We start from the raw sequence: 113,596 nt of genomic DNA, 5'->3' as shown, positions 1-113,596 counted from the left end.
AGGAGGCGTCTTTCAGCCCGGCCAGCACCTCGCGCCAGCTGGGCGGGTCCATCGGCGCGACGCCGTCTTTCTTGGCGCGATACCAGCAGTACGGCAGAAAGCACGCGGCGTATAAAAGCCCCGCCCCTACCCCCGCCATGAACAACGCCCCGACCGACACCCCGGTGACCGCCGCGTAGACGATCATGACCACCGAGGGTGGAATGATGATGCCAAGCGACCCGGAAGAGACCAGCACGCCGATCGAGAACGGCCCGGAGTAGCCCTCCTTGCGCATGGCCGGGTAGAGCAGCGAGCCCACCGCCACCACCGTGGCCGGGCTGGAGCCGGAAATAGCGCCGAAGAACATGCTCGACGACACCGCCGTCATCCCCATGCCGCCGGTAAAGCGGCCCACCAGCAGGTTGGCGAAGCGGATGATGCGCTGCGAAAGCCCGCCGGCGCTCATCAAGCTGCCGGTGAGGATGAAAAACGGAATGGCCATGAGCGGAAACTTGTCCAGCCCCGCGAACAGCCGCTCGACGACGATGGCCAGCGGAATGTGGCTGAAGCTGCCCATCGCCGCCATGACCGAGCCGGCCAGAGCGATGAAGATCGGCGCGCCCACCAGCATCAACACCGCCAACAGCACTAGAAACGTGATAACCATGGGTTCATCCAATCTGATCGAGGTGGGTGTCGGCTTGGCGGCGGCCGAGCAGGACGCGGAAAAAGTGCTGGGTAAAGCGAATGCCCATCAGTAAGGCGCCCACGGGAATAGCCAACTGCACGACCCACATGGGCGCCTGAAGCGCTGAGCTGACCTGGCCGAACCGGTGGGTCTGCTCGGTGAGCTGAAAGCCGTAGAACACCAGAAAAGCGCAGAAGCCGATCGAGATCGCGTGCACAAGCAGCTCCAGCCCCCGGGCGATGGGCGGCGGGCTGAAACGGCGCAGAATATCGATACCGATGTGAATACCCTGGCGGGCGGCCACACTGGCGCCCAGCAGCACCATCCAGACGATCTGGTAGCGCACCAGCTCCTCCGCCCAGGAGAACCCGTCGTTGAACACGTAGCGGGCCACTACGTTGGCAAAGAGAATGAGCGCGGCGGATAGAATCAGCAGGCCGATCACGACCTCCTCGCTGCGCGACAGCCAAGCATCAAGTTTGCGCATGGCGCACTCCCAATGAGGAACACTTCAAAGAAAAGAGGGCCAGCGGAATACCGGCCCTCTTGCGGCGGGCGTATTACTCGGCGTTGGCGATCGCCTGCTGGAACTCGTCCATCAGATCCATACCGATTTCGCTGGCGAAGGCCTCGTGAACCGAGGCAGTCGCCTCGCGAAACGCTGCCAGCTGCTCGTCATCGAGGGAGCTGACGTTAGTGCCGCTTTCTTCGATGGTGGCGATGTAGCCCTCTTCGCGGCGGGCGGTCTCTTCACGCTGGAAGGTCGTGGCTTCGCGGGCGACCTCGGTCAGCAGCGCCTGGTCGTCTTCGCTCAGGCCATCGAACCAGCGCTGGCTGAACAGGAACGCGTAGCCTAGATACGCGTGGTTGCTGATGACCACATCCGACTGCACTTCGAAAAACCGCATCTGGGTAATCGAGACCAGCGGGTTCTCCTGGCAATCCACCACGCGCTGCTGCAGGGCGTTGTAGGTTTCACCGAAGGCGATGGGCACCGGGTTGGCGCCCATGGCGCTGAACTGCTCCATGATGATCGGGCTTTGCATCACGCGCACCTTCTGGCCTTCAAAGCTTTCCGGGCCCTCGATGGCGTGGTTGCAGGTGAACTGCTTGAACCCGCTCTCCCAGAACGTGACGCCCTTCAGGCCCACCTGCTCGGTGGTGGCGAGCAGATCGTCCCCGGCCTGGCCATCCAGCACGGTGTGGGCAACCTCCGGCGAGGGGAACAGAAACGGCAGATCGACGATCTGCATGGCGGGCACGAATCCCGACAGCTTGGCCGTGGGGATGATGGCCGCCTCCACCGCGCCCATCTGCATCTGCTGAGTCACCTCGACATCGTCACCCAGCGTGTTGTTGGGAAAGAGCTGCACGGTGATCTCACCGTCGCTACGCTCCTCCACGACCTGCTTGAAGCGCTCCGCCGCCAGGTGCTGGGCGCTATCTTCCGGCAGGTCGTGGTGGAACTTCATGTGCGTATTGGCATTTGCCACGCCAGCGAAGGTCAAAGCGCCCAATGCCACGCTATAGGCGAGTGTTTTCAGTTTGGCGTTCTTGAGTTGCGTTTTCATGGTGTGATCCCTTGCCGAGGCGCCACTGGAGGTCGCGCTCCAAGTTGATTGAGTTAAGTAACTGTTTACTTACCTCAGTACTTAGCAAGGACTGTGCCATATCCAAAATAACTGTATTTCGGGGGTCTGACCGCTTTCATAAGCCACTTCGTCGCACCACATAAGTGCCTGAAGCCCAAAGGTGGTGCGACATTGGGCAGGTGCTCGCTTGGACACCGCGCTGCTACATTGCCCGTGGTCGAGAAAGAAGCCTTCTCAGACGAAACGCGCTATAGGCTGCTCTTATCAGTACGACCTATTTAGAGATGAGCCAATTACAGCGCTTATTCGGCTCAAAAAACGAGCCGAATGAAGTCAGTATTTAGCTCACAGGGTAGTAGCCGTATGCTTTACACCTTTTTCTTTAGCTTTTTCTCTTTAGGTGTACTTCCGGTTCACTAGATGCAGTCGAACTCAAATAGCGCTCTTACCGGCAACCTTAAAATGACGGCGTAAAGCAAAGCTGAAAGAACGGTCTACCTTGAGTGAATACGTCTTGCGGGGGTGAGGAATGAAGCAACTAACCGGTGGCTGCTTGTGCGGCAAGGTGCGATTCAAAGCCAATGGCGAACCGCTGAGTGTAGGCATCTGCCACTGCATAGATTGCCGCAAACACCACGGGGCGCTTTTCTATGCGGCGGCGGATTACCCCAGGCAAGCCGTCACGATCGAAGGCGAACCGCACAGCTACAAAGGGCGCTACTTCTGCCCTGTGTGCGGCTCATCGGTTTGGTCAGTCAGCGAAGAGGAAATCGAAATTCACCTTGGCGCCCTTGATGAACCCAGCCAGCTACAGCCAATTTATGAGCTCTGGAACATTCGCCGCGAGGATTGGTTGCCCTGCTTTTCTGGGGTGGCGCGTTATGAGCGGGATCGGGAAGATTGAAAAGCGCTTTAACCAATAAAATATTGGATTTAAATAGCCTTTACCACAGGCCATCACCCACCCGAAGCTGCGTGGATTGTAGTGCAAACGACGTCGAAGCAGCCTGGCACAGCCGATTCAAGGTATCAGGCTCTTGATGCCTGATACGCCCGTTGCGGCCGCCACTACGGCGAATGTGCCTTCTTGAAGGGAACGAGGTGAAACGTTCCTACTACCACCGAGCCCACCAAAAAGCCAATGAGCGCAGAACACAGCGTATTGAAGCTCCAGCCCAGCAGGCCGCCCAAGGCACCGGTTGCTTCGCCAATGTCATGCTCTATATGGTGAACCCACTCATAAGGCGCGTTGAACCACCCCGTGCCATCCGCCCCCAGGTTGGCCATTAGAATATGCCCACCCACCCAGAGCATAGCGATGGTACCCACCACCGAGATGGTCGCCAGCACCTTGGGCATGGCCGTCACCAGGCTACGGCCCAGTGTTTGTATTCCGGGGCTCTTGCGCTTGGCGAGTTTCAGGCCGATATCATCCATCCTGACCAGTAGCGCCACCACGCCATACACCAAAATGGTGATGACCAACGCGACCACTATCAGACTCACCAGCTGAGACCAAAACCCCTGATGGGAAACGGTAGACAGCGCGATCACCATGATTTCAGCGGATAGAATCAGGTCAGTGCGAACGGCACCACTCACGATCTTTTTCTCGGCCTCCAGCCCCTTTTCGACCGCTGGCTTGTCATCGTCCTGCTGGCCAGAGAGCTTGTGCCAGACCTTTTCCGCGCCCTCGAAGGCCAGGTAGGTGCCGCCCACCATCAGGATGATCGGCAATAACGCGGGCAAAAAGTGATTCAGGAGCAGCGCCGCCGGCAGGATAATGATCAGCTTGTTGCGAATGGAGCCCAGCGCGATCCGCTTCACGATCGAAAGCTCACGCTCTGCCGTTACCCCGTGCAAATATTGCGGCGTTACCGCCGTATCATCGACCACCACCCCGGCCGCCTTCGCCGTTGCCCGCCCAGCGGCTGCACTTACATCGTCCAGTGACGCGGCAGCCAGCTTCGCCAGGGCGGCAATGTCATCCAGCAATCCAATCAAGCCGCCTATGGCCATGGATGTTTTCTCCGTGAATAACAGGTGTAGATAGTAAAGCACATAGCGACTTGGGCGGAGCGCGTCTTTTATCCCAGCTGCTCATCAAGGTCTCCCGGCAGGACAATGTGATACGTGGGATGCAGGCGGCCACCTGGAACCAGCGAACGCTTCCCACGGCCGAGATTCACCCCCTCTATCGATAGGTGCGAAAACCAGGCGTGCCCATGACGCTCGGCCAGCGCGAGAAACAGACGCTTAGCCTTGATGCTGTGGCAATGGCGCAACAGCATTTCAAGCCGCTGAGGGCGTAGGGTGGCCATGGCCTGCATTAATGCATCCACTTCGTAGACCCCACCCGCATCAGACACCTCATCACACATCTCCAGCATGGCTCGTTCCGGTGTCGAACACACCAGCACACCGCTCGGCATCGCTTCACGCCGTTCCAGCCCAAGGTTCAGCAACGCCTGATCTGTTGTCTCATCAGTAAGCGGAATATCGGGTAGATCAAAAGGTCCCTTGCCGCAGTAGCCGATCCGCTCCACCAACGGCAATTTCCATACCCACCCTGGTAAGCGATCCGGCCCGAAGAGTGTGATAACGGCGGCTTCGCCCAACCGTAGGTAGTGCTCATGCCCAAGCCAAGCCAGCGCAAAGCGCCCACCTATATGCAGTGACAAACCCTCCGTCTCTTGCACCGTGCGCACCACCCCTTCCCATTTCAAAGAGCCTCCTTTACGCATGTACACACCACGCGCCGGGGAGACCAGCCAACCACTAGCGACATAGCGGGCCAACAAGCTACTGTAATAGCCATGCGCTCTTAGCCACCGGCTGGAAACCACGCCGGTATCGTTTAGTCCAGTCAACAGGCGGTTTAATTTTCCATCATTTTGATCACTCATAATGACTAAAATAAACTTTCTATAAACCGACACAATGGGCCGAGTTTAACAAACAAAAAAAGTCACTCAGAGTGACTTTATAAGGCATTTAATAAACAAATCCTTGAAGTGCCTTGTGGTCATAGTATGAGGTAGCTACTTGCTTAATCCCCCCTTTCAGTAACGATCACCCTTAAACAGCAAAGATCGCCACTACAAAGAGCCCTCCACAGTTCGCCCAAGTAACACCGCATAACGCGTACTACGCCCGCCCCCGGGCAGCTTGTAAAAGCAGCCCTTTTCCACCAACTCGGTCATATCTCGCGTGGCGGTCGCCTTACTCACCTTAGCCAGTGCCTGGTACTTGCGCGCATTGATACCTTGTGCGAACTCTTCCCCCGCGTTATCCAGTAACCGATTGAGTATCTTGATCTGCCGCGCGCTTAATACCGTGGTGGCATGGCGCTGCCAGAAATGCGTTTTCAGCAGCACCCGGTCAATACGCAATAGTGCCTGTTCGAGTGCCTCTTTGAGTGTATCCAGAAACCACGCAAGCCAGGGTGTGATATCCAGCCCGCCCTTCTGAGTACGTTCAAGATGATCGTAGTAGGCCTCGCGCCGGGCCATGATTGCCGCGCTCAGTGAATAAAAGCGCACGGACTGCCGCTCAGCCTGGGCCAGCGCTCGATCGGTCACTGCACGCGTAACGCGGCCGTTACCATCATCAAACGGATGCAGTGTAATCAGCCAAAGGTGGGCGATACCGGCACGCACCAAAGGATCGAGCCCTTCCGGTGGATGATTGAACCACTCAAGGAACGCCTCGAGTTCCGCTTCCAACTGAGCACGCGGTGGCGCCTCAAAATGTACCTTCGGACGATCTATCCGACCCGAAACGACCTGCATGGGATGATCGCCGCGCAGCTCATTAACGCGTACCTCGCTTATCAGACCAGGACGCTGCACAAAGAGCAAAGACTGCCAGTGGCATAGCTGCTTCAGGGAGAGGGGATCATCGGGCTGATGGGTCGATTGAAGCAGCAGCTCGATCAGCGCTTCAGATTCCGGCGTGGTTCGGTGAGTAACGCCCGCCTGCTCTAACCCCAAATGGCGAGCCACCGATGAGCGCACGGACCCCACGTCCAACCGCTCCCCTTCGATCTCGCTGGTGCGAATAGCGTTCTGAATGAGCGCATCCATTTCCACGTTTAGATCCGTGTGTTCGGGTGTCGCATCCGTTCGACCGACCACACGGCCTTGCAACAGCCTTATGGTATTCAGCAGGGGGCGCAAAGTGGGCTCATCCCACTCGAATAAAGGCCAGTTGCGTTGCTCCCATATATGCATGAGCCGATTACCACGCTTATTCGAATCAAATTATGAGCCGATTATGGCGTTTATTCGGCTCAAACGCTAATCGATGGCAAAGCCAAAGTTGGCGGCCTGCGGCCGTCTTTCCGCATCGACACTAGGTAAACCGCCCTGCAAGCTGAGAAGAGCTACCCTAAAGCCTTCATTCTCGCAGAGCCGTTGAGTGTCGTCAGGTTCTCGCGCGCCTATGTGACAACAAGCCCCTCGCCAATCAATGAAATGGGCTGCACAAAAAGTTATTATCCTGCTAAATAATTTCTCGGCCGAATCGATACGCTTTCATACCTTCTTACTGGACACGCTATGCACAACCTATGGATTCCCGTCGTCGCTATTTTTGTCGTGGCGGGCCTGATATTCGGCAGTCAGGCCTATTCCGAGGCCCAGCGCGATGCTCACATCGCCGCGACGATATCCGAACGCCTTGAAAGCCAAGCACCGGCCGACATCTCTGACTTGGAGCGCGTCAACAAGGGCTATGGCGTGTGTGGCGACTACGCGCTTTCAGGCTTTGATCCCGGTCGCTTCTACTACAACAGCGCCACCAAGCGGCTAGCGCTTGGCACCGATGACCCGCTGTATCAGGACAACTGCGAGAGCGTTTCTTACTGAGCCCCTGGCAGCTGTTTCTGATCTTTTAAGCAGTACAGCGGTTACGTTCCAGTATCGTGATTCAGTCGCGCATAAAAGTTACCGAACGGTAATTAAAAAGCCGCTTTTCGCTTTATAGGCGTAAAAGTTACCGAACGGTAATTATGTGATTGCTACGTACCAAAACCGCGCCTATTATTACCGAACGGTAATCACAAGCAGGCTCCCTATGCCAATCGATAACGCCCCTTCCCCCACGACCATTCGCCAAAGCGAAGAGCTGGGCCAGTTGATCCGTAAACTCCGCACTGAACAAGGCTTGTTACAGATGGACCTGGCCGGCCTTGCAGGCACCGGCAACCGCTTTATCGTCGACCTTGAACGGGGCAAACCCACCCTGCAGCTGCAAAAGGTGCTGGATGTGTTGGACCTGATGGGGCTCGAAGTGGTGGTGAAAAGAAAAGGGGACGGTCGCCATGGCGCGTGACGCCATACTGGCGGTAAGCCTCTCGCCTTCCCTACCGCTCTCACAGCCAGTTCACGAAGGCGATAGCGCCAACCAGACAACCAGGCTGACAGAAGAGACATGTCTCGCCCGACACGAAGACCTCTCTCGATTACACTAGCGCGACCGCCTGGAGGGTGAGGTTTTCTCACCACTTTTTAGCTATCGCCTTCCCAACCTGTGATGCATCTCATGTCCATTTCCCAACGCCCTTCGAAGCTGAGCCTGCCTCAGGTCAATCCCGGTGTGTCGACGGTGCTTGAGTACCTGCTGCTCAAGTTTCCGGCCATCGACGAGGCGACATGGCGTGAGCGTATGGCCACCGGCAAGGTGCATCGCGATGACGGCACTTGGATTACGCCGGCCTCATTCTTCAAGCCCCATCTTCGCGTGTTCTATTATCGAGAAGTAGCCAGCGAGCCGAGCATTCCCTTCGCCGAGCATATCGTCTATCGAGATGAGCACATTCTGGTGGCCTACAAACCGCACTTTCTGCCCGTCACGCCCGGCGGGCGCTACGTAAACGAGTGCCTGCAACAGCGGCTGCGTAAAAGCACGGGGGTCGAGGCGCTGCAGCCGGTGCATCGTCTGGATCGAGTAACGGCAGGACTGGTACTGTGCTCGCTGAATCCCGACACCCGCGCGCTGTACCACCAGCTGTTCAAGTCACGACAGATTCACAAGACCTATCAGGCCATCGCCGAGGTAGACGGCGATACGTCATGGGTGGGTCGAGAGTGGGACGTAAAGAATCGCATCGAGCCAAGCGAGCAGCGCTTTCGCATGCGGATTGGTGAGGGCGACGCCAACAGCCACTCGGTGATCCGCTGCGTGCAGCAAACCGACACGCAGGCGCTGTTCGAATTACACCCCGTCAGCGGGCGCCGCCACCAGCTGCGCCTGCACATGCAGTCACTCGGCTGGCCGATTTTGAATGACCGCTACTACCCAGTGCTGCAGCCGCTCTCGCCGGATGACGTCACGCGCCCCTTGCAGTTGCTCTCCAAGGGCTTCGCGTTCACTGATCCCGTGACCAATGAGCCTAGATGCATTGAATACTATGGCAATCTGAAGCTTAAATAGTGCGGAGTTATCACTCCCTATCCTTTTCTCCACAAAGCGCGTCTTGAGCAGGACCACCACTTCCATCGCGGCTATTGCGTACTTTGCATCACCAATAGATTTTGGCAATGGTCGATGAAGATAGTGTAATGCCCCTAGGGTTCTGTACACCCTACGCGGCTAATGCCGGATGTGCTCGGGAGGCCACATAGTCCAGAGACTGACGTGGCCTCTCTTCGTTGTGGTAACGGATACAGCGATCGATCAGCTTGGTATGCCGATCATCCGACACTACTGTCAATAGAACATTACTTACTGATGGCGCCAAGATTAAACTTGGTTCTTCTGGCTGCAGACAGCGTGTTGGTAATGTTTAACTACACCACCGTGATTTGTAAGCGCGCCTCTTTTCCTGTTCAGCGGCTAGCAGCCGCTGGAGGCCAAAGTGTATTGATCACACGGGACTCAACATGTATAAACAAACCCGTCGAATAATAAAATTAATCCACCGAATTCTTTATTACGCAATCTTTCAATATATTAAAACTCTTTAATCAAGACATATAACGAAGGATTTTTTAAACAACCAAACTTAAAAAATAATTTTTTAAAAACACCAATATTGCAATAACGATAAAAATGAATTAAAATTAAACCTATTAAATCGCACTCTAAACATTAAATTCAATTTGAGAAAAACAAATGATTACACGGATTGAGATAGATGGTTTTAAATCTTTTAAAGATTTTTCCATAGACTTCACTCCTTTCTCTGCCATAGTCGGCACGAATGCCAGTGGAAAATCAAATCTATTCGATGCAATTCAGCTAATATCTAATTTAGTACACTCTGATGTTAGATCATCTTTTTTTAGTACAAGAGGAGAACCTGAAGAGTTATTCAGAAAAACTTCAGAAGGCTATTGTAGCACTATGACTTTAGCTGTTGAGCTTTTATTACCGGCAGAAGGAGTAGATCCTTTTGGTGTTACCTTTGAAGTTAAAGCTCGTCGTTTGCGATATGAAATAAGTTTAGAAATGCGTAACAAAGAAGGTGATGGCTTTCTAGGGATATTTGTTTCCCACGAGCAATGCTTAAGAATCAAAAAATCAGAAGACAAATCTAATTTTGTTAAAAACATAGCACCAAGCATCAATTATGGTGGCAACATTGGAGATTTCTTAACTACAGAAGAAAATGAAAACAAAGAGCCTATTTTTAAGATGAGGCAGGATGGGAAAAGCGGCAAACCACGAATTATTCCCGCCAGAGATGCATCTAAATCAGCAATATCTACGATTTCCAATGTAGACTTTCCACATTTATTAGCTGTAAAAAACTTCTTATCAGGTGTGAATTTTTTAGAAATAAATGCTAGAAGTGCAAGAAGGGAAAATGATCGTTTTGAAGAGCAAACAATGCTTTCTGATGCCTCTAATTTATCAGCTGTATTAGCAAGAATAAAAGATGAAACATCAGAGGAGGACATTCCTGACGGAGCTTTGAATGAAATTTCTCAAGGCCTTTCTAGACTTATACCTTCTGTACGTCGAGTCGTCAGCATAACTTCTACAGATAAAAAAGAGTATTCCTTTGAAATTCAAATGTCTGATGGCGAAAACTTCAGTTCCAGAGTGATATCTGATGGCACGTTACGTCTTCTTGCGTTAATTACTTTCTTATTTGACCCTAAAAGAAGCGGATTACTATGTTTTGAGGAACCAGAAAATGGTGTTCATGAGGGTAGAATTTCTGCTTTAATAGAAACCCTTAGAGAAGCATCTGAATTCAACCTCGAAGATTGTCTTCAAATAATAATAAACACTCATTCGCCAGTGGTTATGGCTCAATTAAGTGATGATGAAATAATTGCAGCAGATGTTGTAAATCAAACAGAAAAAGGGATTACACAAAAATTAACTCGAATGAGAAGAGATATTATAAATCAAAACGATTTATTTAACCCGGAGCATCATTTAACTAGATTTGAAATCGAAAAATTACTACGATCTGGTGGAGGCTCAGCGTGACATATATTCCATGGAGTGTTTACGTTGAAGGGCCAACTGACTTACAGTACTTCAATGTTATAATACCTAAGACTATTGAGCATATACTAGCAGGCTCAGACGGACCTATATCTACCATTCCTGATTATCCTGTGCACGAATTTGGTATACCAAGAGACAACTTTGATGATTTAGCTGTGCAAATATGTGCTGGCAGCGAATCTTTCACATTATTCTTTATTCATGGGGATACAGGTGGCAGAAAACTTGCCAGCAAAATAAGTGATCGCACATGTTCACTTTGTGAAAAAATTGAGGAAACATGTGCGTTCCCAAAAAATCGATGTATTGTAGTAACACCTAATAGAGAAACAGAGGCTTGGACTCTTGCTGATCGATCAGCAATTAGAACAGTTTTTGGCTTATCTAATGATAAAAAACTTAGCAAACTACCTAAAAACCCTAAAGATGTAGAAAGTATAACTGACCCAAAAATACCTATTCAAGATTTTTTGAATGAACTTAGTACAAGAAAAACGCGTAAAAACTCAAAACGGTGGCCATTTGAAAGAATAGCCCAAGAACAAAGTGTCGATTTATTACTAGAGGTTCCGAGCTTTAAAAGCTTTTATGTAAACGTCACAATGGCTTTAAAAGAATTAGGTCATCCAAATGTTTAATACCAAAACCCGCCTTAGCGGGTTTTGGTAAGTTTAATTAACTTCATTCCCACTCAATAGTAGCAGGCGGCTTACTACTGACATCATAAGTCACCCGCGAAACCCCTTCCAACTCATTGATCACCCGGTTGGACACCTTCTCCAGCAGCTCGTACGGCAGGTGCGCCCAGCGGGCGGTCATGAAGTCGATGGTTTCTACTGCGCGTAGCGCGATGACCCATTCGTAGCGGCGGCCGTCGCCGACCACGCCGACGGATTTGACCGGCAGGAACACCGCAAACGCTTGGCTGGTTTTTTCGTACCAGCCGGAGGCGCGCAGTTCTTCGATGAAGATGGCGTCGGCTTCCCGCAGAATGTCGGCGTACTCTTTCTTCACTTCGCCGAGGATACGCACGCCCAGGCCCGGTCCCGGGAAGGGGTGGCGGTACACCATGTCATACGGAAGGCCCAGCTCGAGGCCGAGTTTGCGCACTTCGTCCTTGAACAGCTCGCGCAGCGGCTCGACCAGCTTGAGCTTCATGGTTTCCGGAAGCCCCCCAACGTTGTGGTGGGATTTGATCACGTGGGACTTGCCGGTTTTGGAAGCGGCGGATTCAATCACGTCCGGGTAGATGGTGCCCTGGGCGAGGAAATCCACGCCGTCGATCTTGCTGGCTTCTTCATCGAATACGTCGATGAAGGTGTTGCCGATGATTTTGCGCTTGGCTTCCGGGTCGTTTTCGCCTTTCAGCTTATCCAGGAACAGGTCTTCGGCGTCGACGCGGATCACCTTCACGCCCATGTGGTTGGCGAAGGTTTCCATCACCTGGTCGCCTTCTGCCTTGCGCAGCAGGCCGTTATCCACAAATACGCAGGTGAGCTGGTCGCCAATCGCCTTGTGGAGAAGTGCCGCGACCACGGACGAGTCCACGCCGCCGGAGAGGCCCAGCAGCACGTGGCGGTCGCCCACTTGCTCGCGTACGCGCTCGACCTGGTCTTCGATGATCTGCGCCGGGGTCCAGCGCTTTTCGGATTTGCAGATATCCAGCACGAAGTGCTCGAGCATCCGCTGGCCTTGCAGGGTGTGGGTCACTTCCGGGTGGAACTGCACGCCGTAAAACTGCTTCTCTTCCCACACCATGGCGGCAATCGGGCAGCTCGGCGTAGAGGCGGTCACAGTGAACTCGGCGGGCGCTTCGGCCACCTTGTCGCCGTGGCTCATCCATACGTCCAGCAGGCCCTTGCCGGTTTCGGTGTCCACGTGGTCCTTGATGCCGTTGAACAGGGCATTGTCCGCGTCGATGCTGATCTGGGCGTAGCCGAACTCGCTTTTATTGGAACCCTGCACCTTGCCGCCGAGCTGCTCGGCCATGGTTTGCATGCCGTAGCAGATGCCAAAAACCGGCAGGCCCATCTCGAACACGGATTGCGGCGCCCGCGGGGACTCGAGCTCGGTGACCGATTCCGGCCCACCGGCGAGTATTATGCCGTTGGGGTTGTACTCGCGAATCTCCTCTTCGGTGATGTCGAAGGCGCGAACTTCCGAGTAAACGCCGATTTCGCGAACCCGGCGGGCGATCAGCTGGGTGTACTGGGAGCCGAAGTCGAGAATCAGAATCTTGTGGGCGTGAATGTCTGTCATGGCGGTATCTCTCAAGCAGTGTAGGCGCGGCCGCTAAGGCTTTTACAGGGGCTCTAACAAGGGCTATAAAAAGCAAGCGACGGGCCAGAGCCCGCCGCCGTTTAACTCACGTGCCGGTTAGCCCACCCGGTAGTTGGGGGCTTCCTTGGTAATCTGCACGTCGTGAACGTGGGATTCGTTGAAGCCGGCGCCGGTGATCTGTACGAACTCCGGCTTGGTGCGCATCTCTTCGATGTCGTGGCAGCCGGTGTAGCCCATGGAGGCGCGAAGCCCGCCCATCATCTGGTGAACGATGGCGCTCATCAGGCCCTTGTAAGGCACTCGGCCTTCGATGCCTTCCGGCACCAGCTTCTCGGCGCCCGCGCTCTTGTCCTGGAAGTAACGGTCCGCACTGCCCTGGCTTTGCGACATCGCCCCCATGGAGCCCATGCCGCGGTACGCCTTGTAGGTCCGGCCCTGGTAGAGCTCGACCTCGCCCGGCGCTTCTTCGGTACCGGCCAGCAGGCCACCGACCATGACCGCACTGGCACCAGCGGCAATCGCCTTGGCCAGGTCGCCAGAGAAGCGCACGCCGCCGTCGGCAATCAAGGGAACGCCGTACTCCTTGAGCGCAGCAGCCACGTTGGAAACCGCGGTGATCTGCGGCACGCCCACACCGGCGACGATACGCGTGGTGCAGATAGAACCCGGGCCAATGCCCACTTTCACGCCGTCTGCACCTGCTTCGGCCAGCGCCTTGGCGGCTTCGGCGGTGGCGATGTTACCACCCACCACTTGAATGTCCGGGAAGTGCTGCTTCACCCAGCGGATACGGTCGATCACGCCTTGGGAGTGGCCGTGGGCGGTATCGACGATCACTACGTCGACACCCGCTTCGGCAAGTGCCGTGATGCGGTCGCCGGTTTCCGGGCCGGTGCCTACGGCAGCACCCACCAGCAGGCGGCCGTCGGTGTCTTTCGCGGCGTTCGGGTAGGTGCGGGCTTTTTCGATATCCTGGAAGGTCACCAGGCCGCGCAGGTGGAAGGCATCGTCGACGATCAGCATTTTCTCGATGCGGTGCTCGCGCATCTTGGCCTTGCTGGCTTCGAGATCAGTGCCTTCGGCGACAGTGACCAGGCGCTCGCGCGGGGTCATGATGTCGGCAACGCTGTCGCCCACGTTGGGCTGAAAGCGCATATCCCGCTCGGTCACGATACCCACCAGGGTTTCGCCTTCGACCACCGGGAAGCCGGAGAAGCCGTACTCGCGGGCCATGGCCAGCAGGTCTTCGAGCTTCGCCTTGGGGCTCACGGTGACCGGGTCTTTCACGATCACGCTTTCATGCTTTTTGACCTTGCGTACCTCGGCGGCCTGCTGGGTCATGGTCATGTTCTTGTGAATGATGCCAATGCCGCCTTCCTGGGCCATCGCAATCGCCAAACGCGCTTCGGTCACCGTGTCCATGGCGGCGGAGACGAGCGGAATATTGAGCGTGATATTGCGGGTCAGGCGGGTTTTGAGGCTGACATCCTTGGGAAGAACGTCGGAGAAGCCAGGAACGAGGAGTACGTCATCGAACGTAAGCGCTTCTTGGGCCATACGTAGCATAGCGGCAACACCCAATGGAAAGTGGGAAGATGGGGCGTGGTAAAGTTAATCGACCATTATAGCGTTTCGAGGGCCTCGCCATCAATGTGGTGGCTGTATCCGGGTGAATAGCGCTTGGCTATAGCGCCCCGATTTTGCCACGGTGCTCTACTTTCAGGGCGCGTTCCCTGAGCGCTTTTCGACACCTGGCCTGGTCATTCCGGGCTTGGCAGCAGCGAGCGGTTCGCTTCGACCAGCTCCATCAATACTTCGATAAAGCCTTGCGCGGCGGGAGTTAGTTCTTGGCGGCGAGAGGTGAGCACGCCGATGTCGCGGTAAAGCCTTTCGCGAATGGGTATGAGGCAAACGTCCTCCCGGCGAAACATCAGCTTGAGCGAAGACGGCAAAGCACTCACGCCGATATTGTTGGCGACCATGCCCAGAATGGTCGATTGATACCCCGCCACCTGCACCGGCTCCATCGGTTTACCGGTGATCGCAAAGCCCTGCTCGGTGAGCCGCCGCATACTGGTGCGCGCTTTCATGGCGATGAACGGCCACTCGACGATCTGATGCCAGCTCACCTCCTCCTCCCCGGCCAACGGGTGGTCCGGCGCGCAGACGAAATAAAGATAATCCTTGTAGATCGGATGGAAATTGACCTCCTCGGAATGGGTGGGGGCCACACTCACGCCGAAATCGACGTCGCCGGCCATCACCTGTTGATAAATCGGCTCGTCGCTCTCCTCCAGGTACTCCGTGCCTATTTGCGGGTAGCGCTTTTGAAACTCCGCCATGGCTGCTGGTACCAGGCTGCCTCCCACCGTCAAAAGTGCGGCGAAACTGATTTGGCCCTGCTGACCTTTGGCGAAGGCGCGCATGCTTTGCAGGCCACGATCCAACCTTGAGAGCACCCGCTCGGCTACTGGCAAGAACTCTCGCCCGGCGGCGGACAAACTCACGTGTCGCGTGGTGCGCTCGAACAAGCGTACGCCCAGCATCTCCTCGAGCTGACGCACCAGCTGGCTGAGCGATGGCTGAGACATGTGAAGCTTTTCAGCGGCTTCGGTGAAGCTACCCAAATCGGCCACGGCGATGATGGCTTCGAGTTGGCGGGCGGTCACGTTATTCATTGGCAATACCAATCAATCCATCTTTTATTCAAATTTATACAATCAATTCTTAAGCGTAATCTACTTACGTTCAATACTCTACCGAGGCAGCGCCCATGCTTAAGCAAGTGATCGATCTTCACGAAATTCTGGATACCCCCAGCGCTTCCGGGGAGCGGGTCAAAGAGCATCTAATCGCCTGCGGCGCGGCGCCGGAGAGTATTCGCGTCACGCGGGTGGAGTCCGAGAAAGGCGCGAGCGATTTTTTGCATATCACCGTGGCCGGCCACAGCGGTAAGCAGGCGGGCAAAGAGGCCCCCACGCTTGGGGTGATCGGCCGCCTGGGCGGCATTGGCGCCCGCCCGGACATTACCGGCTTCGTTTCCGACGGCGACGGCGCACTGGCGGCCCTGGCCGCCGCGGCCAAGCTGATCGGCATGGCAGCCAACGGTGACCAATTAGCCGGCGATGTGATCATCACCACGCATATCTGCCCGGATGCCCCCACCCGCGAGCACCACCCGGTGCCGTTCATGGATTCGCCGATCAGCTTCGAGGATACCTGGGAGCACGAGATCGACACCGCGATGGACGCCATCGTCTCGATCGATACCACCAAGGGCAATCGCGTGATCAACGTGCGCGGCGTGGCCATGTCGCCGACGGTCAAGCAGGGCTACATCCTGCGCACCAGCGAAGACCTGATGGATGTCTTCTCCCGGGTGACCGGCCGCTTGCCCGATATTTTCGCGCTGACTCAGCAAGACATCACGCCCTACGGCAACGGCCTGCATCATCTGAACAGCATCCTCCAGCCTGCGGTGGCCACCCAGGCGCCGGTGATCGGCCTGGCGCTGTCGGCCGAAACCGCCGTTGCTGGTTGCGCTACCGGCGCAAGCCATGAAGTCGATATCGAACAGGCCGCGCGCTTCGCCGTCGAGGTCGCCAAAGACTTCACCGCCGGTATCTGCCAGTTCTTCGATGCCGAGGAGTTCGACCGGCTCATCGCGCTTTACGGCGAGCAGACTCACTTTCAGCAAGGGGGCGCTCGATCATGAGCACGACCACCCCGCGGCTGGGCATCGTGACAATCGGCCAGGCGCCGCGCACGGATCTTCATGACGACCTCGCGGCGCTACTCGCCGCGAACGTCGAGGTGATCGAGCGGGGCGCTCTGGATGAGTGGTCTTTGGAAGAGATCGAACACCGCTACCCCGTTCCTGAAGAGGCGCAGGTACTCGTCTCGCGCATGCGCGACGGCCGCCAGGTCACCATCGCCGAACAGGACCTGGAGCCCCTGCTGGACACAGCGATCCGCGCGATGGCCGAGGACGAGCGGGTCGATGCCATCGTCGTGCTGTGCACCGGCGAGTTGCCCGACTACCGCGAACTCCCCGTGCCCGTGCTCTCGCCCAAGCGCTTGGTCCGCCACGGCCTTCAAGCGCTTTTTCCCAGGGGCAAGCTGCTGGTGATGACCCCGGAGCCGCGCCAGATGGCCTACGCCCAGGCGCGGTGGGAAGAAGCGGGCTTCGAGATCGAGATGCTCAGCGCGTCGCCCTACGGCGAAACACAGGAACTTGAACGCGCTGCTCGGGAGGCCGCCTTGCTGAAAGGCGAGGCACTCTACCTTGACTGCATGGGGTACACCCTGGCCCAGCGCACGCGCATCGCAAAACTCTCCGGCCATCGCACGCTGACACCGCGCCAGCTGGTCTTCAGCGCCGCCAATCTGCTCTTGAGCTAGCCGACACCTTCGCTACATAAAAAAACACGACATCGACACGGGAACAGCCATCATGAACGATACGACCTCGTCGGCGCAGGCCGATAGCGAACCACCACAGTTCGCGCGCCAACATCCAAAATTCTTCTCGCCCTGGCAGATGATCACCAACGTCATCGTCTGCGTATTAGGGGCGATCATCGGCCTGGAGTTGATCACCCGGGTCGGTATTACGCCCAACACCTCGATCATCGGGGCGTTGATCGCCATTTTGCTTTCGTATATTCCGCTGCGCCTTTTTCGCAGCTACCGCTCCCTCGAGCGCCAAACGCTGGTGCAAACCACGATCTCCGGGGCGACCTTCTCGGCGGCCAACGGTCTGCTCTTGCCCCTGGCGATCCCGTTTTTGATGGGCGAATCGCAAATGCTGGTGCCCATGCTCTTTGGCGCAGCGCTGGCCGTGATTACCGATGCCTCGATTCTTTACTTCTCTTTTGACAGCAAGATATTCACCGCGCGGGCGGCCTGGCCGCCGGGGCTTGCGACGGCAGAAGCCTTGAAAGCGGCAGCCAACAAGGGGCGTAACGCCCTTCTGCTGATGGTGGGCATGGCCGGCGGCTTGACCGGCAAGGCGTTTGGCATTCCCGCGGAAATGTTCGGTATCGCCTGGATCGCCAACGTCTTCGCCATGTGCGCGCTGGGCCTTGGGCTCATCCTGCGCGGCTATTCGGAGCAGTTTTTCGGCTTCGATATCAGCACCGCGTATATCCCCCACGGCATCATGATCGGCGCCGGGTTGGTGGCGCTGGTTCAAATCCTTCTGTTGATGCGTCGAGACCGCCGGGAAAAGTCGAACGAGGGCGAGTCGACCCAGCGGCCCACGCGGTCAGCGCTTCAAATGCGCACCGCCATGCTGAACGGATTTGGCGTTTACTTGATTATTGCGCTGACACTGGCGCTGGGTACGGGCATCTATACCGACATGCCGCTGGGTATGCTGTTCGGCTGGATGGTGTTTGCAGCCCTTGCCGCCATGGCCTCGGAGCTGATCGTTGGCATCGCCGCGATGCACTCCGGGTGGTTCCCCTCCTTCGCGACGGCGCTCATTTTTCTGGTCATCGGCATGTTGATCGGTTTTCCAAGCGAGGCGCTGGGCATACTGGTCGCCTTTACCGTAGCCACCGGCCCGGCGTTTGCGGATATGGCCTACGACCTGAAAGCCGGCTGGGTGATTCGTGGCGAAGGCACCGACCCGGAATACGAGCTGGACGGCCGCCGTCAGCAGTACTTTGCGGAGCTTTTTAGCTTCGGCGTGGCCATCGTCATCGTGGCGCTGGTCTTCAACGCCTATTTCGCCGCCGACCTGGTGCCGCCGGTCGCCCGCGTTTATGTCGCCACCATCGATGCAGGCGCCAGCCTGGAAGTCGCCAAGCAGCTACTGATTTGGGGCGTGGTGGGTGCCATCATTCAGGCCGTGGGCGGTATGTCCCGCCAAATCGGGGTGCTGCTGGCCACGGGGCTGCTCATCACATCGCCGGTGGCGGGCATCGTGATCTATATTGCGCTGGTCATCCGCTGGCTGGTGGTCAAACGCTTTGGCACCGATGGCGGCCATAAGCTCTATATTCTGGGGGCGGGGTTCATTACCGGCTCGGCGCTTTACAGTTTCTTCTCCTCGACCCTTAAACTGGGTTCCCGGTAATCTGACGTTACGGGCGACGCGATTGCGCCGCCCGCACTGTTTAGGAGTCACACCATGTCACGTTTACTTTTGTTGAGCAGCTCCCGCGCCGGTAGCACCGGCTATCTCGACCATGCAAAGCCCCTCATCGGTGATTTTTTGGGCGACAACCCCACCCCGGTCAAGCGGGTGTTGTTCGTGCCCTTCGCCGGTGTGGGCAAAACCTTCGACGACTATCTCGCGCAAGTACGCCCGGCCTTCGAGGCGCTGGGCCTCGAGGTCGAGGGCATTCATCAGGCCGCAGATGCTCAGCAAGCGGTGCGCAACGCCGAAGCTATCGCCGTGGGCGGCGGCAACACGTTCGCGCTGGTCAAGCGCCTTTACGAGGCGGATCTACTCCCGGTCATTCAGGAGCGTGTCGCCCAGGGGCTCCCCTACATGGGCTGGAGCGCGGGCTCGAATATCGCCGGACCGACGATTTGTACCACCAACGACATGCCGATCGTCGAGCCGCCCAGCTTCAAGACGCTGAACCTGGTGCCGTTTCAGCTCAACCCGCACTTTCTTGCCGGTAAACCCGCCGGGCATAACGGCGAAAGCCGCGAAGAGCGTTTGAGCGAGTACCTGGCGCTCAACCCCCAGGCGTTGGTGGTTGGCCTGCGTGAAGGCACGGCGCTTCGCCGGGAGGGCGAGTCGCTCCAACTGCTCGGCGAGCTCGATGGCGTCAAGTTCTCGGCAAACGGCCAGCAGGAACTCACCGCCAATAGCCAGCTGGACCATTTGCTAACGACCAATTAATGCTAGGCTAAGCGCTTTCTCGACCCGAAGCCTTCCATGACCTCACCTTCTTCCAAAGCGCTTTCCGTGAGCGCCCTCAACAAGCAGGCCCGCCAGGCGCTGGAGCGCGACATGGGTGAGGTCTGGGTCGAGGGCGAGCTCTCCAACGTCTCTAAACCCGCCTCGGGCCACATCTATTTCACCTTGAAGGACGACCTGGCCCAAGTGCGCTGCGCGCTGTTTCGCCAGCGCGCGCGCTTCGTGGCAGCGCCCATGCGCGACGGCGACCAGGTCAAGCTGCGCGGCAAGGTTTCGCTGTTCGAGCCCCGGGGCGACTACCAGCTGATTGCCGAAGCCGTGCAGGCGGCAGGCCTTGGCGAGTTACTGGCGGCCTTCGAGCGGCTGAAAGCCCAGCTGGATGGCGAGGGGGTGTTCGCCAACGCCCGGGAACTCCCCTACCCGCCCCGCAAGCTATTGATTCTAAGCTCCGCCACCGGGGCGGCAATTCGCGATGTATTGGCGGTCCTCAAAGCGCGCTGGCCGCTGACGGACGTGACGCTGATCCCGGTGCCGGTTCAGGGGGCGGAGGCCGCGCCGGCGATGGTCTCGGCGCTGGCACTGCTCAACCGGCAAACGCGGCTGGACCCGAACCAGGACGCAATACTGATCACCCGCGGCGGCGGTAGCCTGGAGGACCTGTGGGCGTTCAACAACGAACACCTGGCCCGAGCGATTTTCAACTCCCGCCTGCCGGTGATGTCCGCGGTAGGTCATGAGGTGGACACGACCCTTGCCGACTTCGCCGCCGACATACGCGCCCCCACGCCCTCGGCCGCGGCGGAGCGGCTGGTGCCGGATGGCACGGCGCTTGCCCGAACACTTGGCCAGAGCGAGGCGCGCCTGCGCCGGGCCATGCAGCAAAAGCTTCAACGCGAAAGCCAGCGGCTGGACAACCTGCGCGCCCGGCTCAAACACCCCGGCGAGCAGCTCGCCCAGAAGCGCCAGCAGGTCGATCAGCTAGGCCAGCGCCTTCAACGGGCCATGCAGCTTACCCTGACGCAGCAGCAGGGCCGCGTCACTCAACTTGGCAAGCGCCTGGCAAGCCAGGACATGGCGCGGCTTCACCAGGCAGAGCAAACACGCATCCACCAGCTCGAGCGGCGCCTAAAAGGCGCCATACAGCGCACCCTTGAAGCGCGCCGGGCCAGGCTTACCAGCGCCGCGCGGGAACTGAACGCGGTAAGCCCACTGGCCGTGCTGGGCCGGGGCTATGCGATTGCTCAGGATGATAAGGGCCAAGTGATACACAGCGCCCAGGACACCGCACCAGGCCAGAAGCTTTCGTTGCGCCTGGGCGAGGGGCGTTTGAGCGTCGAGGTAAAACGCCGCCATAAAAAATAGCGCCCGGCGTGGGCCGGGCGCTATGGCGATACTTAAAGCATCGCTTCAAGTGGGGTGTTTCAGATTACCGCTTGGGCGGCTCCAGGGTGTCGTCGCCCTGAGTATTGCCGGAAGGCGTATCCGAGTCGGCCAGGCCGTGCTCTTTTTTGCGGCTGTCCTTCTCGTGGGGCGTGCGCTCTTTGCCCGGCTTACCGGCAGGGCCGGACGCGGAGTTGTGCCCCGGCATGGCTTCGTCGGTGTAGCGCATCGATTCGCCCCCGGTATCGCTTGGCGTGCGCTTGGGGTCGTGTTCCTGATGGTCCTTATCGGTATCGTTGTTCATCTTCTCGGTCCTCTCGTGAAGCGTGTGCTGCATCTTGTCCGCTTGCTCGTGGCCCCTATCCGCCGCCTCGCTCATGAAACGGTCACGATACTCGCCCATGTACTCATCCTCTTTACGTGTAGAGGGTAGAATACCGCCCAGCGCCGCGCCAATAGCAAACCCTAACGCACCGGCTACCAGCGGGTGCTGCTGAATAAAATCAGATGTTTGGCGACCAGCGTCCTGCGCCCACTGCGTGCCGTCCTGAACGCCGTGTTGGGATGATTCGTAAAAACGCGAAGTGGTATTGCGCATGCTGCCTCCCATATCGTGTGCCCGGTCGCTCAAGTGGTGCGCTGCGTCGCTGGCGCCGTGGCCGAAATGACGCGCTCTTTCGGTCATGCGTTCTTTCATGCTCGGCCCTTCGTTATGGCGGGAAGCGGCGGGGTCATCGCCATACGTCTCGTCAAACGCCGGCGGGTGGGAGAACGCGCTGGGCGCTGGGCGTCCAAAAGGCCGGGGCGGTGAGCCCGCCTCCAACCCGGCCGCATGGCCACCACCAAAAGCGTCGCGTTCCTGCTCGCGGGGGTCACGGCCTGGCCCTTGGCCGGCCGAAAAGCCCGTCGCCTGGCCTTCGCGGTAACCGGTGTTATCGAAGCGCCCGGTCGGGCCGCTATGCGGGTAGGCTTCGGAGTTGGCGAAGTGCGCTGCCCCGCTTTGGCGCTGCGTATTGGCGCTGAGCTGGGCGGTTACTAGCCAACCAAGCCCGGCCCCGGTGACCAGAAACGGTACCGGGTTTTCCTTGATGGTCGTGCTCAGGTTGGTGAAAAACTCGTTCGCACCGCCCTGGCGCAGGTAGTCGTAGGAGGCGTTGAGCAGGCGCTGGGGCGAAAAACGCTCTTCGATTTCGCTAAGCGTGGAGTCGAGGCGCTCCCGGGAGCGGTGAATATCCTTTTCGATCTCCTCGGGGCTTCGTTGGTCCGGATGCTCGCTCATTTCAACTCCTCCTTGACGTTGTGCTGATGCTCCTTCGCAAGCGTCTTGTCACGTTGCAGGCTTTGCATGGTGCGCTGGGGCATCAGGCTGCGCGCCTTGATCTTGTTGAGCCCTACGCTGAGCATGATCATGCCCACCACGGCCACGACAACGCCCACGATGGCGGCGGAAAGCCAGGGCGTCATGTCCGGGGGAAGGATTTCATTGAGTAAGAAGACCGCCGCTGCCAACAGCACCAGAAAGCCGGCAAAAATGACCGCGCCGGCAATGGCGATGGCGGCCAGGCCGGTCATGGCCTGGTGGGTTTTTTCGGATACCTCGGCCTTGGCAAGCTCGGCTTCGTTGCGAACCAAATCGGTGACTTCGCGGGTCAACGTCGTTAAGAGCGAGCCAACGGACGCTCCCTGCGTCGTACTATTATGCTGCGTTTCCATATAAGCCTCGTGCGTACTGGCAAGTCGATGAACGTTAAACCCCGTAATTCTTAGCGGGATGAACGGTTTGGGCCGTTATCACCGGCTAAAGGGTCATCGCCGGGCCTTGGCGTGGTAATCGGCCGGGAAGGCTCGCCGTAGCCGTAAGCGCTGGGTTCTGAGGGCTCGCGCTGGTGAGGCGCGCCGCCATTACCCGGTCGCATACTGTCGCTTTCGAACGACGAAGAATGGCCAGACGCCGGGTGTTGCGAGGCGTAGCGCGACCCCGAGGCATTCATGTCCGTACGCCGCTCGCTATAGGCACCTTGCTGATGGTCGCTCGAGCTTCTCAAAAAGCGCGCGACCAAAAAGCCCACCGCGATGGCCCCGCCGATGAAAACCGCCGGTTCGCGGCGGCTATAGTCCTGGGCATCGTGGCAAATACGCCGCAGGTCCTTATCGCGCAGCTGGTGGGAGAAGCCGTCGGCCAGGTCGGCCACTTTACGCGCCTGCTGGGAAAAGAACGGCTGCTGCTGGCTATCGAACTCGTCCGCCGTTTTTTTCATAACGCCGGTAAACTTGCTGGCGTATTCGGCAAACGTTTGGCGCTGACTGTCATAGAAGTGTTCGGCCTGGTGCTGGGCGGCGCCGCCGATATCATGAGCCGCTTCCCGGCCCTGCTCTTTGAGACGTTCCGTATCCAGGTGGTCATGCGCGCCAGACGTTTGGTGGGCGCTGCCGCCACTCGGGCCGGAGTGGGAGTACTTTCCTTGATCGCTCATTGATTGCATCCTCCATGCGTTGCAGCTGGTGGTACTAAACAAAATGAACTTCAAGCGCTAATTAAAGCGCCTTCCTTTTTAAAACAAAGACTAATTATTAGTGGGAATTAATAGTACGCCACTATTGAAATATAGCGAGACAACGAAAACTGTCAATTTATAAATACGACGCTCAAAAAGCGCTATAAAAACCAAAACAATCAAATAAAAATATAAATTTTCAATTCAATTTCAAATACTTGTACAACACAAAACCTCAAAAAAACGAAACTCGCAAAAGATGGTTAAATATAACTAACTTATTTAAAAAAGAACCTCATTGAAAAATAAACAGTTTATTTAAAGGGCCATTAAACCGGAATGATTAATTTAACAAAGGTTATTAATTAAAAGTGTGAGTGATACGTCGTAGGTTTGGCCCTTTTACGACTTTCAACTAGGGTGAACATAGGCGCCCAGAATGAACATCGGCATCTAGTATGAACATATGCCGCGGCCGAGGAAGCGGCCGCCGGTCGGCCTTTGAGCCAAGCGCCCGCCCTACGCCGTTAACCAAGGAGTGAGACACCATGAGCGATCAACTGCAACCCCCGCAACATCAGAACAAGCAGCCAGGCGACGAGCACGCCATGCGCCCGGAGCCCGAGTACATTCGGGAGAGCTACCGGGGCTCCAATAAGCTGCTCGATAAAGTAGCGATCATTACCGGCGGCGACAGCGGCATCGGCCGCGCCGTGGCCGTGCATTATGCTCGGGAAGGCGCCGACAGCGTGATCGTTCACCTCAAAGAAGACGAAGACGCCAAAGAGACCAAGCGGCTGGTAGAAGCGGAAGGCAGGCGGTGTCTGGTACTCAAGGGTGATGTCGGTGAACCCGGCTTTTGTCGCGAGATCGTACAAAGCACCCTCGATGAATACGGCCAGATCAACATCCTGATCAACAACGCCGCCGAACAGTACGACTGGGACGACATCACCGACATTCCCGATGACCAGTTGCAGCGTACCTTCCAGACCAATATCTTCAGCCACTTCTACATGGTCAAGGCGGCCTTGGCCCACCTAAACGAAGGCGACACCATTATCGCCACCTCGTCGATCAACGCCTTCAAGGGCAACGACACACTGATCGACTACACCGCGACCAAGGGCGCGATTCAGGGGCTGGTACGCTCGCTTGCCATGTCGCTGATGGATCGCGGTATTCGTGTCAACGCCGTGGCCCCGGGGCCTGTGTGGACCCCGTTGATTCCCGCCAGCATGGATGACGACAAAGTCGCCGGTTTCGGCGCCCAGGTACCCATGAAACGCGCGGGTCAGCCCAGCGAAATGGGGCCCGCCTACGTCTATCTGGCATGCCAGGACTCTTCCTACATGAGCGGGCAAACGCTGCACTTGAACGGCGGGGTCGTGCTGAATACATAAGAGGGCTTTCGAAACCCGGTACGCCAAAAGGCCTAATACCGATCAGTTAAGGCTTTTGCCTACCCACAACGAGCGGTAAATCTATTGTAGCAGCGCGTTGCGCTGCGTCGCTGGCTAAAGCCTGCTCTTACGAGGGATGGGGCACGACTCCATTGTAGGAGCCCAATTCCATTGGGCGATGGCGGCGATAGCCGCCCTTCGGTGGCGACGGCACTTTTGGTTGCCATCATCACCAACCCCAGCAGCGCGTTGCGCTGCATCGCTGGCTGAAGCCTGCTCCTACAAGGGATGGATGCAAGATTTCGTTGTTGGGGAGCCCGCTTCAGCGGTGGTCCGACCATTCGGCGAATAGCGCCGTCAGGCGCCCTGGCCAGGCCACCCGTCGCGAGCTAAAGCTCCATCCCACAGGTGCTAGCCAAGCTTAACTGATCGGCATTACGCCAAAAGGCCGGCTTTAAAGCCGGCCTTTTAAATGCTCGCGTCAGGTTTGAATCATGGTATCCGCTTCATCGTCGCTGACGCCCAGCATTTGCAAAATATAGCGCTGGGTGGCGATCAGCACCTGCTTGCGCTCCGCTTCGCCGGGCAGGCTTTTGGCAATGGCGACCGCGCCCACCAAAGCGGCCAGAATGACGCGGGATTTATCCGCAATCGCCTGACGGTCATCCGCCAGCGGCAGTTTATTGAGCCGACCCAATGCGCGCAGGCGCATCTCCAGCATCTTTTTCATACTCAGATACGAGGCTTCGAACAGGGTGCGAATTTCAGCTTGTTCGCTGCCGATTTCATTGAACAGCACCGCTTCCGGGCCCGGCTTTTGCCGGGTTTCGAGCTCTTGAAGATTGCAGTAGTTAGCGACCAGCTCGGTCAGGTGCTGAAGCGAAAGCGGCCCTTTCACCAACCGGGCAGCGCGGCTCTCGTTCAAGGTCAAGCGAACGGACTCGTGGTACAAGGCTTCTTTCGAGGCAAAATGGGCATAAAAAGCGCCATGCGTCATTTTGGCGAGCTTCATGATCTGGCCAATCGATACCTTGTGAAACCCGTTGCGGCTAAAAAGCTCGGTGGCCGAGGCTAAAATGCGCTCTTTCGTTTTCGACTTACGACTCTTGGGGTAAGGCATAGTGACCTCGGACTGGGCACGCTTAATATTATCTTGATCATATAATGCGGATTGCTAGGGTGGCGGCATCAATCACTCAGGAACCGCTATGCAATCACCAATTGTTATTACCGGCATGGGTATGGTCAGCCCTCTGGGCAGTAGCGTCAATACGAGCTGGCAACGCTTGCTGGATGGCCAGTCCGGTATTGGCGCCATCGAACGCTTTGATACCGGCGAGCTCCCGGTCAAGATATCGGGCACCGTCAAGACGCTGGACCAGGACCCGGCGCACGGCCTGGACCTGGACGCGATTGCCAACCCCAAGGAGCGGCGCAAGCTCGATCTGTTCAGCCTCTATGCGTTGGCCGCCGCCCAGGAAGCGCTGGACCAGGCGAGTTGGCACCCGACCGAGGCGTTTCATAAACGCCGTACCGCCACCATCGTGGGCTCGGGGATTGGCGGCTTCCCGACGATCACCCAAGCGCAGCAAACGCTGAGCACGCGGGGTCATCGCAAGCTTTCCCCCTTTACCGTGCCGGCCTTTTTGGCCAACCTGGCCGCCGGCAATCTTTCCATTCGCTACGGTTTTCAAGGGCCGCTGGGGTGCCCGGTCACTGCCTGCGCGGCCGGCCTGCAGGCCATTGGCGATGGCATGCGCTTGATTCGCAGCGGCGAGGCGGATGTCGCGTTGGTGGGCGGCGCCGAGGCGTGTATCGACCCCTTGTCCCTGGCAAGCTTTAACGCGTTGAAAGCGCTCTCCACCGAGTCCACGGCGCCGCAGCGCGCCTCGCGGCCATTCGACCGGGCGCGTTCGGGCTTCGTCATGGGGGAAGGGGCCGGGCTTTTAGTGATCGAAACGCTTGAGCACGCTCTTGCTCGGGGCGCCACGCCGCTTGCCGTCGTGAGCGGCTATGGTACCAGCGCCGATGCGCATCATATGACGGCGGGCCCGGAAGATGGTGCCGGCGCCGCCCTGGCGATTAATAGCGCGCTCGACATGGCGGGCTTGAGCGGGGCCGACATCGATCACGTCAACGCTCACGCTACCTCGACGCCGGTCGGCGATCGTGCGGAAATTGCATCACTTCGGGCGGCCTTCGGCGAGCGGCTGCCCTTTATTCCCATTTCAGCCACCAAGGCATCGACGGGGCATCTGCTGGGCGCCGCCGGGGGCATCGAAAGTATCTTTTCGGCCCTGACGGCCATTCATCAAACGCTCCCGCCTACGCTCAACATGGAGCAGTGCGATGACGACATGCAGGATTTAACCTTCGTCACCGCTGCCCGGGGCCACGCTACCCGGCATGTCTTGTGCAACGGATTCGGTTTCGGGGGTGTGAACGCTGCGTTGATCATCAGCCCGGTCCACTAACCCTCTAATCGAGGCCTGAGAAGCAGCGTAAAAAGCGCTATCAGGCCGGTTGCGCAACCGGCGCATCGACCAGCACGCCCTCGAACAAAATAGCTTCGAACTGCTCCATCGGCGCCGTCGACTTGAGCGTTTTGGAGCGCAGAATGGCGCCTTCCCAGCCAGAGAGAATGAAACTGGCCAGGGCCTCGGCGGGCGCCTGAGACGCGATTTGACCTTTGGCCTGGGCGGCCTCGATACACACCGCAAAACGCTGCTCCCAGCGCTTGAACACGTTATTGAGCGCGTCGCGGAAGGTGTCGCTTTGGCCGGAGAGCTCCTGGCCCAGGTTACCGATCAAACAGCCGGTTTTATGGTTGCAGTCGCTCATGTAGGCGCGCCCTTGGGCAAAATAGAGGCGCAGCCGCTCACAAGGGTCGAGGGAGTCGTTTTCCAACAGGGCAGCAAGGTCTTCGTCGTACTCTTCGCCAAAGCGCTCGATCACTGCCAGGCCGAAATCTTCCTTGCTCGAGAAGTAGTGATAAAACGACCCCTTGGGCACCCCGCAGGTGCTCAGAACGGCGTTAATCCCGGTGGCCGTGTAGCCGTGCTGAGAGATCAGCTCGGCGCCGGTATTAATCAGTTTGTCGCGGGTTGCGGTGTTTTTCATAGCGTTGTTTGAGCCTGTCGTTCGGATACCGCTACCGATCTTGAAGCCGGTATATTTATTAAAAATGGCATGCCGTGGGGCTGGGCGCCAGCTTGCACGTTCTTTGCATATTACTTGCCCAGTCCCTGCTTAACTAGCGTAGATGCTAGCATATCAAGCTTCTCTTCAAGCATTTTAGTCTTTATTACGGATGACGCGCGGCAATGACTCTTTTTGATTCGACGGCTGCCAGCCAGTCTGGCCGGGTGCGCCTTGGCGCTGTTTTGGCTCTGTTCGTGTTGGTCGGTGGCTTGGCCCTGGCTTGGTGGATTATGACCCAACCCCCGCGTATCGAGCGACGCGCGCCACCCCCGGCGCCCGTGCCCGTGGTCGATACCATCACCGTCGACGAGCAAACCCAGGCCCCGGAGCTCACCGGGTTCGGCCGGGTAGAGGCGGAAAAATCGACCCAGCTTGCCAGCCGCGTAGCCGGCCAGCTCGATCGTTTCGCCCCCGGCGTGGTGCCAGGCCAGGTGGTGGAAGCGGGGGCTCCGCTTGTGTATATCGACCGCGCGGATTTGGAGCTAACCCTTGAAGACGCCGACGCTCAGGTCGCCACCGCCCAGGCCGGCCTGGCGCTAGAGGAGGCCGAGCAGGAGCGCGCCCGCGCCGATTACGCCCGTTTCGGGCGCGAACTAAGCGCCGAGCGCCGCGCGCTGGTACTGCGCGAGCCCCAACTGCGCCAGGCCGAAGCGGCGCTCAGCCAGGCCCGGGTGGTGCGTAACCAGGCGGCGCTGAACCTGGAGCGCGCCACGCTAAGCGCCCCCTGGCGCGCCATGGTGACCGAGCGCACGGTAGGCGCCGGTACGCTCTTAAGCCAGGGCACCGAAGTGCTGAGCCTGGTGGGCGTGGAGGAGTTTTGGGTGCGCGCCTCGCTCCCTGGCAAGACCCTGACCTGGCTTTCCCCCGGCGACCGGGTCACCCTGACCAGCCAGAGCTGGCCGCCAGGGGAAAGCCGCGAAGGCCGGCTCACCTCGATTCTGCCGGGTTTGGAAGAGAACGGCCTACAGGCGCAGCTTTTGGTCTCGATCGATGACCCCTTGGCCCTGGACACCTCAGGCCCCGCCCTGCGCCTGAACGACGTCATGCGCCTGCGCTATCACACCACCGCCCGCCAGCCCCTGATTGCCCTGCCCTCGGCGGCGCTTCGCCCGGGGGATGTGGTGTGGTGGCTCGATGACGACGACCGCCTGCAAAACACCACGGTGACACTCGCCTACCGCGGCGAAGAGCAAGCGCTGATCAGCGCCGGGCTCTCCCCCGGTCAGCGCGTGGTGACCGGCGGGCTGGCACAGCCCCGGGTCGGCCAGCAGGTTCGCCCGCGCGCGCCGGCGAACACCCCCGCCCAGCAGTCAGAGGAAGGCTCATGATGCGCAAAGGCCCGCTCGCGTGGATGGTCGATCACGGCGTCGCCCCCAACCTGATGATGGTGCTGTTCATCGTCGGGGGGTTGATGGCCTCGCTTGCGATCAAAAAAGAGGTGTTCCCCGACTTCGAGAGCGAAACCGTGCAGGTCACCATCAGCTACCCAGGGGCGACGCCCGAGGATATCGAGCAGAGCTTGCTGTTGCCCGTGGAGGCGGCGGTGTCCAACGTGGAGGGCATCGACGAGCTGACCGCCACCGCCAGCGAAGGTAGCGGCGTGGTGCGCGCCACGTTGATCGACGGCGTGGACACCATGCGCGTTTACCAGGAAATCCAGCAGGGCGTCAACGCGATCACCACCTTCCCGGGCGCCGCGGACCCGCCCCGTTTCACCCTGGCCGGCTACTCGCGCAGCGTGGTGAGTTTGCAGGTCTACGGCTCGGCCAGCCTGGCCGCCCTGCACGACGCCGCCGAGAACGTACGCGCCGAGCTTCAAGCCTCGAGCGGTATCTCCCGGGCGGAGCTTTCCGGTAACCGGGAGCGCGAAATTCAGGTACTGCTGGATGAAGAGGCGATCGAGCGGTTTGGTCTCGACCACCAGCAGCTCGCCGCGCGCATCAATGAGGAGGCGCTGGATTTGGCCAGCGGCCAGCTCACCACCGCCGAGGGCGAGTGGCTGATTCGCTACCAGGGCCGGCGCAACAGCGCCGCCGAGTTCGCGAACCTGCCGGTTCTGACCACCGCCCAGGGCGCGCCGGTGCTGCTGGGCCAAATCGCCGAGGTTCGCGAAGGCTTCGCCGAGGCCGACCGTGAGGAGTTCTATAACGGCCAGCGCGGGCTCTCGGTGGATGTCTACCAGGTCGGCGATCAAACGCCCACCAGTATCTCCAACGCGGTGAATAGCGAGCTCGAGCAGCTGCGCGCCAACCTGCCCGCTGATATTCACCTGGATGTCGCCCGGGACAGCTCCGAGGTGTACGAAGACCGCCTGGGGCTTTTGCTCAAAAACGCCTGGATGGGTCTGGCGCTGGTGATGGTGCTGATGGCGCTGTTTTTGGAAGCGCGGCTCGCCTTTTGGGTAACGCTTGGCATTCCCACGGCCTTTTTGGGCGCCATGCTGTTTCTGCCCTGGGTGGGCGTGTCGCTGAACATGATGTCGATGTTTGCGTTCATCATTGCGCTGGGCATCGTGGTCGATGACGCCATCATGGTGGGCGAGAACATCTACAGCTACCGCGAAGAGGGCTATTCGCTGCGCGACGCGGCGGTCAAGGGCGCCGGTGAAATCGCCGTACCGCTCACCTTCGCGATTCTTTCCAACATCGTGGCGTTCATGCCGCTGCTGTTTCTACCCGGCTTTTTGGGCATGATCTTCGCCACCGTGCCGGTCGTGGTGGTCACGGTCTTTTTGATCTCCTGGGTCGAGGCGCTGTTCATTTTGCCGGCGCACTTGGCCCATAGCCATAAACCCCGCCAAACCCCAGCCTGGCAGCGCCCGCTGGAAGGCCTTCGCCATCGTCTGCAGGGCGGGCTGCATCGCTTTACCTACCAGGGTTTCGAGCCGTTTTTGCAGCGCGCCCTCAACCAGCGCCTGCTAAGCGTGGCGCTGGGGGTGGCGCTGTTGCTGGTGGTGCTGGCCTGGGCCATGAGCGGGCGTCTGGGGTTTTCGCTGATGCCGCGGGTAGAGTCCGACCAGGTGCGGGCCACCGTGACGCTGCCGATTGGCAGCAATATCAGCGTAAGCCGCGAACTTGGCCAACAGCTGATCGACGCCGCCGAAACCCTGAGCGAGCGCGAGCCGACGCTGGCTTTCGAGAGCACCCGTAGCCGCCTCGATGGCGAGTCCCTGGAGGTCACCCTGGATATCGCCCGGGAAAGCCTGGACGCCTGGCCGCCGTCGCGCATCGCCACCGACTGGCGGGAGCTAACCGGCGATTTGGTCGGCGCGCAGTCGGTTCGCTTCGCCTCGGACGTAGGCGGCCCGGGCAGCGGCGCCGCACTTAGCCTGCGCCTTTCCCACCCCAACACCCAGGTATTGGAAGCCGCCGCCACGCGCCTGGCCGAGCAGCTCGGCGAATACGGGCTCACCGACATCGACAGCGGCCTGGGCGACGGCAAACCCCAGCTCGAAATGCGCCTTTCCGCCGAAGGCCGGGCGCTGGGGCTCACCGGTAGCGACCTGGCCCAGGCCCTGCGCGGCCCGCTTCAAGGCGCCACCGCCGTCGAACAGTTCATCGGCCGTCAGGAAGTCAGTGTCGAGGTGCGCCTGCCCGAGCAGGACCGGGCGAGCTTGAACGAGCTCTACCGGCTGCCCGTGCGCACCTCCGAAGGCATGAGTATCCCGCTTTCGCGGGCGGCGGATATCACCTTGAGTCAGGCCTCCAGCAGCCTTCAACGTATCGACGGGCGGCGCATCATTACCGTCACCGCCGACTCCGACGACGGCCAGGTGATCAACCAGGTGCTGGCCACCCTCGAGGAGGAGGTTTTCCCCACGTTGACCAACACCTGGCCAGGGCTGGAAGTGGCCCTGGGCGGGCGCCAGCAGGATACCGCCGACAACCTCGCCACGCTGCGCACCGCGATGTGGATGATGCTGGCCGCCCTTTACGCCTTGCTGGCGATCCCGTTTAGAAGCTACCTGCAGCCGCTTTTAGTACTGGCCGCCATCCCGTTTGGTTTGGTGGGGGCGGTGGCCGGCCACATGGTGATGGGCTTTGGCCTTTCGATCATCAGCCTTCTGGGGATGCTGGCGCTCTCCGGGGTGGTCATCAACGACGCCCTGGTGCTGATCGACTACGCCAACCGCAAGCGCCGGGAAGGCATGGCCGCTCGGGAAGCGATCGTGGCCGCCGCTACCCGCCGCCTGCGCCCGATCATGATGACCACGCTGACCACCTTTTTGGGGCTGGCGCCGATGATTCTGGAAACCTCGCGTCAGGCGCGCTTCATGATTCCCATGGCAATCTCGCTGGGCTTTGGCATGATCTTCGCCACCGTCATCCTGCTGATTCTGGTGCCCTGCCTGTACCTTGGCCTCGAGAACCTGCGCGAGCGGCTAAGCGCCCCGGTCGCCCCCCAACCTGAAGGAGCCTCCTCATGAGCCGGCTCGGTGCGCTTTCTCGCTGGCGGCCTTCCACGCTTGGGCTGCGCCTTTTCGCGGTCATCCTGAGTGTGAACGTGGCGATTGCCGCGAGTATTTTTCTGGCCGTCTCTTACAGTATCGACCGGGGCTTTATCGAGTACCTGAACCAGGCCCAGCAGCGCCGCGCGGCGCTACTGGCCGACGGCCTGGTCAGCCGCTGGAACGCCCAGGGCAGCTGGGCGTGGCTCGAACGCGACCCGCAGCGCTGGCCCCGGGTCGTGCGCTTCGAGCTTGGCCAGGAGAACAACGAGCGCCCATCGCCTTTGGGCGAGGCGCAGGATTTCGCGCTGCGCGACGCCCAGGGCGACGACGTGGTTCGCCCCCGCCCCAGCGGCGCCGAAAGCGACTGGCGCTGGCTCACGCTTTACAGCGAAAGCGCCTCGGGGCCCGGCACCCAGGCGATTGGCAGCCTGGGCTTTCGCTCGCCCCAGCAGATGATGGAGCGTATGGAGAGCCGCTTTCTGGAGCGCCAAAAGCGTAACCTGTTCATCATCGTGATCTCGCTGGTCGTGGCCTCGCTTTTATTGGCGGGCGGACTCTCCTGGTGGCTGGGTGGGCGCACCCGGGCGCTGGCCGGCGCCACGCGTCGTCTTACCGAAGGCAACTACGAGATGCGCCTGCGCGCCCGGGGCCGCGACGAACTCTCGCGGCTGGCCCAGGATTTCAACGTGCTGGCCGAAACCCTGGAAGCTAGCCGCAACGCCCGGGCGCGCTGGGTCTCGGACACCGCTCATGAGCTGCGTACGCCGCTTGCCGTGCTGCGCGGCGAGATCGAAGCGATGCAGGACGGCGTGCGAGCGCTCAATCAGGAGAACCTAGGCTCGCTTGCCCAGGAGGTCAGCCAGTTGGAGCGGCTGGTGGCGGATTTGCGTTTGCTTTCGCAAAGCGATGCCGGGGCGCTGGACATCCGGCTCGCCCCCATGGACTTGAGCGAGTGTTTGGAACGGCGCCTTTTGGACGCCGACCGCTGGCTAAGCGACAGCGGCCTGACGCTGACCACCCGTATCGACCCGAACCTTACGGTACTGGGCGATACCCAGCGCCTGCGCCAGCTTTGGAGTAACCTGCTGGACAACAGCTGCGCCTACACCGCGCCCCCCGGAGAACTGCACGTGCGCCTTTATAAAGATGGCCAACACGCCGTTTTGATATGGGAAGATAGCGCCCCGGGCGTCCCCGAAAGCGAGCTTGCCCGGCTGACCGAGCGGCTCTACCGGGTGGAGGGCTCGCGCAGCCGGGCAAGCGGCGGCAGCGGCCTGGGGCTTTCGATTGCCAAGGCGTTGGCCGGCGCCCACAACGCCACGCTCACCGCCGACGCCGCGCCCTTGGGTGGGCTTCAATGGACACTGCGCTTTCCACTTTTGTCTTCACGCTAGACGAGCTTTCCTATGTCACCGACTGATTCACATCATGCCGACGCACGGCCGCCCGCCAACCCGACGCTTCTCATCGTCGAGGACGAGCCAAAAATTGCCCGGCTGATGGCCGACTACCTGGCAAGTCACCATTTCGCGCCTACACTGATCGAGCACGGCGACGAGGTACTCCCTTGGCTCGAGGCCAACACCCCGGCGCTGGTGCTGCTGGATTTGATGCTGCCGGGCAAGGACGGCATGACGCTTTGCCGCGAGATCCGCCAGCAGTGGCCGGCGCTGCCGATCATCATGGTGACGGCCAAAGTCGAAGAGGTGGACCGCCTGGTCGGGCTCGAAATGGGCGCGGACGACTACATCTGCAAACCCTTCAGCCCGCGGGAAGTGGTGGCGCGCGTCAAGGCGGTGCTGCGGCGCAGCACCGCCGCCGCCGAGCCCGCCCCGCAAGCGGCGCCGCCGTCACCGGTCACTTTGGACGACGATGGCTGGGTGGCGCTGGCCAAGGGCCAGGATTTAGGGCTCACCGCGGTGGAGTTTCAGCTTCTTCGCGTCATGATGCACGCCCCCGGGCGCATCTTCAGCCGCGAACAGCTGATGGATCACATGTACCGCGACAACCGCATCGTGTCCGAGCGCACCGTGGACAGCCACATCAAGAAGCTGCGCAGGAAAATCACCGAAGCCCTGCCCGAGCAGGAGATCATCCGCTCGGTGTACGGGGTGGGCTACAAGTATCAGCCCGAAGGTTAGGCTCTGTCTGAAAAGTGCCTGCGCTCGACAATACGGCGTTAAAAATTGGCTCAAAATACTCATTTACACATGTAAACTCCGTTTTCTCGCCAATTTTTGCCTTGTCTTGTCTTCGCTCGTCGACTTTTCAGAGAGACCCTAGGCGTTTATCAAGGACATCGGCAGAGGCGTTGATGAAAGCGCTCATTGTAGAAGACAACGACAACCTGGCGCGCTCGATCGCCACGACGCTGACCGAGGCGGGCTTCAAGATCAGCCTGGCAAGCGATGGCGCCCAGGCCCAGCACATGCTGGCCCAGGGCGGCTTCGACCTACTGCTGCTGGACCTGGGCCTGCCCGAGCTCGACGGTATCACCCTATTGAGGCGCCTGCGTCACCAGCACGACAGAGTGCCCGTGCTGATCATCTCCGCTCGGGATACGCTCGACCAGCGTATTTCGGGCCTTGAAGAGGGCGCCGACGACTACCTGTGCAAGCCCTTTTCGCTGGATGAAGTGACCGCCCGGGCCCGGGCGCTGGTGCGCCGTGCCAAGCATTTCGGCGGCGAGTCGCTCACCTGCGGCCCGCTTGAGTTTCTGCCCGACGCTTGGGAGCTTCGCGTCAATGGCGCGCCCATCACCCTGCACCGTCGCGAACTCGAGGTGGTCGAATACCTGATGATCAACCAGAACCGCCTGGTGAGTAAGGACCAGATCATCGACCGGCTCTCGAGCCTGGACGAACCGGTCAGCGCCGCCGCCGTGGAAACCTATATCTCGCGTATTCGTAAAAAGATTGGCCAGGAGTTCGGCCTGAAAACGGTGCGCGGGCTGGGCTACTACCTGGCACCCCCGTCTTGATCTTGAGCGTCACCGGATGTTGAACGTCGCAGCCCGACTGAAAAAGCGCATGCCCACCTCGATTCGCGGGCGCCTGCTGCTCTGGATCGGCCTGCCCTTCATTGGCCTGGCACTGGTGATGCTGGCCTCGAGCCACGTGCTGCTTACCCGCCAGATCAACGAGACCTTCGATGCCATGCTGCTCAACGCGGCCAACCGTCTGGAGCGGCGCATTTACACCGTGGACGGTGAGCTTCAGATCAACATGCATTACTTCAGCGTGAGCACTCTGGGTAGTCGCGGCGAAGGCAAAATCTTCTACCGCATTCGCAACATCGACGGGGGTATCATTGCCGGCTTCCCGGGCCTTGGCGACCCACCCGGGCCGCTCGACGAGCCGCTTTTTTACGATGTCACCTACGCCGGCAACGAGCTGCGCGCCGTGGCGCTCACCTTCCCTTTCAACCGCAGCCTCACCCATACCGACATCGAGGTGATCGTCGCCGAGTCGAAAGAGGCGCGCTACACCCTGGCCAACGACTTCATGCTGACCTTGAGCAGCCTGATGGCCGTAACGGGGATTTTGGCCATGACGCTGGCGCTTTTCGCCATCTACCGGGGGCTTGCGCCGCTCAACGCGGTCAGCCAAACGCTTCGCCAGCGCTCACCCAACGACCTGCACCCCATCGAGGACGGCGCGCCCCGGGAAATTCACCCGCTGATCCATAGCCTCAATCAGTTGATGCAGCGTATCCGCCGCAGCATCGAGAGCACGCAACAGCTCAATGCCGATGTGTCGCATCAACTGCGAACGCCGATTTCCGAGCTGCGCGCGCTCAGCGAGATCTCGCTCAAAACCACCCAAGAGCCCGACACCCGCGCCAACCTGATCGAAATGCAGCGCATCGCCGAGCACGCAAGCCACACCGTGCAGCAGCTTCTCAAATACGCCAAGACCCGCCACGAGCTTTTCGACGCGACCCACCTGGAAGAAGTCGACCTGGTCGCTATCTGCCGGCAGGCCTGCGCCCAAACGGCCACCAGCATCTACCAAAAGGGCCAAGAGCTCTCTTTCGAGCAGACCGGTACGCCGCCCGAGGTGCTGGGCGACCCGATCATGCTGCTTTGGATGGTCACCAACCTGATCGAGAACGCCAGCGTTCACGCCGGTGGCGGCCGGCCCTACCGGGGCAGTATCGACATCGTGCTCGAAGAAAAGCCGGGCAGCGCCGTACTCACCGTCAGCGACCACGGCACCGGTGTCGACCCGACAAGCCTTGGCCAACTGACCGAGCGGTTCTACCGCCATGACCGGCAAACCCCGGGTAGCGGGTTGGGGCTTGCAATCGTCGAGCAGGTGGCGACCGCCCACTCGGCCACGCTGACGCTTGGCAACCGAGCCGACGGCGAGCAAGCGCCGAACACCCAGGCAGGGCGTGGGTTGGTCGTGCGGGTCGCGTTTCCGGCTATTCCGGCTGGTTGACCGCGCTTGCCAAGCGCACCATTGCTGGCGTCATGAAGATCAGGATCAGTAGCCGTAGCACGTGGTGGGAAACCACGTAGACCGGGTCGATGCCCATGACCGTGGCGATGACCGCCATCTCCCCCACCCCGCCGGGAATCAGCGCGAGCAGCACCGCCAGGAAGGAAAGCGCGGTGATGGATGCCACCAACCAGGCCATGGCCGCCGCCGCGCCCAAAGCGAACAGTGCGTAGGCGATGCCGAAGCGCCCGACCTTGAGCACCTGAGAAAACGGCGTGTTGGAAAAGCGCGACCCCACTGAGGAGCCGAGTATCAAGAAAGCGCCGAACACCAGCCAGACCGGCACCGAGTAGTCGAGACCGGCGTTGGCCAGCACCGCCCCGGCGGCCATGGGCCCCAGAAATTCCGGTATCGGCACGTTGAGCTTTCGCGCCAGCCACCAAAAAAGCGGCGCCAGCATCAGTGCGGCGGCGTCCATCAGATTCGGGGCGTGGGAATCGCTTGAAAGCGTTGCCTCGCCCACCAAAAGGCTTGCCATTAGCGCCGCCCCGGAGACGACGGTGACAAGGCGCAGCGAGTGGGAAATGGCGATCCAGCGCAAATCGCCCTTGGCGTCCTCGGCCAGCACCAGCGCCGAATTCATGCTGCCCGGGTAGGCGCAGAACATCGCGCTTACCCGCCCCACCCCGGCGCGCGTGAAGATCCAGTAGCCGCCGGCCAGCATCATCGCCATATACACAAGCATGGCCAGAACGCTTGGGTACCAGTGAATCAGCCCGGCCAACTCATAGGCCTGAATACGGCTGCCGATAAAAAGCCCCAGCAGCCCGATGGCGACCAGGTGAACGCGCTTGTCGACGCCGGTTTTCACCCCGGCAAGCGAGACCCCCATCACCAGAAACAGCGCGCCCAGCATCCAGGCCAGCGGCAGTGAAAAAAGGGTGGCGACCACACCACCCACACCGCCCAGGCCCAGGGTTTTAAGCGTTCGCCAGACCATCCGCTACGCCTTTTGCGCGCGCCGCGTTTGAAAGCGCTGCATCAAGGGTTTGCCGATCAGTGAAATCAGCAGCAGCGCCAGAATGCCCAGCGCCACCGGGCGGGTGAACAGATAGCTAAAATCGCCGCCGCTGATCTGGTACGAATGCAGAAGCGACTTCTCGGCAAGCGAGCCCAACAAGAGCCCGATAACCGCGGCGGGCACCGAGTAGCCGTAGTGGCGGAAAATCCAGCCGATCACCGCGAACACCAGCACCGTGGCCGGGCCGGTCATGTTGCCGGTCAGCCCGAACGAGCCCATCACCGCCAGCACCAGCACCGAAGGAATAAGATAGCGCATCGGCACCTTGATGATGTTGGCCAACAGCGGAATGAACAAAAGCCCCACGATAACCAGCAAAAACACCTGGGCGAAGTTGGCAAAAATGATGGCGTAGACCACATCGGTTTGCTGGCGAATGAACTGCGGGCCGCCGGTGATGTTGTGCATGGCAAACGCCGCCAGCATGACCGCCGTGGCGCCACCGCCGGGAATACCCAGCGCCAAGAGCGTCGCCATCGAACCGGCTTCCGAGGTGCTGTTGGCGGATTCCGAGGCCACCACGCCCTTGGGGTTGCCCTTGCCAAACGACTCCGGGTCCTTATCGCGGCGCTTGGTCTCCACATAAGAGAGCAGATTCGACACCGACGAGCCCACGCCTGGCACCGCGCCGACGAACACGCCGATCAAGCCGCCGCGAATCATCACCCAGGGGTGGCTCAACGCCATCCGGCAGCCACCGAGAATCTGGCCGATGCTGACCTTGCGCGACGCCTCGGACTCGACGATGAAGTTTTTATTGGCCAGCTTGAAAAGCTCCGAGGCAGCGAACATGCCCATCATGGCGGGGATGACCGGGATACCGTCGAGCAGGTAGGTTTGCCCCATGGTGCCGCGCGCCAGGCCCACTTCGCTAAAACCGATCGTACCCGCCAGAAGGCCCACGAAGCCGGCCATCAAGCCCTTGAGTACCTGCTCGCCCTTGAGGCTTGCAATCAACGTCATGCCCCACAAAATGACGATGAACATCTCGGCGGGGCCGAGCTTCAACACCATCACCGAGAGCGGCTGGATCATGATGAACAGGATCACGTAGCCCATCAGCACACCGATGACCGAAGAAGCAAGCGCCACGCCGAGCGCTTCGTTGTGCTGGCCGTTGCGCGCCATCGGGTAGCCATCGAAAGCGGTGGCGATCGCCGACGACGTACCGGGAATGTTCATCAAAATGGCCGGAATCCCCGAGCCAAACGAGCCGCCGGTGAAGATGGCGGTCAAAAACAGCATGGCTTGGATGAAGTCCATGTACATGGTCATGGGCAGGAAGATCGCCATGGCCATGGAGATTTGAAGCCCGGGCGTGGCGCCGAAAATCAGCCCCAAAATGATGCCGGGGATGACCACCAGCCAGGGGCTGAAGCTGGAAAAAAGCAGCGCCAGGCTCTGCTCTACTGCGGCAAAATCGATCATGGCGGCTCCTTAGCTGGGCAGCAGCAGTAGGGTCATGGGATAGGGCAACATCTGCGAGAAGAAAAACGCGCAGCCCAGCCCGAAAACGGCGCTAAAGCCCGTGACCAGCCAGACATTGCGCTCGCCTTTGAGCACCAGAAAAAGCGCGATGAACGCCACGGTGGCGATATCGAAGCCCAACGTTTCCAGCGAGATCACGTAGGCGGCGAAGAGCCCGACCACCGGCAGCGTCTGGTGCAGCGGCTCCTCTTCCTCGCTGGGGCGGAAAAGCGTGCCGTGCTTGATGCGTAGCCCAAGCTCCAGGGCAATGACCGCCAGCACGACCAGCGAAAGCGGCAAAATCAGCAGCAGGTTCTGGGCGCTTGATGAGACGCTATAGGCATCCCACAGATACCAGAGGGTAAAGCACGCCAAGGCCATGAGGACCAGAAAGTCCCCATAGTCACGTTTGTTTTCGGACATGGTGATTCTCCAGGCCGGCCCTGGCGGGCCGGCCTTCAAGCGGATCAGTTAAGCAGGTGGGCGTACTGCTCGAAGACCTCGTAGTTTTCGCGCATCAGCTCGTTGGCGCGCTCCGGGCCGACCCAAACGCCGCCCATGTCGTTACGCTCGAGGTGGTCCTGCACCTCTTTGCGGGCCAGCGCGCTCTGGATGGCGGATGAGAGCGTCTCGAAGCGCTCCGGATGCTCGCGCTCCATTTCACTGGTGACCGCGAAGCCGCGCATCGAGCCCTGGAGCACCGGTACTTCGATGTCCATCGGGGCGAGGGCTTCGTTGATCGGCGCCACGTCCCACTGCTCGATACGCTCATCGCTGACGATGGCAAGCGGCGTCAGGAACTCGCGAATGCCTTCGCTGCCTTGGGCACTGATCGAGACGAAATCGACCTGACCACCAGCGACCGCCGAACGCGCTTCACCGCCGCTGTTGTAGGTCACCAGATTCAGGTTGTCCTGGTCGATACCGGCCTGGTCGAGCAGCAAGCGCACCATCAGGTGGCCGGCGGAGCCCTGTACCACGGCGCCGCGTACCTGGGTGTCCTCGTCGCGAATGGCTTCGAGCAGCTCGGGCAGGTCGTCATAGCCGCTGTCTTCGTTGGCGGCGATCAGATCCAAGTCGAACCACTGGAAATTGATGTAGTTGAAGTCATCCACGCTGAAGTTGGCGCCGCCGGTCAAAATCGAGTTGGTCAGGTACGGGGCGAAGGTCGAGGCGTACACGGTGTAGCCATCGTCGGGCATGTTCAGCACGTAGTTGGAGGCGACCTGCGTGCCGGCGCCCGGGCGGTTGCTGACCTGAACCGGCACGCCGATTTCCTCCGAAATATAGCCGGACATGGCGCGGGCCAGGCGGTCGGCGCTGCCGCCGGTGCCAAAGCCTACGATCATGTTGATCGGGCGCTCGGGGTAGTTGTCCGCCGCGGCGGGCAGCGCCATGGCAAGGGAGGCAGCGGTGGCGGTAGCGCCGACCAGCAGCGATTTCACGGTCATACCAAGCGAAGCGACACTGTTTTTAGGCATAGCGTTCTCACTTTTTATAAATTTATAGATTTTGGGCAGGTCTGCGCCTGCAGTGCCCCTACGCTATGCCACGAAGCTTTCACCAACCTTGCACGCCCTCAAAAGCCAACTAAAGTCTAATCGCCCTGGCCCGCCTCAGAATTCACCTCTCTATCGAGAAAGGCGATGGCCGCTTTGATGGCGCCGCCGCGCAGCAGAAAGCTTCCGATATGCCCGCGGCCGTGCTGCACATAAAGTTCGGAGCGCGTGCCCTGATCCGCGAGCGCCTGGTAGAAATCCTCGGCGTGGTCCACTGGTACCAAGCGGTCCCGGTTACCGTGGAAGATGAAAAACGGCGGGGCTTGCGAGGTGATTTGGCGCGCGGGCGAGGCCAGTTGGTACGCCTCGGGCTCTTCATCCCGGGTGCCACCGATCAGGTCGATCACCAGTTCGCCGTCGTCGAACTTCAAAAGATCGCTTGGAAGGCCCCCTACCGCCGCCGCGCGCAGCCGGGTATGCGCGCCCCCAAAAGGCTCGGCCAACGGGCCGTGCTCGCTTGCCAGTGCCAGCAAACTCACCAGGTGCGCTCCGGAGGAGTAGCCCACGCCCACGATGCGGTCGGTATCGATGCGAAAGCGCTCGGCGTTTTGATGAATCCACGCCATCGCCTGCTGCAAATCATGAAGCTGAGCGGGGAAGCGATACTCGGGGGCGAAGCGGTAGGCGACATTGACCGTTACATAGCCCTGGCCTGCCAGTTGTTTGGCGATTTTATCCATATCCTTCGGGTTTCGCCCACGCCAGCCGCCACCATGGACGATCAGCGCCGCCGGGCGCAGGCCTTCCCCCGGGGTATCCGGCAGGCGCACCCTGGCCGTGAGCGCCTCGGGCCACTCGGGCGGTGTGTAGCGCTGGGGGGCCAGCGCCGCGGAGCGCACGACGGGCTTTTCCTGGGCCAGGGCCTGGGCGGGTTCGCCGTTCGAGGCGAGATGGGTGGCGCCGCAACCGCCGAGCAACAGCGCCAGACTGCCCGCGCCCAGGGTTTGGCGGATCCCGCGAAATGCCTGCATCGATAACTCCTTTTATCTTTCGCGCATTCATATCTTCGCATCGAGAAGCGAAGATCACGTTGTTTGCACACTTCGTGCAACGACTTTACACCGAGGCGTTTGATACTGCAGGGGTCAAGACATTCAACTGCATCGACAAAAGAGGTACGCCATGACGCTATCCATTCGTAAAATCGCCGCTCCTGCTCTGCTCGCCGCCGCTTTGATTCCGGTGGCATTGACCGCTCAGGCCGGGCCGCACGATGGCAAGGACCGCGAGCAGATGCGCGAACACATGCAGGAGCAGCGCGATGAAGTGTATCAGCGCGCTGAGATCAACGAAGAGAAACAGACAGAGCTCAATGAAGCCAACGCCGAGTTTTACGAGGCGATGAAGACGCTTCGCGACGAGCACAAGGAGCGCGTCAGTGAGATTCTCACCAGCGACGAAGAAGAGGCCCTGAAAGAAGCCATGCGCGAAATGCACGAAGAAAGCCGCGGCGAGCGCCACCACGGCGAAGACGATAGTGAAAGCGACGAGCCTATCACCACGCAGTAAGTCTCTCTGCGCGACTCTCTGGTTATACTCTCTCGTTACACTCTTCTTAGCATACCCTCTTGCCATGCCCGGCCCAGCCGGGCATGGCGCCGTTGTAGGCTTGGCTTTTTTCTCATACCCCACTTCGTATGTGGCTAATACCGGCGGCGCAGTTGTGCAACGTAGCGGCGCGGAGTAAGTTAAAAGGCTAACGTTTCCAACCGGCTACGAGGTTCTTCATGTCCCGCGCCCGCCGCCCCTCGGGAGGGGGCTTTCCCGTGCCTGGCAGTGCACTTTTGAGTGCCTGGCGCGAAGGTTACACCCTTGGCAAACTCAAGCGCGACGTTTTGGCGGGCATCACCGTGGGCGTGGTGGCCGTACCGCTTTCGATGGCGCTGGCGATCGCCACCGGCGTAGCGCCGCAGCACGGCCTTTATACGGCGATCGTGGCGGGGGCGATCATCGCCCTGACCGGCGGTTCGCGCTTCAATATCTCTGGGCCCACGGCGGCCTTCGTGGTGATTTTGTTCCCCATTGCGGCGGAGTTTGGCCTGGGCGGGCTGCTGTTGGCCACGCTCATGGCCGGGGCCATTTTGGTGGCGCTGGGGCTCGCCAGACTCGGCACGCTGATTCAGTACGTGCCCTACCCGGTCATTCTGGGCTTCACCGCGGGGATCGGCGTGGTCATCGCGCTGCTGCAAGTGCCGGATTTTCTGGGCCTGACCGACATTGCATTGGGCAGTAGCACTCCGCACAACCTGCTCGTTATCGCCCAGGCGCTGCCCGGGCTTTCGCTTGCCGATCTCTGCGTGGGCGTGGCGACCTTGAGCGTTTTGATTGCGTGGCCGCGTTTGAAAACGCCGATCCCCGCGCCCCTGGTGGGGCTGGCGGCGGGCACGTTGGTGGCGCTACTGCTGTCGCTTTTGGGAAGCGATGTCGCGACCATCGCCTCGCGCTTTAGCTGGGAATCCCAGGGCGTGACGGGCAGCGGTATCCCGCCGTTTGCGCCGGGCTTTGCGCTGCCCTGGCAGTTGCCCGGGGCCAATGGCGAGCCGCTTAACGTTAACTTCGCACTGATCCAGGCGCTGCTCGGCCCGGCGCTTGCCATCGCGCTGCTGGCGGCGATCGAGTCGCTTTTGTGCGCCGTGGTCGCCGATGGTTTGACCCGCACCCGCCACAACCCCAACGTGGAGCTGATCGGCCAGGGGCTTGGCAACGTGGTCGCGCCCTTTTTTGGCGGCATTACCGCCACCGCGGCGCTTGCCCGTACCGCGACCAATATCAAAAGCGGCGGCTTCTCCCCCATCGCGGCGCTGGTCCACTCATTAGTCGTGCTGCTGGCGGTGATCGCCCTGGCGGGGGCGATGGGCTATGTGCCCATGGCAGCACTGGCGGCGCTTTTATTCATCATCGCCTGGAACATGAGCGAGGCGCGCCATTTCGTGCACACGCTGAAAAGCGCCCCGGCAAGCGACGTAGCGGTGCTGGTGATCTGTTTTCTGCTCACCGTGGTGTTCGATATGGTCATCGCGGTGGCCGTCGGTATGGGCCTGGCGGCGGCGCTGTTCATCCGGCGCATGGCCCAGTTGACCCAGACTCAGCGTGTCGAAGCATCCTCCAGCACTGCCTTTGCGCCCGGTGTGGCCCGCTATAAGATCAGCGGGCCGCTGTTTTTCGGCGCCGCCGAGAAAGCCATGGCCACGCTGCGCGTGGTCGACCAGGACGTGCGCGTGGTGGTGCTGGATATGCACGCGGTACCCAGCCTCGATGCCTCGGCCATGATCGCGCTGGATACCCTTCTAGGCGAGCTCGATGAACGGGGCGTTGGGGTGATCATGGTGGGGCTGGCACCGCGCATGGTGTTGAAACTCAAGCGTGCCGGTATGCGCCGCGCAACCGGAAAACTCGCAGTCACGGCCAGCCTCGATCAGGCAAGCCGCTTGGCCGAGCGGTGGCTTGCCGCTAGCCAAGCGGCAGACAAAAAAACGCCGGGGTAGCCCCGGCGTTTATAGCGCGCTTACTCGCCCGGCCAAGCCGGGCCTGGTGTAAGGCTTAGAAAAAACCCATCGGATTGATGTCGTAGCTCACCAGCAGATTCTTGGTTTGCTGGTAGTGCTCGAGGGCCATCTTGTGGGTTTCGCGGCCCACGCCGGATTTTTTATAGCCACCGAAGGCCGCATGCGCCGGATACTGGTGGTAGCAGTTGGTCCACACGCGCCCGGCCTGAATGCCGCGACCCATGCGAAACGCCACGTTGATATCGCGGCTCCACACGCCCGCCCCCAGGCCGAACTCGGTGTCGTTGGCAATCGCCAGCGCTTCTTCTTCGTCCTTGAAGGTCGTCACCGACACGACCGGGCCGAAAATCTCCTCCTGGAAGATGCGCATCTTGTTGTTGCCCTTGAGAATCGTCGGCTCGATGTAGTAGCCGCTGTTGTAATCCCCTTCGATGCTCGCCTTGTTGCCGCCGGTCAAAAACTCCGCGCCCTCTTCCCGGGCCACGTCCATGTAGGACATGATCTTGTCGAACTGCTCTTGAGATGCCTGGGCGCCGACCTGCACGTCGGTGTCCAGGGGGGTGCCGCGTTTGATGGCCTTAGTGCGCTCGAGCACCTTGACCATGAAGTCATCGTACATGCTCTCCTGGACCAGCGCCCGGGACGGGCAGGTGCACACCTCGCCCTGGTTCAAAAACGCCAGCACCAGGCCTTCGACCGCTTTATCCACGAAGGCGGGCTCGGCGTTCATGATGTCGGCGAAGTAGATGTTCGGCGATTTGCCGCCAAGCTCCACCGTGGAGGGAATGATGTTCTCGGCGGCGCACTTCAGGATATGCGAGCCCACTGGCGTTGAGCCAGTAAAGGCGATCTTGGCGATACGCTTGCTGGTGGCCAGGCTCTCGCCGACCTCTTCGCCGAAGCCGTTGACGATGTTGACCACCCCGGGCGGCAGCAGGTCGCCTACGACCTTCATCAGTTCGAGAATCGAGGCCGGGGTCTGCTCGGCGGGTTTGAGCACCACGCAGTTGCCCGCGGCCAGCGCCGGCGCCAGCTTCCACACCGCCATCAGAATGGGGAAGTTCCAGGGGATGATTTGCCCCACCACGCCCAGCGGTTCGTGAAAATGATACGACACGGTGTTGGCGTCGATATCTGCAGCACTCCCTTCCTGGGCGCGGATACAGCCGGCGAAGTAGCGAAAGTGATCCACCGCCAGGGGCAGGTCGGCATTCAGGGTTTCGCGCACCGCCTTGCCGTTGTCCCAGGTTTCCGCCACGGCAAGCGCTTCCAGGTTCTGCTCGATGCGATCCGCCATCTTGAGCAGGATGTTGCTGCGCTCGGCGGCGGAGGTTTTGCCCCAGGCCGGGGCGGCCTTGTGGGCAGCGTCCAGGGCCTTGTCGATATCCTCGGCGCTGGAGCGGGGAATCTCGCAGAACACTTGGCCGTTCACCGGGCTGATGTTGTCGAAGTACTGCCCTTTCTCGGGTGCGACGAACTCGCCGCCGATGTAATTACCGTAGCGTTTTTCAAAGGTGACGAGGGCGCCGTTATCGCCTGGGTTTGCGTAGATCATGGTTAAGCTCCTCAGCGTTAAGATGATTGAACCACTTTCAGTGTTGGTCACCCAGCGCCCAAACGAAATCACCCAAAAGTCGCAGCCCATAAAAAAAGACGGCCGAAGCCGTCTTTTTTGACCAGGCGACGGATCAGCGCACGATCATCACCGAGACTTTCGCGTGGTGCACCACGTGCTCGGCGTTGGGGCCGAGCACGTAGTCGGCGAACTTACGCTTGGTGTGCGAGGCCATGACGATCAGGTCGGCGTCGATTTTCTTACCGATCTTGATGATCGCCTCCCAGGGCGAGCCATCGACGATCACGCTTTGCGTTTGGATATCCTCGGGCACGTGCTCCTGGATAAACGCGTTTTGCGCCTCGTGCATCGCCTCGTGGGCCTTTTTCGAAAAATTTTTCGGAAAGTAGGCCCCGACCATCGGCATCTTGAACTCCGGTAGTACGCTCACCAAATGAAGCGACGCCCCGAAGGTATGGCAAAGCGTTACCGCCACCGGCAACGCCTTTTGCCAGGACGCCGCCTCGTTGAGATCCACAGGAAGCAGAATTTTCTGATACATCGCACGGCCTCCTTAGGCGCTGGCCGGGGTGTGGTCCGGCGTTTTACGGCCACGGCGGCGACGCTGCATCAACACCACCAGGGCGAACACGCCAAGCGCCGGCAACCACATCCACTCCTTGGTCCAGCGGTCCACCGGGGCGAGCACTTCGATGATCTCCTGGTCGAAATCGAGCCCCAGATCCGCCGCGGGGCTACCGAACTCGACGAAATCGACCAGGGTCTGGTCGCCGTCGGTATAAAGCTCTAACCCCAGGTTCTCCAGGCGCTCCTCGCCGGTGTTACCCGCGGGTACCGGAATGAGCATATAAGTCGACATCGGCGCGCCGTAGTCGTCTTCACCGGCAATCTGGATGCGCAGGTTGCTGCCTTCATCGACCTGGCCCAGCGCCTCGGCGAACTGCGCCGGCGGCACGGAGTTGTACGGGTCGTGAATGCGATCCATGAAAAAGCCCGGACGGAACAGCGTAAAGGCGACCAACAGCAGCAGAATCGACTCGTACCAGCGGTTGCGGGTGATGAAGTAACCCTGGGTGCCGGCGGCGAAGATCAGCATGGCGATGGTGGCCACGATGAACACCACGATCCCCTGGGTCACCGTCACATCGATCAAGAGCAAGTCGGTATTGAAGATGAACAGAAACGGCAGCGCCGCGGTGCGCAGGCTGTAGTAGAACGCCTGGAAGCCGGTACGCAGCGGGTCCCCGCCGGAGACCGCCGCCGCCGCGAAAGAGGCAAGGCCCACCGGTGGCGTCACATCCGCCATGATGCCGAAGTAGAACACGAACAGGTGCACCGCAATCAGCGGTACGATCAGCCCGTTTTGCTGGCCGAGCAGCACGATCACCGGCGCCATCAGCGCCGACACTACGATGTAGTTGGCAGTAGTGGGCAGGCCCATCCCCAGAATCAGACTCAACACGGCGGTGAGCAGCAAAATCACCATCAGGTTGCCGCCGGAAAGGAGCTCGACCACGTCCGCCAACACCAGCCCGACGCCGGTTTGCGAGACCGCCCCCACCACGATACCCGCGGTGGCGGTGGCGATACCGATGCCGATCATGTTGCGCGCGCCGGTCACAAGCCCATCCCACAGATCGAAAAGGCCTTCTTTGATATCCGCCGCCAGCTGGCTGCGCCCCCGGAACAGCGCGATGATCGGGCGCTGGGTGAGCATGATGAAGATCATGAACATGGTGGCCCAAAACGCCGAAAGCCCGGGGGACAGACGCTCGACCATCAAACACCATACCAGCACGACCACCGGCAGAATGTAGTGAAGCCCGACCATGACCGTCGGCCGGGTTTGCGGCAGCGTCAAGACCGCCGAGTTGGGGTCGTCGATTTCGAGCTCCGGGTAGCGGGCGCCGATTTTCAAAAGCCCGACATAGACGACGGCGAGGCCCACCGATACGACCCAGGGCGTTGCATCGCCCAGCACCGGCTTCAGCCAGCCAAGGCCGTAGTAGACACCGACCGAAAGCCCCATCAGCAGTAAAAGCCCGGTCAAAAAGCCGATAACCTTGTTCAAGAGCGGGCGCGCCGGATTGCTCGAGGGCAGCCCTTTCATGTCCGCCTTGAGGGCTTCCAGGTGAACGATATAGATCAGCGCGATATAGGAGATCAGTGCGGGCAAAAAGGCGTGCTTGATGACCTCGACGTAGGAGATACCCACGTACTCCACCATCAAAAACGCCGCCGCGCCCATGACCGGCGGCATGATCTGGCCGTTCACCGAGGAAGACACCTCGACGGCACCGGCTTTTTCCGCGCTAAAGCCCACGCGCTTCATCATGGGAATGGTGAAGGTACCGGTGGTTACGGTATTGGCGATCGAGGAGCCGGAGATCAGCCCGGTCATGCCCGAGGCCACCACCGCGGCCTTGGCCGGGCCGCCCTTGAAGTGGCCCAGCATCGAAAAGGCCACTTTGATGAAATAGTTGCCGGCGCCGGCTTTATCGAGCAGCGCACCAAATAACACGAACAAAAACACGAAGCTGGTCGACACGCCCAGCGCAATGCCGAACACCCCTTGGGTACCCAGCCATTGGTGGTTGATCAACCCGCCCAGGCTTACGCCGCGGTGGGCGAGAATACCGGGCATATAGGGCCCGAACAGCGAGTAGGCGATAAAAATAGCGGCCACGGCCATCAAGGGGGGCCCAAGCGCGCGCCGTGTCGCCTCCAACAGCATGACGATACCGATCACGCCGATCACGATATCCTGGGTGATCGGCCGCCCGGCCCGGCTGGCCAGGTCGTCGTAAAAAATAAACAGATAAGCGCCGCAAAACGCCGCCACGGCGGCAAACGCCCAGTCCTGGAGCGGCACCCGGTCCCGCGGCGAGCGCTTGAGCGCCGGGTAGGCCATAAAGGCTAGAAAGAGCGCAAAGGCCAGGTGGATCGAGCGCGCCTCGGTCGCGCTGAAGACGCCAAAGCCCACCATGTAAGCCAGCGGTGAGGCGATCCAAAGCTGAAACAGCGACCAGGCAGCGGCAATTCCCACCAGTAATTTGCCGGGAGCCCCGAGGGGTTTTCGCGCGCCGGTGTCGCTGGAGGCGACCATATCCTCCAGGTCGTGGTGCGCGTCCGCCGAGGATTTCTTTTCATCTTGCATACGCTTGCCCTTTGAAGTCCACGCCGATCATGAGCATTTGTCATCAGCGCATTCAACAAAAGCGCGGACACCCAAGGTGCCCGCGCTTTGCGTTTTACTCAACGGCGCTACCGGTACTCACCGTTTAGCGCCGGGTACGGCTTACTCGATCCAGCCACGCTCACGGTAGTAGCGCTCGGCGCCGGCGTGCAGCGGTGCGGTCAAGCCGTCAGAGATCATCTCTTCTTCGTCCAGGTTTTCGAACGCCGGATGCAGGCGCTTGAAGCGGTCGAAGTTTTCGAACACGGCTTTAACGGTTTCGTAGATCACTTCTTCGTCGACATTGGTCGAGGAAACGAAGGTTGCCGCCACGCCGAAGGTCTCGACGTCTTCGTCGTTACCCCGGTACAAGCCGCCCGGAATCACGGAACGGGTGTAGTACGGGTACTCTTCGATCAGGCCGTCGATCTCGTCACCGGTCACCGAAACCAGCTTGGCGTCGATGGTGGTGGTCGCTTCCTGGATCGAACCGTTGGGGTGACCGACCACATAGACCATGGCGTCGATGTTGTTATCGGAAAGCGCGGCGGCCTGTTCGGCGGCGTCGAGCTGCGAGGCCAGGGCGAAGGTGTCTTCATCCCAACCGAAGGCGTCCATCACCACGTCCATGGTGTTGCGCTGGCCCGAACCGGGGTTGCCGATGTTGACACGCTTGCCGGGGAAGTCGCTGATGTTGTCGATACCGGCATCGGCGCGGGCAACCACGGTCAGCGGCTCGCCGTGCATGGTGAACACGGAGCGCATCTCTTCCCAGGGGCCGTCGCCTTCGAAGTTGGCTTCACCGTTGTAGGCGCGATATTGAACGTCGGACTGCACCACGCCCATATCCAGGTCGCCGTTTTTCATGCCGTTGACGTTGGCAACGGAGCCACCGGTCGAGGGCGCGTTACAGCGGATGTTGTGGTCTTCGCTACCGCGGTTGACCATGCGGCAAACCGACTGGCCGACCACGTAGTAAACGCCGGTTTGGCCGCCGGTACCGATGGTAATGTAGCTTTCCTGGGCGACGGCCGGGCTTGCAAAACTGGCCGCGGCAATCAGCGCGCCTGAAAAGGCGGCGGTTGAAAATACATGGCGCTTCATGGACACACCTCTTTATCTTTTGTGAGCATTATTCGCTTTGAACACCCGTTACCGATCCCCTGGGCTATTTCGTCCAAAACGTTTTTAATACAGGCTGTTAACTCTGCCAATGGCAGCAGAGCCTTGTTCACTTTAGCGAAAAAACCGCCGCTTGGCGAAACCGCCGTGGGCGCGAACGCAGCAATCCTTGCACCCTACTCGCTTTCATCCGCGATTAATACGGCTAACTCGACATAGCCCTTTAGGCTTATAGCGCTTCTTGTGCGCCGCTGTCCAACCTTTTTAAGGAGTATAAAAAATTGCTGGCTAAACATGCGTTTAGCGATTCGTCTTTTTTAAACGCTAGCACGGATGCCCTCACACGTTATAGCCCAGCACCCCGGGCAGCCACAGGGCAATGGCCGGAAAAATCGCCACGACCGCCATGGCGCAGGCCATCGCGGCCACGAACAAAAGTGCCCAGCCGAGGGTTTGCTCGAGGCGAATCTTCGCAACCTCGGTGGTGACCATCAGATTCACCGCTACCGGGGGCGTAAATTGGCCAATCGCGATATTCATGGCCAGCAAAATGCCGAACCAGACCGGGTTCCACTCGAAGTGCTGCATCACCGGGATCAAAATGGGCATCAGGATGAGATAGATCGAGATCGCATCGAGCAGCATCCCGGCGAGCAGTACCGCCAGCGCGATGATCAGCATCACGACCCCGGAGATGATCGACGCCTCTCCCAACAGCGCCCACAGGTCGCGCAGTGAAAGCTCCCGGGTGAAGAAAAGCCCCACCAGGGTGCCGCGACGACTGCGGCTTCGGTTGGTGTGAATAGAAGCAGGCGGCCGCTTGAGCGGCCGCCTGCTTCTATTTTATGGGTTTGAAAAGCGAAAGATAGGTGGCCGGCCCGCTTTACAGGCTCGACTTTCGGCGTAGGCCGGGCAGGGAATTACTCGGGCCGGCAAAACCCGGCCAGCGCCGGCACGGAGACGCAGTCGCCCACCTGGACCCCGCGCTCTTCGAAATAACCGGCGTTCACCTCGAGGGCGGAGTAGTACGCCGCGCCCGCCGGGTAGGTGGGGCATTCCTGGGCGCTTTCCGCCTCGCAGGGGGGCATGGTCGTGATCGCAACGATTCGGCCTTCGTCGTCGATGAAGGCGATATCCAGCGCGATCAAGGTGTTGTACATCCAAAAAGCGTTATTGGCAGGCTGCTCGTTTTCAAAGCGAAACAGCATCCCGCGCTCTTCGGCCAAGTGCTCGCGGCCCATCAAACCCTGCTGGCGCTGAGAGAGTGTTTCCGCCACCTCCACGTCGAGGCGGTGTGGGCCCTGATCGGTATGAAGGGTCAGCGGCAGCGTAGACGCGGTGAGGTCTTCGGCTTTTGGTTCGGCAAAGGCGTTTAAAAGCGGTGAAGCGACGCTTGCCAGCAGCGAAGCGGCAACCGCGGTCTTGATGAGTTGGCGACGCGATACGTTCATGGCGGTTTCCTCGGTCAGGCGCTGGCGTGCTCGTCGGTAATCGACACTACTTTCATGGTGTTGGTGCCGCCGTGGGCATTCATGTGATCGCCCCGGGTCAGAATCACGTGATCCCCCGACTTGGCCACGCCCTGCTTGACCAACACATCCATTGCCCGGTCATTGAGCTCGGTGGGGCTCATCTCGCTGGTATCGAAGGGCAACGAGACCACGCCCCGGTAAAGCGCCATGCGCCGCTGGGCGATGGGCGTGTGGGCAAGACCGACGATGGGCAGACCCGAGCTTATGCGCGAGGCGATCAAGGGCGTATAGCCCGACGAGGTCATACAGGCAATCGCGGCCACGCCTTCCATGTGGTTAGCGGCGTACATCGCCGAAAGCGCAATGGTTTCGTCCGGGCGGGCAAAGCCTTCGTGAATGCGGTGACCGGACTCCTGAATCAGCCGCTCGCGCTCGGCCCCCAGGCACACCCGGTTCATCGCCTCGACGGTTTCGACCGGGTAGTCGCCGGCGGCGGTTTCGGCGGAAAGCATCACCGCGTCACTGCCGTCGAGCACTGCGTTGGCCACGTCGAACACCTCGGCGCGGGTAGGTAGCGGCGCCGAAATCATGCTCTCCATCATTTGGGTGGCGGTAATCACCGCGCGGTTGAGCGTACGGGCGCGCTTGATCATGCGCTTTTGCACACCAACGAGCTTGGCGTCGCCGATCTCCACGCCGAGATCACCCCGCGCGACCATTACCGCTTGTGAGGCCTCGATGATGCCGTCCAGGGTGGCCTCATCGGCCACCGCTTCAGCGCGCTCGACCTTGGCGACCAGGCCGATCTCGGCGCCCTCTTCACCCAGCAGGCGCCGGGCTTCCTGCATGTCCGCCGCCGAGCGGGGAAACGAGATCGCCAGGTAATCCACACCGATCTCGACGGCGGTCTTGAGATCTTCCTTGTCCTTGTCAGTCAGCGCCGGGGCCGAAAGCCCGCCGCCCTGCTTGTTGATGCCCTTGTGATTGGAGAGCTTGCCGCCGACCACCACTTGGGTGTGAACCTGTTGGCCTTCGACACGGGTGACATCGAGCACGACCCGGCCGTCGTCGAGCAGCAGCCGGTCGCCGGCCACCACGTCCTGAGCAAGCGTTTTGTATTCGCAGCCAACCTTGTCGATGTCGCCGGCGTCGCTGTCCAGCGCCATATCGAGCACGAAGGGCTTGCCTTCCTGGAGCATTACCGCGCCCTCTTTAAAGCGCGCTACGCGAATCTTGGGCCCCTGCAGGTCGCCCAAGGCGGCTACGCTGCGCCCGAGCTTGTCGGCGATCTCGCGCACTCGCGCCAGGCGCTGGCGGTGATCGTCCGCGGTGCCGTGGGAGAAGTTGAGGCGCACCACATCCACCCCCGCCTTCAACATGGCTTCCAGTACGCCTTCCCGGTCACTGGCGGGCCCTAGCGTGGCGACGATTTTGGTACGGCGAATCGGGGTAGCGGTGTGCTGGCTCATGACGTTCTCGATTGGTCGGGAAGTGGGTTATCAGCTTAGCAAAATAATGTGACGAACAAAGGGTTGCGTCGTTAGTCGTCGAGGGTGACCGTGATCGCGAGCGGATATTCGTCGCAGTTATTACCCTCGCCGCCGCGGTCGACCACCAAAAACTCCCCTTCACGCTCCAGGACCGAATTGATCGCATGCCAGGTGCCCGCGGCGTAGTTCACGCCCTGGCGGCCGTCGGTGACGAAGGCACGCACCGCGCCTTCGTCGATCGTCTCGCCGGCGGGCGCCACCACCACGATAAAGCGCTCACCATGCAGCGGCATGAAGGCCTGGCTGCCCTGGGGGTGGCGCTCCAAAAAGGTAAGTTCCAGCGGAAGTGTGACCGGCTGGCTGACGAAGATGTTGATCAGCGTATGGGCGCTTTCGCCCAGGGTCTCGACCTTCGCCAGATCGTGGTGGCGCTGGGTGCGCCCGGCGTTGATAGGAAAGGATTTTGATGCGCGCGCGTCGATGACCTCCCCAAAGGGGCGAAAAGCCTCGGCGGTGAGGGGCGTCGCGGTCAGGGTTAGCATGGCGGCTCCTTTGTTTTGACAACAAGGTTTTGGCAGCAACGTTTTGAAAGCAACGTTCTGGCAGCAAAAAACCCGTTAGCGGGAAAGTTTGAGCTTTGCGTGGCGGTTGACGTCCTTGTAGAGCAGGTAGCGAAACGGCCCCGGGCCGCCGGCGTAGCAGGCCTGGGGGCAGAAGGCGCGCAGCCACATGAAATCCCCCGCTTCGACCTCCACCCACTGCTGGTTGAGGTGATACACCGCCTTGCCTTCCAGCACGTACAGGCCATGCTCCATGACGTGGGTTTCATCGAAGGGAATGACGCCGCCGGGCTGGAAATTGACGATGGTGACGTGCATGTCGTGGCGCACATCGTTTGGGTCGACGAAGCGCGTGGTCGACCAGCGCCCTTCGGTACCGGGCATCTCATTAGGCGTAATGGCCTGCTCGTTGGTGACGAAGGCTTCCGGCACCTCGAGCCCTTCGACGAACTCGAAGGCCTTGCGAATCCAGTGAAAGCGCACCGGCTCGCCGCTGTCGTTACCCGCCCGCCACTCACAGCCTGGCGGGATGAACGCATAGCCGCCCGGCGCCAGGGTGTGGCGCACCCCGTCGAGGGTCAGCGTCAACTCCCCTTCGACGACGAACAGCACGCCTTCGGCATCCGCTTCGGGCTCGGGTTTGTCGCTGCCACCGCCTGGCTGCACTTCCATGATGTACTGGGAAAACGTCTCGGCAAAACCCGACAGCGGCCGCGCCAGCACCCAGGCCCGGGTGCCCTGCCAAAACGGCAAATTACTGGTCACGATATCGCGCATCACGCCCTTGGGAATCAGCGCGTAAGCCTCGGTAAACACCGCGCGGTCGGCGGTTAGCTGGGTTTGCGGCGGATGGCCGCCTTTAGGGGCGTAGTAACGGGGTGTCGTCATGGCAGTCACCTTTTAAAGAGTCGGCGCCGGGTGGTGTTCGGCCCAGTGGCGGGCAATATCGATACGCCGGGCGACCCACACGCGATCAAAAGTTTCGATGTAATCCAAAAAGCGCTGCAGCGCGCGAAAGCGCCCCGGGCGGCCGAGCAGGCGACAGTGCATGCCGATCGACAGCATCTTCGGCGCCTCTTCGCCTTCGGCGTAGAGTACATCAAAGGCGTCGCGCAGGTAGTTATAGAAGTGATCCGAGGTGTTGAAGCCCTGGGGCGAGGCGAAGCGCATGTCGTTGGTGTCCAGCGTATAGGGCACGATCAAGTGGTTGTGATCGCAGCCCTGGCGGTCGGTGACCCGCGTCCAGAAGGGCAAGTCGTCGCCGTAGTAATCGCTGTCGTACAAAAAGCCGCCTTCCTCAGCAATCAAACGCCGGGTGTTGGGGCTGTCGCGTCCGGTATACCAGCCTTCGGGCTTCTCGCCGTAAAGACGCTCGAAGATCGCCACGGCTTTTTGCAGGTGGTCGCGTTCGATGTGCTCGGGGACTTCCTGGTAGTGAATCCAGCGGTAGCCATGGCAGGCGATTTCATGGCCCAGCTCCTTGAACGCCTGGGCGACGTCCGGATTGCGCTCCAGGGCCATGGCCACGCCAAATACGGTCAGCGGCAGGCCGCGACGCTCGAACTCGCGCAGAATTCGCCACACCCCGGTGCGGGAGCCGTACTCGTAGATCGACTCCATACTCAGATGGCGGTCACTGTAGCTGGCGGCGCCAATGATCTCGGACAGAAACTGCTCCGAGCCGACGTCGCCGTGCAGCACGGAGTTCTCCCCGCCCTCTTCGTAATTGAGCACGAACTGAACGGCGATTTTCGCGTTGCCGGGCCAGTTGGCGTGGGGCGGCGTCCGGCCGTAGCCGATCAAATCCCGCGGATAAAAGCTTTCGGTTTGTTCATTGTCAGCCGCCATGGCGTTTCCCCGTCGTTTGTCGATTCATTCTCTTTGTATACAAGGTATACGATTTCAAAGCCGCACCGCAACGCGCGAAATCGCAAGCTTCGAAGCCGCCACTGCGCCTACCCACTTGGCTTTATGTTGCCAGTAAGCCCCGGTCATTGGCGCCTACGCGTTTCGCCAGGGTTCGACGCCAAAGGGGTTGCGCCGGGCTTTAAACCGCCCTATTTTCGTATACAAGACTCCCGTTAACGTTTACCTGCGAGCCGCTCAACGTGCATATACGCATTATCAACCCCAATACTACCGCCTCGATGACCCAGGCGATTCAACGGGCCGCGCAGGCGCTCAAAGGCTCGGACACGACGCTGAGCGCGACGCAGCCCGAGTCCGGCCCGGTCTCGATCGAAAGCCACTTCGACGAGGCCATTAGCGCGGTAGGCGTGGCCGAAGAGGTGCTCAAGGGCGAGCGCGAAGGCGGCATCGACGCCTACATCGTCGCCTGCTTTGGCGACCCGGGGCTTCTGGCCGCCCGGGAGCTGACCGCCAAGCCGGTCATCGGCATTGCCGAAGCCGGTTTTCACTTGGCCACGCTGATCAGCACGCGCTTTTCGATCGTCACCACCCTTGGCCGTACCGGCATCATCGCCGAGCACCTGCTGGAGCAGTACGGCTTTCGCCACCACTGTCGGCGTATTCGCGCGGCGGAAATTCCGGTGCTGGACCTGGAGCACGACCCGGATGCGGCCTTCAAGCGTATTGTCGAAGAGTGCTGCCGGGCCCGGGACGAAGACGGCATCGGCGCGATCGTACTAGGTTGCGGCGGTATGGCGAACTTGACCCAAGCGATTAGCCAGCAAGTCGGCCTGCCGGTGGTCGAAGGCGTCAGTGCCGCCTTGAAACTGGCCGAGTCGCTGGTGAGTTTGAACCTGACGACCAGCAAGCACGGCGACCTGGATTACCCGCGTCCGAAACCCTTCACCGGTAAATTCGCTGAGTTCTCCGAGCTTCGTTTGCCGCACAAACCCTAATTTCGCTCGATTTATCCCATAACGATTACACGCTACACATAAACAATTAAAAACACCGTTAGTACGCCACGCCGCAAGCGTCGCCCGGCCACCGGGCAAAACTATAACGCCGATAAAATCTTGCGAGGACGGTACGATGAGCACGACTAAACCCAAATCAGCGGCCTCAGGGCCCACGACCGACCCTGCCCACAAGGCAATGGGCGCCGAAAGCCTGGCGCCCCAGCAGACCCGTATCATGGGGCGCTGCTCCTACTTTCTGGCCTGGTTCGGGGGGTGCGTGTCGATCGGCACCTTCGCCATGGGCTCGAGCGTGGTGGGCACCCTCAATCTTTTGCAGGCAACGCTTGCCATCGCCATCGGCTGTTTCGTGATCGGCGTGGCGCTGGCGATCAACGGCGCCGCCGGCTACAAGTACGGCATTCCCTTCATGGTACAGGCAAGATCCGCCTTCGGGTTTACCGGTACGCGCATTCCGGGACTCGTGCGCGCGGTGCCCGCCGTGGTGTGGTACGGCTTTCAAAGCTGGATCGGCGCCGGGGCGCTTAACATGGTGTCCGCTACGCTGTTCGGCTTCGACCACCTGGTGTTCTACTTCATCGCGTTCCAGCTTCTGCAGATCGCGCTGTCGGTGACCGGCTTTCAGGGCATCAAGTGGCTGGAGAACATCGGTAGTATCTTCATTTTGTGCTCGCTGACCTACATGTTCTACGCCACGGTGCAACGCTACGGCGACGAGCTTTCGGCCAGCCTTCTGACCATGGAGGGCTCCTGGGGCATGCCCTTCTGGGGCGCCACCATGCTCTTTTTGGGGATCTACAGCACCATGATGCTCAACGTTAGCGACTATTCCCGCGAGCATAAAAAGGGCACCGGCGGCGGGCTTTTGGCGACCATTTACGCCATGTCGATTTTGCCCTGTACGCTGTTCATGGGGTTGATCGGCTATATGGTGTCCGAGGCCACCGGCACCGCCGACCCCATTCAGGTATTCGCCAACGCCGTGGACAACACCCCGCTTTTGATGACCACCCTTTTGTTCATCGCCTTCGCCCAGGTGACCACCAACGTGCTCAATAACGTGGTGCCGCCTACCTATGTGCTGATGGACGTTTTCAAGATGCGCTTTCCCACGGCCACGATCATCGTTGGTTTCCTGGCCTTCGCCACTTTCCCCTGGAAGCTGGTGCAGCCTGAATCTGCGGCTGGCCTTCAACTGTTCGTGCAAACGTACTCCGCCTTTCTTGGCCCCATCTTTGCGATCCTGGTCGTGGACTACTACCTGATTCGCCGGCGTACGCTGGACATCGACAAACTCTACGATCCGGAGGGGCCGTATAAAGGCATCAACCTCGCGGCCCTGATCGCCATGGCGGTGGGTGTCGTCGCAGCGCTTTCGTTCTCGGCGGTCTCCTGGTATGCCAGTTTGATCCCCGCCGGGGTCGTCTATTATTTACTCATGACCTACTGGCCCACCTGCCAGCGATTTACCCAGTAAGCACTTGTTCACCTGCCGCCCCCCAAGGCGGCAGCTTCTCGACCCAAGGACGCGATAATGAATGAGAAGCCGCTCTCCCCTGAGCTCGATATAAAGCAGATCGACCCAAGCCTCTATAACGAGGATTTGGCCCCCCTCAAGCCTGAGGCACGCAGTTGGGGCGCGTTCGAAATCTTCAACGTCTGGTCCAACGATATTCAAAGTCTTTTTGGCTACACCCTGGCCGCCTCGCTGTTTCTTAGCTACGGCTTGAACGGCTGGGCGGTCATGGCGGCCATCATTCTGGCAAGCGTAATCGTGATGTTTCTGGTCAACTTGACCGGTAAACCCAGCGTCAAGTACGGCATCCCCTTCCCGGTCATGGTACGCGCCAGCATGGGCGTGCGCGGCGCCAACCTGCCCGCAATGCTGCGCGCCATCGTGGGGATTTTCTGGTACGGCGTGCAGACCTACTTCGCCTCGACGGCGGTGGCGTTACTGATCACTGCCTTCGTGGGCGATGTTGGCGGCGGCGAGTTCCTGGGGCTCTCGCCAGTGGCGTGGATCTCCTTCGTGATCGTTTGGCTTTTCCAGATCGCGATTTTTTGGCAGGGCATCGAGCGCATCAAGCACTTTCTCAACTGGGCAGGCCCGATGGTATACGTGGTCATGCTGGTGCTAATGGGCGTGGTCTGGTACCAGGCCAGTGGCGAACTGCTCCCCGCCGTCGATACCATCTTTAGCGGTAGCGGTGAGCCTAGCGGCGGCGCCATCTCGGCCTTTTTTGCCATCGTCGGCACCATGGTGGCCTACTTTGCCGCCGTGGTGATCAACTTTGGCGACTTCACCCGCTTTGTCAAAAGCGAGCGGCAAATGAAGCTGGGCAACCTGTTAGGGCTACCGCTCAACGTGGCGTTTTTCTCCTTCATCGCGTTGATCATTACCGCCGGCACCCTGGTACTGTTTGGCGAGGCGCTAACCAACCCGGCGGATATCGTCGAGCGCGTGGATTCCTTGCCGCTGACCATCGTGGCCGCCCTGACCTTCTTTGCCGCCACCGTAGGCATCAATTTGGTGGCCAACTTCATCCCGCCGGCCTACGACCTGGCCAACCTGTTCCCCAGCAAGATCAGCTTCAAAACCGGCGGGCTGATCACCGCGATCATCGCGTTCTTCGTGGGTGCGCTGTGGGTCTCGGTCATCAGCCAGATCGGCGTGGCGGGCTTCGTGAACGCGCTCGGTGCCATCGTTGCTCCCTTCTACGGCATCATCGTAGTGGATTATTACCTGATCAAGCGCCAGCACCTGAACATGCAGGAGCTTTTCTCCTCCGCGCCGGGCGGCGCTTACTACTACGTGAAGGGCTGGAACAAACGCGCCCTGGTCGCGTTTTTGGGTGCGGCCCTGTTCTCGCTTTCCACCGTGCTGGTGCCTGCGCTTTCCGGGCTCGATGGCTACGGCTGGCTAATCGGCGCCGGTTTGGGCGGGCTGATTTACTTCTTCTTGATGCGCAACTTCAAGGCGGCCCCCCAACTCGGCACCGATTAGGCAACCCAAGGCGTTTTACTCCTCCCTTGGGGCAACCCACTAAAACGCCACCGGCCTGGGCCGGTGGCGTTTTTTAGCAAGCGATGCGCGGTGATAACCGCCTCGCCGGCTTAGCGGCCAAAAATCTGGTGTAAATCCGGCGTGCTTTCCTGCTCTTCCACCATCGAAAGTGACGCTTCGATCGCTTTCAAGTGGCGGCTCATGAAGGCCTGGGCGCGGGCGGCGTTGCCAGCTTCGAGATAGGTGATCAGGTCGTCGTGGTCGTGGGATTCACAGCCCAGGTGACCGCGGTGGCCGTAGACCGCGAGAATCAGCGAGGAGCGCGAGCAGAGCCGCTCGACGAACTCGGCAAGCGTTGCGTTGCCGGAAAGCTTTGCCAGGTGCACGTGGAAATCCGCCGAGAGGCGAATCGCTACGCTCTGCTGGCCGCTTCGCAGGGCCTGGCGCTCTTGATGGGCCAGGGTGCGCAGCTCGTCCACCTCCTTCGCCCCCATCCGCCGAGCGACGTCCGCCATCAGCCCGCACTCCACGAGTTGGCGGGCGTCGAATACATCCTTGGCCTCGTCCGCGGTCGGGCGGGTGACGCTGGCGCCGCGCCTTGGGGTGAGCGTGACCAACTGCTCGATCGCCAAACGCTGTAGAATCTTGCGGATACCGGTGCGGCTAATGCCGAATACGTCTGATAGCGCGTCTTCGCGCAGACGCGCGCCGGGAGGTAGCCGCTGCTCGACGATGGCGTCGCTCACCGCGCGATAAATCGCTTCATGGCGCGCCTCGCCCTCTTTCTCGAATGTGCGGCGTTTCGTTGTTGCCTCGTCGCGCATGCCCTCTCCTTGCAATGGTTGAACGTCCTGCGCTAGCCACGCTTTAGGGGGTTAGCTGCCGCGATACGTCGAATAGCCATAGGGGGAGAGCAGAAGCGGTACGTGGTAGTGCTGGCTGGCGTCGGCCACGCCAAAGCGCAGCGGAATCACGTCCAGAAAACGCGGCTCAAAGGCGTCGACGCCGTGGGTGCGCAGGTAGTCGCCGGCGTGAAAAACGAGCTCGTACTCACCCGCCGGGAACGCTTCGCCTTCCAGAATCGGGCCGTCACAGCGGCCGTCGCTGTTGGTGACGACGCTGCCCAGGTGTTCACGAGAGCCAGCGGATAGCCGAAAAATTTCGATGGTAATGCCTTCTCCGGGCTGGCCTTTCGCCGTATCCAGCACGTGAGTGGTAAGCCGTCCCATAGCGTCTCCTTGTTGGGGTTGTGTTTGACCTATTGGTCAAAGATTACGGGTGATACTATCGATTGTATACGCTAACGCCCTCGACGTACGCCCAGGAGAAGACGCCGTGTCTCACGCTAATCGCGATGCTAACCGCTCTCTTACGCCAGCACCTAGCCAGTGCGGGCGGGATGATTTTGTAGCCCATTATGGCGACATCTTCGAGCACTCCCCCTGGATTGCCGAGCGTGCCTGGCAGCAAGGACTGAACGCCACCCACGACGCGCCGACGGCGCTGGCCGAAACGATGGGTAGTGTGCTGCTGGCGGCAAGCCCGGAGCGCCAAATCGAGGTGATTCGCGCCCACCCGGATTTAGCGGGCAAGGCGGCGCTTGCCGGGGAGCTTACGTCATCGTCGACAAGCGAGCAGGCGGGCGCCGGGCTCGATCAGTGCTCACCGGAGGAGCTTGCCCGTTTTGAGTCGCTCAATAGCGCCTATAAAGAGAAGTTCGGCTTTCCCTTCGTGGCCGCGGTGAAGGGCCTCGATCGCTACGCGATTCTCGAGGCGTTCGAAACGCGCCTGGAGAACACCCCCGCCGTCGAGCGGCAAACCGCTGTCGAGCAGATCATTCGCATCGCGCGCTTTCGCCTGGTGGCGCGTAGCGAAGAGGCTTCTTGAGTTTCTTTCACCCACGAAAAAGCCGCGCTAAAAAGCGCGGCTTGAAAAGCGGCTAACGCCTGATTACTTGTTCAGGCTGTCGGCGGCTTTTTGAGTATTCTCTTCAGCCATTTTCTGGCTGTCCTGCATGAAGTCCTGACCGATCGAGGTGACTTTCTCGGAGTCGCCTTTTACGCGCTCCACGAAGTCAGAAGCGGTCTTCTGCTGGGTCTGCATCGCACGTTTGAAGCTGTCCGCGTCTTTTACATCAAGCCAGGTACGTGCCTGGGAAATACTCATGTCGGAGTAAGCGCGCGCCGCGTCGATCTGGGCACTTACCAGACGCTCGTAGTAATCAAGCGCCGCCAGCGTGTATGAGCGCATCGGCGATACGAAAGCCGACTCGAACTGCTGCTTGGTATTTTCTGCGGTCCTATCCATCACGTAACCTCCTGCAAGTTAGCGATTCGACTCGCTTGTAGACTGGCGGTCGATAGCAAAGCAATTGCCTTGTTCTGCTAAAGCTAGCAGTGCTTTTTGTGCAGCGCAACATAAAATTTTAAAAGCCCCGCTTGTGGGCTTTAAACGTCGCGTACGGTCGGCGCCTTGCCCGCTATACCGTCATGAACCGCCAGCATTTTTTCAAACCAGGCCGCTATCGGCGCGTCTTTTTCAAAAAGCGCTTCTTTCGATGCCACGTGGGCCCACATCATGCTGCCAAACAGCAAATAGTCGGCGCCGCTGGGCGCTTCGCCATCGAGAAACGGGCTCTCTTCGAGCATTGCATTGACCGGCACCAGCGCTTTTTTAAGCTGCTCGCGGCCCTGTTCGGGGTCATGCAGCTCTTCGAAACGCATGTTGAAGCTCGCTTCGCGTTTTTCGCGGAAGTAATCGCGATCGTCCGGATGAATGGCCTCGAGCAGATCCATGACCACGATGCGAAAGAGCGCCGGGGTGACGCTGCGCTCCACGAAAAGCTTGAAAAAGAGCGCGCGCTGGTAGTCCTGCCCTTCCCCCAGAATAGGCGATTCGGGGTAGGTCTTATCCAAATAGCGCATGATATCGAAGCTATCGGTTACCACGGTTTCGCCATCCACCAGCACCGGCACTTTGTCGTGATTGGCGAAGGCGATTTTCTCCTTTTCCTGAAAGCGCCAGGGTTCGGTGCGATACGCAAGGCCCTTATGGGCCATCGACATGTGCACCCGCCAGCAAAAGGGTGAAAAACGCAGGCGTTCGTCGCGGCCACAAAGGTCATAAACAATACGATCCATCGGTCACCTCTACTTATGGGAATACAAAATCAGCATGGGCGTGAGCCCCGCGCCCTGCAAGCCATCGAGTTTCAGCCCGCGGGTTTGCCCCTATCTATTAGTCTAATGAGAGGGAGTCATCGCTTAATCGTTCAACTCTCATAAAATATTTAAAATTCAAAACGTTAAAAAATTTGATTGGCTCTTTTAAAGCGACGATATCACCTGCCTATTGGTAAGACCAATTTTCCAATGTAGTCATGGCGTTAAGCTGTCCGTATCTTGCAGGTGAAAGCGTCGGGCGGTCAGAGCGCCGGGCGTCAATGATTAAAAAAGCGTAGCCGATTAACAACAAGGGGCCGTTTTTCATGAGTGATACGATACTTGCATTACTGGCATTCATGCCGCTACTGCTTGCGGGTATTTTGCTGGTGGGTTTTAAAATACCTGCCAAAATTGCCATGCCGATTGTCTTCCTGACGGCGGCCATTATCGGTCTGACCGCGTGGGACATGACCTTTAACCGCGTGGCGGCCTCCACCCTCCAAGGCCTGATCCAAACCGCAGGGCTTTTGTGGATCATCTTCGGGGCGATCTTACTGCTCAACACGCTCAAGCACTCCGGTGGCATCACCGCCATCCGTAACGGCTTCTCCGGCATCAGCCCGGACCGCCGCGTGCAGGCGCTGATCGTGGCGTGGCTGTTTGGCTGCTTTATCGAAGGCGCTTCGGGCTTTGGTACCCCCGCCGCCGTGGCGGCGCCGCTGCTGGTCGCGCTGGGCTTTCCGGCGCTGGCCGCCGTGGTCGTGGGGATGATGCTGCAATCCACGCCGGTCTCCTTTGGCGCGGTGGGCACGCCGATCATCGTGGGCGTGGGGACCGGCCTCGATCGCAACGGCATCACCGCCGACCTGGCCGCCAACGGCTCCTCCTGGGACGTGTTCTTTCAACTGATCACCAGTGAAGTCGTCATCACCCACGGCATCGTGGGTCTTCTGATGCCGCTGATTCTGGTGACCGTGATGGTGCGTTTCTTCGGCGCCAACAAGTCCTGGAAAGAGGGTCTGTCGATCACCCCCTTCGCGATTTTTACCGGTATCTCCTTCGTGGTGCCATATATGCTGGTCGGTGTTTTCCTGGGCCCAGAATTCCCCTCCATGATCGGCGCGATGGTGGGTCTGGCCATCGTGGTGCCGGCAGCGCGTAAAGGCTTTTTGCTGCCCAAGGACACCTGGGATTTCCCCGAGGCGACGTCCTGGCCGGATGAGTGGATCGGCAAACTGCAGATCAAACTCAATGACGTGGCGGGCCAGGCGCCCATGTCCACCTTCCGCGGCTGGGTTCCCTACGTGCTGTTGGCGGTTTTCCTGGTCGCCTCGCGCACCGTGGAGCCGCTGCAGGCCGCGCTGACCTCCATCAACCTGAACTGGGCCAATATCCTGGGTGAAACCGGCGTCAGCGGCGGCGTGCAGCCCCTTTACCTGCCCGGCGGCATCATCATCGCCGTGGTGTTGATCACCTACTTCCTGCACAAGATGAATGGCAGTCAGTTGAAAGCAGCCATGTCGGAGTCCACCAAGACCATTTTCGGCGCGGGCTTCGTGCTGGTATTCACCGTGCCGATGGTGCGTATCCTGATCAACTCCGGTGTGAACGAGGCGGATCTGGTCTCCATGCCGGTGATGATGGCTCAGGCCGTCGCCAATGGCGTGGGCGATATCTACCCGCTCTTTGCCCCGGCCGTCGGTGCCCTGGGGGCGTTCATCGCCGGCTCCAACACCGTCTCGAACCTGATGCTTTCAGAGTTTCAGTTCAATGTGGCCCAAACCCTCGGGCTTTCCACGGCCATGATGGTAGCCCTCCAGGCCGTGGGTGCGGCGGCAGGTAACATGATCGCCATCCACAACGTGGTCGCGGCGTCCGCCACCGTGGGCCTGTTGGGCCGCGAGGGGGCAACGATCCGTATCACGATCCTGCCGACGATCTACTACATCACTTTCACGGGTATCATCGCGCTGATCGCGTTTTACGTCCTCGGCGTGACCGATACGTTGATGTAGTGACAGGCGCCTCACACGCGTCATTCACCGCGTAAAAAACCACCCCTCGGGGTGGTTTTTTATGGGCGACCTTACAACCAGTTACTTCTTCGCTAGTCGATGCGCTTGAGCTTTTTGGCGTGCTCTTGCCCCCGCTCGACATAGCTCTGGGCGTTGAGCTTGAGCCCTTCTACCGCGCCTTCGGGTAGCTCCTTCACCACCCGCGCGGGGGAGCCGACGATCATCGAGTTGGGCGGAAACACCGCACCCTCCTTCACGAAAGCGCAGGCCCCCACCAGGCTGTTCTCCCCGATCACGGCGCCGTTCAAGATCACCGCCTGAATACCGATCAAGCAGCCATCCTCCACCGTGCAGCCGTGAAGCATCGCCTGATGGCCCACGGTGACCCCCTTGCCCACTTTCAGAGGAAAGCCGGGGTCGGCGTGGAGCACCGCGCCGTCCTGGATGTTGCTCTCCTCGCCCACTTCCAAGCGCTCGGTATCACCGCGCAGCACCGCCTGATACCACACGCTCGATCGCGCCTTGAGGGTCACCTTGCCTATCACGTCGGCGGTGTCGGCGATGTAGACATCGTCGGCGATCTCCGGACGTTCCTCGCCAAATTGATAAATGGCCACGTTGATCTCCTGTTGTTCGTTGTGTGCTGAGTTATTCGTTCTGTCGCGCAGGTTCAGGCTAACGCCTGGCTCGTTAAACCGCCAACGCCTGAGCCTTGAACTAACGCCACTCCTCCAGCCGCATCGAGGAGCGCTCGAGACGTTCGTTTTCCGCGTCGAGCTCACGTAAAAGCTCGGTGATGCTGCTCAAATGTTCGAGGGCGATGCGCTTGGCCTGTTCGGCGTCGCCTTTCACCACCGCGTGAAAGAGCTGCTCGTGCTGGTGGTTGATCATCGCGCGTGGGCCCGGGCGGTGGTAAAGGTGCTTCACCGAGGCGAATACCGAGCTCAACAGCAGATCGGTCAACCCCTGAAGCGTATGCACCAGCACCGGATTGTGCGAGGCCTGAGAGACCGCGAGGTGAAAGGCGTGGTCGAAGCGTGCCAGCTTCTCGACATCCACTTCTTCAGCGTTGGCGACGTAATCGGCCATTGCCTCGAAACGGCGGGTAATCAGTACCCGGTCCATCGAGGTGCCCCGCCGGGCGGCGAGGTAAGCGGACTCGCCTTCCAACAGCGCGCGCACCTCCAAAAGATCGAACAGCGTGCGCGGGTGATCGCGAAACAGATGCATGAGCGGGCCTTGCTGCGGCATGGGCAGCAGCGAGGCGACCACGGACCCGCGCCCCTGACGGGTTTCGATGATCATCTTACTGCGCAGAATGCGCAGGCCTTCGCGCAGCGAGGCGCGGGAGACGTCTAGCCGCTCACAAAGGCGCCGCTCCGAGGGCAGCAGCTGGCCCGGGCGGAACACGCCCTCCAGAATCAGCGCCTCGATTTTCGCGGCTACCTGCTCCGGCATGCGCCGCCCAAGCGGCGTCTCAAAAGGTATCTGGCTCACGCGCGTCTCCTCCAGGGCGGGCTCGAATAACTGGTCAGACCACTGCACCACAGGCTAGACACCTGCACGAAAAAAGCCCAGATTATTCGATATCAGCGGCGCTACGCCGCGTTTAAAAATCGATATTACAAAAACAGGAGGGGATATGAACATCCTCTACGACGCTCGCCTGGACGGCGAGCTGGCTGACCGTGACAAGAGCGAGGTTCTGCGCGAGCTTCAAAACGCGGCCCCCACGCTAACCCTTCTGCACAGGGAAGAGGACCTGCGACCCTTCGAATGCGACGGGCTGGCGGCGTACCGCGTGCTGCCCATGTTGGTGGCGCTACCCGAGAACCTCGAGCAGGTCGAACGCCTTTTGACGTGTTGTTTCGCTCTGGGTGTGCCCGTGGTCACCCGCGGTGCGGGCACCGGGCTCTCCGGTGGGGCGTTGCCGCTCGAGCAAGGCGTGCTGCTGGTGATGTCGCGCTTCAACAAAATCGTCGAGGTCGACCCGGACGCCCGTATCGCCCGGGTACAGCCCGGGGTACGCAACCTGGCGATTTCCGAAGCCGCCGCGCCCTATGGTCTCTACTACGCCCCGGACCCCTCCTCCCAGATCGCCTGCTCGATTGGTGGCAACGTGGCGGAAAACGCCGGCGGCGTTCACTGTTTGAAGTACGGCCTGACCGTGCACAACGTGCTGCGCGTGGACGTGCTGACCATCGAGGGTGAGCACATGACATTGGGCTCGGAGGCCTTCGATGCCCCCGGGTTTGATCTGCTCGCACTGATGAACGGCTCGGAAGGCATGCTTGGAGTGGTCACCGAGATCACCGTGAAGCTTCTGCCCAAGCCGGAAACCGCCAAGGTGTTGATGGCAAGCTTCGATGACGTGGAAAAAGCCGGCAAGGCGGTGGGCGACATCATCGCCGCGGGCATCATTCCCGGCGGGCTCGAGATGATGGACAAACTCGCCATCCAGGCCGCCGAGGACTTCGTCAAAGCGGGCTACCCGCTGGAGGCCGAGGCCATCCTCTTATGCGAGCTCGACGGTGTCGAGGCCGACGTGGACGATGACTGCGAGACCGTACGCCGCGTGCTTGAAAAGGCCGGCGCCACGGATATACAGCAAGCCCGGGACGATATCGAGCGCGCCAACTTCTGGGCCGGACGCAAGAATGCCTTCCCTGCCGTGGGGCGTATGTCGCCGGACTACTACTGCATGGACGGTACCATCCCCCGTCGTGAGCTGCCCCGGGTGCTCAAGGGTATTGCCGCACTTTCCCAGGAGAGCGGCCTTCGCGTGGCCAACGTGTTTCACGCCGGCGACGGCAATATGCACCCGCTAATCCTGTTCGACGCCAACAAGGAGGGCGAGCTCGAACTCGCCGAGGACGTGGGCGGCAAGATTCTGGAGCTTTGCGTGGCCGCCGGCGGGTCGATCACCGGCGAACACGGCGTGGGCCGCGAGAAGATCAACCAGATGTGCAGCCAGTTCCAGGCGGATGAGATCAGCGTTTTTCACGCCGTAAAGGCGGCCTTCGATGAAAAGCGCCTGCTCAACCCGGGCAAGAACATTCCCACGCTTGCGCGCTGTGCCGAATTCGGGGCGATGCACGTCCATAACAACGAGTTGCCCCACCCGGAGCTGCCACGTTTTTAACGCCGGTCCGGTTTGCGACATAAAGGAATGACCATGACAGAACCAGCGGTACAGGCTTTTGATCGCGATATTAGCGAGGCGCTTTGCCAACAGGTCGCCAACGCTTACCAAACCAGGGCGCCATTGCGCATTAAAGCCGGCGACACCCGCGGCTTTTACGGGCGCCCGGTAGAGGGTATCGAACTCAGCCTCGCCGAGCATAGCGGCATCGTAAGCTACGACCCGGTGGAGCTTGTCGTCACCGTGCGCGCGGGTACGCGTATCGACGCCCTGGAAGCGGCGCTTGGAGAGCATCATCAGATGCTGCCCTTCGAGCCGCCGCGCTTTGGCCCGGCCAGCACCATCGGTGGGGCCGTGGCCACCGGGCTTTCCGGCCCGCGACGCCCCTGGGCGGGGGCGGTGCGCGATTTCGTACTGGGCAGCCACGTGATCACCCAGCAAGGCAAACAGCTGCGCTTTGGCGGCGAGGTGATGAAAAACGTGGCCGGCTACGACGTGTCACGGCTGATGACCGGCGCCCAGGGGACGCTGGGCGTACTGACCGATATCTCTTTCAAGGTGCTGCCCCAACCCAGCGCCTGCCACAGCCTACGCCTTGACGACCTTGGCATCGAAAAAGCGCTGGAGATGCTTTCCACACTCGGCCGCGAGCCCTTGCCGATCACCGGCGCGGCGTGGCATCAAAATGCGCTCTATATTCGCCTCGAAGGGGGGGAAAGCTCGGTCAAGGCGACCCGCGAGCGCCTGGGCGGCGAAACCCTGGAGGCGGATGTCTGGACGGCCCTTCGCGACCACCGCCACGACTTCTTCACTCTCGAAGCGGGCCAGACGCTGTGGCGGGCCTCGCTCCCTGCGCATACCGCGGCGCTGGATACCGGCGAGGCCGACGTCTTTTACGACTGGGCGGGCTGCCAGCGCTGGGTAAAAACCCGGGATGGCCAGGCGCTGCGCCAGGCATGCCAGGCCAAAGGCGGACACGCCACCTGCTTTACGCCCCACGCCCAGGGGGGCGATGAATCGCCCTTTACACCGCTTGACCCGGTCGTAGAGAAGTATCACAAGAAGCTCAAGGCCGAGCTCGATACCTACGGCATTTTCAACCCGGGCCGGCTTTACGCGGGGCTTTAAGGAGAGCTTTCATGCAGACGAACTTTACCGATGCAGATCGCCAGAAACCGCATATTCAGGAAGCCGACCGCATTCTGCGAACCTGCGTACACTGCGGTTTCTGTAACGCCACCTGCCCGACCTACCAGCTGTTGGGCGACGAGCGCGACGGCCCGCGCGGGCGTATCTACCTGATGAAGGAGCTTTTGGAGAGCCGCGACGACGATACCCAGGTGACCGAAGAAACGCGCCTTCACCTGGACCGCTGCCTGACGTGCCAAAACTGTGAAACCACCTGCCCGTCGGGGGTTGAGTATCATAAGCTTTTGAACATCGGCCGCGCGGAGATCGAGCGCCGAGTGCCGCGACCGGCAAGCCAACGCGCCACGCGCTTTGCGCTACGCAAGATGATGGTCGAGCCCAAACGCTTCCAGGCACTTTTGAAACTCGGCCAAACCTTCAAGCCGCTGGTGCCCGCTACGCTCAGACACAAAATGCCGCCGCCCCCGGTGGATGCGGGCACGCGCCCGACCACTCAGCACGCCCGCCAGATGCTGATTTTGGAGGGTTGCGTGCAGCCGGGGCTTTCGCCCAACACCAATGCCGCCACCGCCCGGCTGCTGGACCGGCTGGGCATTGGCCTGACGCCGGTTAGCGAGGCGGGCTGCTGCGGGGCGATCGACTTTCACCTGAACGCCCAGGAGGCGGGACGCCAACGCATGCGCGCCAATATCGACGCCTGGTGGCCCCACGTGGAACAGGGGGTCGAGGCGATCGTGCAAACCGCCAGCGGCTGCGGGGCGTTTGTGAAGGAGTATGGTGAGATGCTCAAACACGATCCGCAGTACGCCGCCAAAGCCGAGCGCGTAAGCGCTTTGGCCCGCGACATCGTCGAAGTGTTGCGCGAGGAGCCGCTGGAGAAGCTTGCCGTGAAAGAGCACAAACGCCTGGCGTTTCACTGCCCCTGTACGCTGCAGCATGCCCAAAAGCTCAACGGCGCGGTAGAAGGCGTGCTGACCAAGCTCGGCTTTACGCTGACACCCGTGCAGGATAGCCACCTGTGCTGCGGCTCCGCGGGTACCTACTCGATCACCCAGCCCGAAATCGCAACGCAACTTCGCGACAACAAGCTCAACGCCCTGGAAGCCGGCGACCCGGAGATGATCGTCACCGCTAACATCGGCTGCCAAACGCATCTGGCCAGCGCCAACCGCACGCCGGTTCGTCACTGGGTAGAAATCGTCGATGCCGCGCTGACCTGACCCGTTTTAACCCCCGCGCAATCCAAGCACTTTTACAACATCAAAAAGGAAACAGTATGCAAACCAAAGCCATTTTGAGCCAGACCGATGTACTCACCGCCCTCGACGCGGCGCAAAAGGAAGCCGAACGCCAGGGGTGGTCGGTGACCATTGCAGTCGCCGACGACGGCGGCTACTTATTGGGCCTTCGCCGTCTGGACGGCGCCGCGCCCTTCAGCGCCGAGGTCGCCACGCAAAAAGCGCGCAGCGCCGCCCTTGGCCGTAAAGAGACCCAGGTTTTCGAGGAGATGATCAACAATGGCCGCACGGCGTTTCTCTCCGCCCCGCTCGAGGGCATGCTGACCGGCGGCGTCCCGATCATCATCGACGGCCAGGTTGTAGGCTCAGTGGGCGTGTCCGGCGTGAAGCCGGACCAGGACGCGCAGGTCGCCAAGGCCGGTGTCGCCGCGATCGGCTAAACGTCAGGCACGCAAAAACGACCCTGGGCGATGGCTCGGGGTTTTTTTATGTGTGAATCGTGAATCGTGAATCGTGAATCGTGAATCGTGAATCGTGAATCGTGAATCGTGAATCGTGAATCGTGAATCGTGAATCGTGAACCGTGAACCGTGAACCGTGAACCGTGAACCGTGAACAGGATAAGGGTGCGCGGTGGCGCGGGAATAGTAAAGAAGAAAGTAAAGCGGGGAGGGAAACTTGATGGCGGACCGGACGAGACTCGAACTCGCGACCTCCGGCGTGACAGGCCGGCATTCTAACCGACTGAACTACCGGTCCACTTTGAAACAACCATTTAATCGCGGTTCAGAGGCGCTTTTAAATGGTGGGTGGTACTGGGTTCGAACCAGTGACCCCCAGCTTGTAAGGCTGGTGCTCTTCCAACTGAGCTAACCACCCATGATCTAACGTCGAAAACGTTCAATCACTTTCTATCTACCGCGACTGTTATCGATGGCGGACCGGACGAGACTCGAACTCGCGACCTCCGGCGTGACAGGCCGGCATTCTAACCAACTGAACTACCGGTCCGAATAACGATAACATAGGGCAACAAAAGCGATGATGGCGGACCGGACGAGACTCGAACTCGCGACCTCCGGCGTGACAGGCCGGCATTCTAACCAACTGAACTACCGGTCCGCTGATACACCAACTTTTACTGCTAACGTGTCCAACCCATTAAAAAATGGTGGGTGGTACTGGGTTCGAACCAGTGACCCCCAGCTTGTAAGGCTGGTGCTCTTCCAACTGAGCTAACCACCCGCTGGTCACGTGGCGCTGCATTCTACAGGGTTCCGGTCTGGTGTCAATACGCTAATGAATTTTTGATTCAAATTAACGTGTTGCCGCTAGAGCCCGAACCACCTGCCTTGAGCGCCGAGGCAGAATGCCGCAACTGCCCCCGCTTCGTCAATCAAAAGTGTCACAATCGAGCAGCGGTTTTCACCACACGTGCTATTTAGCTTAACGCGCCGCCAGGCTAGACTCGCCCAGGGCTTCATGCCCTCCCCGTTTCATGGAAAGCCATTATGCAAAGCGCCCCACAAAGCGACGCCCATACAATGCCGCCACCGCCCTCGGCCCCGGTTTACAACTCGGTTTATAACTCTGTTTACAACTACACGGTCGTGCGTCAGTTCGCGATGATGGCCGTCGTTTGGGGGATCGTTGGCATGGCGGTGGGCCTTTTGCTGGCCGCCCAGCTGGTGTGGCCCGAGCTCAACCTGGGCCTGCCCTGGACGAGCTTTGGCCGCCTTCGCCCGCTGCACACCAACCTGGTGATCTTTGCTTTCGGCGGCTCGGCGCTATTCGCCACCTCGTACTATGTGGTCCAGCGCACCTGCCAGACCCGGCTTTATAGCGACCGACTGGCGGCGTTCACCTTCTGGGGCTGGCAGGCGGTGATCGTCGCTGCGCTCGTGTCGCTGCCGATGGGCTACACCACCACCAAGGAGTACGCCGAGCTCGAATGGCCGATCAATATCCTGCTGGCGGTGGTATGGGTGAGCTACGCGGTGGTCTTTTTGATGACCCTGAAGCGGCGCAACACCTCGCATATTTATGTCGCCAACTGGTTTTATGCGGCGTTCATTCTCACCATCGCCGTGCTGCATATCGTCAATAACGCAGCCCTTCCGGTCACGCCGATGTACTCCACCTCGCTTTACGCGGGGGCCGTGGATGCCATGGTGCAGTGGTGGTACGGCCACAACGCCGTGGGCTTTTTCCTGACGGCAGGCTTTCTGGGCATGATGTACTACTTCGTGCCCAAGCAGGCCGAGCGGCCGATTTACTCCTACCGGCTCTCGATCGTCCATTTCTGGGCGCTGATCATGATCTACATGTGGGCCGGGCCGCACCATCTTCACTACACCGCCCTGCCCAACTGGGCACAGTCGCTTGGCATGGTGATGTCGATCATCCTGCTGGTGCCCTCCTGGGGGGGCATGATCAACGGCATCATGACGCTCTCCGGCGCCTGGCATAAGCTGCGCACCGACCCGATCCTGCGCTTTCTGGTGGTCGCGCTCACCTTCTACGGTATGGCGACCTTCGAGGGCCCGATGATGGCGATCAAGACCGTCAACGCCTTCTCCCACTACACCGATTGGACCATTGGCCACGTTCACGCAGGCGCTCTTGGCTGGGTGGCGATGATCACCTTCGGCTCGCTTTATCACATGATCCCGCGCCTTTACGGGCGCACCCAGATGCACTCGGTGGGGCTGATCGCGCTGCACTTTTGGCTAGCGACCATCGGTACGGTGCTCTACATCACCGCCATGTGGGTCAACGGGGTGATCCAGGGGCTGATGTGGCGCGCGATCAACGCTGACGGCACATTGATGTATCGCTTTGTCGACGCCGTCGAGGCGAGCCACCCAGGCTATGTGGTGCGCATGCTGGGGGGGCTGTTCTTTTTGACGGGCATGCTGGTGATGGCGTTCAACGTCTACATGACGGTGAAGTACCGCCAAACCTCGGCGCCCGCACCGCGCACGGTAGCGCTGGAGGGCGGCCGCCATGAAGCATGAGCTGGTCGAGAAAAACGCCGGGCTTTTGGGCGTATTGATACTCGTGGCGATCAGCTTCGGCGGGCTTGCCGAGATCGTGCCGCTGTTCTTTCAAAAAGATACCACTGAGCCCGTGGAGGGACTTCGCCCACTAACCGCTTTGGAGCTCGAGGGGCGCGATATTTATCGCCGCGAAGGCTGTGTGGGATGCCACTCCCAGATGATTCGCCCGTTTCGCGCCGAAACCGAACGTTACGGTCACTACAACGTGGCCGGCGAAGGGCTGTACGAGCACAATTTTTTGTGGGGGTCCAAGCGCACCGGGCCGGACCTTGCCCGGGTCGGCGGGCGCTACACCGACACCTGGCACCGTCGGCACATGTACGACCCGCGCGACGTCGTGCCAGAGTCGATCATGCCCGCCTACCCTTGGCTTTTCGAGCGCGAGCTCGACGGCCAGGCCACGCCCGCCAAGATGCGTGCCTTGCAGCGCCTGGGCGTGCCCTACTCGGATGAAGAGATCGAAAGCGCCCAGGAGCAGGTCGAGGGCACCCCGGAAATCACCGCGCTCATCGCCTACCTGCAGCAGCTCGGCACGGTACTCGAGGGGGCACGCTAAATGGATACCGGCACCTTTCGCGGGCTCATCACCTTGTTTCTCATCATCGCCTTTATCGGCATCGTGGTATGGGCATACTCAAAACGCCGCCGCGACGATTTCAGCGAAGCCGCCCACCTTCCCTTCGCCGACGACGACGAAAGCGCAAGCCCCCGCGAAGACGAGCGCGAGGACCGCCCATGAGCGATTTGTGGGATAACGCCCTGCCCGGTTTCTGGAGCGCCTGGATCATCGCGCTCACGCTGATCACCCTGGCGCTGGTGGTCTGGATCGTGGCGGCCAATGTCGGCCACGGTGGCCCGCCGGGCGCTGACGGCGAGGCGCAGCGCAAGACCACCGGCCACGAGGTCGACGGCATCGAAGAGTACGACAACCCCACCCCTAGGTGGTGGTTCTATCTGTTCGCGGCCACGGTGGTGTTCGCGCTGGGGTATCTCGCGCTCTACCCGGGGCTCGGCAACTTTAGAGGGCTGCTTGGCTGGTCCCAGGAAGACCAGTGGGAAGAGGAAGTGGCCGCCGCCGAGGCGCGCTTCGGGCCTATTTTCGCCCAGTACCACGAAGTCCCGATCCCCGAGCTCGCCGAGGATTTTGAGGCCATGCAGATCGCCGAGCGCCTGTTCATGAACAACTGCGCCATGTGCCACGGCGTTAACGCCCAGGGCGGCGATGGCTTTCCCAACCTGACCAACGACGATTGGCTTTACGGCGGCGACCCACAGACGCTGGTAACGACGATTAGCGAAGGCCGGCGCGGGGTGATGCCGGCCTGGGCGCAGCTGGGCGACGAGACCCTCGAAGACCTCACCCAGCACGTGCTCGCCCTGGCCGGCCGCGAACACGAAAGCCCCGAGGCCGAACGCGGCGAACAAAGCTATGCCCGTTTTTGCGTGGCTTGCCACGGTGCGGACGGCACCGGCAACCAGGCCCTGGGGGCGCCGAACTTGACCAACGACATCTGGCTGCACCAGGCGCCGGGCCAAAGCGTGGCCCAAGCGGTCCGCCAGACCCTGAACGAAGGCCGAACCGGCCAAATGCCACCCCAGGCGCCGTTCATTAACGAGGAGCGCGTTCACCTGGTGGCCGCCTACGTCTACAGCCTGCGCTTTAGCGCCACCCAGCGCGAGTAGGCGCGCATTTGCCGCACCATCACTTGGCGCCCACCTAACCCAGGCCATCTAATCTGGCCGCGATTATTGCTATCATGGCCCTACGCTTTTGCGCCACCGCCGATAAGGCCGGAGTTCGATGCAGCCGATACCCGCCCAGGACATAACCCCTCGCGCCGAGAAACCACCGACGACCAAAGCGCCGCAAAGCCAGCTCGGCCGCCTTTACGTGCGCGAAAGCAAAGGGTTTTTCCAGGCACTTCGCCGCGGGCTCAATACCCTGCTGATGCTGGTTTTTTTCCTGCTGCCCTGGGTCGAGGTGCAGGGGCGCCCGGCCATCTGGCTCGATATCCCGGGGCGGGAATTTCATCTGCTCTCTACGACGTTCTACCCCCAGGAATTCATCCTGCTGGCACTTTTGTTCATCGCCGCCGCTTTCGGGCTTTTCTTTATCACCGCGCTAGCCGGCAGGGTGTGGTGCGGCTACACCTGCCCGCAAAGCGTGTGGACCTTTGCGTTCATGTGGATCGAACACCGCCTGGAGGGGTCGCGTCACCGGCGTATCCGCCACGACCGCACCCGCCCAAAAGGCCATTTCGCGCGCAAGGCAGTCAAGCACGCTCTTTGGGCGGCGATGGCGCTGGCCACCTCCGTCACGGTCGTCGGCTACTTTACGCCCGTCCAAGCGCTGGTCGCGGAACTTGCCACGCTCCAGGCCCAGGGCTGGGCGCTGTTCTGGGTGGGCTTTTTTGGCTTTTTCACCTATCTCAACGCCGGCTGGCTACGCGAGCAGGTGTGTCTTTACATGTGCCCCTACGCGCGCTTTCAGTCGGTAATGTTCGACCGCGACACGCTCACCGTGGCTTACGACGCCCGCCGTGGCGAGCCCCGGGGGCGAAAGGCCTCGAACGCCCCAAGCACCGGCGGCGACTGCATCGACTGCTCGCTTTGCGTGCAGGTTTGTCCCACCGGTATCGATATTCGCGACGGGCTGCAGTACGCCTGTATCCAGTGCGCCGCCTGCGTGGACGCCTGTAACACGGTGATGGACCGTCTCGAAAAACCCCGCGGTTTGATCCGCTACACCACCCAAAACCGCCTGGAGGGACGCCCCTCTTCGCGCTACCGGTTAAGATTTTTAGGCTACCTGGCGGCGTTAACCGTGGCGCTGGCCGCACTTGCCTTTGCCCTTGGCCAGCGCGTGCCGGTAAGCTTCGAGGCCGAGCGCCCTCGGGCTTCGCTTTATACCACCACCGCCGGCGGCGACATCCAAAACGTCTACCGGCTGACCGTGCGCAACCGCGACCGCCAGGCCCATACCTACCGGCTAAGCGTCGAGGGTGTGGCCGACGCGCAGCTCGACACCCGAAGCTTAAGGGTGCCCGCTGGGGCCTCGCGCACCCAGGTGGTCAATGTGAGCGCCCCTGGCGCCGGGCTTACCCCCAGCCAGCCGCTCGCTTTCATCCTTGAAGCCGAGCACGCGCCGATACGCGCCGAACGGCAAACCCGCTTTTTGAGCGGCGAGAGGAGATAGCCCCATGTTGGAACCTGCGCCGTCGCCCTGGTATCGCCAGTTCTGGCCCTGGTTTTTGATCACCCTGCTGCTCTCTTCGATGCTGGTGAGCGTTGGCTTTGCGGTGGTGGCGGTCAAGACCTTCGACGGTATGGTGGTCCAGGAGGATTACTTCGAGCACGGCAAAGCGATCAACGCGGTGCTCGCCAAAGCGGAGCGCGCCGAGACGCTGAATCTTGAAGCCGGGCTGCGTATCGACTCGCTCACCCAGGAGGTGGTGCTCGACCTGAGAGGCCAGGCGCGCCCGGAGGTGTTGACGCTCAACCTGATATTTCCCACTCAGGATAACCGTGACCATACCGTAGCGCTGACGCACCGCCACGGCGGGCGCTACTTAGGCCAGGCCCCGGCAGGGCTCGAGCACCGCTGGTACGTAACGCTCACCCCGCAAGAGGCCGACGAGTGGCGGCTAAGCGGCGAGATCACCCTGCCGTCCAACGCGGGCGTCACCCTGGCCCCCGCCAGGAGTGCGCCGTGACGCCACCGTGCTATCACTGCGGCACGCCGGTGCCCGCCGGCGCGCCCTGGTCCATCACCCTCGACGGTGCCACGCACCCACTTTGTTGCCCCGGCTGCGAGGCGGTGGCGCACGCCATCGTCGAGGGCGGGCTCGAGAACTACTACCGCTACCGCACCGAGCTTTCCGCCCGCCCGGAAAGCAACCGGGCCGCGGCGCAAACCTGGTCGGCGTTCGACCACCCGGACCTGCAGGCGCAGTTCGTTCACCCGCGTGAAGAGGACGTTAGCGCGACCCTGGCCGTGGAAAATATTACCTGTGCGGCCTGCGCCTGGCTGATCGAGCACCACCTGAACGCGCTGGAAGGCATTACTCAAAGCGCGGTGAATCTGTCGGATCATCGCCTGCGGGTGAGCTGGGACCCGGACACGCTCAAACCGTCCCATATCTTTGCCGAACTAGCCGCCATCGGGTATGCGGCGATGCCCTTCGAGCCCGACCGGGCGCAAAAGCGCCTGAAGCGCGAAGAACGTATGACCGTGCGGCGGCTGATCGTCGCCGCAGTGGGCATGATGCAGGTGGTGATGTTCTCCGTGCCCATGTACGTGGCGGGCCCGGATGAGCTGGGCGCTGATTTCTTCGCGCTCTTTCATTGGCTGTCGCTTGCGCTGACGACGCCGGTGGTGTTTTTTTCGGCCTGGCCGTTTTTTCAGCAGGCGCTCGCGGGGCTTCAACACCGCCGACTCACCATGGAGGTACCGGTGGCGCTCGCCGTGGGTGGCGCCTACCTGGCCAGCGCCTTTGCCGTGGTGTTCCACCAAGGCGAGGTCTATTTCGACTCCATCGCCATGTTCACCTTCTTTTTGCTGTTTAGCCGCTACATCGAGGCGCGCACCCGGCGCCGTGGCGGGCAAAGCGGCAACGCCTTGAGCGGCGCGCTGCCCGCCTCGGCGGTGCGTCTGGAAGCCGATGGCGCCGAGCGCATCGTCCCCGCCAGCCATCTTGCCCCGGATGACCGCGTGCTGATAAAACCCGGCACCACCGTTCCCGCCGACGGCGTGATCGAACAGGGCGAGTCGAGCCTTGACGAGTCGATGCTCACCGGCGAGTTTCTGCCGGTCACCCGGCGGCTAAACGAACGGGTCACCGGGGGCAGCCAGAACATGGAAAACGCGCTGGTGGTGCGCGTCACCCGGGCCGGCAGCTCGGCGGCGATCTCCCACGTGCTGGATTTGACCGACCGCGCGTTCGAGCGCCGCCCACGGCTTGCCCGGCTGGCGGAGACCATGGCCCAGCGCTTCGTGCTGCGCCTGCTGCTGGTCACGGTGTGCGTGGCCATCGTCTGGACGTTGATCGACCCCGGCCGGGCGTTCTGGGTGACGCTGTCGGTTTTGGTGGTCACCTGCCCCTGCGCGCTGGCGCTGGCCGCCCCTACGGCGCTTGCCGCCGGCCACGGCCAGCTGGGTAAGCGCGGCGTGCTGATCACCCGGGCCGACGCGCTGGAGACGCTTGCCACGGTGACCCGCGTGGTGTTCGATAAAACCGGCACGCTGACCCAAGGCGAGATGCGCCTAAGCGCTACCCAGCCGGTGGACGACACCCTGACCGGCCACCAGGCCCGGCGCATTGCCGCCGCCATCGAGGCCCACTCCGAGCACCCCATCGCCTCGGCGTTTCGCCCTTTCAGGGATGTAGAAACAAGCGCGGAAAATGTCGTCCGCGAGACGGGCCGTGGGCTAAGCGCAACGCTAAAAGGCGCCACCTGGCGCCTTGGCCAGGCGGCGTTTGCCGCAGGCCACGAACTCGCCCCTCCCGGCCCCGGCCAGTGGCTGCTGCTCAGCGAAGAGCACGCTCCCAAGGCCTGGTTCCAACTCGAAGATACCCTGCGCGACGACGCCGCCCTGGCCATTGCCCGGCTAAAGGCGCTGGGGGTGGGGGTCGAGCTTTTGTCCGGCGACACGCCGGAGGCGGTGGAGCACCTGGCCACCGCGCTTGGTATTCCGACCTGGCAGGCCCAAGCCTCGCCCGAGGCCAAGCTTACGCGGCTGCGCGCTTTACAGGCCGACGGCGAGCGGGTTTTGATGGTCGGTGACGGCATCAATGACGTGCCGGTACTGGCCGGCGCGGATGTCGCCCTGGCGATGAATGGCGCAACGGACCTGGCACGCAGCCGCGCGGATGCACTGCTATTGAGCCCACGCCTGACCCGCATTGGCGAGGCCCTGACCATTGCCCGCGCCACCCGGCGGGTGATGCGCCAAAACATGGCGTGGTCGGTGGGCTACAACGCCCTGGCGCTACCGCTGGCCGCCCTCGGCCTGGTGCCGCCCTGGCTTGCCGCGCTTGGCATGTCGCTGAGCTCGCTGGTGGTGGTTTGCAACGCTCTGCGCCTGAACGCTCGCGCGCGGGTCGACGCACACACGACGCCTTCCCAAGAGACGCCTCCCCAAGAGGTGCGCGCATGACGATTCTCTACCTGCTGATTCCGCTCTCGCTCACGCTGCTCGCCATGGCCGTATGGGCGTTTTTCTGGGCGGTCAAAAACGACCAGTTCGACGACCTGGACGGCCCCGCTCATCGCATTTTGTTCGATGACGACCCGCCCCCGCCGGCAAAGAGCCGCGCCGGTGACAAGCCCCCATCCTCCAAAGAGCCGCCGCCATGAACCCCACCGGCATGGATTTACCGCCGCTTGCCGCCGCGCTGGTATTCGGCCTGCTTGGCGGGGCGCACTGCATCGGCATGTGCGGCGGCATCATGAGCGCGCTGGCCTTTGCGGTGCCGCCCAGCATGCGAAGCCCCGCGCGCATGACCGGGCTGTTGCTTGGCTACAACCTGGGGCGCGTATCGAGCTATATGCTGGCCGGTGCCTTGGTGGCAGGGCTTGGCACGCTAGTCTCCCTCGCCCCTGCCGCCCGGCTGACGCTTCAGGTATTTGCCGCAGTGATGCTGATTTTGATGGCGCTCTATATCGCCAACTGGTGGAAGGGGCTGTTAGCGCTCGAGGCGCTGGGACGCAGGCTTTGGCGTCATATCGAGCCAGTGGGCCGGCGCCTGATGCCGGTGGTTCACTTGCCCCAGGCCTTTGCGCTGGGGGCGCTTTGGGGCTGGCTGCCCTGCGGGCTGGTCTATTCGATGCTTGCCTGGAGCATGGCCAGCGCCAGCCCCGCTCAGGGCGCGCTGCTCATGGGTGCGTTCGGCCTGGGCACGCTGCCCGCGCTTTTGGCCACCGGTTTTGCCGCCCGCACGCTTGCCGGGCTAATCCGCCACCCGGCCACCCGCGTCGTCGCGGCGCTTCTCATCATCGGCTTTGCGCTTTACCAGCTGTGGGCGCTTTTACCCCACGCAGGGCATTAAGCGGCGGGCTTTCTTGACTCAGCTCAACGTAGGCCTTGGCGGCAGACGTTAATCTGTACGTCGCCACCTACCCGTCCGGCCGCTCATTCACCTACCCGGGAGCTTTTATGTCGACCTGCGCCCACGTTGCCCCCTCGTCACCCGCTCCCGCCTGGGATGAAGCGCTCGTGCGCCGCTACGATAAAAGCGGGCCGCGCTACACCTCCTACCCCACGGCGCTCGCTTTTCACGAAGCGTTTGGCCCGGAGGATCTTACCGACGCTTTAGCGCGAAGCAACGATAGCCAAAGGGCGCTGTCGCTTTATGTACATATTCCGTTTTGCGAGAAGATCTGCTTTTACTGCGCCTGCAACAAGATCGCGACCAAGAATCGCCAGTTGGCCGAGCCCTACCTTTCCCGCCTCGACCGGGAAATGGTGCTGGCCGCGCGCCACGTGGATACCGCGCGCCCGGTGCAGCAGCTTCACTGGGGCGGTGGCACGCCTACCTTTTTGACGCTCTCGCAGATGGGCGACCTGATCGACCGGATGGATGCCCGCTTCGGGCTCTCGAGTGACCCGGCGCGGGATTACGCCATCGAAATCGACCCGCGCGAGGCGGACGTCCTCACCCTGCGCCATCTTCAATCGCTTGGGTTCAATCGGCTGAGTCTGGGCGTGCAGGATCTGGACATCGAGGTCCAGAAAGCGATTAACCGCGTCCAGCCCCGCAGGCTCACCGAAACCCTGATGGACGAGGCGCACCGATTGGGCTTTAGCTCGCTCAACGTGGACCTGATCTATGGGCTTCCGCGCCAAACCGAGCAACGCTTCGCCGATACGCTTGCTCAGATCATCGAGCTCAACCCGGCCAGGTTATCGCTTTTCAATTACGCTCACCTGCCCACGCGCTTTGCGCCCCAGCGGCGTATTCTCGAAGCCGACTTGCCCGGCGCCGATGAAAAGCTCGCCATTTTGCGCATGAGTATCGAAATGTTAGGCCAAGCGGGCTATGTGCATATCGGCATGGACCACTTCGCCCGCGCCGATGATAGCCTGACGCTCGCCCAGCAAAACGGCACGCTCCAGCGTAACTTCCAGGGGTACTCAAGCCACGCGCAGTGCGATTTGATCGGTTTGGGGGTGTCGGCGATTTCCCGGGTCGACGACGTCTACGCGCAGAACCCGGTCACCCTGGATGACTACGCAAAGGCGCTGGATCAGGGTAAACTGGCCACCTGTAAAGGCGTGCGCCTGACCCCGGACGACCTCATTCGCCGCGAGGTGATCGAGCGGCTAATGTGCGATATGCACCTGGACCTGGCGGCCATTGGCACCCGTTTCGGGATCGATGCCGAAACGTACTTCGCCCAAGCGCTGGATAACCTGCGCCAGGCCGAACGTGACGGGCTGGTGACGCGCCAGGACCTGGTATTGAACGTTACGCCGATCGGTCGGCTACTGATCCGCCACTTGGCCATGGCCTTCGATACTTACTTGACAGAGCAGTTCGCCGCACGTTATTCAAGAATCTTATAAGATGCTAAGTACCCGGCCATACGAGGAGAAGGTGATGTCCATCACTGCCAGCCAACGCCGCTCGATGCTACAGGCGCCGCGCTGCCAAACCTGCAGCTTGAGTTCGCTCTGTTTACCGCTAGCGCTGCAGCTCGAGGACGTCAGCCAGTTCGACGCCATCATCCGCCGCCGCGCGCCGCTCAAAAAGGGCGAGGCGCTGTTTCATCAAGGCGAGCGCTTCTCCAGCGTCTACGCGGTCCGTTCGGGAAGTCTCAAGCAGGTAACCAGCGAAGGCAATGGCGACGACCAGCTCACTAACTTCTATTTACCAAGCGAGCTGGTCGGCCTCGACGGTATCGATGAGGAATTGTACCCGGGCAGCGCCATTGCGCTCGAAACCACCACGGTATGTGAGATTCCGTTCCAGCACCTGGACAAGCTCTCCGAAGAGCTGCCCGAGCTGCGCGGCCAACTCTATCGCAGCATGAGCAAAGAGCTTCGCGACGACCGCCGGATGATGCGCCTTTTATCGCGCAAGACCGCCGACCAGCGCCTGGCGACGTTTCTCACCACGCTCTCTGATCGTTTCCGCCGCCGCGGCTACTCGCCCTATAGCTTCCGCCTCTCCATGGCGCGGGCCGATATCGGCAACTACCTGGGGTTGGCCGTCGAGACGGTCAGCCGGATTTTAAGCCGGCTTCAGCAGCAGCAGGTGGTCGCCGTTTCCGGACGCGAGGTGAACATTCTCGATATGGCGCGCTTGACCACCCTGGCCGACGAAGAAGTGTCCGCCTAACCCGCCTTTAGCCCACATTGAGCGCCTGAATACGCCCGGCCTTCATTTCCGCCTGTTTGGCTTCCAGGCCCTGGAAGTCGAACAGCGCCTGGTCGGCCAACTGCGAAGGGGCGACGTTGGTCACCGCTTTGAACATGCTTTCGAGCCGGCCCGGGTACTTTTTATCCCACTCGGCAAGCATCGCCTTGACGTTCTGACGCTGCATGTTGGGCTGCGAGCCGCACAGGTTGCAGGGAATAATGGGAAATTCCATTAGCCGCGAGAACTCGGCGATATCCGCCTCCTTGCAGTAGGCCAGCGGGCGAATCACGATATTCCTGCCATCATCGGACAAAAGCTTGGGCGGCATGGCCTTGAGCGTGCCGCCGAAGAACATGTTCAAGAAAAGGGTTTCGAGAATATCTTCCCGGTGGTGACCAAGCGCCACCTTGTTGGCGCCGATCTCTTCGGCAAACCCGTAGAGCGAGCCACGGCGTAGCCGCGAGCAAAGCGCGCAGGTCGTCTTGCCCTCCGGGGTTTTCTCCTTCACCACCGAGTAGGTATCACGCTCGAGAATATGGTACTCGACGTCCAGCTTGTCGAGGTAGCGCGGCAGCACGTGCTCGGGGAAGCCGGGCTGTTTCTGGTCGAGATTCACCGCCACCAGCGAAAAATTGACCGGGGCGTTGCGCTGCAGATTGCGCAGGATCTCGAGCATGGTATAGCTGTCCTTGCCCCCGGAGAGGCACACCATCACCCGGTCGCCCTCTTCGATCATCTGATAATCGAGAATGGCGTTGCCGACCTCGCGGCGAAGTCTTTTCTGCAACTTATTGAATTCGCGCTTTTGTTTCACATCGCTTGGCTCGATTGAGCTTGCCGGAGCCGGGGCCTCGGCCACGACGGGCTCGAAATGATCGGGTTGTTGCATGGTATAAGCACTGCCGGTGATGGGTGGTGAAGGCGTTATTCTATCAAGACTCCCGCTGCCACCCAACAAAGCCTTCGAGCGCCTTCAAACCTCGAGCGCGGCGTCGCGCTTGAGCCGCATATACAAAAGCGCACAGGCGCTGGCCTCGCCCAGAAGCGACGGCCAGGGCAGCGCCAGCCGCGAGTGGCTGAGCGCCTGACTAAAGCTTGCCGCCTGGGGCTCGACCGGCGAGCGCCGGGCCTTGCGCTGATAGAGCCTGGCCACATCGACCTGGGCGTTGGGCAGCTCGAAGCCGAGCCGCGCGTTGAAAAGCCGGTTGATCGGTGCCAGCGCCCTGCCAAGCCCCCACCCCACCACCGGGCGGTTGCCGATAAACTCGGCAAGTGCGGCGATGTTTTCCGCCGTCGGGGGGAGCGGCGCAAAGATTCGGTGCTGGGCGATGCAGTGTCGGGCGATGCAGTGTTGGTCATTGGAAGGACGCTGGCGGCGGCGCTTTATTCGGGCCTCGTCCGCCAGGGTAGCGACCCAGGCACTGCGGGTGTACACCTGGCGCTGGTCAAACACCACCGCGGCGATGCTCAGAATCTCACTATCCTGGGAAAACCTGAACGCCAACGCTACGAGCTCCTCGCCCAGGTAGGGGTGAAAAAGCCACTCGAAGGCGGAGCCGGCGAAGCGGCGCCGGTCGCTTTCGCGCTTGACGAGCGTGCGCAGCGAGCCGCCCAAAAGCGATGCGTATCGGTCCGTGAAGCGCATACGGCTACGCGTACTCCAGATGATAGCGATGGGTCAGCCGCGACTTGAACTCCTTGACGATATGCAGCGCCTCGCGCAGCAGGTCGCGCTCAAGCGAAGAAAGGTGCTGCACCACCACGTGGTTGGTCGAGATGCTCGTCGACGCCTTCGCCTCGGCCAGTTGCTGGCGAAGGCGAAGCTCCGTGAAAAGCGCCAGCGCCTCGCCCAGGTCCTCGGCAAAGCGCTTCTCCAGTCGGCCGTCATCTACCAGCGCTTCGAGACGCTCGAGCGTGCCCACGGCTTCGATACGCCGCTCCAGCGCCATGGTGCGCACGCCGTGAACGATGGGAAAGATGCCGCCCTTTTTGATATCGATGCCGTGCTCGCGCTTTTTAAGCGAACCAAACAGCGTCAGGGGGGTTGAGAAGCTCAACGCGGCGCGGGCCAGGTAGCTCAACAGCAGCTCGTCCCCGGCGCAGCGATCAAACAGTGCCTGCTGCACGCGCCGGGCAAGCTGCGCGTTGCCGGCCATGGGCTGGGCGTCGAGCAGGATGGCAAGCTTCATCAGGCTGTCGCCGTCGCGCCGCTCGGCCCAGCGCGCGATACGCGCTTGCCAGACCGCTACGCTGCCGACCCACTCCGGGTTGGAGACCATGATATGGCCGGGGCACGGCGGGTAGCCAAGCGTGATCAGCGTATCGGTCAGGCGCTGCATTTGGGCCGCGACATCCGGCCAACTCTGATCGTCTTCGAGAATCAGCGCGTTGTCCTGATCGGTTTTGAGGATCTGCTCACCCCGGCCTTCGCTGCCCATGACCACCAGGCAGCACCGCTGTTCTGGCGCCTTTGGCACGCTAAACGCCCAGGCCTTGTGGATAATACGCGCGTTAAGCGCCGCCAAAAGCTCCATAACAAAGCGAAGCTTCACCCCCTGAACCATCAACGCCTCGACGAGTTCCGGCGTGCGTTGGCTCGCCTGAGCCAACGCTTTTAGATCACTGGCCTTCTCGATTTGTAGCCCCACCACGTAACTTCGACTGGAGAAGTAGCTCAGCACGTCGGTGAGCTCGACGATGCCGCAAAGCGTGTTCTCCTTCATCACGACGACCCGGGCCACCTTGTGCCGCGTCATCAGCACCAGCACCTCGAACAAATACTGCTCCGGGGCGGCGACGACCAGCGCAGTGCAGGCCAGGGCGTCGATGAGCGTGGTTTGGGGCTTCTGCTCGACGACCAGGGCGTTGAGCAGATCCGTTTTGGTGACCATGCCGTAGCCGCCCTGGGTGCTGACCAGCAGGCTGTCGGCCTGGTGCGCCAAAAGGGTATGGACCGCGCTTTGAATGTCCAGGCCTGCCTCGATGACGATTGGCGCGCGCATGCACTCGCGCACCCGGGCCAGCATGAACCCGGCCATGGTGACCCCGCCCACGGCACGCCGCTCGGTAAGAAGCCGCGCCTTGTTGGCAAGCGTTTGTTTGAAAAACGCCTCGAACGCCGGATAGTGCTGGCAAAGCGCGCAGAACGCTGCTTTGGGAAGCACGTAGCAAAGCGTCTCCTGCTCCGCCTCGAAGCGGTAGCGGCTTTGGCCGTTTAAAATACTGATCGCCCCGAACAGGTCGCCCGGTGTGTAGTGGCCGATGCGTGCCTGCGCCTGGGGCATCGCCGGGTCGAGCTCGGCGACCTCGCCTTTATGGATGATGAACACGCCTTCGCCGGCTTGGCGGGCCTCTAAAATGATATCGCCGATGTCGAAGTAGGCCAGGTTTAGGTCACTGCGCACGCGCTCGAGCCCCGCTTCGTCGAGCAGGGAAAATGGCAGCCTTGTAAGATCGACCTCGATCATGGATCACCCCGATAAAAATGGCCCTTTAACATAACGGCGTACTTAGACACCTCAATACTTATCGCGATTGTTGTGGGCATTACTAAAGTCTATATAAAACGACCGAGAAGCCCTTTTCTGAAACGTTTAAAACTGCCTTCGAAGAGACTCAGTACGGCACTTTCAAAATAGCGGATAGCGCTTTATGACCACCTATAGACTATCGTCCCATCCGGACTAAAGTCGTACTCTTTTGGCGTAAAAACGTGAACACATAGAGTAATTTACCTGTATAAAGCAGTCTGCCAAGGACGCCTTTAGTCCGTGATACCAAAGTCTGGATTTCTTTTTTTCATTTATTGGCCAGTATTACCTTGAGTTCACAAAGCCAATAAATCCCCGGGACAAACATTATCGAGCCGCTTAACGCGACACAGGGGGTCGCGCAACAAAGCGTCACACTCATCGATTTGGCAAGGGCACTTTCGACCCGGTGGTTTTATCTGCGCGGTACAAGGCCGCAAACCGCTGTGAAGACACTTTCCAACCTTAAAAACCATAAACGGAGAGCATCATAATGGCAGATGACAAATCCAACGCTGCTGCATATTGGAAAGCCAACGTTCGCCTGATCACTGGCTGCCTGGTGGTCTGGGCATTCGTATCCTATGGCTGTGCGATACTGTTCCGCCCGCTGCTGGCCGCGATTCCCGTGGGCGGCACGGATCTCGGGTTCTGGTTCGCCCAGCAGGGCTCCATCCTTACCTTCATCGTGCTGATCTTCTTCTACGCCTGGAGAATGAATCAGCTCGACAAGAAATTCGGCCTGGGAGAGTAAGCGATGAGCCAGTTTGCAATTAACCTACTGTTCGTAGGCGCCTCCTTCGCGCTCTATATCGGCATTGCGATATGGGCGCGGGCCGGCTCCACCAAGGACTTCTACGTCGCCGGCGGCGGCGTTCACCCGATCACCAACGGCATGGCGACCGCCGCGGACTGGATGTCGGCGGCGTCGTTCATTTCCATGGCGGGTCTTTTGGCCTCCGGCGGCTACGCCAACTCCACCTTCCTGATGGGCTGGACCGGCGGCTACGTGATCCTGGCCATGCTGTTGGCGCCTTACCTGCGCAAGTTCGGCAAGTTCACCGTGCCGGACTTCATCGGTGACCGCTTTTACAGCAACACCGCCCGCCTGGTTGCGATCGTGTGCTTGATTGTTGCCTCGGTCACTTACGTTATCGGTCAGATGACCGGTGCGGGTGTGGCCTTCTCGCGCTTTTTGGAAGTCAGCAACACCTGGGGCATTTGGCTGGCAGCGCTGATCGTCTTCCTGTACGCCGTATTCGGGGGCATGAAAGGCATTACCTATACCCAGGTAGCGCAGTACGTGGTGCTGATCATCGCCTACACGATTCCTGCGGTCTTCATCGCCTTCCAACTGACCGGCAACCCGATCCCCATGTTCGGCATGTTCAGCACGCACACCGAGTCGGGCATTCCGCTGCTGCAAAAACTCGATGACGTGGTCAGTGCCCTGGGCTTCCAGGACTACACCGCCGATGTCGATAACAAGCTCAACATGGTGCTGTTCACGCTGTCCTTGATGGTGGGTACCGCCGGTCTTCCCCACGTTATCATTCGCTTTTTCACCGTGCCGAAAGTCGCCGATGCGCGCTGGTCCGCGGGGTGGGCGCTGGTGTTCATCGCGCTTTTGTACCTGACCGCCCCGGCGGTAGGTTCCATGGCGCGCCTGAACCTGATGACCACGGTCTACCCGGAGATGGCCGGCCAGGTGGAAAACTACGAAGAAGCCACACAAAATCCCATTCTTTACGAAGAGCGTCCGGAGTGGTTCCGTACCTGGGAAGACACCGGGCTGATCGTATACAACGATGTGAATGGCGATGGCCGTATTCAGTTCTACAACGACGACGCCGACTACGCCGACCGCGGCTGGGAAGGCAACGAGCTCACCGTCAACAACGATATTCTCGTACTGGCCAACCCGGAAATTGCCAACCTGCCCGGCTGGGTCATCGGTTTGATCGCGGCGGGCGGTATTGCAGCGGCTCTTTCGACGGCGGCGGGCCTTTTGCTGGCGATCTCCTCGGCGATCAGTCACGATTTGATCAAGACCATGATCAACCCGAAAATCACCGAGAAAGGCGAAATGCTGGCAGCGCGCATCTCCATGGGCGGGGCGATCTTGCTGGCGACCTACCTGGGCTTGAACCCGCCAGGCTTTGCCGCGCAAACCGTCGCCTTGGCCTTTGGTATCGCCGGGGCGTCGCTGTTCCCGGCGCTCATGATGGGGATCTTCTCCACCCGCATGAACAACGTCGGCGCGATTGCCGGTATGCTGGCGGGCCTGCTCTGCACGCTGCTCTACATCTTCACCTACCTGGGTTGGTTCTTCATCCCCGGCACCAACATGCTGGCCAACACGTCGGATAACTGGTTCTTCGGTATCTCGCCGCTCTCCTTTGGCGCGGTCGGTGCGATGATCAACTTCGCCGTGGCGTTTGCGGTCTCCAGCGTCACCGCCGCACCGCCGAAAGAGATCCAGGAGCTGGTAGAAAGCGTGCGCTACCCGAAAGGAGCTGGTGTTGCCGTCGACCACTAAGCCATAATCGATCCTGACACCTCGTGCAGGAATCACCATTGACCATCGGGCCTCCTCAGGGAGGCCCGATGACTTTCAGAAAGGAAATTCTATGATATGGCACCTGATCGCCGCCGTGTTTGCCGGACTTGCTGGCGCCGGGATCGGCCTGCTGCTGCGCGCATTAAGCGGCAAACGCCTTCCCAAATGGGTCGTGCCGGTATTGGGGGGGCTTGGCATGCTGGCCTATCAGATTCAGGTAGAATACTCCTGGTTCGAGCACAAAAAAGCGCAGCTGCCGGAGACGGCGCGCGTGATTTCAAGCGATACGTCGACTGCGGTATGGCGTCCCTGGACGTTTGCCTTTCCCATGACCACCAAATTCAGCGTAGTGGATAGCGACAATATCGTGGCCCGAGAGATCGAGGACGCTTGGGTGGCGGAGTTCCTGCTGTATCAGTTCGAGCGCCACCACACCGATATTCTGACCACCCAGCCTTACGTTCTAAACTGCGCTACTCGCGAGCTAATGGCGTTGAACAGCACAGCCGACGCGGCCTCCCCCGGCGAATTACGCCGCCTGCGCGAAACCTCGCCGCTACTCACAGCGGTCTGCGGACTCGCGGGCGCTCAAGAGCAGACGTAAGCGCCGCTTTTGCCTAGAATGGAGAACCTTGCAAGCACCGCTTACTGGGCAAAATAATCGTTGGTAGAGGGAATAGGCATGTTTCACGGTGGGCTGCTGGTCGCGGTATCGCTTTTATATATCGCGGTGCTTTTTGGCATTGCCTGGTTTGGCGACCGCCGCGCGCGTACCCGCGGTGCCAGCCGCCGCCGGCCGATCATCTACAGCCTCGCGCTGGCGATTTACTGCACCTCCTGGACGTTTTACGGCGCGGTGGGCCAGGCCGCTACGGCGGGCTGGTCCTTTGCGAGTATTTTCGTCGGCCCGATTCTGACCTTTTTACTCTTCTGGCCGGTGCTGGCCAAGATGATTCGCGTCGCCAAGCACCAAAACGTCACCTCGATTGCCGACTTCATCGCCTCGCGCTACGGCAAGAGCCAGTCGCTTGCCGCCTTCGCAAGCCTGGTGGCGCTGATCGGCACCCTGCCCTATATCGCGTTGCAGCTCAAAGCCGTATCGACCACGTTTAGCGTGCTGACCGAAAACAACGCCCCCACCGGGGCGCTTTTCAACGATACCGCCTTTTACGTGGCGATCGTCATGGCGCTTTTCGCGGTGCTGTTCGGCACCCGCCACACCGACGCCACCGAGCATCACGAGGGGCTGATCCACGCCGTCGCCTTCGAGTCGCTGGTCAAGCTCTTCGCCTTTGTCGTGCTGGGGGCCTTCGTCACCTGGGGCATGTTCGACGGGCTAGGTGCGTTAATGCAGCACGCCGAAACCCAGCTGGGCCTACAGCGCCAGCTCGCCAACCAGGATTTCGGCCAGAGCTTCTGGGCGCAAACGCTTTTAGCGATGCTGGCCATTTTGTGCCTGCCGCGCCAGTTCCACGTTGCCGTGGTCGAAAACATCCACCCGGACGACGCCACCAAGGCGCGCTGGCTCTTCCCGCTCTACCTGCTGGCGATCGCTTTTTTCGTGGTGCCGTTGGCCGCCGCGGGCCTTTATCTGTTCTCGGACAGCGGCGTGGAGCCCGACACCTACGTGTTGACGCTAGCCATGGCCTCCGGCCACGAGTGGCTGACGCTGTTGACCTTTATCGGCGGCTTCTCCGCGGCCACCGGCATGGTGATCGTCGCGGCGGTGGCAGTGTCGATCATGATCTCCAACGAGATCGTGATTCCAGCGCTTTTCCGGCTGCGCTGGTTCGACACCAAGGCGCGGGACTACGGCCGACTGGTGCTGCGCGCCCGGCGCCTGACGATCATCGCCGTGCTGGCGATGGCCTACGGCTTTTATCAGCTGCTTGCCGAGTTCACCTCGCTCGCCTCGATCGGCATGCTCTCGTTTGCCGCTGCCGCCCAGTTTGCCCCGGCGGTGATCGGCGGGCTCTACTGGAAGCGCGGTAACCGGCTGGGGGTCGTCATCGGCATGAACGCGGGCTTCGCGATCTGGACCTACAGCCTGCTGTTGCCCGCGATGATCAGCGCAGGCGTTTTGCCTCAGGCGTGGCTTGCTGGCGGGCCGCTGGGTATCGGCTGGCTCTCGCCCACGGCGCTTTTTGGTTTGAACCTGGGCGATAGCTTCACTCACGGCGTCATGCTCTCTTTAGGGGTGAATCTGTTTTGCTATATATTCGTCTCCCAGGTGAGCTCGCAGCGGGTGGTCGAGCGCATCCAAGCGTCTCTGTTCGTTGACAGCGTCGAGACCCGCCAGACCTCGGTCAACCGCCCCTGGACCGGGGCCACCACCGTGGGCGATCTCAAGGTGCTCTGCGAGCGTTTTCTAAGCGCCGACCAGGTGGCGCGCGCCTTCGAGGACTACGCCGGGCGGGCCGGCAAGCCGCTGGATAACGCCACCCGCGCCTCGATCGACGTGATTCAGTTCACCGAACGCTTTCTAGCCTCTGTACTCGGCGCCTCCTCGGCGCGCATCGTGGTGAACTCGGCGCTTCAGGGCCGCGGTATCGGTATCTCGGATGTGATCTCGATCGTCGACGAAGCCTCCCAGGTGCTGGAGTTCAACCGGGCGCTTTTGCAGGCCACCATCGAGAACATCAACCAGGGCATCAGCGTGGTCGACCAGAACCTGCGCCTGGTGGTCTGGAACCAGCGCTATCTGGAGCTCTTCCGCTTTCCCGATCACTTGATTCGGGTGAGCGCGCCGATCGATCGCATCTTTCGCTACAACGCCCACAACGGCGAGTACGGCCCGGGGGATCCGGAAGAGCACGTCGAGCTTTTGATGGATAACATTCGCAAGGGCCAGCCCCACCGCTACGTGCGCTACCGCCAGGACGGCAGCGTCCTGGAAGTTCAGGGCACGCCGATGCCCGGCGGTGGTTTCGTGTACACCTATCAGGACATCACCCAGCAAAAGCACATCGAAGAGGCGCTGATTCGCTCGGAAAACAATATCCGGATTTACACCGACAACGTACCGGCACTGATCGCCTACTTCGATAAAGAGAGCCGCTACCTGTTTACCAACCGCGCCTACGAACAGGCCTTTGGCATCGACCGTAACGCGGTGATCGGCCGCCGTTTCGAAGACGTTTTGCCGGTGAAACAGGCCGAGGAGCGCCTGCCCTGGGTGAAGCGAGCCCAAAGCGGCGAGCGGGTGAGCTTCGAGGTGGCCATGCGCGTGGACACGCACATGCGCTACATGCTGGTGACCTACACGCCCCACTTCGGCGACAGCCAGTCGATTCTGGGCTTTTTCGCGCTGTATCAGGATATTACCGAACGCCGCCAGGCCGAGATCGCGCTCAAGGAGACCAACGAGACCCTCGAGGAGCGGGTGCGCGAGCGCACCCAGGCGCTCTCCAAGGCCAACGCGGCGCTGCGCCAGGAGAACCGCGTACGCGCCGAGGCGGAGCAGGCGCTGCGCCAGGCCAAGCAGGTCGCCGAAGACGCCAACGCCTCCAAAACGCGCTTTCTGGCTGCGGCGAGCCACGACCTGCTCCAGCCCTTGAATGCGGCCCGGCTTTTCACCTCGGCGCTGATGCAAAACGAGCAGGAAAGCGGCACCCAGCGCACCATCGGCCATATCGACAACTCGCTACAGGCCGCCGAGGAGCTTTTGAGCACGCTGCTGGATATCTCCAAGCTCGACGCCGGCGCCTTGACCCCGCGGCGCAGCCATTTTGCGCTTTCGGATATCACCCGCCCGCTGCGCGCCGAGTTCGATGTGATGGCCGACGAGCGCGGCCTGGATCTCAAGGTCGTGCCCACCGCGCTCTGGGTCGACTCCGACCCGCAGATGCTGAGACGCATCGTACAGAACTTTCTCTCCAACGCCCTGCGCTACACCCAGCAGGGCCGCGTGCTGCTGGGTTGCCGCCGCCAAAACGGCCGCCTGAACATCGAGGTGTGGGACAGCGGCCCGGGGATCCCCGAGTCGAAACTCACCGAAATCTTCCAGGAGTTTCGTCGTCTGGATCAGGTATCGCGCCACAAGGAGAGCGAAAAAGGGCTAGGGCTGGGGCTCTCGATCGCCGACCGGATGAGCCGCGTGCTGGATCACCCGATCAAGGTGCGCTCCTGGCCGGGGGTGGCCACGGTGTTTTCGGTCAGCGTGCCGGTGGTGGCCGCCCAGGAGCGCAGCGCGGATGCGAGCGAGGCGCCCACCCGGCGCGGCGGCAACAAGCTGGCCGGCGCGCGAATCGTGTGTATCGATAACGAAACGCTGATACTCGAAGGCATGACGGCGATGCTCAGCGGCTGGGGCTGCGAGGTATTCACCGCCACCAGCATCGGCGGGGCGAAGTCGATTTTGCGTAACATGGACGGCGACCCGGACGCGATTCTGGCCGACTACCACCTGGATAACGAGGTCACCGGCCTGATGGCGCTGGAGGCGCTCAGCGAGCGTTTGAAAGGCGCGGTACCGGGTATCGTGATTACCGCCGACCGCACCGAGGAGGTCGCCGAAGAAGTGAAGCGCTCGGGCTACCAGCTGCTTTTAAAACCGGTCAAACCCGCCGCCCTGCGCGCACTTTTGACCCGCACGCTGCAGGCCAGCCGCGCTAGGACCTAAACCTGGCGTGTCGAAAAGGGTAACTTTGCTACAGGAAAAGGCTGGTTCGAGCAACCCTACGCAGGGGCGCTGTGAATACCTCCCTGTACGCTACTTTCCCCATCTGACCGCCATGGATGGCGGGAATGCCGGAAAGGCAGGAGCTCCTTTTCGGCCCTGGCGAAAGACCCCTGCTACGGGTTACTCGAACCAGCGCAAGGTGTAGCGGCCTCTAAACAAGAAAACCTCGCTTATGGATACCATAAGCGAGGTCTCTGAAACTCACATACCCGCGGTCAGGATTCGACTTTCGGCGGCTCGACCTCGAGTTTCTGGGCGGCGATCACGGCTTGGGTGCGCGAATGAACGCCCAGCTTGCGCAGAATCGCGGTGACGTGGGCCTTGATGGTCGCCTCGGAGACGTTGAGCTCAAAAGCGATCTGCTTGTTCAAAAGGCCTTCGGTCAGCATGTTGAGCACGCGAAACTGCTGCGGCGTGAGCGAGGCGATCGCCTCGGCAAAGCGCGACTCCTCTTCGCTGGTCTCTTCCAAAATGCCGGCCAGCGCCTCGGGCAGCCATACTTCGCCCTGAAGGATCTCACCGACCGCCTCGGCAATCAGTTGAAGCGACGACGACTTGGGAATAAAGCCCGAGGCACCGTAGTCGATGGCGCGGCGCACGACGTAAGGCTCGTCGCTACCGGAGACCACCGCTACCGGCACGTCGGGCATCTGGCCGCGAAGCTGGATAAGTCCCGAGAAGCCGTGGGCGCCGGGCATGTGCAGATCGAGCAAAATCAGATCCGCGTCCGGGTGGCGGTTCACCACCTCGGTGGTAGCTTCCATGGTATCGGCTTCGACGATCTCCGCCTGGGGAGCCAATTGACGCAACGCCTGGGTAAGCGCTGCTCGAAACAGCGGATGATCGTCAGCGACGATAAACTTATGGGCTACTGCCATGATACTCCTCCGGTTCCTCGAGCGCGGGACATCTTTGCCGCAACGGCTAGCTCATACGGTTTAGCATGGTACCCCATGGGCTTTAAGTTACAAAAGCTCCGCCATGCACAATTTGTCATTCGTCATCCGGCGTAAAAAAACGGTGCCGGCTAAAAGCCGGCACCCGAACGGTTGTGACCTGCGTTCAACTTAACATAGCCTACCATTCAACGTCTGATATTCCTTGGCGGGCTACTGCGTGGCGCGATGCTCGATCAGATCGTCGACCACCGAGGGATCCGCCAGCGTGCTGGTATCCCCAAGCCCCTCGCACTCGTTGGCGGCGATCTTGCGCAGAATCCGGCGCATGATTTTGCCCGAGCGAGTTTTGGGCAGCCCCGGCGCCCACTGGATCACGTCCGGCGAGGCGATCGGCCCGATATCCTTGCGCACCCACTGGGTCAGCTCCTTCTTGAGCTCGTCAGAGGCCTCGATGCCATCATTCAAGGTGACGTAGATATAGATGCCCTGGCCTTTGATATCGTGCGGAAAGCCTACTACTGCCGCCTCGGCGACCGCTGAGTGCGCAACCAGCGACGACTCGATCTCGGCGGTGCCCATGCGGTGACCGGAAACGTTCAACACGTCATCTACCCGCCCGGTGATCCAGTAATAGCCGTCTTCATCGCGCCGGCAGCCGTCGCCGGTGAAGTACATGTTGTCGTAGGTCGAGAAGTAGGTCTGCACGAAGCGCTCGTGGTCGTCCCAGATAGAGCGCGCCTGCCCCGGCCAGGAGTCGAGCACCACCAGGTTGCCTTCGGTCGCACCTTCGAGAAGAGTGCCTTCGTTGTCGACGAGCGCCGGCTGGACACCGAAGAAAGGCCTGGTAGCGGAACCGGGTTTGAGGTCGGTCGCGCCGGGTAGCGGGGCGATCATGATGCCGCCGGTTTCGGTTTGCCACCAGGTATCGACGATCGGGCATTTTTCGTTGCCGATCACCCGGTAGAACCACTCCCAGGCCTCCGGATTGATCGGCTCGCCGACCGAGCCCAAAAGGCGCAGCGAGTCGCGAGAGCTTGAGTCCATCACGCTGTCGCCGTGGGCCATCAGCGCGCGCACCGCGGTCGGCGCGGTATAAAGGATATTCACCTGGTGCTTGTCGACGATCTCACCGATGCGGCCGTGGCTTGGGTAGCTGGGCACGCCTTCGAACATCAGCGTCGTCGCGCCATTGGCCAGCGGCCCGTAAACGATGTAGCTGTGACCGGTGACCCAGCCGACATCCGCCGTACACCAGTAGATTTCGCCTTCCTGGTAGTCGAACACGTACTGGTGGGTCATGGCCGCGAACAGCAGGTAGCCGCCGGAGGTGTGCTTGAGCCCTTTGGGCGCACCGGTGGAACCGGAGGTATAGAGAATGAACAGCGGATCTTCGGCGCCCATCGCTTCCGGCGCGCACTCGGTGGATTGCTGATCGACCAGATCACTGAACCAGATATCCCGCCCCTCGTGCCAGTCGATATCGCCGCCGGTGCGTTTGACCACCAGCACGTTCTTGCACACCTCGGTGCCATCGCGGGTCAGCGCCGCGTCGACGTTCTCCTTGAGCGGTACCTGTTTGCCGCCGCGTACGGACTCGTCGGCGGTGATGACCAGTTTGGAGTCGGCGCCGATCACGCGCTGGGCAACGGCGTCCGGGGAGAAGCCGCCAAACACCACCGAGTGCACCGCGCCGATACGCGCACAAGCGAGCATTGCCATGGCGGCTTCGGGAATCATCGGCATATAGAGCGTGACCGTATCGCCACGGCCGACGCCCAGGGACTTCATCGCGTTGGCAAGCTGGTTGGTGCGCTCGTAAAGCTCGCGGTAGCTTACGTGCTTGGTGTCATTCGGGTCGTCGCCTTCCCAGATGATCGCGGTCTGGTCGCCGCGCTTTTCCAGGTGGCGGTCCAGGCAGTTGGCGGCGACGTTGAGCGTGCCGTCCTCGAACCAGCGGATATCGACATTGTCACGTGAAAACGAGGTGTTCTTGATGGTGCCCGGCGCCTTGATCCAATCGAGTCGCTTGGCCTGCTCGGCCCAGAAACCTTCGGGGTCGTCGATGGAGCGCTGGTACAGGGCCTCATAACTGGCCTTGTCAGCCCATGCATTAGCAGCGATGTTATCGCGCACCGGATAAACGTTCTTATGCTCGCTCATGACACTGCCTCAGTCCGTGAAATTGCAATAGTTGGAAAACGGCGCCGCCCGTAGATCGTGCCGGGTCAGGCGGGCAAATATCAACCTAGCATAAACCTACTCAGAGCACCTTCCCCTTAGACATTGGTAGTAGCTAATTTGCCATAAAAAACAGGTGTTTAATGCCCTATTCTGGTTCAACTCGGGCGATGAAGCGAAGCGTGTGGGCGCAACGCCGGCACTTGTAGCGCCGCCCCTTGGCCGCCTGAGCATGGCGTTGGGCAGTGAAATGGTGGCTTTGGCAATCGCAGCGGTAGTGATAAGGCCGGCGCTGGGTTTGGGTGATATCCAAGCGGTGGGTCACGCGCGGGGCAAGGCCGTAAAGCTCGCGCATCACGGTTTGCCACTCGCGCCCGTGAGGCTTCAGGCGCGGGCCGTTTTTGAGATGGAACACCAGCCAGTGGGCCATTTCGTGGGGAATGACCTCATCAAAATAGGCCAGGCGGTTGTCCGCCATCAGCGCCGGGTTGAAGCGCAAGCCCCCGCGCCCCAGGTGGGCCTGGCCGGCGCTAGCGCCCTTGAGGTCGAACCACACCCTGGGCGCGGGTAAATGGGGGTGCACCTCGCGAGCCCGCGCCAGCGCCTCGTCGACGCGGGTGCGGGCAGCGTCAAAAAGCGCCGGCTGGCTTAACGCATTTAGCCGCTCGAGCGGCCAGGCGGGCAGTGGAGAAATACGCATTGATGATAAACTAGCTCCCAGGTGACGCTTGCCAGTGTGAGCGATCGCGCCGGATTTCTCAAAATGATCGAACGAGGCCTTTTATGGCAGTTGAACCGCAAAGTAGCAGTGAAAATTCCGAGCAGCTCCCGCCGGAGCCGCTGCTGGACGACGAGCAGCTCGACCGGCTGGACGACTTTCTCGACTCCGACCGCGTCGGCGAAGACGCGCTGGATCTGATTTCTGCCCACGGCTTTTTGGTGGCGCTGGCCGTGGCCCCCAGCGAGCAGCCTCACGACACCTGGCTCAAGGAGCTTTTTCAGGGCGAGCCCGACTACCAGGACGCCGCCGAGCGCGATGAGATCACCGGGCTCTTGGCCACCCTTCGCGACAATGCGGTCAGCGTGCTAGAGCAAGGGGGGCTTCCGGAGCTGCCCTTCGAGCTGAGCCTGGACGGCATTGCGCCGGAAGAGACGCCCATCGGCGACTGGTGCGCCGGGTTCATGGAAGCGGTGTTTAGCGACGAAAGCGCCTGGTTCCAGGACGATGAGGAGGCCGCGGCTACGCTACTTTTGCCTTTCATGCTGCTCTCCGGGCTTTTCGACGACGAGCCGGACATGCAGGATTTAGCCGGCGACACCGCCCGCCAGGAGGAGCTCGTTGCGCAGTTGCCGGAGCTGGTGCTCGATTTATACCTGCACTACCGCGTACCGCCGGAAACCGCCAAGCCCAAGCCACGGCCCAAAAAGCCCGCCGGTAAAAAATCGCCCAAGGGCAAAAAGCGTTAGAGCCGACCTACTTAAGGCGCATCACCACCGCGTTCAGCAGCCCGTAAATCCACTCGCGGGCACGCTGGCCCCAGGGGCGCTCACCCCAGGCGGTGGCATCGACCTCGTCGCTTGCGGCGAAGTTACGCTCGAAAAGCGCCTGAACCTGGCGGGCCATATCAAAAGATTCGATCTCCTGATTGGCCTCCAGGTTGTAGTGCAGGTTCCAGTGATCGAAGTTACACGACCCGATACTCACCCAGTCGTCGGCGAGCACGAACTTGGCGTGGATGAAGGTCGGCTGGAACTCGTAAATCCGCACTCCCGCTTTCAATAGCGCCTGATAGTAACGCTGCCCGGCGTAGCGCACGCCCGGGTGGTCGTGTTTTTGGCCAGGCAACAGCAAACGCACATCGACCCCGCGCCGGGCCGCCCAGGCCAGCCGCCGGCGCAGTGAAAACGTCGGTACGAAGTACGGCGTGCAGAGCCAAAGCCGCGTGTCGGTGTGGCGCACCCGCTCAAAAAGCGAACGCCGGATCGCCTGGTAGCGATAGCCCCGGGCCGGCATCACCCGCCCCTTGGCGCCGTCATCGAACGCCGGCGGCGTACGGCGCTCGACCAGCTCGCACTCGGGGCTACCCTTGGCGCGGCGCGTCAGCTTCGAGCGCCACAGCCGGCGAAATAGTGACTCCCAGTCGTTAACCGATGGGCCCTCGACGCGCACGGCAATTTCATACCAGGCCTTCAAAAACTCATCCACCGCGCCGAAGCCACCGGTAAACGCCACCCCCCCATCCACCACCACGATCTTGCGGTGATCCCGGCTCAAGTTACGTGCCAGCGAATGAAGCCCCAGCGGGTTGAAAAAGCGCAGCGCCACGCCCCCTTCCATTAGCCGCGCACGGTCTTTACGCGCAAGCCCCCGGGCGCCGTAGCCATCGAGCAGCAAATATACCTTCACTCCCCGCGCGCTGGCGTCGATCAGCGCCTGACTTAGCCGGTCGGCAAGCTCGCCGGACTCCATCAGGTAGAGTTCGACGAAAATATAGTGTTCGGCGCTCGCCATCGCCTCGAGCATCTCGGGCAGAAATATGGATGCTTCGGGCAGCAGGGTAAAGCGATTACCGTCGCGCCATATGGGCGACATGGCGACTCCTCGGCCGTTAACGGGGTTTAAGCGAACGGTGCACGTAAAGGTCGTAGCGGCTGGTTTTGCCCAGCAGCGTATGATTGGGCGCGGGGCCTTCGATGGGCGGCGCCTTGCGCGGGCGCTTGACCGCCACGCGGTGAGTGGCCACATCCAGCGCCTGCTCCAGAAGAAGCGGCGCATCGTCGTCGCTGCCCGCCAAAAGCCGAAACAGACGCATCTCCTTTTTCACCAGCGCGGACTTCTCCCGGTGAGGGAACATCGGGTCCAGATGAACGACTTCCGGGATAAAGCCGGCCTGCTCGACCAGCGCGGCGAGCGCGCGGGCAGCGTCGCCATGAAGCAGGTGCATTCGCGCCACGATCATCTCAACCTGGCTTTCGCGGGCGGCGCGGGCCAGGCCGTCTTCGAGCAGCGCGGCGATCGCCGCTACCCGCTCGATCAACAGCACCGGCGCCCCAAGGCTTGCCAGCACGAAGGCGTCGCGGCCAAGTCCGGCGGTGGCATCCACCACACTCGGTGTCACGCCCTGGCTCAAGCCACACGCCTTGGCGATCAGCTGGCCGCGCCCGCCGCCGAACTGGCGCCGGTGCCCGGCCTTGCCGCCGACGAAATCCACGCTCAAGGGGTGGCCGAACTCCCCAGGCTCGCCCGCAAGCGCTAGCCGCCCGTCTATTTCGGCCAGGCTCAGCCCGGCGGGAAGCCCAAGGCCTGGGGCCTGCACGCTATTCATGCAGGCTTCTTCCAGGCCACGTCGTTGCGCAGATAAACCGGCTGCACCTCGATCGGGGCCTGGCCGCCGCCGCTTTCCAGAGTGCGCAGCGCAAGCCAGGCCATCTCCTCGGCCCGGGGCTCGAGATCGCTCAGGTGCTGGGTCATGCTCGCCTTCAAGAGATCGTCGAACTGCTCCCAGAGGGTAAATCCCGAGCCGACACCGACCCAGTCGGTCTGCAGGTCGGGTAGCAATACCCGGGTAGGCGCTACGACCACCTCTTCATCGATCAACGTGGGGGCGTCGTTCTGACAGTGCCAGGCAGCGGTGTAGACTTCTCCCATGCGCGCATCGAGGGCGGTCACGACATGGCGAACGTGGTAGCGCCGATGAGCCTGGAGCGCCAGCGCCTCGAGGGTGGAGACGCCCACCAGCGGGCAGTCGAGGCCGAACGCCAACCCCTGGGCGGTGCCCGCGGCGATACGCAGCCCGGTAAACGAGCCCGGCCCCTGGCCATAGGCAATACCGCTGAGCGCCTTCGGGGCGATCCCGGCTTCACTGAGCACGTCGTCCACCATGGGCATTAGCCGCTTGGTATGGGCGCGCGGGGTATGCTCGAAGCGGGCCAGACATTCGCGGCGCTCGCCCTCGGCGCGGATGAGCGCCGCGGAACAGGCACTCGACGAGGCGTCCAGGGCGAGAAGGTATGACGGCATGACGACTTGATACTCCAATCCAGGGGCGCAGGTAACAGGGGCGCCTCGAGGCGATATGATAAAACCAGGCGTTGAACGCCGAAAGCCCGGCGATGTAAAAGGCCCGCATTAGCGGGCCCCGGTGCCTGAAAAGCCAGTAATTTAGCTCAGGGCGTCTTTCACTTGTTGCGTGATGTCGGCAACGCTGCCCACCCCTTCCACGCGCTGGTACTGGGGCGCCGCCTCGGGTTCTTGCGTGGCCCACTGCTGGTAGTAGTCGATCAGTGGTGCGGTCTGGTCGTGATAGACCGACAGACGATTGCGCACCGTGGACTCCTGATCGTCTTCGCGCTGAATCAGGGTTTCGCCGGTCACATCGTCCTTGCCAGGCTCTTTGGGCGGGTTATGGTCGATGTGATAGACGCGCCCGGAGCTTGGGTGTACGCGGCGCCCGGCCATACGGTCGACGATCTCTTCGTCGGGCACGGCGATTTCCAGCACGTGGTCGATCTTCACGCCGCCTTCGCGCATGGCGTCGGCCTGGGGAATGGTGCGCGGGAAGCCGTCGAAGAGAAAACCGTTTTCGCAGTCGGGTTGGCTAATGCGCTCTTTCACCAGGTCGATGATGATGTCATCGGACACAAGCCCGCCGGTTTGCATGATTTCCTGAACCTTCAGGCCAAGCTCGGTGCCGTCCTTGATGGCCGTGCGGAGCATGTCGCCGGTCGAGATCTGCGGAATCTTGAACCGCTCGCAAATGAACCGGGCCTGGGTTCCCTTACCCGCGCCTGGGGCACCCAACAAGATTAAACGCATGGCACTGCTCCTCGAGTCATAAATCGTTCAAAGTAATAAAACGGTCAAAGTAAACGTGAATAGAAGGACAATAACCGGGCCACTCGGGCGGCACAACTCTCCAAAAGCCTCAAACGAGCGCTTTTTTTCGTTTGGCCCGGCGCCTTGCCTCAAAAGGGGGTCGATGAAACGCAAGCGGCGCCCATAAAAATGGGCGCCGCTTACTTTCCGCCAACGCTGCCTAGAGCAGCAGGCGACGGATATCGGTCAGCACATCGGCCAAAAACGCGGTGAAGCGCGCAGCGTCAGCGCCGTTGATCGCACGGTGATCGTAAGAGAGCGACAGCGGCATCATCAAACGCGGCTGGAAGGCAGCGCCGTCCCAGACCGGTTTCATCTGCGACTTCGACACGCCCAGGATCGCGACTTCCGGAGCGTTGACGATCGGCGTGAACGCCGTGCCGCCAATCGAGCCAAGGCTCGAAATGGTGAAACAGCCGCCGGTCATCTCGTCGCGCTTGAGCTTTTTGCTCTGCGCTTTCTTGCCAAGTTCGGCCATCTCCTTGGCGATGTCGATCAAGGATTTCTTGTCCGCATCGCGAAGAACCGGCACCATCAGGCCTTCGGGCGTGTCCACGGCGATACCGATATGGACGTACTTCTTCCATACCAGGGTTTCGCCGTCGCCCTTCAAGCTTACGTTGAACTGCGGGAACTTCCTGAGGGCAAAGGCGCAGGCCTTGACCAAAAACGGCAGCGGCGTGAGTTTCGCGCCCTGGGCTTCGGCCTCGGCTTTCATCGACTTGCGGAAGTTCTCGAGCTCGGTGATGTCCGCCTCGTCGAACTGGGTCACGTGGGGCACGTTCACCCAGCTTCTGTGCAGATTGGTCGCGCCCATCTTGAGCAGACGCCCCATCGGCTTCTCTTCCACTTCGCCGAACTGGCTGAAGTCGACCTCCGGAATCGGCGGAATGCCGCTGCCGCCGCCGGCAGGGGCCGCGCCAGCCTGGGCCTTCGCACCGCCCTCGTTGGAGAGCGCCTGCTTGACGTAGGCCTGCACGTCCTCTTTCAGGATGCGCTCTTTCGGACCGCTGGGCTTGACGAGTTCGAGGTCGACGCCGAACTCACGGGCGAGCATGCGTACCGCGGGGCCGGCGTGGACCAGCTTGCCGTCGCGCGGTTTGTGCGCCGCCATGGCCGCTTCCGGGCTTGGCGAGCCACCCGCGCTTTCGCCCTTGCCTTTCGAAGGGGCCTTGTCAGCGGATTTGCTCTCGGTTTTTTGGGTCTCCGACTTCTTGCTCTCAGAGCCTTGGTTCGAGGTGCTGTTCTCAGCGTCCTTCTGTTGATCCGACGGCTTGCCGGTGGGCTTTTTCGCCTTTTTGGCACCGCCCGAGGAGGCCACTTCGATAATCGCGATCACCGTGCCTTCCGAGACGGTATCGCCCTCCTTGACGCTGACCTCGACCAGCTTGCCCTTGTAAGGGCTCGGTACGTCCATCGAGGCCTTGTCGGACTCCAGCGTGATCAGCGCGTCTTCTTCGTTGACCTCGTCGCCCTTGGACACGGCGATTTCGATGACCGGCACTTCCGAGGCGCCGGAAAGATCCGGTACGCGAACTTCCTTGCGCTCGGTCCCCCCGCTCTCTTCCTCGTCATCGTCCTCGTCGTCATCGGCTTCATCGGACTCGGTATCGCCGGCATCGGAAGCCGGGTCTTGCTTTTGCTCCGGCGCGTCGTCCGCGCTATCGCTTTCGTCCTCGCCGGCTCCTTCGCCTTCGATTTCGATCTGGCCGATCACGTCGCCTTCCGAGACGGTGTCGCCCTCTTTCACGGTGAAAGAGACGATCTTACCGGTGTGTGGGCTCGGCACGTCCATCGAAGCCTTATCGGACTCGAGCGTGATCAACGCGTCTTCGGCCTCGACGCTATCGCCTTCGCTGACGGCGACCTCGATGATCTCGACGTTCTCGGAGCCACCAAGGTCGGGTACGATAATATCGACGGTCTGCTTACCGCCGGATTGTTTGGCACTGCCGGAGGAAGCGCTTTTCTGCTCGCTTTTCTGCTCCTGCTGGCCTTCGTCCTGGGCGGCGCTTTCTGGCTGCTCGCTGCTTTGTTGGTCGTCGCTTTCGGCCTGCTCGCCGTCGCCGTCGCCGTCGCCGTCGCCGTCGCCGTCATCATCACCCTCGACTTCGAGCTCGATGATGTCGTCGCCTTCGGAGACCTTGTCGCCTTCTTTTACCAGCACCTTGACGACCTTGCCGCCCTTGGGCGAGGGAACATCCATGCTGGCCTTGTCGGATTCCAGCGTTATCAGGGCGTCTTCCGCTTCGATGACGTCGCCTTCTGACACCGCAATCTCGATGATTTCGACATCGGTATCGCCACCGATATCGGGAACTTTGATGATTTCGCTACTCAAGGTCGCGCTCCTTCCAAATCGGATCGAGCCGGCGGGCACTGCCCACCGGGCTGCGGTTTAGCTAGTCAGCGGGTTACGCTTGTTGGCGTCGATGTTGTACTTCTTCATCGCCTCGCCCACCAGCTTACGTTCGATATCGCCACGCTCGGCCAGCGCCCGCAGGGCGGCGACCACCACGAAGTAGCGGTCCACCTCGAAGAAGCTTCTCAGCTTCTCGCGGGTGTCCGAGCGGCCAAAGCCGTCGGTGCCCAGTACGGTGTACTCAGTCGGCACCCAAGCGCGGACCTGATCGGCATAAAGCTTCATGTAGTCCGTCGAGGCGATGGCCGGGCCCTCGCGGCCTGCCAGGCACTTGGTGACGTGGGGCGTTTGCGCCTCACTCTCCGGGTTCAGGAAGGCTTCGCGATCAAGGGTTAGCGCTTCACGACGCAGCTCGTTGAAGCTGGTGACGCTCCAGATATCGGCGCCCACTTGCCAATCCTCGGCCAGAAGCTCCGCCGCGGCTTCGACCTCGCGCAAAATGGTGCCGGAACCGAGCAGTTGAACGCGGCCCTTGTCACCTTTGGTTTCGCGCAGCAGGTACATGCCTTTGACGATATCGTCGGCGGGCACGTCCTCGAGCTCCGGGTGCTCGTAGTTCTCGTTCATCACGGTCAGGTAGTAGAAGCAGTTCTCCTTATCGGTGAACATGCGCTTCAGACCGTCCTGAACGATCACCGCGATTTCGTGGCCATAGGTCGGATCGTAGCTTCTGCAGTTGGGGATGGTGGAGGCCTGGATCAGGCTGTGGCCATCCTGGTGTTGCAAGCCTTCGCCGTTGAGCGTGGTCCGCCCGGCGGTGCCGCCGACCATGAAGCCGCGCGCCTGCAAATCGCCTGCCGCCCAAGCCAAATCGCCAATGCGCTGGAAACCGAACATCGAGTAGTAGATGTAAAACGGCAACAGCGTGACGTGGTTGTTGCTGTAGGAGGTCGCGGCCGCCATCCAGGCCGACATCGCACCCGCCTCGGTAATACCTTCCTCGAGAACCTGACCTTTCTGGTCCTCGCGGTAGTACATGATCTGGCCTTTATCCATCGGCTCGTATTTCTGCCCGGCCGCGGAGTAAATACCCAGCTGGCGGAACATGCCTTCCATGCCGAAGGTACGCGCTTCGTCCGGGATGATAGGCACGACGTACTTGCCAAGCTTCTTGTCCTTGACCAGGCCGTTGAGCACGCGCACGAAGGACATGGTGGTCGACACTTCACGGCCGCGCGAACCGCCGAGCTGCGAGGCGAAGGTCTTGTCTTCGAGGGTAGGGATTTCCAGCGCCTCGAAGTCGCTCTGGCGACTCGGCAGGTAGCCGTTCAGGCGCTCGCGCTGCAGGTGCATGTACTTGAGCTCCGGGGAGTCCTCCTCGGGCTTGTAGTACGGCACTTCCTGCAGCTGCTCGTCAGAAAGCGGAATGCCGAAGCGGTCGCGGAATTTCTTCAGCGCCTCGTGCTCCATGCTCTTGACCTGGTGGGCCTCGTTGGCCGCTTCGCCGTCGCCGGCACCCATGCCGTAACCTTTTACGGTATGCGCCAGAATGACCGTCGGCTTGCCGTTTTGGGTATTCACCGCTTCGTGGTAGGCCGAGTAGACTTTGAACGGGTCGTGACCGCCGCGGTTGAGCTTCCAGATGTCTTCGTCTGAGAGATCCTTGACCATCTCTTCGGTTTCCGGGTATTTGCCGAAGAAGTGCTCGCGGGTGTAGGCGCCACCGTTGGCCTTGTAGTTCTGGTACTCACCATCGACCGCTTCGTCCATGCGCTTTTGCAGAACGCCCTTGCTGTCCTTCTCGAACAGCGAGTCCCAATGGCGGCCCCAAACGACCTTGATGACGTTCCAATCGGCACCGCGGAACACACCTTCGAGCTCGTCCATGACGCGGGAGTTACCGCGTACCGGGCCGTCGAGGCGCTGCAGGTTGCAGTTGATGACAAAGATCAGATTGTCGAGGTTCTCACGGCCCGCCAGCGAGATCGCGCCCAGGGATTCCGGCTCGTCGCACTCGCCGTCGCCCATGAAGCACCAGATCTTACGATCGTGCATGTCCTTGAGCTCACGGTGATGCAGGTACTTCATCACGTGGGCCTGGTAGATGGCCTGAATGGGGCCAAGTCCCATGGAAACCGTGGGGAACTGCCAGTAGTCCGGCATTAGCCAGGGGTGCGGGTAGGACGAAAGACCGTCGCCGTCGACTTCCTGGCGGAAGCTGTCCATCTGATCCTCGGACAGCCGCCCTTCCAGGTAGGAGCGCGCGTAGATACCCGGCGCCACGTGGCCCTGGATGTAGACCAGGTCGCCGGCGAAGTCGTCCTTTGCCGCGCGGAAGAAGTGGTTGAAGCCCACATCATAAAGCGTGGCCGAGGACATGAAACTTGCGATGTGGCCGCCCAATCCCGGGTTTGCCCGGTTGTTACGAATGACCTGGGCGATCGCGTTGTAGCGAATCAGCGAGCGGATACGCCGCTCCATGAACAAATCGCCCGGCATCTGCGCTTCGCGGTGAACCGGAATCGTATTACGGTGCGGGGTCGTCACCGAGAAGGGCACCTTCATACCGTCCCGACGCATGCGATCCGCCAGGCGGGTCATCAGGTAGCGGGCGCGATCTTCGCCCTCACGATCCAGTACCGATTCCAGGGATTCCAGCCACTCCGTGGTTTCGACCGGATCGAGATCTTCTCTTGTCTCCAGACTCATAGAGGTCTCTCCGAATGACGATAAATGACAATACGCCCGCGACCCTTTTGGGGATGGGGCGGCTGCGACGTTGAGCCGCCAAGGCCGATAAAAGCCGAGCTTGCGTGTCTTGAACGTTTTTTATTCTACATTCAACGAGCTACCCGATCAGGCAAACGCTCGAGAATGTAGGAAAGCTACATAGGGGCCGTAAAGGGTAGCCTTTTGTATATAGAAGATACCGCAAAGTCGCTATTCTGCCAATTCCAGCGCGATGGAAATTCCATCCAAAACAGCATATTGCACCGCAACATAGCGCTTTTGGAAGCTATTTCCATACCCTCGACTGGCGGGAACTGTAGTCAAACTACCGTTTTATTTCCCGACGAATGAATGCGTTGGGCTTGTCAGACGCCCTGCTCGCCTAACGCAGGCGCAATGACGGTGAATTCAGACGTTGATGATAGTAGGCCCAATCAAAGCAGGGTCCCGGGTCCTCTTTACGAAGCGGGGCAATATGCGCGTGGCCGGTAATGCGCGACGCATCGAGCGCCGGATAACGCGCTATCAGCCACCGGGTCGCCGCGACCAGGCTTTTGTACTGGGCGCGGGTAAACGGACTCACGCCGTCGCCTTCGAGCTCGATACCCACGGAAAACTCGTTGAGCGCCTCGCGCGAACGCCCAAGGCAAGGGTCGAACCAGCGTGAGCGCCCGGCGTGCCAGGCGCGCCGGTCGGTATCGACAAACTGCACGCACTCGCCGTCGCGGCGGATCAACAGATGCGCAGAGACGCGAAGGTGGGCAATCGTTTCGAAAAACGGGTGGCGCTTCGCATCCAGGGTATTGGTAAACAGCGCCTCGATCGCCGGGCCGCCAAACTGGCCAGGCGGCAGGCTGATCGCGTGAATCACCAAAAGCGACACTTCGCCGCCCGCGCGCTCGTCTGCATTGGGCGATCTGGCCTGGCGTGCGCCAGGCCAGATGCCCGGGATACCGGGTTGGACCACGTCACCACTCTCCTCTAGGTTCGGGTAGTAAATTCACTATACTCTGCGCTATACCTACGCCTTGAGACCATACCGCCATGCATTATCAAAACGCTCTTGCCGAAGAGATCCGCGAAAGCGCCGCCCGCCTGCTGGCGGAGGACGTGGGCGCGGGGGACATCACTGCGCAGCTGATTCCCGAGCACCAGTGGGCGACCGCCCGCGTCAGTGCACACCAAAACGCGGTGCTTTGCGGCGTGGCCTGGGTCGACGAGATTTTTCGCCGTCTGGACAGCCGCGTTACGCTGCGCTGGGAAGCAGCGGATGGCGACACCATTACGCCCGAGCACCATTTTCTGGAACTGGAGGGCCCGGCGGCCAGTCTGTTAACCGGCGAGCGCGCCGCGCTAAACATTCTACAAACGTTGAGTGCGACGGCCACGACGACCCGTGCCTACGTTGACCTTCTAAAGGGCACCTCGACCCGGCTACTCGATACCCGCAAGACGCTGCCGGGAATGCGCATCGCCCAGAAGTACGCGGTGACCTGCGGCGGCGGGCACAATCATCGCTTGGGCCTTTGGGATGCTTTCCTGATCAAGGAGAGCCACATTACGGCCTGCGGCGGCATCCAGGCCGCCGTGTCCCAGGCGCGCAAGCTTGCAAGCGATGTGCTCGTCGAGGTCGAGGTCGCCACTTTTGAGGCGCTCGACCAGGCACTGGCCGCCGGCGCCGATATCGTCATGCTGAATAACTTCGAGATTGAGGATCTCTACGTGGCGGTGGAGATCAACGGCGGCCGGGCGGTATTGGAGGCCTCGAGCAACGTGGATGCCACCACGCTAAGAGCCATCGCCGAGACCGGGGTCGACACGATTTCGAGCGGCGCGCTGACCCAGGATATCGCCTCGATCGACCTTTCCATGCGCATCACCCAAACCTTTAGCATTTAGCTCTCAAGCGTAAGGCGTTAGGTCTCGACGGCCTTGAGCGCCTTGCTCATGTGGTAGCGCTTGAGCCACTCGCCGCTGCGCTCCACCCACTGCTCGCCGTGGTTTTCAAAGCCGCGGCGCTCGAGGCGCTCATAAAGCACCAGGCTCGCCTCGATCTCGACCCGCGTAATGCCCTGCTCGAGCAGCAGGCGCTCGGCGTGGATCAGCAGGGTACTGCCGATCCCGCGCCCGGTAAGCGAGGGCCAAACGTAGAGGGTGACAATCCGCGCGTTTTGGCTGTCGAGCTCCAAAAAGCCCACGCAGCGCCCGTCGCATACCGCCACCAGGGTCGTATAAAAGGCGTGGCGGGCCGCCCAGGCGCTGGCCTCGCGGGGCAGCGCGTTGGCCCAAGCTTCGCGCTCACTCGTCGCGTAGTGGCTCGCCGCCCCCTGCATCACCGCGTGATAAAACACCTCCGCTTGATCCGAGGCGTCGCGCCCCAGGGCCTGGCGGTAGGTAATGCGCGCGGCCGGCTCTCGTGTTGTCGTCATGCACCACCTCTACGCAGGGTTCGGGGGTTAAAACATAAGGCCCCTCGGATTTTCCAGTCGCTCGGCCCAGGCGCCTTGCTGCTTTATACTGGGGCACCTATCTCAGCACAAGGCCACGCGATGCACAACGCCCCGCCCTTTTCACTCGCGCCCGTTGGACTGATAGCGAGCGACTACCCGGACAAGTTCGGCATACCGCGCCAGCCAGGGCTTGCCCCGGCGGCCAGGGCGACCCTCGAACTGCAGGCGCCCTATAACGACCCACTGGCGGTGCGAGGGCTCGAAACCTTTAGCCATTTGTGGCTGAGTTTCATCTTTCACCAAAGCCCCACACGCTGGACACCGCTGGTACGCCCGCCAAGGCTTGGCGGCAATCAAAAGGTCGGGGTGTTCGCCAGCCGCAGCACCCATCGCCCCAACCGGCTAGGGCTTTCGCTGGTCAAACTGGTGGGCATCGAGCTCAAAAACGGCGTGCGCCTGCAACTGGAAGGGTGCGATCTTGTCAGCGGTACACCGGTCGTGGATATCAAGCCTTACCTGCCCTGGGCGGAATCGGTGCCCGAGGCACAAGCGGGCTTCGCACCGCAAGCGCCTACGCTCAAGGCGGTCGAATTCAGCGCCAAAGCGCTGACCTTTTTGGGAAACCGTCCGGACCGAGCGTCGCTTTATGCGCTGATCGAGCAGGTACTCAGCCAGGACCCGCGCCCCGCCTATCACACCAGCGGCGAGCGCGTGTACGGCCTGCGCCTGCGCGATGTGGAAGTAAAATTTTGCGCCGCCCAAAACAACGCCACCACCCTGGAGGTGGTGGCTATCGAACCCGGCAGCGCCTAGTGCTTAAGATTAGTACTTAATCCCAGTACTCAAGATTAGCGCTTAGCCCGGAAAGGTAATGCCCAGGCGGCGGCCGACTTCTTCGTAGGCCTCGATCACGCCCCCGAGCCCTTGGCGGAAGCGGTCCTTGTCCATCTTCTCGCGGGTGCTGGCGTCCCACAAACGGCAGCCATCCGGGGAGAACTCGTCGCCGAGTACGATCTCACCCTTGAACACGCCGAACTCGAGCTTGTAGTCCACCAGCAGCATGCCGCCCTCATGAAAGAGCTGCTTGAGCACCTGGTTGACCTTGTAGGTCAGCTTCTTCATTTGTAAAAGCTGCTCGGAGGTGGCCCAGCCGAAGGTCTCCGCTAATGATTCGTTGATCATCGGGTCGCCTTTCTCGTCGTTTTTCAAGAAAAGCTCGAAGGTGGGCGGCGTCAGCGCCTGCCCTTCCTCGATGCCCAGACGCTTGACCAGACCGCCGGCGGCGACGTTACGGATCACACACTCGACCGGAATCATCTCCATTTTCTTGACCAGGCTCTCGGTATCACAGAGCTGCTTTTCGAAATGGGTAGGAATCCCGGCCTCTTCCAAACGCTCCATGATGAAGGCGTTGAAGACGTTGTTGACCATCCCCTTGCGCGCCAGCGACTCCATCTTTTTGCCATCAAAAGCGCTGGTGTCGTCGCGAAACTTAAGGACCAGCAGGTCCGGGTCGTCGGTGGTGTAGACCGACTTGGCTTTGCCAGCGTAGAGTTCGTCACGCTTTTCCATGGGGGCTCCGAATAATGTAGTTAAACGTTAGCGCAAGTAGCCGGTAACGCGCTCGAGAAGCTCGCGCTGATCACTGGCACTGAATTCGCGATCGCTTGCATTGATGGCGCGAAGTACGCTTTCGTTGCCCTGGGGCTCGAGCACCAAGCGAATGTTCTGGGTCATACGGCGAACGTCGTTACTAAAGACAACCTGAATCGGGTTGCGGCCCTCTTCCGAGGCGGTCATGTAGTTGACCAGAAATTCGTAGTTCTCCGGCGACTTTTCGACCAGCTCACGGCGATTCTCGACGGTGAAATCCTGGGTCATGTAGTGGTCGAGCTCGGCCCATACGCGCTCGGCATCTTGCGGAATGACCGCTTCCCACTCGCCGTCTTGCTGGCGAATTTGCAAGCTGCGCTCGTTGGAAAGGCGCTGCGCGTTCCAGGAGGAGGCGCTGGCCGTGGCGCTGCGCGCGCCCAGATACTCTTCCAGGGCGTCGAGGCAGCTGCTTGCCGCTTGGCCGTTTTGCTCGCAGCGCACTTCGCTACTGCCCGCGCGCAGCGCGCTTTGCAGTTCAAGCCTGGCCTGGGAGGTGACGATCACGCCCTGATTGGCATCGCTTTGTTGGATACCCAGCCCACGGCTTTGCGCGAAGGCTTCAAGCTGAGGCCACACGGCGCCGGTATCGGCGGCGACGACCAGCCAAGCGCGGCTGCCTACCTGGCGGCGCTCGACGTATTCGGGCTCCAGGCCACTGCCGATCGAAAGCGACGGCGGCGGAGCAACGTCGGCGGCGCTTTCGACCCGGCTGCCCTGAAGCGATGCCTGGGGGACCGGCATGGCATCGTTGTAGCGCTGGGCGTTACGGCTTTCCGGCAGCACCAGCGGCGAAGCCGGGGTGACGTCGGCGTAGTCCAGATTGCGATCGTCATAGAAGCCATCGCGTGCGCAGCCAGAAAGCGCCACCCCCATAACCAGTGCCAGCGGCATACATTTCAGCGCGGGTCTTTTAAGCACAGAGCTCATCAAGCCACCTTAAGTCAACAGTTCACTCGCCCGGCGTGGCCGGGCATTGGGGTCGGACGCCGTTACTCTTCGACGACGCCAGCCAACTGCAGCGCTTCACTAACAGTGGCGTGGTATTTTTCCGAAAGCCAAGTCAAGGGCAGCCGAATGCCCGCGTCCATGTAGCCCATGCGGTTGAGCGACCACTTGACGGGGATCGGATTGGACTCGATCCCGAGATTCGTGTGAAGCGGCATCAAACGCGTATTGATCTGGTGCGCTTTCTCACTATCACCGGCAACCGCCGCGCTGCACAGCTCGTGCATGGCGCTGGGGACGACGTTGGCGGTCACCGAGATATCGCCGTGCCCCCCCATCAGCATGAAGTCACAGGCGGTTGCATCGTCACCAGAGTAGAGCATGAAACCGCTGCCTTTGAGCCGTGCAATTAGATCTTCCGCGCGCTCAAGGTTCCCGGTGGCGTCCTTCAAACCGATGATATTGTCCACTTCGGCCAAACGCACCACGGTTTCGTTGTAAAGATCCGAGCAGGTGCGCCCCGGCACGTTGTACATGATGACCGGCAGTTTGCTGCCCTCGGCCACCGCTTTGAAGTGCTGGTACAGGCCCTCCTGGGTGGGCTTGTTGTAGTACGGGCAGACCGACAGGCAGTAGTCCGCGCCTACCTCGCTTGCGTAACGGGCAAGCTCTACCGCCTCAGAAGTCGCGTTGGCGCCAGTACCGGCGATGACCGGAATGCGCCCGTTCACTTCCTCCACCACGCTTCGAATCACATCGAAATGCTCGGCAAAAGACATCGTGGTGGGCTCGCCGGTCGTGCCCGCGGCGACGATGGCGTCGGTGCCGTTCTCGAGATGGAAGTTCACCAGACGACGTAACGCCTCCCAGTCGATATCGCCATTGACTTTCATTGGCGTCGCCAGGGCGACTATGCTGCCTGTGATCATCCGCTTATTCCTCACCTGGTAAGTGTAAATACGTCATATTAAAACGATCGGCCCGCTCGAAGCGTTCTAAAACGCCCTCGTCTTGCCGCCGACAGGCACATTCAAGAGGCAAATGGTACTCAGCGCACTCGAACCTGTACAGCGTAAAGCGCGCCAAGTTTTCACCTGGCCGGGCAAGAGACGCTCCCGCCGACTTTGACACAGAGAGCCCAGTTGCGTGTAATCGAGCAACACCCCCCAGTAACAGGAGCTTTTCAATGGCCGTGGAAGTAGGCAAACCCGTTCCCGATTTCAGCGCCCCGGCGACCAGTGACACCACCGTAACGCTCTCGGATTACAAGGGCCAGCAGGTGGTCGTTTACTTCTACCCCAAGGCGAGCACCCCCGGCTGCACCACCGAAGGGGGCGATTTCCGTGACCACAAGGAGGCGTTCGCAGCGGCCAATACGGTGGTGATCGGCGTCTCCCGAGACGGCATTCGCGCCCAGGAGAACTTCAAGGCCAAGCAGGCGTTCAACTTC

100 protein-coding genes, 5 tRNA genes and 1 pseudogene (2 of these 106 only partly in view) are annotated in these 113,596 nt (G+C 60.8%); 49 read left to right on the top strand and 57 right to left on the bottom strand.

The features are described from left to right. From ACWHRL_RS03550 to ACWHRL_RS03540, 3 genes are all read right to left on the bottom strand, one after another. A protein-coding gene (locus ACWHRL_RS03550) for a TRAP transporter large permease (RefSeq protein ID WP_447895254.1) crosses the window boundary here: on the bottom strand, window positions 1-649 show its 5' portion. 632 nt of this gene lie to the left of the window's left edge; only the first 649 of its 1,281 coding nucleotides appear in the window; the start codon lies at window positions 647-649; its stop codon lies off the left edge, out of view. Window positions 650-653: 4 nt separating this feature from the next. Continuing rightward, the gene (locus ACWHRL_RS03545; RefSeq protein ID WP_447895253.1) at window positions 654-1,157 is read right to left on the bottom strand and encodes a TRAP transporter small permease; all 504 of its coding nucleotides are present in this window, start codon (window positions 1,155-1,157) and stop codon (window positions 654-656) included. A 73-nt stretch (window positions 1,158-1,230) separates the two neighbouring features. Beyond that, entirely contained in the window at window positions 1,231-2,241 is a 1,011-nt protein-coding gene (locus ACWHRL_RS03540) for a TRAP transporter substrate-binding protein (protein ID WP_447895252.1), read from the bottom strand. 550 nt (window positions 2,242-2,791) lie between these two features. Between ACWHRL_RS03540 and ACWHRL_RS03535 the strand changes: the two genes are divergently transcribed. Continuing rightward, on the top strand, window positions 2,792-3,166 hold the full coding sequence (locus tag ACWHRL_RS03535) for a GFA family protein (RefSeq protein ID WP_447527902.1): 375 nt from the start codon (window positions 2,792-2,794) through the stop codon (window positions 3,164-3,166). A gap of 164 nt (window positions 3,167-3,330) precedes the next feature. On the opposite strand, the gene ACWHRL_RS03530 is transcribed toward ACWHRL_RS03535, so the two are convergent. The 3 genes from ACWHRL_RS03530 to ACWHRL_RS03520 all read right to left on the bottom strand — a co-directional run bounded on the left by ACWHRL_RS03530 (window position 3,331) and on the right by ACWHRL_RS03520 (window position 6,494). Continuing rightward, entirely contained in the window at window positions 3,331-4,281 is a 951-nt protein-coding gene (locus tag ACWHRL_RS03530; RefSeq protein WP_447895251.1) for a DUF808 domain-containing protein, read from the bottom strand. Between the two features lie 68 nt (window positions 4,282-4,349). After that, on the bottom strand, window positions 4,350-5,168 hold the full coding sequence (locus tag ACWHRL_RS03525; protein ID WP_447895250.1) for a type IV toxin-antitoxin system AbiEi family antitoxin domain-containing protein: 819 nt from the start codon (window positions 5,166-5,168) through the stop codon (window positions 4,350-4,352). A 192-nt stretch (window positions 5,169-5,360) separates the two neighbouring features. Then, a complete protein-coding gene (locus tag ACWHRL_RS03520; RefSeq protein ID WP_447895249.1) occupies window positions 5,361-6,494 on the bottom strand; it encodes a Fic family protein in 1,134 nt (377 codons plus the stop codon). Window positions 6,495-6,821: 327 nt separating this feature from the next. On the opposite strand from ACWHRL_RS03520, the gene ACWHRL_RS03515 reads away from it, so the two are divergent. The 5 genes from ACWHRL_RS03515 (at window position 6,822) to ACWHRL_RS03495 (ending at window position 11,366) form a co-directional block, all read left to right on the top strand. Then, window positions 6,822-7,130, top strand: coding sequence for a hypothetical protein (locus ACWHRL_RS03515; RefSeq protein WP_447895248.1), 309 nt, complete (start codon window positions 6,822-6,824; stop codon window positions 7,128-7,130). 208 nt (window positions 7,131-7,338) lie between these two features. Then, window positions 7,339-7,596 (top strand): helix-turn-helix transcriptional regulator, encoded by a 258-nt coding sequence (locus ACWHRL_RS03510; RefSeq protein ID WP_447895247.1) that lies wholly within the window; start codon window positions 7,339-7,341, stop codon window positions 7,594-7,596. A gap of 210 nt (window positions 7,597-7,806) precedes the next feature. Then, window positions 7,807-8,697 carry a pseudouridine synthase gene (locus ACWHRL_RS03505; RefSeq protein ID WP_447895246.1) on the top strand — a complete coding sequence of 297 codons (891 nt, stop codon included), beginning with the start codon at window positions 7,807-7,809 and terminating at the stop codon, window positions 8,695-8,697. Window positions 8,698-9,378: 681 nt separating this feature from the next. Next, window positions 9,379-10,707: an AAA family ATPase gene (locus ACWHRL_RS03500; RefSeq protein WP_447895245.1), complete on the top strand. Its 1,329-nt coding sequence runs from the start codon at window positions 9,379-9,381 to the stop codon at window positions 10,705-10,707. Beyond that, a complete protein-coding gene (locus ACWHRL_RS03495) occupies window positions 10,704-11,366 on the top strand; it encodes a hypothetical protein (protein WP_447895244.1) in 663 nt (220 codons plus the stop codon). The genes ACWHRL_RS03500 and ACWHRL_RS03495 overlap by 4 nt, the downstream gene beginning before the upstream one ends. A gap of 43 nt (window positions 11,367-11,409) precedes the next feature. Here the strand turns inward: ACWHRL_RS03495 and guaA are convergent, their stop codons facing one another. From guaA to ACWHRL_RS03480, 3 genes are all read right to left on the bottom strand, one after another. Further along, window positions 11,410-12,987, bottom strand: a complete 1,578-nt coding sequence (gene guaA, locus ACWHRL_RS03490; RefSeq protein ID WP_447895243.1) for a glutamine-hydrolyzing GMP synthase — start codon at window positions 12,985-12,987, stop codon at window positions 11,410-11,412. 117 nt (window positions 12,988-13,104) lie between these two features. Then, window positions 13,105-14,574 (bottom strand): IMP dehydrogenase, encoded by a 1,470-nt coding sequence (gene guaB, locus ACWHRL_RS03485; protein WP_447895242.1) that lies wholly within the window; start codon window positions 14,572-14,574, stop codon window positions 13,105-13,107. A 194-nt stretch (window positions 14,575-14,768) separates the two neighbouring features. After that, a complete protein-coding gene (locus ACWHRL_RS03480) occupies window positions 14,769-15,686 on the bottom strand; it encodes a LysR family transcriptional regulator (protein WP_447895241.1) in 918 nt (305 codons plus the stop codon). A 95-nt stretch (window positions 15,687-15,781) separates the two neighbouring features. Here ACWHRL_RS03480 and ACWHRL_RS03475 point away from each other — a divergent pair, with 95 nt between their 5' ends. From ACWHRL_RS03475 to xseA, 5 genes are read left to right on the top strand one after another with little or no spacing between them, the layout of a single operon-like run. Beyond that, window positions 15,782-16,723, top strand: coding sequence for a DUF1177 domain-containing protein (locus ACWHRL_RS03475; protein ID WP_447895240.1), 942 nt, complete (start codon window positions 15,782-15,784; stop codon window positions 16,721-16,723). After that, window positions 16,720-17,409, top strand: coding sequence for an AroM family protein (locus ACWHRL_RS03470; RefSeq protein ID WP_447895239.1), 690 nt, complete (start codon window positions 16,720-16,722; stop codon window positions 17,407-17,409). Before ACWHRL_RS03475 ends, ACWHRL_RS03470 begins: the two co-directional genes overlap by 4 nt. A 52-nt stretch (window positions 17,410-17,461) precedes the next feature. After that, a complete protein-coding gene (locus ACWHRL_RS03465; protein WP_447895238.1) occupies window positions 17,462-19,090 on the top strand; it encodes an OPT/YSL family transporter in 1,629 nt (542 codons plus the stop codon). Window positions 19,091-19,144: 54 nt separating this feature from the next. Next, window positions 19,145-19,867 (top strand): dipeptidase PepE, encoded by a 723-nt coding sequence (gene pepE / locus ACWHRL_RS03460; protein WP_447895237.1) that lies wholly within the window; start codon window positions 19,145-19,147, stop codon window positions 19,865-19,867. A 36-nt stretch (window positions 19,868-19,903) separates the two neighbouring features. Next, complete coding sequence (xseA, locus tag ACWHRL_RS03455; protein ID WP_447895236.1) at window positions 19,904-21,247, top strand: exodeoxyribonuclease VII large subunit; 1,344 nt, start codon at window positions 19,904-19,906, stop codon at window positions 21,245-21,247. A gap of 64 nt (window positions 21,248-21,311) precedes the next feature. Here xseA and ACWHRL_RS03450 read toward each other — a convergent pair whose 3' ends face one another. From ACWHRL_RS03450 to ACWHRL_RS03440, 3 genes are read right to left on the bottom strand one after another with little or no spacing between them, the layout of a single operon-like run. Then, a complete protein-coding gene (locus tag ACWHRL_RS03450; RefSeq protein ID WP_447895235.1) occupies window positions 21,312-22,544 on the bottom strand; it encodes a DUF3618 domain-containing protein in 1,233 nt (410 codons plus the stop codon). Beyond that, the gene (locus ACWHRL_RS03445; RefSeq protein WP_447895234.1) at window positions 22,541-22,978 is read right to left on the bottom strand and encodes a phage holin family protein; all 438 of its coding nucleotides are present in this window, start codon (window positions 22,976-22,978) and stop codon (window positions 22,541-22,543) included. The genes ACWHRL_RS03450 and ACWHRL_RS03445 overlap by 4 nt, the downstream gene beginning before the upstream one ends. 50 nt (window positions 22,979-23,028) lie before the next feature. Further along, entirely contained in the window at window positions 23,029-23,739 is a 711-nt protein-coding gene (locus ACWHRL_RS03440) for a hypothetical protein (RefSeq protein ID WP_447895233.1), read from the bottom strand. Between the two features lie 569 nt (window positions 23,740-24,308). Between ACWHRL_RS03440 and ACWHRL_RS03435 the strand changes: the two genes are divergently transcribed. Continuing rightward, complete coding sequence (locus tag ACWHRL_RS03435) at window positions 24,309-25,163, top strand: SDR family oxidoreductase (protein ID WP_447895232.1); 855 nt, start codon at window positions 24,309-24,311, stop codon at window positions 25,161-25,163. A 481-nt stretch (window positions 25,164-25,644) separates the two neighbouring features. Here ACWHRL_RS03435 and ACWHRL_RS03430 read toward each other — a convergent pair whose 3' ends face one another. Continuing rightward, entirely contained in the window at window positions 25,645-26,283 is a 639-nt protein-coding gene (locus ACWHRL_RS03430; RefSeq protein WP_447527880.1) for a TetR/AcrR family transcriptional regulator, read from the bottom strand. An 88-nt stretch (window positions 26,284-26,371) separates the two neighbouring features. Here ACWHRL_RS03430 and fabF point away from each other — a divergent pair, with 88 nt between their 5' ends. Next, window positions 26,372-27,637: a beta-ketoacyl-ACP synthase II gene (fabF, locus tag ACWHRL_RS03425; RefSeq protein WP_447895231.1), complete on the top strand. Its 1,266-nt coding sequence runs from the start codon at window positions 26,372-26,374 to the stop codon at window positions 27,635-27,637. Window positions 27,638-27,677: 40 nt separating this feature from the next. On the opposite strand, the gene ACWHRL_RS03420 is transcribed toward fabF, so the two are convergent. Further along, window positions 27,678-28,283 carry a TetR family transcriptional regulator C-terminal domain-containing protein gene (locus ACWHRL_RS03420; protein WP_447895230.1) on the bottom strand — a complete coding sequence of 202 codons (606 nt, stop codon included), beginning with the start codon at window positions 28,281-28,283 and terminating at the stop codon, window positions 27,678-27,680. Window positions 28,284-28,486: 203 nt separating this feature from the next. Between ACWHRL_RS03420 and ACWHRL_RS03415 the strand changes: the two genes are divergently transcribed. The 6 genes from ACWHRL_RS03415 (at window position 28,487) to ACWHRL_RS03390 (ending at window position 37,256) form a co-directional block, all read left to right on the top strand. Then, on the top strand, window positions 28,487-29,692 hold the full coding sequence (locus ACWHRL_RS03415; RefSeq protein ID WP_447895229.1) for an efflux RND transporter periplasmic adaptor subunit: 1,206 nt from the start codon (window positions 28,487-28,489) through the stop codon (window positions 29,690-29,692). Beyond that, window positions 29,689-32,790, top strand: coding sequence for an efflux RND transporter permease subunit (locus ACWHRL_RS03410; RefSeq protein WP_447527876.1), 3,102 nt, complete (start codon window positions 29,689-29,691; stop codon window positions 32,788-32,790). Before ACWHRL_RS03415 ends, ACWHRL_RS03410 begins: the two co-directional genes overlap by 4 nt. Beyond that, window positions 32,787-34,208: an ATP-binding protein gene (locus tag ACWHRL_RS03405; RefSeq protein ID WP_447895228.1), complete on the top strand. Its 1,422-nt coding sequence runs from the start codon at window positions 32,787-32,789 to the stop codon at window positions 34,206-34,208. The genes ACWHRL_RS03410 and ACWHRL_RS03405 overlap by 4 nt, the downstream gene beginning before the upstream one ends. Before the next feature lie 12 nt (window positions 34,209-34,220). Continuing rightward, complete coding sequence (locus ACWHRL_RS03400) at window positions 34,221-34,955, top strand: response regulator (protein WP_447527874.1); 735 nt, start codon at window positions 34,221-34,223, stop codon at window positions 34,953-34,955. Window positions 34,956-35,128: 173 nt separating this feature from the next. Continuing rightward, window positions 35,129-35,794, top strand: a complete 666-nt coding sequence (locus ACWHRL_RS03395; protein WP_447527873.1) for a response regulator transcription factor — start codon at window positions 35,129-35,131, stop codon at window positions 35,792-35,794. 16 nt (window positions 35,795-35,810) lie between these two features. Beyond that, complete coding sequence (locus ACWHRL_RS03390; protein WP_447895227.1) at window positions 35,811-37,256, top strand: sensor histidine kinase N-terminal domain-containing protein; 1,446 nt, start codon at window positions 35,811-35,813, stop codon at window positions 37,254-37,256. Here ACWHRL_RS03390 and ACWHRL_RS03385 read toward each other — a convergent pair. From ACWHRL_RS03385 to ACWHRL_RS03365, 5 genes are all read right to left on the bottom strand, one after another. Then, entirely contained in the window at window positions 37,240-38,256 is a 1,017-nt protein-coding gene (locus ACWHRL_RS03385; protein WP_447527871.1) for an AbrB family transcriptional regulator, read from the bottom strand. The two genes, ACWHRL_RS03390 and ACWHRL_RS03385, sit on opposite strands and share 17 nt — an antisense overlap. Before the next feature lie 3 nt (window positions 38,257-38,259). After that, the gene (locus tag ACWHRL_RS03380) at window positions 38,260-39,765 is read right to left on the bottom strand and encodes a tripartite tricarboxylate transporter permease (protein WP_447895226.1); all 1,506 of its coding nucleotides are present in this window, start codon (window positions 39,763-39,765) and stop codon (window positions 38,260-38,262) included. 9 nt (window positions 39,766-39,774) lie between these two features. After that, window positions 39,775-40,227, bottom strand: coding sequence for a tripartite tricarboxylate transporter TctB family protein (locus ACWHRL_RS03375; protein ID WP_447895225.1), 453 nt, complete (start codon window positions 40,225-40,227; stop codon window positions 39,775-39,777). 44 nt (window positions 40,228-40,271) lie between these two features. After that, window positions 40,272-41,285, bottom strand: coding sequence for a Bug family tripartite tricarboxylate transporter substrate binding protein (locus tag ACWHRL_RS03370; RefSeq protein WP_447527868.1), 1,014 nt, complete (start codon window positions 41,283-41,285; stop codon window positions 40,272-40,274). 116 nt (window positions 41,286-41,401) lie between these two features. After that, the gene (locus ACWHRL_RS03365; RefSeq protein WP_447895224.1) at window positions 41,402-42,334 is read right to left on the bottom strand and encodes an alpha/beta hydrolase fold domain-containing protein; all 933 of its coding nucleotides are present in this window, start codon (window positions 42,332-42,334) and stop codon (window positions 41,402-41,404) included. A 151-nt stretch (window positions 42,335-42,485) separates the two neighbouring features. Between ACWHRL_RS03365 and ACWHRL_RS03360 the strand changes: the two genes are divergently transcribed. Both ACWHRL_RS03360 and dauA read left to right on the top strand, forming a co-directional pair. After that, entirely contained in the window at window positions 42,486-42,872 is a 387-nt protein-coding gene (locus ACWHRL_RS03360; protein WP_447895223.1) for a hypothetical protein, read from the top strand. A gap of 218 nt (window positions 42,873-43,090) precedes the next feature. Continuing rightward, window positions 43,091-44,848 (top strand): C4-dicarboxylic acid transporter DauA, encoded by a 1,758-nt coding sequence (gene dauA, locus ACWHRL_RS03355; RefSeq protein ID WP_447895222.1) that lies wholly within the window; start codon window positions 43,091-43,093, stop codon window positions 44,846-44,848. A gap of 55 nt (window positions 44,849-44,903) precedes the next feature. Here dauA and exaC read toward each other — a convergent pair whose 3' ends face one another. From exaC to puuE, 10 genes and pseudogenes are all read right to left on the bottom strand, one after another. Further along, complete coding sequence (gene exaC, locus ACWHRL_RS03350) at window positions 44,904-46,424, bottom strand: acetaldehyde dehydrogenase ExaC (RefSeq protein WP_447895221.1); 1,521 nt, start codon at window positions 46,422-46,424, stop codon at window positions 44,904-44,906. Between the two features lie 133 nt (window positions 46,425-46,557). Then, entirely contained in the window at window positions 46,558-46,986 is a 429-nt protein-coding gene (locus tag ACWHRL_RS03345) for a universal stress protein (protein WP_447895220.1), read from the bottom strand. 12 nt (window positions 46,987-46,998) lie between these two features. Continuing rightward, the gene (locus tag ACWHRL_RS03340; protein ID WP_447895219.1) at window positions 46,999-49,602 is read right to left on the bottom strand and encodes a TRAP transporter permease; all 2,604 of its coding nucleotides are present in this window, start codon (window positions 49,600-49,602) and stop codon (window positions 46,999-47,001) included. Between the two features lie 141 nt (window positions 49,603-49,743). Beyond that, window positions 49,744-50,724 carry a TAXI family TRAP transporter solute-binding subunit gene (locus ACWHRL_RS03335; RefSeq protein ID WP_447527861.1) on the bottom strand — a complete coding sequence of 327 codons (981 nt, stop codon included), beginning with the start codon at window positions 50,722-50,724 and terminating at the stop codon, window positions 49,744-49,746. A 357-nt stretch (window positions 50,725-51,081) separates the two neighbouring features. After that, a pseudogene (locus tag ACWHRL_RS03330) lies at window positions 51,082-51,575 on the bottom strand (TRAP transporter large permease subunit); the annotation flags it as partial. 87 nt (window positions 51,576-51,662) lie between these two features. Continuing rightward, the gene (locus ACWHRL_RS03325; protein WP_447895218.1) at window positions 51,663-52,193 is read right to left on the bottom strand and encodes a DUF192 domain-containing protein; all 531 of its coding nucleotides are present in this window, start codon (window positions 52,191-52,193) and stop codon (window positions 51,663-51,665) included. 14 nt (window positions 52,194-52,207) lie between these two features. Beyond that, the gene (gene pyk / locus ACWHRL_RS03320; protein ID WP_447895217.1) at window positions 52,208-53,683 is read right to left on the bottom strand and encodes a pyruvate kinase; all 1,476 of its coding nucleotides are present in this window, start codon (window positions 53,681-53,683) and stop codon (window positions 52,208-52,210) included. Window positions 53,684-53,754: 71 nt separating this feature from the next. Continuing rightward, window positions 53,755-54,246, bottom strand: a complete 492-nt coding sequence (locus tag ACWHRL_RS03315; protein ID WP_447527858.1) for an ureidoglycolate lyase — start codon at window positions 54,244-54,246, stop codon at window positions 53,755-53,757. Window positions 54,247-54,321: 75 nt separating this feature from the next. Then, window positions 54,322-55,152: a bifunctional allantoicase/(S)-ureidoglycine aminohydrolase gene (locus ACWHRL_RS03310; protein WP_447895216.1), complete on the bottom strand. Its 831-nt coding sequence runs from the start codon at window positions 55,150-55,152 to the stop codon at window positions 54,322-54,324. A gap of 12 nt (window positions 55,153-55,164) precedes the next feature. After that, window positions 55,165-56,112: an allantoinase PuuE gene (gene puuE / locus ACWHRL_RS03305; RefSeq protein WP_447895214.1), complete on the bottom strand. Its 948-nt coding sequence runs from the start codon at window positions 56,110-56,112 to the stop codon at window positions 55,165-55,167. Window positions 56,113-56,372: 260 nt separating this feature from the next. On the opposite strand from puuE, the gene ACWHRL_RS03300 reads away from it, so the two are divergent. From ACWHRL_RS03300 to ACWHRL_RS03290, 3 genes are all read left to right on the top strand, one after another. Further along, a complete protein-coding gene (locus tag ACWHRL_RS03300; protein WP_447895213.1) occupies window positions 56,373-57,128 on the top strand; it encodes an aspartate/glutamate racemase family protein in 756 nt (251 codons plus the stop codon). Window positions 57,129-57,264: 136 nt separating this feature from the next. Beyond that, a complete protein-coding gene (locus ACWHRL_RS03295; RefSeq protein ID WP_447895212.1) occupies window positions 57,265-58,626 on the top strand; it encodes an NCS1 family transporter in 1,362 nt (453 codons plus the stop codon). Between the two features lie 57 nt (window positions 58,627-58,683). Further along, window positions 58,684-60,153, top strand: a complete 1,470-nt coding sequence (locus tag ACWHRL_RS03290) for an NCS1 family nucleobase:cation symporter-1 (protein ID WP_447895211.1) — start codon at window positions 58,684-58,686, stop codon at window positions 60,151-60,153. 110 nt (window positions 60,154-60,263) lie between these two features. Here ACWHRL_RS03290 and ACWHRL_RS03285 read toward each other — a convergent pair whose 3' ends face one another. Together ACWHRL_RS03285 and uraH are read right to left on the bottom strand one after the other, a co-directional pair. Continuing rightward, window positions 60,264-60,977, bottom strand: a complete 714-nt coding sequence (locus ACWHRL_RS03285; RefSeq protein WP_447895210.1) for a GntR family transcriptional regulator — start codon at window positions 60,975-60,977, stop codon at window positions 60,264-60,266. Window positions 60,978-61,028: 51 nt separating this feature from the next. Continuing rightward, the gene (gene uraH / locus ACWHRL_RS03280) at window positions 61,029-61,382 is read right to left on the bottom strand and encodes a hydroxyisourate hydrolase (RefSeq protein ID WP_447895209.1); all 354 of its coding nucleotides are present in this window, start codon (window positions 61,380-61,382) and stop codon (window positions 61,029-61,031) included. A 106-nt stretch (window positions 61,383-61,488) separates the two neighbouring features. Between uraH and uraD the strand changes: the two genes are divergently transcribed. Beyond that, a complete protein-coding gene (gene uraD / locus ACWHRL_RS03275; RefSeq protein WP_447895208.1) occupies window positions 61,489-62,040 on the top strand; it encodes a 2-oxo-4-hydroxy-4-carboxy-5-ureidoimidazoline decarboxylase in 552 nt (183 codons plus the stop codon). Between the two features lie 63 nt (window positions 62,041-62,103). Here uraD and ACWHRL_RS03270 read toward each other — a convergent pair whose 3' ends face one another. After that, entirely contained in the window at window positions 62,104-62,460 is a 357-nt protein-coding gene (locus tag ACWHRL_RS03270) for a phasin family protein (RefSeq protein ID WP_447527847.1), read from the bottom strand. A 140-nt stretch (window positions 62,461-62,600) separates the two neighbouring features. Beyond that, window positions 62,601-63,293 carry a glutathione S-transferase N-terminal domain-containing protein gene (locus tag ACWHRL_RS03265; protein ID WP_447527846.1) on the bottom strand — a complete coding sequence of 231 codons (693 nt, stop codon included), beginning with the start codon at window positions 63,291-63,293 and terminating at the stop codon, window positions 62,601-62,603. 347 nt (window positions 63,294-63,640) lie between these two features. On the opposite strand from ACWHRL_RS03265, the gene ACWHRL_RS03260 reads away from it, so the two are divergent. Then, window positions 63,641-65,332, top strand: a complete 1,692-nt coding sequence (locus ACWHRL_RS03260) for an L-lactate permease (RefSeq protein WP_447895207.1) — start codon at window positions 63,641-63,643, stop codon at window positions 65,330-65,332. 92 nt (window positions 65,333-65,424) lie between these two features. Here the strand turns inward: ACWHRL_RS03260 and ACWHRL_RS03255 are convergent, their stop codons facing one another. Together ACWHRL_RS03255 and glcC are read right to left on the bottom strand one after the other, a co-directional pair. Next, window positions 65,425-65,949: a gamma carbonic anhydrase family protein gene (locus ACWHRL_RS03255; RefSeq protein WP_447527844.1), complete on the bottom strand. Its 525-nt coding sequence runs from the start codon at window positions 65,947-65,949 to the stop codon at window positions 65,425-65,427. A 100-nt stretch (window positions 65,950-66,049) separates the two neighbouring features. Then, window positions 66,050-66,790, bottom strand: a complete 741-nt coding sequence (gene glcC / locus ACWHRL_RS03250; RefSeq protein ID WP_447530495.1) for a transcriptional regulator GlcC — start codon at window positions 66,788-66,790, stop codon at window positions 66,050-66,052. A 184-nt stretch (window positions 66,791-66,974) separates the two neighbouring features. On the opposite strand from glcC, the gene glcD reads away from it, so the two are divergent. Genes glcD through ACWHRL_RS03230 form a run of 4 tightly spaced genes read left to right on the top strand, consistent with a single transcriptional unit; the run spans window position 66,975 to window position 71,301 of the window. Continuing rightward, complete coding sequence (glcD, locus tag ACWHRL_RS03245) at window positions 66,975-68,474, top strand: glycolate oxidase subunit GlcD (RefSeq protein ID WP_447895206.1); 1,500 nt, start codon at window positions 66,975-66,977, stop codon at window positions 68,472-68,474. Window positions 68,475-68,507: 33 nt separating this feature from the next. Beyond that, entirely contained in the window at window positions 68,508-69,602 is a 1,095-nt protein-coding gene (gene glcE, locus ACWHRL_RS03240; RefSeq protein ID WP_447895205.1) for a glycolate oxidase subunit GlcE, read from the top strand. 11 nt (window positions 69,603-69,613) lie between these two features. After that, complete coding sequence (gene glcF / locus ACWHRL_RS03235) at window positions 69,614-70,843, top strand: glycolate oxidase subunit GlcF (RefSeq protein WP_447895204.1); 1,230 nt, start codon at window positions 69,614-69,616, stop codon at window positions 70,841-70,843. Between the two features lie 56 nt (window positions 70,844-70,899). Further along, complete coding sequence (locus ACWHRL_RS03230; RefSeq protein ID WP_447527840.1) at window positions 70,900-71,301, top strand: heme-binding protein; 402 nt, start codon at window positions 70,900-70,902, stop codon at window positions 71,299-71,301. A gap of 242 nt (window positions 71,302-71,543) precedes the next feature. Here the strand turns inward: ACWHRL_RS03230 and ACWHRL_RS03225 are convergent. The 5 genes from ACWHRL_RS03225 to ACWHRL_RS03205 all read right to left on the bottom strand — a co-directional run bounded on the left by ACWHRL_RS03225 (window position 71,544) and on the right by ACWHRL_RS03205 (window position 72,106). Continuing rightward, a tRNA-Asp gene (locus ACWHRL_RS03225) sits at window positions 71,544-71,620 on the bottom strand. A 44-nt stretch (window positions 71,621-71,664) separates the two neighbouring features. Then, window positions 71,665-71,740 (bottom strand) — tRNA-Val (locus tag ACWHRL_RS03220). A 55-nt stretch (window positions 71,741-71,795) separates the two neighbouring features. Next, window positions 71,796-71,872: transfer RNA gene (locus ACWHRL_RS03215), tRNA-Asp, on the bottom strand. Between the two features lie 34 nt (window positions 71,873-71,906). Then, window positions 71,907-71,983: transfer RNA gene (locus tag ACWHRL_RS03210), tRNA-Asp, on the bottom strand. Between the two features lie 47 nt (window positions 71,984-72,030). Continuing rightward, a tRNA-Val gene (locus tag ACWHRL_RS03205) sits at window positions 72,031-72,106 on the bottom strand. A gap of 299 nt (window positions 72,107-72,405) precedes the next feature. Between ACWHRL_RS03205 and ccoN the strand changes: the two genes are divergently transcribed. The 11 genes from ccoN to fnr all read left to right on the top strand — a co-directional run bounded on the left by ccoN (window position 72,406) and on the right by fnr (window position 83,261). After that, entirely contained in the window at window positions 72,406-73,878 is a 1,473-nt protein-coding gene (gene ccoN / locus ACWHRL_RS03200; protein ID WP_447530494.1) for a cytochrome-c oxidase, cbb3-type subunit I, read from the top strand. Next, a complete protein-coding gene (ccoO, locus tag ACWHRL_RS03195) occupies window positions 73,868-74,476 on the top strand; it encodes a cytochrome-c oxidase, cbb3-type subunit II (protein ID WP_447895203.1) in 609 nt (202 codons plus the stop codon). The genes ccoN and ccoO overlap by 11 nt, the downstream gene beginning before the upstream one ends. After that, window positions 74,477-74,659 carry a cbb3-type cytochrome oxidase subunit 3 gene (locus ACWHRL_RS03190; protein WP_447895202.1) on the top strand — a complete coding sequence of 61 codons (183 nt, stop codon included), beginning with the start codon at window positions 74,477-74,479 and terminating at the stop codon, window positions 74,657-74,659. Beyond that, window positions 74,656-75,603 (top strand): cytochrome-c oxidase, cbb3-type subunit III, encoded by a 948-nt coding sequence (gene ccoP, locus ACWHRL_RS03185; protein WP_447895201.1) that lies wholly within the window; start codon window positions 74,656-74,658, stop codon window positions 75,601-75,603. The genes ACWHRL_RS03190 and ccoP overlap by 4 nt, the downstream gene beginning before the upstream one ends. A gap of 118 nt (window positions 75,604-75,721) precedes the next feature. Next, a complete protein-coding gene (gene ccoG / locus ACWHRL_RS03180) occupies window positions 75,722-77,116 on the top strand; it encodes a cytochrome c oxidase accessory protein CcoG (protein WP_447895200.1) in 1,395 nt (464 codons plus the stop codon). Between the two features lie 4 nt (window positions 77,117-77,120). Continuing rightward, entirely contained in the window at window positions 77,121-77,633 is a 513-nt protein-coding gene (locus ACWHRL_RS03175) for a FixH family protein (protein WP_447895198.1), read from the top strand. Next, window positions 77,630-80,077, top strand: coding sequence for a heavy metal translocating P-type ATPase (locus ACWHRL_RS03170; protein WP_447895197.1), 2,448 nt, complete (start codon window positions 77,630-77,632; stop codon window positions 80,075-80,077). The genes ACWHRL_RS03175 and ACWHRL_RS03170 overlap by 4 nt, the downstream gene beginning before the upstream one ends. Beyond that, window positions 80,074-80,277, top strand: coding sequence for a cbb3-type cytochrome oxidase assembly protein CcoS (gene ccoS, locus ACWHRL_RS03165; protein WP_447895196.1), 204 nt, complete (start codon window positions 80,074-80,076; stop codon window positions 80,275-80,277). Before ACWHRL_RS03170 ends, ccoS begins: the two co-directional genes overlap by 4 nt. Continuing rightward, window positions 80,274-80,969: a sulfite exporter TauE/SafE family protein gene (locus tag ACWHRL_RS03160; protein ID WP_447527832.1), complete on the top strand. Its 696-nt coding sequence runs from the start codon at window positions 80,274-80,276 to the stop codon at window positions 80,967-80,969. Before ccoS ends, ACWHRL_RS03160 begins: the two co-directional genes overlap by 4 nt. 107 nt (window positions 80,970-81,076) lie before the next feature. Then, on the top strand, window positions 81,077-82,486 hold the full coding sequence (gene hemN / locus ACWHRL_RS03155; RefSeq protein WP_447895195.1) for an oxygen-independent coproporphyrinogen III oxidase: 1,410 nt from the start codon (window positions 81,077-81,079) through the stop codon (window positions 82,484-82,486). A gap of 34 nt (window positions 82,487-82,520) precedes the next feature. Then, a complete protein-coding gene (gene fnr / locus ACWHRL_RS03150; RefSeq protein WP_447895194.1) occupies window positions 82,521-83,261 on the top strand; it encodes a fumarate/nitrate reduction transcriptional regulator Fnr in 741 nt (246 codons plus the stop codon). Between the two features lie 7 nt (window positions 83,262-83,268). On the opposite strand, the gene ttcA is transcribed toward fnr, so the two are convergent. The 3 genes from ttcA to ACWHRL_RS03135 all read right to left on the bottom strand — a co-directional run bounded on the left by ttcA (window position 83,269) and on the right by ACWHRL_RS03135 (window position 86,749). Further along, window positions 83,269-84,171, bottom strand: coding sequence for a tRNA 2-thiocytidine(32) synthetase TtcA (gene ttcA / locus ACWHRL_RS03145; RefSeq protein ID WP_447895193.1), 903 nt, complete (start codon window positions 84,169-84,171; stop codon window positions 83,269-83,271). Window positions 84,172-84,255: 84 nt separating this feature from the next. Beyond that, complete coding sequence (locus tag ACWHRL_RS03140) at window positions 84,256-84,927, bottom strand: DNA polymerase III subunit epsilon (protein WP_447895192.1); 672 nt, start codon at window positions 84,925-84,927, stop codon at window positions 84,256-84,258. A gap of 4 nt (window positions 84,928-84,931) precedes the next feature. After that, window positions 84,932-86,749, bottom strand: a complete 1,818-nt coding sequence (locus ACWHRL_RS03135; protein ID WP_447895191.1) for a putative nucleotidyltransferase substrate binding domain-containing protein — start codon at window positions 86,747-86,749, stop codon at window positions 84,932-84,934. Window positions 86,750-87,305: 556 nt separating this feature from the next. On the opposite strand from ACWHRL_RS03135, the gene ACWHRL_RS03130 reads away from it, so the two are divergent. From ACWHRL_RS03130 to ACWHRL_RS03115, 4 genes are all read left to right on the top strand, one after another. Next, window positions 87,306-87,566: a DUF4212 domain-containing protein gene (locus tag ACWHRL_RS03130; protein ID WP_447527826.1), complete on the top strand. Its 261-nt coding sequence runs from the start codon at window positions 87,306-87,308 to the stop codon at window positions 87,564-87,566. Between the two features lie 3 nt (window positions 87,567-87,569). Next, on the top strand, window positions 87,570-89,351 hold the full coding sequence (locus tag ACWHRL_RS03125) for a sodium:solute symporter family protein (protein WP_447895190.1): 1,782 nt from the start codon (window positions 87,570-87,572) through the stop codon (window positions 89,349-89,351). Window positions 89,352-89,442: 91 nt separating this feature from the next. Beyond that, window positions 89,443-89,976, top strand: a complete 534-nt coding sequence (locus ACWHRL_RS03120) for a hypothetical protein (protein ID WP_447527824.1) — start codon at window positions 89,443-89,445, stop codon at window positions 89,974-89,976. Window positions 89,977-90,054: 78 nt separating this feature from the next. Next, complete coding sequence (locus ACWHRL_RS03115) at window positions 90,055-93,993, top strand: hybrid sensor histidine kinase/response regulator (protein ID WP_447895189.1); 3,939 nt, start codon at window positions 90,055-90,057, stop codon at window positions 93,991-93,993. A 275-nt stretch (window positions 93,994-94,268) separates the two neighbouring features. Here ACWHRL_RS03115 and ACWHRL_RS03110 read toward each other — a convergent pair whose 3' ends face one another. The 3 genes from ACWHRL_RS03110 to ACWHRL_RS03100 all read right to left on the bottom strand — a co-directional run bounded on the left by ACWHRL_RS03110 (window position 94,269) and on the right by ACWHRL_RS03100 (window position 97,830). Continuing rightward, the gene (locus ACWHRL_RS03110; protein WP_447527822.1) at window positions 94,269-94,931 is read right to left on the bottom strand and encodes a response regulator; all 663 of its coding nucleotides are present in this window, start codon (window positions 94,929-94,931) and stop codon (window positions 94,269-94,271) included. 231 nt (window positions 94,932-95,162) lie between these two features. Beyond that, on the bottom strand, window positions 95,163-97,112 hold the full coding sequence (gene acs / locus ACWHRL_RS03105; RefSeq protein ID WP_447527821.1) for an acetate--CoA ligase: 1,950 nt from the start codon (window positions 97,110-97,112) through the stop codon (window positions 95,163-95,165). A 166-nt stretch (window positions 97,113-97,278) separates the two neighbouring features. Further along, entirely contained in the window at window positions 97,279-97,830 is a 552-nt protein-coding gene (locus ACWHRL_RS03100) for a SprT family zinc-dependent metalloprotease (protein WP_447895188.1), read from the bottom strand. A gap of 83 nt (window positions 97,831-97,913) precedes the next feature. On the opposite strand from ACWHRL_RS03100, the gene ACWHRL_RS03095 reads away from it, so the two are divergent. Further along, window positions 97,914-98,597: a YecA/YgfB family protein gene (locus tag ACWHRL_RS03095; RefSeq protein WP_447895187.1), complete on the top strand. Its 684-nt coding sequence runs from the start codon at window positions 97,914-97,916 to the stop codon at window positions 98,595-98,597. A gap of 7 nt (window positions 98,598-98,604) precedes the next feature. Here the strand turns inward: ACWHRL_RS03095 and ACWHRL_RS03090 are convergent, their stop codons facing one another. The 7 genes from ACWHRL_RS03090 to ampD all read right to left on the bottom strand — a co-directional run bounded on the left by ACWHRL_RS03090 (window position 98,605) and on the right by ampD (window position 108,065). Then, window positions 98,605-99,723, bottom strand: a complete 1,119-nt coding sequence (locus ACWHRL_RS03090; protein WP_447895186.1) for a phospholipase D-like domain-containing protein — start codon at window positions 99,721-99,723, stop codon at window positions 98,605-98,607. Window positions 99,724-99,739: 16 nt separating this feature from the next. Then, on the bottom strand, window positions 99,740-100,456 hold the full coding sequence (locus ACWHRL_RS03085; RefSeq protein WP_447895185.1) for a class I SAM-dependent methyltransferase: 717 nt from the start codon (window positions 100,454-100,456) through the stop codon (window positions 99,740-99,742). Further along, window positions 100,453-101,151: a tRNA (adenosine(37)-N6)-threonylcarbamoyltransferase complex dimerization subunit type 1 TsaB gene (gene tsaB / locus ACWHRL_RS03080; protein WP_447895183.1), complete on the bottom strand. Its 699-nt coding sequence runs from the start codon at window positions 101,149-101,151 to the stop codon at window positions 100,453-100,455. Before tsaB ends, ACWHRL_RS03085 begins: the two co-directional genes overlap by 4 nt. Before the next feature lie 141 nt (window positions 101,152-101,292). Beyond that, window positions 101,293-101,946 carry an adenylate kinase gene (gene adk, locus ACWHRL_RS03075; RefSeq protein ID WP_447895181.1) on the bottom strand — a complete coding sequence of 218 codons (654 nt, stop codon included), beginning with the start codon at window positions 101,944-101,946 and terminating at the stop codon, window positions 101,293-101,295. Between the two features lie 220 nt (window positions 101,947-102,166). Then, window positions 102,167-104,347 (bottom strand): pyruvate dehydrogenase complex dihydrolipoyllysine-residue acetyltransferase, encoded by a 2,181-nt coding sequence (gene aceF / locus ACWHRL_RS03070; protein ID WP_447895180.1) that lies wholly within the window; start codon window positions 104,345-104,347, stop codon window positions 102,167-102,169. A 57-nt stretch (window positions 104,348-104,404) separates the two neighbouring features. Then, complete coding sequence (gene aceE, locus ACWHRL_RS03065; RefSeq protein ID WP_447895179.1) at window positions 104,405-107,077, bottom strand: pyruvate dehydrogenase (acetyl-transferring), homodimeric type; 2,673 nt, start codon at window positions 107,075-107,077, stop codon at window positions 104,405-104,407. A 403-nt stretch (window positions 107,078-107,480) separates the two neighbouring features. Continuing rightward, on the bottom strand, window positions 107,481-108,065 hold the full coding sequence (gene ampD / locus ACWHRL_RS03060; RefSeq protein WP_447895178.1) for a 1,6-anhydro-N-acetylmuramyl-L-alanine amidase AmpD: 585 nt from the start codon (window positions 108,063-108,065) through the stop codon (window positions 107,481-107,483). Between the two features lie 77 nt (window positions 108,066-108,142). Between ampD and nadC the strand changes: the two genes are divergently transcribed. Further along, window positions 108,143-108,997: a carboxylating nicotinate-nucleotide diphosphorylase gene (gene nadC, locus ACWHRL_RS03055; RefSeq protein ID WP_447895177.1), complete on the top strand. Its 855-nt coding sequence runs from the start codon at window positions 108,143-108,145 to the stop codon at window positions 108,995-108,997. Between the two features lie 17 nt (window positions 108,998-109,014). Here the strand turns inward: nadC and ACWHRL_RS03050 are convergent, their stop codons facing one another. Beyond that, window positions 109,015-109,527: an N-acetyltransferase family protein gene (locus ACWHRL_RS03050; RefSeq protein WP_447527810.1), complete on the bottom strand. Its 513-nt coding sequence runs from the start codon at window positions 109,525-109,527 to the stop codon at window positions 109,015-109,017. A gap of 120 nt (window positions 109,528-109,647) precedes the next feature. On the opposite strand from ACWHRL_RS03050, the gene tsaA reads away from it, so the two are divergent. Continuing rightward, window positions 109,648-110,361, top strand: a complete 714-nt coding sequence (tsaA, locus tag ACWHRL_RS03045) for a tRNA (N6-threonylcarbamoyladenosine(37)-N6)-methyltransferase TrmO (protein WP_447895175.1) — start codon at window positions 109,648-109,650, stop codon at window positions 110,359-110,361. Between the two features lie 42 nt (window positions 110,362-110,403). Here tsaA and purC read toward each other — a convergent pair whose 3' ends face one another. From purC to dapA, 3 genes are all read right to left on the bottom strand, one after another. Then, a complete protein-coding gene (purC, locus tag ACWHRL_RS03040; protein WP_447895174.1) occupies window positions 110,404-111,120 on the bottom strand; it encodes a phosphoribosylaminoimidazolesuccinocarboxamide synthase in 717 nt (238 codons plus the stop codon). A gap of 27 nt (window positions 111,121-111,147) precedes the next feature. After that, on the bottom strand, window positions 111,148-112,128 hold the full coding sequence (locus ACWHRL_RS03035) for a lipoprotein, NlpB (RefSeq protein WP_447895173.1): 981 nt from the start codon (window positions 112,126-112,128) through the stop codon (window positions 111,148-111,150). 62 nt (window positions 112,129-112,190) lie between these two features. Next, window positions 112,191-113,075: a 4-hydroxy-tetrahydrodipicolinate synthase gene (gene dapA, locus ACWHRL_RS03030; RefSeq protein ID WP_447527806.1), complete on the bottom strand. Its 885-nt coding sequence runs from the start codon at window positions 113,073-113,075 to the stop codon at window positions 112,191-112,193. A gap of 257 nt (window positions 113,076-113,332) precedes the next feature. On the opposite strand from dapA, the gene ACWHRL_RS03025 reads away from it, so the two are divergent. After that, window positions 113,333-113,596 carry the 5' portion of a peroxiredoxin gene (locus ACWHRL_RS03025; RefSeq protein ID WP_447527805.1) on the top strand. 216 nt of this gene lie beyond the right edge of the window, so 264 of the gene's 480 nt are visible here — the first part of the coding sequence; its start codon is at window positions 113,333-113,335; its stop codon lies beyond the right edge, outside the window.

It is taken from the genome of Vreelandella sp. GE22 (genome assembly GCF_968212445.1).
Note: the sequence above shows the minus strand (reverse complement) of the source record. Positions and strands in the feature narration are given on the sequence as shown.

Bases quoted from the DNA above. Each gene is read 5' to 3' on its own strand.
- ACWHRL_RS03325 (WP_447895218.1), bottom strand. From the start codon at position 52,193: ATGAACGTATCGCGTCGCCAACTCATCAAGACCGCGGTTGCCGCTTCG.
- fnr (WP_447895194.1), top strand. From the start codon at position 82,521: ATGTCCATCACTGCCAGCCAACGCCGCTCGATGCTACAGGCGCCGCGC.
- ccoG (WP_447895200.1), top strand. From the start codon at position 75,722: ATGCAGCCGATACCCGCCCAGGACATAACCCCTCGCGCCGAGAAACCA.
- ACWHRL_RS03175 (WP_447895198.1), top strand. From the start codon at position 77,121: ATGTTGGAACCTGCGCCGTCGCCCTGGTATCGCCAGTTCTGGCCCTGG.
- aceE (WP_447895179.1), bottom strand. From the start codon at position 107,077: ATGAGTCTGGAGACAAGAGAAGATCTCGATCCGGTCGAAACCACGGAG.
- ACWHRL_RS03450 (WP_447895235.1), bottom strand. From the start codon at position 22,544: ATGAGCGAGCATCCGGACCAACGAAGCCCCGAGGAGATCGAAAAGGAT.
- exaC (WP_447895221.1), bottom strand. From the start codon at position 46,424: ATGATCTACGCAAACCCAGGCGATAACGGCGCCCTCGTCACCTTTGAA.
- ACWHRL_RS03340 (WP_447895219.1), bottom strand. From the start codon at position 49,602: ATGCAAGATGAAAAGAAATCCTCGGCGGACGCGCACCACGACCTGGAG.
- uraH (WP_447895209.1), bottom strand. From the start codon at position 61,382: ATGGGACGGCTTACCACTCACGTGCTGGATACGGCGAAAGGCCAGCCC.
- ACWHRL_RS03120 (WP_447527824.1), top strand. From the start codon at position 89,443: ATGATATGGCACCTGATCGCCGCCGTGTTTGCCGGACTTGCTGGCGCC.
- dauA (WP_447895222.1), top strand. From the start codon at position 43,091: ATGTCCCGCGCCCGCCGCCCCTCGGGAGGGGGCTTTCCCGTGCCTGGC.
- ACWHRL_RS03190 (WP_447895202.1), top strand. From the start codon at position 74,477: ATGGATACCGGCACCTTTCGCGGGCTCATCACCTTGTTTCTCATCATC.
- ACWHRL_RS03140 (WP_447895192.1), bottom strand. From the start codon at position 84,927: ATGCGCTTCACGGACCGATACGCATCGCTTTTGGGCGGCTCGCTGCGC.
- ACWHRL_RS03395 (WP_447527873.1), top strand. From the start codon at position 35,129: ATGAAAGCGCTCATTGTAGAAGACAACGACAACCTGGCGCGCTCGATC.
- adk (WP_447895181.1), bottom strand. From the start codon at position 101,946: ATGCGTTTAATCTTGTTGGGTGCCCCAGGCGCGGGTAAGGGAACCCAG.
- ACWHRL_RS03515 (WP_447895248.1), top strand. From the start codon at position 6,822: ATGCACAACCTATGGATTCCCGTCGTCGCTATTTTTGTCGTGGCGGGC.
- puuE (WP_447895214.1), bottom strand. From the start codon at position 56,112: ATGGCGGCTGACAATGAACAAACCGAAAGCTTTTATCCGCGGGATTTG.
- xseA (WP_447895236.1), top strand. From the start codon at position 19,904: ATGACCTCACCTTCTTCCAAAGCGCTTTCCGTGAGCGCCCTCAACAAG.
- ACWHRL_RS03530 (WP_447895251.1), bottom strand. From the start codon at position 4,281: ATGGCCATAGGCGGCTTGATTGGATTGCTGGATGACATTGCCGCCCTG.
- ACWHRL_RS03385 (WP_447527871.1), bottom strand. From the start codon at position 38,256: ATGGTCTGGCGAACGCTTAAAACCCTGGGCCTGGGCGGTGTGGGTGGT.
- ACWHRL_RS03230 (WP_447527840.1), top strand. From the start codon at position 70,900: ATGCAAACCAAAGCCATTTTGAGCCAGACCGATGTACTCACCGCCCTC.
- ACWHRL_RS03260 (WP_447895207.1), top strand. From the start codon at position 63,641: ATGAGTGATACGATACTTGCATTACTGGCATTCATGCCGCTACTGCTT.
- ACWHRL_RS03415 (WP_447895229.1), top strand. From the start codon at position 28,487: ATGACTCTTTTTGATTCGACGGCTGCCAGCCAGTCTGGCCGGGTGCGC.
- ccoS (WP_447895196.1), top strand. From the start codon at position 80,074: ATGACGATTCTCTACCTGCTGATTCCGCTCTCGCTCACGCTGCTCGCC.
- ACWHRL_RS03130 (WP_447527826.1), top strand. From the start codon at position 87,306: ATGGCAGATGACAAATCCAACGCTGCTGCATATTGGAAAGCCAACGTT.
- ACWHRL_RS03470 (WP_447895239.1), top strand. From the start codon at position 16,720: ATGAGCACGACCACCCCGCGGCTGGGCATCGTGACAATCGGCCAGGCG.
- ACWHRL_RS03160 (WP_447527832.1), top strand. From the start codon at position 80,274: ATGAACCCCACCGGCATGGATTTACCGCCGCTTGCCGCCGCGCTGGTA.
- guaB (WP_447895242.1), bottom strand. From the start codon at position 14,574: ATGCTACGTATGGCCCAAGAAGCGCTTACGTTCGATGACGTACTCCTC.
- ACWHRL_RS03525 (WP_447895250.1), bottom strand. From the start codon at position 5,168: ATGAGTGATCAAAATGATGGAAAATTAAACCGCCTGTTGACTGGACTA.
- ACWHRL_RS03100 (WP_447895188.1), bottom strand. From the start codon at position 97,830: ATGCGTATTTCTCCACTGCCCGCCTGGCCGCTCGAGCGGCTAAATGCG.
- ACWHRL_RS03545 (WP_447895253.1), bottom strand. From the start codon at position 1,157: ATGCGCAAACTTGATGCTTGGCTGTCGCGCAGCGAGGAGGTCGTGATC.
- ACWHRL_RS03400 (WP_447527874.1), top strand. From the start codon at position 34,221: ATGTCACCGACTGATTCACATCATGCCGACGCACGGCCGCCCGCCAAC.
- purC (WP_447895174.1), bottom strand. From the start codon at position 111,120: ATGGAAAAGCGTGACGAACTCTACGCTGGCAAAGCCAAGTCGGTCTAC.
- glcF (WP_447895204.1), top strand. From the start codon at position 69,614: ATGCAGACGAACTTTACCGATGCAGATCGCCAGAAACCGCATATTCAG.
- nadC (WP_447895177.1), top strand. From the start codon at position 108,143: ATGCATTATCAAAACGCTCTTGCCGAAGAGATCCGCGAAAGCGCCGCC.
- ccoN (WP_447530494.1), top strand. From the start codon at position 72,406: ATGCCGCCACCGCCCTCGGCCCCGGTTTACAACTCGGTTTATAACTCT.
- ACWHRL_RS03270 (WP_447527847.1), bottom strand. From the start codon at position 62,460: ATGGATAGGACCGCAGAAAATACCAAGCAGCAGTTCGAGTCGGCTTTC.
- ACWHRL_RS03295 (WP_447895212.1), top strand. From the start codon at position 57,265: ATGAGCACGACTAAACCCAAATCAGCGGCCTCAGGGCCCACGACCGAC.
- ACWHRL_RS03310 (WP_447895216.1), bottom strand. From the start codon at position 55,152: ATGACGACACCCCGTTACTACGCCCCTAAAGGCGGCCATCCGCCGCAA.
- ACWHRL_RS03090 (WP_447895186.1), bottom strand. From the start codon at position 99,723: ATGTCGCCCATATGGCGCGACGGTAATCGCTTTACCCTGCTGCCCGAA.
- ccoP (WP_447895201.1), top strand. From the start codon at position 74,656: ATGAGCGATTTGTGGGATAACGCCCTGCCCGGTTTCTGGAGCGCCTGG.
- tsaB (WP_447895183.1), bottom strand. From the start codon at position 101,151: ATGCCGTCATACCTTCTCGCCCTGGACGCCTCGTCGAGTGCCTGTTCC.
- ACWHRL_RS03505 (WP_447895246.1), top strand. From the start codon at position 7,807: ATGTCCATTTCCCAACGCCCTTCGAAGCTGAGCCTGCCTCAGGTCAAT.
- ccoO (WP_447895203.1), top strand. From the start codon at position 73,868: ATGAAGCATGAGCTGGTCGAGAAAAACGCCGGGCTTTTGGGCGTATTG.
- ACWHRL_RS03410 (WP_447527876.1), top strand. From the start codon at position 29,689: ATGATGCGCAAAGGCCCGCTCGCGTGGATGGTCGATCACGGCGTCGCC.
- ACWHRL_RS03035 (WP_447895173.1), bottom strand. From the start codon at position 112,128: ATGAGCTCTGTGCTTAAAAGACCCGCGCTGAAATGTATGCCGCTGGCA.
- hemN (WP_447895195.1), top strand. From the start codon at position 81,077: ATGTCGACCTGCGCCCACGTTGCCCCCTCGTCACCCGCTCCCGCCTGG.
- ACWHRL_RS03430 (WP_447527880.1), bottom strand. From the start codon at position 26,283: ATGCCTTACCCCAAGAGTCGTAAGTCGAAAACGAAAGAGCGCATTTTA.
- ACWHRL_RS03125 (WP_447895190.1), top strand. From the start codon at position 87,570: ATGAGCCAGTTTGCAATTAACCTACTGTTCGTAGGCGCCTCCTTCGCG.
- ACWHRL_RS03510 (WP_447895247.1), top strand. From the start codon at position 7,339: ATGCCAATCGATAACGCCCCTTCCCCCACGACCATTCGCCAAAGCGAA.
- ACWHRL_RS03445 (WP_447895234.1), bottom strand. From the start codon at position 22,978: ATGGAAACGCAGCATAATAGTACGACGCAGGGAGCGTCCGTTGGCTCG.
- ACWHRL_RS03095 (WP_447895187.1), top strand. From the start codon at position 97,914: ATGGCAGTTGAACCGCAAAGTAGCAGTGAAAATTCCGAGCAGCTCCCG.
- glcD (WP_447895206.1), top strand. From the start codon at position 66,975: ATGAACATCCTCTACGACGCTCGCCTGGACGGCGAGCTGGCTGACCGT.
- ACWHRL_RS03050 (WP_447527810.1), bottom strand. From the start codon at position 109,527: ATGACGACAACACGAGAGCCGGCCGCGCGCATTACCTACCGCCAGGCC.
- ACWHRL_RS03110 (WP_447527822.1), bottom strand. From the start codon at position 94,931: ATGGCAGTAGCCCATAAGTTTATCGTCGCTGACGATCATCCGCTGTTT.
- ACWHRL_RS03380 (WP_447895226.1), bottom strand. From the start codon at position 39,765: ATGATCGATTTTGCCGCAGTAGAGCAGAGCCTGGCGCTGCTTTTTTCC.
- tsaA (WP_447895175.1), top strand. From the start codon at position 109,648: ATGCACAACGCCCCGCCCTTTTCACTCGCGCCCGTTGGACTGATAGCG.
- ACWHRL_RS03085 (WP_447895185.1), bottom strand. From the start codon at position 100,456: ATGAATAGCGTGCAGGCCCCAGGCCTTGGGCTTCCCGCCGGGCTGAGC.
- ACWHRL_RS03390 (WP_447895227.1), top strand. From the start codon at position 35,811: ATGTTGAACGTCGCAGCCCGACTGAAAAAGCGCATGCCCACCTCGATT.
- ACWHRL_RS03315 (WP_447527858.1), bottom strand. From the start codon at position 54,246: ATGCTAACCCTGACCGCGACGCCCCTCACCGCCGAGGCTTTTCGCCCC.
- guaA (WP_447895243.1), bottom strand. From the start codon at position 12,987: ATGACAGACATTCACGCCCACAAGATTCTGATTCTCGACTTCGGCTCC.
- pyk (WP_447895217.1), bottom strand. From the start codon at position 53,683: ATGAGCCAGCACACCGCTACCCCGATTCGCCGTACCAAAATCGTCGCC.
- ACWHRL_RS03375 (WP_447895225.1), bottom strand. From the start codon at position 40,227: ATGTCCGAAAACAAACGTGACTATGGGGACTTTCTGGTCCTCATGGCC.
- ACWHRL_RS03135 (WP_447895191.1), bottom strand. From the start codon at position 86,749: ATGATCGAGGTCGATCTTACAAGGCTGCCATTTTCCCTGCTCGACGAA.
- ACWHRL_RS03405 (WP_447895228.1), top strand. From the start codon at position 32,787: ATGAGCCGGCTCGGTGCGCTTTCTCGCTGGCGGCCTTCCACGCTTGGG.
- glcC (WP_447530495.1), bottom strand. From the start codon at position 66,790: ATGCCGGAGCAGGTAGCCGCGAAAATCGAGGCGCTGATTCTGGAGGGC.
- ACWHRL_RS03285 (WP_447895210.1), bottom strand. From the start codon at position 60,977: ATGCGCGACGAGGCAACAACGAAACGCCGCACATTCGAGAAAGAGGGC.
- ACWHRL_RS03520 (WP_447895249.1), bottom strand. From the start codon at position 6,494: ATGCATATATGGGAGCAACGCAACTGGCCTTTATTCGAGTGGGATGAG.
- ACWHRL_RS03335 (WP_447527861.1), bottom strand. From the start codon at position 50,724: ATGAAGCGCCATGTATTTTCAACCGCCGCCTTTTCAGGCGCGCTGATT.
- ACWHRL_RS03465 (WP_447895238.1), top strand. From the start codon at position 17,462: ATGAACGATACGACCTCGTCGGCGCAGGCCGATAGCGAACCACCACAG.
- fabF (WP_447895231.1), top strand. From the start codon at position 26,372: ATGCAATCACCAATTGTTATTACCGGCATGGGTATGGTCAGCCCTCTG.
- ACWHRL_RS03365 (WP_447895224.1), bottom strand. From the start codon at position 42,334: ATGCAGGCATTTCGCGGGATCCGCCAAACCCTGGGCGCGGGCAGTCTG.
- glcE (WP_447895205.1), top strand. From the start codon at position 68,508: ATGACAGAACCAGCGGTACAGGCTTTTGATCGCGATATTAGCGAGGCG.
- ACWHRL_RS03265 (WP_447527846.1), bottom strand. From the start codon at position 63,293: ATGGATCGTATTGTTTATGACCTTTGTGGCCGCGACGAACGCCTGCGT.
- ACWHRL_RS03115 (WP_447895189.1), top strand. From the start codon at position 90,055: ATGTTTCACGGTGGGCTGCTGGTCGCGGTATCGCTTTTATATATCGCG.
- ACWHRL_RS03360 (WP_447895223.1), top strand. From the start codon at position 42,486: ATGACGCTATCCATTCGTAAAATCGCCGCTCCTGCTCTGCTCGCCGCC.
- dapA (WP_447527806.1), bottom strand. From the start codon at position 113,075: ATGATCACAGGCAGCATAGTCGCCCTGGCGACGCCAATGAAAGTCAAT.
- ACWHRL_RS03440 (WP_447895233.1), bottom strand. From the start codon at position 23,739: ATGAGCGATCAAGGAAAGTACTCCCACTCCGGCCCGAGTGGCGGCAGC.
- ACWHRL_RS03345 (WP_447895220.1), bottom strand. From the start codon at position 46,986: ATGTATCAGAAAATTCTGCTTCCTGTGGATCTCAACGAGGCGGCGTCC.
- ACWHRL_RS03540 (WP_447895252.1), bottom strand. From the start codon at position 2,241: ATGAAAACGCAACTCAAGAACGCCAAACTGAAAACACTCGCCTATAGC.
- ACWHRL_RS03290 (WP_447895211.1), top strand. From the start codon at position 58,684: ATGAATGAGAAGCCGCTCTCCCCTGAGCTCGATATAAAGCAGATCGAC.
- ACWHRL_RS03420 (WP_447895230.1), bottom strand. From the start codon at position 28,283: ATGAAAAACACCGCAACCCGCGACAAACTGATTAATACCGGCGCCGAG.
- ACWHRL_RS03500 (WP_447895245.1), top strand. From the start codon at position 9,379: ATGATTACACGGATTGAGATAGATGGTTTTAAATCTTTTAAAGATTTT.
- pepE (WP_447895237.1), top strand. From the start codon at position 19,145: ATGTCACGTTTACTTTTGTTGAGCAGCTCCCGCGCCGGTAGCACCGGC.
- ACWHRL_RS03435 (WP_447895232.1), top strand. From the start codon at position 24,309: ATGAGCGATCAACTGCAACCCCCGCAACATCAGAACAAGCAGCCAGGC.
- ACWHRL_RS03370 (WP_447527868.1), bottom strand. From the start codon at position 41,285: ATGCCTAAAAACAGTGTCGCTTCGCTTGGTATGACCGTGAAATCGCTG.
- ACWHRL_RS03480 (WP_447895241.1), bottom strand. From the start codon at position 15,686: ATGAATAACGTGACCGCCCGCCAACTCGAAGCCATCATCGCCGTGGCC.
- acs (WP_447527821.1), bottom strand. From the start codon at position 97,112: ATGAGCGAGCATAAGAACGTTTATCCGGTGCGCGATAACATCGCTGCT.
- ACWHRL_RS03475 (WP_447895240.1), top strand. From the start codon at position 15,782: ATGCTTAAGCAAGTGATCGATCTTCACGAAATTCTGGATACCCCCAGC.
- ACWHRL_RS03535 (WP_447527902.1), top strand. From the start codon at position 2,792: ATGAAGCAACTAACCGGTGGCTGCTTGTGCGGCAAGGTGCGATTCAAA.
- ttcA (WP_447895193.1), bottom strand. From the start codon at position 84,171: ATGCAACAACCCGATCATTTCGAGCCCGTCGTGGCCGAGGCCCCGGCT.